Source organism: Pseudoclavibacter sp. VKM Ac-2867 (assembly GCF_015351275.1).
Classification (GTDB): domain Bacteria; phylum Actinomycetota; class Actinomycetes; order Actinomycetales; family Microbacteriaceae; genus Pseudoclavibacter.
In genome coordinates this window covers 171,226-282,662 of record NZ_JADKSL010000002.1, presented here as the reverse complement: position 1 = coordinate 282,662, position 111,437 = coordinate 171,226, and the positions used below count along the sequence as shown (strand labels likewise).

Below are 111,437 nucleotides of genomic sequence, written 5' to 3'. Positions count from 1 at the left end.
GACCAGTTCGGGTCGGCGAGCCAGGCCTTCTGGTATTCGGCGAAGCCGAGCGTCCCGAGCAAGGCGTTGAGGGGGCCATTGAACTCGAAGATGAACTTCCAGATGTAGGCGACCGCGAGGGGGCTCAGCACCACCGGCATGAAGAACAGGGTGCGGAGGATGTAGCGGCTCTTGAGGCCGCGGTTGAGCGCGAGGGCCAGGATGAGGCCCGCGACGTTGGTGAGGATGACGGAGCCGAACGCGAGGAACAGGGTGTTCCCGACGGCGCCGATCTTGGTCGGGTCGGCGAAGATGTCGGCGAAGTTGTCGAAGCCGACGAACGTGAACGAGCCGATGCCGGTCCAGTTCGTGAACGCGAAGAAGCCTCCGGCGGCCGTCGCGGCGTAGTGGATGAACGCTACGAGCACGAGCCCGGGCAGCACCCACCACCAGTGACCGAATTGCAGGAGTGGACGCCCCTTGCGGGGAAGGGCGGCGTTCTTGCCACCCTTCCCCGTGGGCGACTGATCTTCAGCAGCAGACTCGGTCTTGCCGTCGCTGTGCAGTGTCGCAGTCATGAACTGGTTCCTTTGCTACTCGTGGATGCGGATGGAGCGGGACCTGGTGAGGTCACGCGCCCCAGGCGGCATCCATTGAGGCCAGCACGCCATCGACGTTTGTCTGGCCAGTGAGCAGTCCCTGAACACCCGTCTGGAGTGCCTCGTAGACGGAAGGGTTCGGCCAGAAGCTGATCGGGAGCGCGGTGAAGGAACCATCGAGCAGCAGTTCCTGGATGTTGGCGTACTCGGTTCCCTCGAAGGGGTAGTCCTCGAGTCCCGTGATGGGAAGCGATCCGGAGACGTCGGAGAAGATCTTGGCTCCTTCGGGCTGCGCGACCCAGTCGAGGAAGGCCTGAGCGGCCTCCTGCTTGTCGCTCGCAGCGTTGACCGATAGCGAGTAGTTGGAGCTCGCGAGGATGCCGGGCTTGGCGCCAGCCTCGGATGGGAACGCCTCGATGGAGAAGTCGAGGTTCGGGTTGGCAGTCAGCAGTTCCGTGACCGCAGATCCTGGGATGAAGGCACCGAGGGAAGTGCCCTGGGAGATGTTGTTCGTGATGACATCGAATCCAGCACCCTCGGCACCCGCCTGGAAGCACCCTGCTTCATTGAGGTCGACGATCGTCTGAAGCGTGTCCTTCCAGCCTTGTGAGTCGGCGAAGGTGACGTCGCCAGCCGTGCGCTGGTCGTTCCAGTCCGGCGTGTCTGCATAGACCCGGCTGGCTGCGATCGAGAGCGCCGTCATGCCCGTGTTGGGTCCGGCCGCACCGGCGAGGGCGATCATGGACTTGCCTTCACCGGAGAGCGTCGGGCACGTCGAGAGCAGCGCGGCGGCATCGCCTGGGTAGGCGGAGACGCCAGCAGCATCAGCCGAGGCATTGCTGTAGACGAAGCCGGAGACAGTGAAATCAACCGGCTGGGCGACGATCTGGTCTTCGTAGGTGAAGAGTGCCTCCTGACCTTCCGGAAGGACCCCTGCGTTCGAGTCATCGAGCGGGGCGAGAAAGCCAGCTTCAGCGAGGCTCAGTGCAGCCTGGCCCTGGCCGGCGCCCGGAGCTGTCTGGATGACGTCGGGAGCGTTGCCGGCCTGGAGCTGCGTGCGGAGCGTCTCGCCGTAGCGGTCGTTCGGCTGCGGGTTGAGCGTGATCTTCACGTCGGGGTTGGCTTCCATGTATGCCGTCGCGAGCGCCTCGTAGGGGTTCTCGAAATTGTTCGAGGTTGCGTAGGTGAGGGAGAACTCGGTGGCGCCGCCGCCTGCGGTGTCGCCGCCGCCGCCGCTTGCGCAGCCGGAGAGAGCGAGGACACCGGCAACCGGGAGGGCGAGTGCTGCGCTGAGGCGCATCCGCTGGTTACGGGAGTGAGACATTTTTTGCCTTTCTTGACAGCGTTGTCGAAGATCCTCCGGCCGTACCGGAGCTGGGTTCAGTCTGGCAGGCTTGTGCGCAAAACACACATAAGTAGTTGCGATGCTCCGCATAACTGACGGCGCGGAACCCGCCGAGCGCATCACCGAGACGGATATGCTGGCGCCACACCCCCGATCCGGAGGCACAACGACGTGACCACAGAAACACCGCTCTCCAGGCTCGACCTCAACCTGCTCGTCTCACTCGACGCCCTCCTCACGGAACGCAGCGTCACCAGAGCGGCAGAGCGACTGCACCTCAGCCAGCCGGCGCTCAGCGCATCCCTCGGTCGTCTACGCACGCACTTCAACGACAAGATCCTCGCCCGCACCGGCAACACGTACGAGTTGACGCCGCTCGCCGTGCGCCTCAGCGAGCTCACCGCCACGGCCCTCGACTCAGCCAGGCGCGTCTTCGACAGCCAGGCCGAATGGAACCCGACGCAGTCGACACGCGAGTTCACGGTGCTCGGCTCCGACTACGGCTTCGCGACCATCGGCGCCGCCGTCTCCAAGCTCGCCGCCGAGACCGCGCCGGGCGTGCGCTTCCGGTTCCGGATGCACAACCCCTCCATCGTCGAGGACGCCATCGCGCAGCTCCGCTCGGTCGACGCCATGATGATCCCTCACGGCTTCCTCAGCGACCTCCCCTACAACGACCTCTTCACCGACGAGTGGCGCATCATCTGCACCGACGACAACCCGCACGTCGGCGAGCAGATCACGATGGAGAACATCGCCGAGCTGCCGTGGGTGTTCAACTACCTCTCCCGGTCGGCGTTCACCTCGGCGAGCAGGCAGATCCGCGAACTCGGCATCGAGCCGACCGTGGCCGCCGTCGTCGAGGGATTCCACGTGCTCCCCCACTTCGTCGAAGGCACCAACCGGCTCGCCCTCATGCAGAAGCGGCTCACCGACGTGCTCATTCCGAGCGAGGGGTTCCGAGTGCTCGAACCGCCCTTCGACGCGACCCCCATCTCGGCCGCCCTCTGGTGGCATCCCACCCACAACAGTGACCCAGAGCACGCGTGGATGCGCCGCCTCTTCGCGCAGGCCGGCGCCGCCATGCAGGCGGAGGTCGGCGCGGCGTAGGCGTGCAGCTCGGTTCGGTTCGGCTCGGTTCGGTTCGGTTCGGGCGAGCAGCAACCTCGGGATGGAGAAATCACCTCGTTGCGGGAAGGTTCCCCGAAAACAGCGACAAACCCATCCCGAGACGTGACAAACCCATCCCGAAACCGAGACGAGCACACTGCCCGAAGAGAGCGGACCGGGGCAAGCTGAAGCGTCAGATCGGAAGCCGTGCCGGCGTAACGGCAGGTCGACTCGCGAGGCGCCGCACCCCGGGAGGCCGGCAACTCAGGGAGACCGGCCACCTCGAGAGGCCGGTCACCTCGAGAGGCCGGCCACCTCGGGCGGCCAGCAACCTCGGGATGGAGAAATCACATTGTTGCGGGAAGGTTCCCCGAAAACAGCGACAAACCCATCCCGAGACGTGACAAACCCATCCTGAAACTGGAGAGGTGGGGTTCAGGCCAGGGGGTAGCTGTCAGCGGGTCAGCGAGTCAGCGAGTTGGCGGGTTGGCGGGTCAGCGGGTCAGCGGGTTGGCGGGTCAGCGGGTGAGGATGAGGGCGTCGCCCTGACCGCCTCCGCCGCAGAGGGCGACGGCCGCGGTTCCGCCGCCTCGACGGGCAAGCTCGTGCACGGCATGCACGACGACTCGGGCACCGGATGCGCCGATCGGGTGGCCGAGGGCGATCGCGCCGCCGTGCGGGTTGACCACCTCGTCGGACACTCCGAGCTCGGCCTGCGACTGGACGACAACCGCGGCGAAGGCCTCGTTGATCTCGATGTGATCGAGCGTGGAAGCCGCGATCCCCTGCTTCTCGCAGGCGCGGGCGATGGCGCGGGACGGCTGCGACTGCAGCGACGCGTCGGGGCCAGCGACCTGGCCGGCGGCGCCGACCACGGCGAGCACGTCGTAGCCGTGCGCGTCCGCGAAGGCGCGGCTCGTGAGGACAACCGCCGAAGCACCGTCGGAGATGGGTGAGGCGTTGCCAGCCGTGATCGTCCCGTCCGCGGCGAAGGCGGCGCGCAGCCCGGCAAGCGACTCAGCCGTGGTCGAGGGGCGGATGCCCTCGTCGCGCGTCACTCGCACGGGGTCGCTACGGCGCACCGGCACGTCGACGGCGACGATCTCAGCGTCGAAGAGCCCAGCGTCCGCGGCCGCGGCGGCGCGCTGATGGGAGCGCGCCGCGACGGCGTCCTGCGCCTCGCGCGTGATGCCGAGGCTCGTGTTGTGCTGCTCGGTGAGCGAGCCCATGCTCTGGCCGGAGGCCGCATCCGTCAGCCCGTCGTGGGCCATGTGATCGAGCGCCTCGACAGAACCGTAGGCCCAGCCCTTGCGGGAACCGGCGAGGAGGTGCGGCGCCTGGCTCATCGACTCCATACCGGCCGCGACGACGAGCTGCGCGTCGCCCGTCTTCAGCAGGCGAGCGGCGTCGATGACGGCGGTCAGGCCCGAGAGGCACACCTTGTTGATGGAGGCGACGTGCGCCGAGGCTGGGATGCCCGCGGCGAGCGTCGCCTGACGTCCAGCGTTCTGCCCGACGCCGGCGGACAGCACGTGCCCGATGAGGACGGCGTCGACCAGCGAGGCATCGATGCTGGCCTGCAAGAGAGCACCGCTGATCGCGGCGGCACCGAGCTGCGGAGCGGTCAGGGTTGAGAGCTGCCCGTTGAGCTTGCCCTGCGGGGTGCGCGCGGCGGCGATGATGACGATGTCGCTGGGGCGCGAGCTCTGGACGCCCGCCGCCTCGCCAGTAGGAGTGACCCGCTCATCGACGAGTTGGCGCTCGCTTTCGCCCGCTTGGGTGGAAGCGCGGCCCGCGTTGAGACGGCTACCGACGTGGTCTGCGCCGTCGGCGGGAGTGCTGGGCACCGCGCCCGCGCTGAAGACAGGGGCAGTGACATCGCCAGCGGCACCGCCGGTCTCCTGTCCGGCTACCGAATCGGTGCCGGTGTTTCCCACGCTCATGCGCTGACGCGCCCTCTCGTTCGTGCCCGCGACGCCGCCCGGGCGCGCGGGACCGGCACGGCTTCGACGGCCGCGCCAATGACGTTGCTGACCTCGCCGATGCGCTCGACGCGCAGCTCGACGACGTCGCCCTCGGCGAGCGGGGGCGGCGTGAGCGAGCCCGCGCGGCCCCACAGCTCGGCGAGGCACCCGCCGTTCCCAGCGGTGCCGGAGCCGAGCACATCCCCCGGCACGACCCGCGAATTGCGGGACGCGTAGACCAGAAGCTGAGGGAACGACCAGCCCATGTTCGAGAGCAGGTCGCTGCCAATCAACTCGCCGTTGACAAGCACCTGCAGCTCGAGTTCGAGGAATCCGTCGGCGTCGTGCGCATCCGAGAGCTCGTCTGCCGTGACGATCCACGGGCCGAGCGTCGCCGCGAAGTCCTTGCCCTTGCACGGACCGAGGCGCACCTTCATCTCGCGCGACTGGATGTCCCTGGCCGACCAGTCGTTGAAGACGCTGTAGCCGAAGACGTGCCCGGCGGCGCTGGCCTCGTCGAGGTTCGCCCCGTCGCTGCCGTCGACCGCGCCGACGATGACGGCCACCTCGAGCTCGAAGTCGAGCCGCTCAGTCACGGGCGGGCGGATGCTCGCCCCGCTGCCCACGAGCGAGTGCGGGTTCGTGAAGTAGAAGGTGGGGGCGTCGTACCACTCGGCGACGACTCCCGAGTCGCCGTCGATGGACTTCACGACGCCCTCGACGTGCTCCTCGAACGCCACGAAGTCGCGCACGCTCGGCGCCTCGATGGGTGCGAGCAGTTCGACGTCGGACACCGACGGCGCGAGGCCGAGCGAGCCATCCGCCCAGGCCCGCTCGATGAGCGAGGTCGCGCCCGCGTTGGCGCGCTCGAGCCCGAGCCTGGTCGCCCCGAGCACGGTGAGCCCATCGACGAAGGCGAGGAGTCGGTCGCCGCCCTCGTGCGCGACGACAACCCCGTCATGCGCGCTGCCGTCGTGCATCCACCTGGCGTATCTCACCGGGCTGCCTCCACCGTGTTCCACAGGCGCGGCAGGCGCGCGGCGTTGCCGAACAGGACCTGCGCCTCGTCGTCGGCGCCGAGCTCCGCGTCGTGCACACGCTCGACGGGGTTCTCGACGCCCATGTCGAACGGGTAGTCGGAGCCGAGGAGCACCCGGTCGGCGCCGACGGCGGCGACGAGGTTGCGCAGCGCGGTCGGCGTGTGCACGAGCGAGTCGAAGCTCAGCTGCCGCAGGTACGTGGACGGCGCGCGCAGGCACGTGCGCGCTTCGGGCCGCACCTCCCAGGCGTGGTCGGAGCGGCCGATGAACGTCGGCAGGTAGCCGCCGCCGTGGGCCGCGATGAGCACGAGGTTCGGGAAGCGGTCGAGCACGCCGCTGAAGATGAGGTGCGAGATCGCAGCGGCGTTCTCGGCGGGCTGGCCGACGGTGTTGGAGAGGTAGAAGCGGTCGAGGCGCTCGTCGAGGCTGCACCCGAACGGGTGCAGGAACACGATGGCCTCGAGCTCTTCGGCGCGGCGCCAGAAGTCGTCGAGGCGCGCGTCGCTCAGCTCGACATCGCCCGCGAACGACGACAGCTCGACGCCGGCCAGGCCGTTGGCGAGCACGGCGTCCTCGAGCAGTTCGACGAGGCGGTGCGGATGCTGGAGCGGCACGAGACCGAGCCCGCGGAGGCGGTCGGGAGCACCGGCGACGTGCGCGGCGATGGCCGCGTTGGCCTCCTTCGCCGCCCAGACGGCGAGCTCTTCGCCCGCCCAAGGGTAGTAGTGGCTCGGCGAGGGGGACACGAGCTGCACGTCCACGCCCTGCGCATCCATGATCTCGAGGCGCTCCTCGAGCGAGATGAGCTTCGGGAAGCGCGACTTGATCATGGCGCCGGAGGCGGCGAGGCTCTCGGGCCCGTTGCGCTTGGCTTCGAGCTCGCCAGCGGCGGCGAAGCCCTCCGGGTCGCGCCCCTGAACGGCGCCCTGGAGTGCGGGGAGGAGCAGGTGGGCGTGCACGTCGACGATCTGGCCGGCAGCGCCGGAAGCACCGCCGGAAACGGTCGCGGCGGTCATGCCGGCACCGCCACGAGCTGCGCGACGCCGCCCATGAGGGCGGGCACGTTGCCGTCGCGCTTGCCGTCGAGCTGCCACTGGCCGAGGGTCGTGGACGCCTCGACGACGTGGGCCGCGCGAGGGAGACGGCGGGCGTGGAAGTCGTCCCAGAACGGCTGGTCGAGCTGCTCGCGCTCGAGCAGCATCGTGGCGAGCACGAGCCCGTCCTCGGCGGCCTGGGCCGCGCCCTGCGCGATCGTGGGAGGGCAGCTGTGGGCGGCGTCGCCGATGACGACGACCCGGCCGCGGTTCCACGCATCCGGTACGACGTGCGAGGTGAAGAGCGTGTAGTGCACGCGGGCCGACTCGGTGAGCGAGTCCCGGATCTCCTGCCACGGTCCGCCGTAGCTGCCGGCGAGGTCGCGCATGATCTCGACGCTCTCGGCGGGCGTGAGGCCGCTGCGGTCCTGCGCCTTCTCGACGAGGTACGCGTAGATGCTGTTCTCGCCGGTCGGGCAGTAGCCGGCGATGAAGCAGCGGCCGCCGTAGTAGAGGTCGGTGTGGGTGACCTCGGCGGGGCGGGCCACGAAGGCGCGCCAGATGCCCATGCCGGTGCGCTCCGGCTTCGTCTCGATGCCGATGAGCGAGCGGGTCGGCGAGTTGAGGCCGTCGGCGCCGATGACGAGGTCGACACGCGACGTGTCGCCTGCATCCGTCGTCAGGGTCACGCTGTCGGCGTCCTGCTCGAGGCCCGTGACCGTGGTGCCGTAGTGGATGCGCGCACCGACTTCGAGGGCGCGCTCGGCGAGGATCTTGGCCAGGTCCGGGCGGTACATGCCGGCCGTCGCGGGGTACTCGGGGCCGCCGGTGCGGGTCTCCGTGAGGCTCGCGATGACGGTGCCCGCGGGGTCGGGGGCGCGCATGCTGACGTCGTCGAACGAGTAGGACTGCTCCTGGATGCGCTCCCAGACGCCGACCTGGTCGAAGACGCGCAGGGCGTTGCCCTGCAGGGTGATGCCGGAGCCGAGGGCCGTGATCTCGGACTTCGCCTCGTAGACGTCGACCTCGACTCCGCCGTCGGCGAGGATGATCGCCGAGACCATGCCCGCGACTCCGCCTCCGACGATGGCGACCTTGGAAACTGCACTCATGATGGTCCTGCTTTCTGCGTCTGCGTTGACGATGAAGGTGTCTGGGTCAGCGGCGGCGGGGCTGCCTCTGGGGTGGACGAGTGGTTGCTCAGCGGATGGCGATGGGGTTGACGGGCGAGCCGACGGCACCCGTGATGGGCAGCGGTGGCGCGACGAGCAGGAACTCGTAGACGCCGTCGGCCTGGCATGCGGATGCGAGGGCTTCGAGGTCCCACATCTCGCCGATGGTGAGCCCCATGTTGGGGATGACCACCTGGTGGAGCGGCTGGAAGGCTTCGTCGAACTCGTTGGGTCGCACCTCGAAACCCCACGTGTCGGTTGCAATGGCGGCGATCTCGGTGCGGTGCAGCCAGCCGGCCGTCGTGAACGAGAGCCCGGCGCTCGGCCCGCCGGCGTAGCCGTGCCAGCCGTCGCGTTTCGCGCGGGCGTAGCGGCCAGTGCGCACGAGCACGATGTCGCCGCGGCCGACCGCCGCGGTGGCGCCCTGCGCGTGGATGCACGCTTCGAGGTCGGCGGTCGTGATCGCGTAGCCGTCCTCGAGCTCTCCGTTGTCACGCAGGTGCCTGCCGAGGTCGAGGAGCACGCCGCGGCTCACGATCTCGGCCGCCGTGTGCTCGATGCCCGTCACGAGGTCGCCCTCGCTCGTCACGACCTCGCCCGAGCGGCGGCCGTTCCACGCGTAGCCGTGGTCGAAGATGTGGCCGAGGCCGTCCCACTGGGTTGAGCACTGCAGCGGCATGGCGATGACGTCGTCGGCCCCGCCGAGACCGTGGGGGAACCCCTGGTTCGCGAGCTGCGCATCCGTGCCCGTGTCGAGCATCGTGTGCACGGGGTTCGTGCGGCGCCGCCACCCCATCTGGGGGCCGTTCATGTCGAAGGGCTGCGAGAGCGAGAAGCTGCTGCCCGTGCGCACGAGCTTGGCCGCGGCGGCGCGCTTAGCGTCGTCGATGAAGTTGAGCGTGCCGATGCGGTCGTCGTCGCCCCAACGACCCCAGTTGCGGAAGGCCTTCGCCGCGCGGGCGACCTCGGTGGTTGGGTCGGTGCGGTCGAGCTCGGCAGGGTTCGCGGTGGGGGCTCCCGTGACTTCAGGGGCTCCGCCGGCACCGGTGCCGGCGGTGTCGGTGAGGGAGGTCACGAGGAGGCCGCTTCTGCGCGCACCCGCGTGGTCTGCGTGCCGAGCCCCTGGATGACGCTCACCATCACGTCGCCATCACGGAGGAGGCGGCCGTGCACGATGCCGTTGCCGGCCGGGCTGCCGGTGAGGAGCAGGTCTCCGGGGAGGAGCGGCATGTTCTCGGAGGCGGCCGAGATGAGCGCGGGGATGTCGAAGAGGAGGTCGTCGCTGACGGCGTCCTGCATGGTGTCGCCGTTGAGCGTGAGCTTCAGCGTGAGCGAGTGCGGGTCGGTCACGAACTGCGCTGGCACGAGGAAGGGTCCCGTCGGGAGGAAGCCCGGAGCGTTCTTGCCCCGGTACCAATCCGTGCCGATCTCCTTCATGTCCTTCCGGAAGATGAGGTCGCGCGTCGAGATGTCGTTGACGATCGTGTACCCGGCGACGTGGCCGAGGGCATCCTCGCGGGAGACGCGGTGCGCGCGCTTGCCGATGACCACGGCGAGCTCCAGCTCCCAGTCGTGCTGGTCGCTGTAGCCGGGCAGCTCGAGCTCGGCGTCGACGCCGGCGACGGCCGTGGGGAGGCCGATGAAGAAGTACGGCTCGCCGTCCCTGGCGCGTGCATCCATCATCTCGGCCGCCCACTCGCGCAGCTCCTCAATGGGGCGCGGGTCGTTCTTCGCCCGGCCGGCAGCGACGAGGTCGATGACGTGCGTGCGGTAGTTGGCGCCAGTCTGCAGCACTTGGCGTGGCTCGACGGGTGCTTCGAGGGTGACGTCGTCGAGGGCGAGCCAATCGGCGCCATCGGCGGCTGCTGCGAGCTGCGCGAGGCGGTCCCATGAGGCGGGCGCTTCAGCGAGGAAGTCGTTGAGGGAGTCTGCGCCGAGCTCCTCGCTGCTCAGCGGGCGGATGCGGCCGGCCACGACGAGTCCGAGCTGCGGCGTCCCCTCCCCCACACTGAAGCGGGCAAGAGCGAAGTCGGCGGTCAGGCCTTCGGACGACGATGTCACGGCTGGTCTCCAATTCACGACGCTTCGGTGCGTTCGTGACATAAGTCAACCGCGTCCGGCGCCATCAGCCAAGCGGGGATCCGTTATCCAGGGCATCAGGGCTGGTGATGGGGCCGCTCACGTGCTCGATCCAGGGCCGAACGTCGACGATCCCCTCCGGCAGAAGATCTCTGGCGGCTTCGAAACCGTCTGGCAGCTGGGTCACCAGAGCGTGTGCGTAGCGTTCGCCTCGGTCGGTCGTTGCCTCCCCGATCTTCAGCACCTGATCAGCCGGCACCGAGTCGACAAGGGCTCGCGCGTCTTCGAGCTGCGCCTCATTCCACCGACTGGGGAAGACGACGACGGGGCCAGCCGGCCCCTGCGCCACGAGCGCCTCGACCCGCTCCGGCTCGGGTGAGGAGAGGACGTAGACCCGACCGTACTCGGCCAGAGCTATGTGAGTCATGGCGAGCACAGACGGATGCTTCCCCAACGTGGCGGCGAATGCCTCGAAGTCTGGATGCTCTTCGTGCGTGTGAACGAAAGCCTCCCGAACCCGCTGCGCAAGGACTCGGAGGGAGGCCACGGCGGGATCGACGGCAGCGTCCTCATCCCAGCGGGAAACCAGCAGAGCTTCTCCATCCCAAAAGCCCTCTACTTCCACGCACCCCTCAAGAAAGGCCAGTTCCGTCTTCGCGACCTCGTCGAGACGGAGTGGCAGGAAACGGTCATCCCAGACGAACACCTTCGATGGCCGGAACGGAGTGAGATACGACGCTGCGCGCGCCGGGTCGAACACGAGCCACCCACGCGCACGGAACCTGCCGCCAGTCGCCAGCCCTGCGTACGCGCTCATGTCAGCCATGCCGGTCCACGGTAGCTCGGGAATCCGCCCCGAACACCGTCTCGCGTTGAACTTCGAGACAGGATTCGACGACTCGTCAATCTGTGGCCTTAGACATCAGCCTGCGCTCGTCGATCAAGCGCCGCCGCACGAACACGTGCCGGATGCCCGATTGAGATGAGGATCTTTCGAGCCGGAGACTCCCCGGCCAGCAGGGGGCTGTCCCTATATCCCCAAATATTCCGGATGGAACCGACGAGCACGCTCACGGTCACCAAAATCGGAATCACCAACGGCACATCAAGACCCAAACTGTCGTAGAGGAACCCGAACGAGATATTGGCAGCAATGAAACCGACTGTCGAGAGTCGTTCTTCTACATTCACCATCAGACCAAGCCCAACGGCGGCAAGGAGTACGCCGATGTAGGCGGCGGCATTACTCGAAAGAAAATCGATCACCCTTGAGATTCCTTTCTGAGAGCTTCGACTCGAACCTCGTGAATTGGACCCGAACTGGCAACGAGGCTTCAGAATGGATGTAGGCGACGGAAACACCACGAGCCCGGCCGTGACCACGCTCGCCGAGGCAGCCCACGACTGAAGCCACGTCCGCTACACGACTTGTGGGCACCTCGGGAACAAGAGCCGAGACGAGGGCACCTCCGACCCGTCGCGACAGGAATCCGCGAGGGGTGAAAGCCGTATTCCAATGCAACATTCTCCCTAATTTCGTCCCCGCCGCGGAACGCAGCGAAGAGCAACTTAGCAGACAAAATCACCTCAGAAATCTCCCGACTCAATTGAGGAACACTTCTGGCACAGCCGCAGCCGAACTCACGCAAGTCCTATATCCCCTATTTCGAGAGATTCTGACTTATTTCACGTGCGATTGGTGGGTAGAGGGTAGGGGGACGAGCCCGCACGGAATCGTGCACCACCTCGTCACCAGACGCCTCGCACTCGGACGCGCACGTCCGCTGACGCCTGGCAACCGTGCAGGTGCCCGAAGCTCGAGCCTCGAGCCCGCTAGGCAGGCAGGACCGGCGCGGCGAGCAGCGGCAGGGTCTCCGCCCGACTGCGCTCGACGTGTGCGAGCGCGAGCGCGGCCGCTCGTTCGACTTGGCCGCGCACGATCGCGTCGCAGAGGTCGCGATGCTCACGGTGGACGTCGTCGTCGTCGCGTTCGCTGGCGATGTGGAAGAGCCGCTTGACTCGCCCCTGCACGGGGAGGAGCAGGTCCCGAAGGAGACGACTGCCCGCGAGCGCGACGACGGCATCGTGGAAGTCAGAGGTGGCGTCGGCGATCCTCGACTCGTCCGAGGAATCGACGGCAGCGTCTGCGGTTGCGAGGGCCGCCAGGAGCCCCTCCCCCGACTCCCCTCCGGCGCATCGTGCGGCGGCGAGGCGCGCGGCTAGCACCTCGAGGGAAGCGCGGACGTCGAACAGCTCGATCACGTCGGCGAGCTCCATGGGCGCCACCACGGCACCGCGACGCGGCAGCGTGTGAATGTACCCCTCAGCCTCGAGCCTGGGCAGCGCCTCTCGGATCGGGATGCGCGAGACGCCGAGCGCCTCGGCAACCTCGCGCTCACGCACCCGACTGCCTGTAGGGAATCTGCCGTCGATGATGCGATCGCGCACCCACTCGTACACCCGCTCACCATGAGAGATCGAGACCCCCGAGGGCTCCCCCGTCACGTTCGGACTCGTCATCGCCACGAACATCCCCTCCTCGATCCACTGACTGGCTACGTTACGCACCCCACAGCGGCGGGGATGCTCCTGCATCCGCGGCCGGTCCGACGAGTACCGCATCTTCACGCTTTTAGTATGCCAAAGCTTAGACTCAGGCCACCGGGGTGCGGAAACTCTGTGCGAACAACTTCCCGTTTGCCAAGTTTTGGCATACCATCGCTCCTGTTCGGGCTCAGCCCGACATCGGTGCATCCCCCACGCAAAGGAGCCTGAGCATGACCGATACCGTCACACCAGTCGAGGAAGCGCGGCCGCGCACCCTCAAGCGCGCCCTCGGGCTGCCCGCCCTCATCGGGTACGGACTCGCCTCCATGGGCGTGCTCTCGGTCGTCTCCGTCTACGGCCCGGCCACCGAGCTCAGCGACGGGCACCTCCCCGCCGCGTACGTCGCGGCGATCATCATCATGCTGTTCACCGCGCACAGCTACGGACGCATGGCCGCGCACGTGCCGATCACGGGCGGCGCCTACGCCTACGTGACGCGCGGCTTCGGACCTGCGGTCGGCTTCGTCACCGGCTGGGTGATGCTGCTCGACTACCTGTTCCTGCCGATGGTGAACTTCCTGCTCTTCGGCCTCTACTTCAACAGCCTGTTCACCGCGGTGCCGGCCTGGGTCGGCACGCTCGTGTGCATCCTGATCGTCGCCCTGTTCAGCATCATCGGCGTCAAGTGGTTCAAGCGCATGAACTTCGTCGTGATCATCGCGTCGGTGCTCGTGATCGTCGTCTTCCTCGTCCTGGCGGTGCTCAACGCCCCAGATCTGACCTTGGCATCGCTGACCGGTCCGCTCTCGATCGGCGAAGGCGGGCTCGCGCCGATCCTCGCGGCGGCGGCGATCGTGGCGTTCGCCTTCCTCGGGTTCGACGGGGTCTCGACGCTCGCCGAGGAGACGCACGATCCGCGTCGCAAGGTGCCGAAGGGCATCGTGCTCGCGACGCTGTTCGCGGGCCTCGGCTACCTGGCCTTCTCGATCGCCGGCAGTCTCATCGCCCCCGACTGGACGCAGCTCGACAACCTCGACGCGGCCGGCACGGAGCTCATGCAACAGGCGGGCGGTGACGTGCTGATGGTCGTGTTCGTGATCGTGAACACCGTCGGCATCGTGCTCTGCGGCACGGCGGCGCAGATGAGCGTCAGTCGGGTGCTGTTCGCGATGGGCCGCGACGGCATCCTGCCCCCGGTGCTCGCGAAGCTGCACCGACGCTTCCGCACGCCGTACGTGGCGGCCATCGTCGTCTCCGTCATCGCCCTGGTCGCGCTCTTCGTCACCCTCGACCAGGCCGTCTACATGATCAACTTCGGCGCACTCGTGGCGTTCGCCATGGTGAACCTCGCCACCGCCAAGGTGCTCTTCTTCGACCTCCGCCTGCGCAGCGGATGGGGACTGCTGCGGCACCTCATCATGCCGATCATCGGGTTCGTCTCCGTCGCCTGGCTGTGGACCTCGCTGGCTCCGTTCACGTTCGTGCTTGGCACGGCGTGGCTCATCATCGGCGTCATCGTGTACCTCGTTCGCCGCAAGCGCCGGGGTGGACCCCTCGCGCTCCGGCTCGACGGCTCATCGACGGAGGCCATGCCCACGATCCCCTACCAGCAGTGACCCGGCCCGCAGCAGGCCAGGGCAGTCCGGGAGCTCACGACCATCCCGGGGAAAGCAGCACCATGACCGATTCCACGCCCCCGCAGACACTGCGCACGCCCGGGCTCGTCGACGCGCACATCCACCCCGACAAGACCTCGTGGGGTCGGCCCTGGCAGTCGCGTCGACCTGCGGCGACGCTCGCCGAGCTGATCGAGAACGACCGCGCGACGCAGGCGGCCTACGACACGAGCGTCGAGGAGCGCGCGTTCGGCCTGTTCTCGCAGGCGCTCGCCAACGGCACGTTCGGGATGCGCGCGCACGTCGACGTCTCCTCGGAGCTGGGCATCGGCAACGTGGAGGGGGTGCGTGCCGCCGCCGAGCGCCTCGCCGGCGACCTGACGGTGCAGATCGTCGCGTTCCCCCAGTTCGGGCTCCTCTCTAACCCGGGCACCCTGGAGGCGATGGCGGCATCGCTGCAGTCGGGCGCGGACCTCGTCGGGGGCATCGACCCCGCGGGGCTGGAAGGCGACCTGCACGGGCATCTCGACGCGATCTTCGGGCTCGCCGATCGCGCCGGACGCGAGCTGGACATCCACCTGCACGACGGTGGCGAGGAGGGCTTGGCGCAGATCCGGGAGATCGCGCGGCGCACGATCGCCGGCGGCCGGCAGGGCGGCGTGACCATCGGCCACGCCTTCGCGCTCTGCGATCCCGCACTCGCGTCGCTCGGCGAGACACTCGATCTCGTCGCCGAAGCGGGCCTCTGGATCGCGGTGTGCGCGCTCGGCCCCGACCCGGTGCCCGACCTCGACCGCTTCGAAGCCCATGGCGTGCGGGCGGTTGCCGGCTCCGATGGGGTGCGCGATGCGTGGAGCCCGTTCGGCACGGGCAGCATGGTCGACCGCGCGCACCTCCTCGCCTACCGCACCGGTGCGATGACCGACGAGGAGCTTGAGCGGGCGTTCCGCATCGCCTCCATCTCGGGCGGCGAGATGATGGGCCTCGCGAGCGTCGCGGAGTGGAATGAGCGCAGTGGCACCCGACTCGAGTTCGCTGCCGAGAATCTCGCTCAGCTCGTCGTCGACCGACCGGCTCCCCTTCGCGTCATCCGCGACGGCCGGGTGCTGCGGTGAGCGCTCAGCGCCGACAGGGCGTCGCGGCCGGCATCCTCGTCATCGCCGTCGGGCTGAGCGTCAGGTTCCCGATCACGAACACCTCGGCGCTGCTCGGAGAGATCGGGACCGGCTACTCGCTCTCGCCGTCGGCGCTCGCCGTCCTCAGCTCGATCCCAGTGCTCCTCTTCGCGCTCGCCGCGCCCCTCGCCCCGCTGCTCGTCGGCCGGATCGGGCTGCCCAGATCGATCGCGCTGCTCCTCGCGGTGCTCGCGTGCGCGACCCTGCTGCGACCGCTCGGACCCGCGCCGCTGTTCGTGTCGACCGTCCTCATCGGCGCCTCCATCGCGATCCTCGGCATCCTGGCCCCGCAGATCATCCGGAGCGCGCTCGCCACGCGCGGCGGGTTCTGGACGGGCGTCTACACGGCATCGTTCGGCGTCAGCGCCGCCACCGGCGCAGCATTCTCGGTGCCGCTGTTCCACGCCCTGGGCGATGACGTCGGCCCGGCGCTCGCAGCGTGGGGAGTCCCTCTCCTCATCGCTCTCGCGTTCGCCCTGGCCTTCGGTCGCCGCATCGCGACCCGCGGCGCTGGGCCACGGCCGGCGGCGGCTGGCGAGCGCCAGCCGATCCTGCGCGCCCGCGGGCTCTGGCCTGTGACGGGGTTCTTCGCCTGCCAGGCGCTCCTCTACTTCTCCATGACCGCGTGGCTCCCCACGATCGCGATGGACCGCGGGGCCACCCCGGCGGCGGCCGGACTGCTGCTCGCGTGGATGAGCGTCGCCGGGCTCCCGGCGGCCCTGTTCGCGCCCATGCTCGCATCCCGAGCCGGCTGGCGCACGCCGATGCTCGTCGTCACCGCGCTGCTCGGCGCCGCGAGCCTGCTGGGCCTCGCGATCGCACCCCTCGAGGCGATGACCGTGGTCGTCGCGGTGCTCGGCGTCGCCCTGAGCTCGGCGTTCGGGATCTCCGTCGCGCTCATCGTGCTCACCGCACCGAGCGGCGCATCCACTGCCGCGTTCTCGGCCGTGGTCCAGGGCCTCGGCTACGGGGCCGCGGCGGCCGGCCCCCTGCTTTCCGGCCTGCTAGCCGGAGCGGGCATCGGCTGGCCGGTCATCATCGGCGGCCTCGCGGCCGTAGGGCTGCTCGAGCTCGGGTTCGGCGTCGCGAGCTCCCGGGCGTCCCTCGCCGTGCAGCGCACGGGAGAGCCGTCCGCCTCAGCTGATCGCGCGGGCGATCGGGAGGCCGACGCCGTGCGAGGTGAGGCCGCCGTCGATCGCGAGCTCGGCGCCCGTCACGAATGAGGTCTCGGGCGAGAGCAGGCTCGCGATGACGTCGGCGACCTCACCCGGCGATCCCGTCCGGCCGAGCGGTGTCAGCTCGACGTTGATGTCGCGGAACGCCGCCGAGGCGCTCGCCGTCATGGGCGTCTCGATGTACCCGGGATGCACGATGTTCACGCGGATCCCCCGCGGCCCCAGCTCCATCGCCGCGGTCTTCGTGATGCCTCGCAGCGCCCATTTGCTTGCCGCGTACGCCACCGCGTAGTGGGCCGTGACCGCTGCCGCGGAACCCACGTTGACGATGGATGCGCCGCTCGCCATGAGCGGGGCGAGTGCCTGGATTCCGAGTGCGGGGCCCGTCGCGTTGACCGCGAAGGCCAGCTCGAAGTCCTCCGCAGTCGCTGCCTCGAGCCGGGCGCGCCTCGTTATGCCGGCCGCGTTCACGAGGCCCGCGAGCGCGCCGTCGGTCGCGGCGAGCTCGGCGAGCGACGCCCAGCCCTCCGGGTCGCGCACATCGAGGACAACGCGTCGCACGTTCGACTGCTGGCCGGCATCCGCGGGCCATGCCAGGTCGACGGCAATGACCGGGACGTCGCCCTCGAGGAGCCGCTCGACGACGGCCGCGCCGATGCCGGAAGCGGCCCCCGTCACGACGACGGCTGCGGCGAACGCACTGGTGGTCTCAGGCACGGGGCTCCTCTCGGCGCGCGGCTCTGCGCATCCACCTCAACTCAAGCAGGGAGCGCGGCAGGCGGACAGCGGCAATCGCTGATCCGGCCCATCCGCTCCCTGGATGCGACGGCGGCGGCAAGCACCGGGCCCGCTTCGGGCTGAGCGCCAACCTCGGGCTGGCCGAGCAGTCTCGGGCTGGAGAAATCACTTCGTTCTGGAGACGTTCCCAGAACGAAGTGACTTTTCCATCCCGAGACAGAAGTGGGAGCGGGGGAGGAGGCACGGAGTCGAGGTGGAGAGTCGAGGTGGAGGTGGAGAGTCGAGGTCGAAATCAGACGGAGGGAGAGGCCTGCTGCAATAGGCGTACTGCAGGGTTGGCGAGCCCCTGAAACAAGACCCCCCTGGGACCGCCCCCCTCCCCCGTACGAGCCTCCCCAATCTCGGGATGGGGAAATCACTTCGTGCTGGAGACGTTCCCAGAACGAAGTGACTTTTCCATCCCGAGAGGTGGGTGGGGGCCAGGTCGGCAAGGCGGGGCCAGGCCAGGTCGGCAGGGCAGGGCAGGGCAGGCCAGGGCAGGGCAGGGCAGGGCGGCAGAGCGGCGCCCCGCCAGTGCCCGCCCAGCGCCGCTACACGCGCTCGAAGACGGCGGCGAGGGCTTGGCCTCCGCCGATGCACATGGTCTCGAGGGCGAGGCTGGCGTCGAGGGCGGGCAGCTCGTTCGCGAGGGTCGCGAGCATGCGGATTCCGGTGGCGCCGATGGGGTGGCCGATGGAGATGCCGGAGCCGCGCGGGTTGAGGCGCGGGTCTTCGGCGTCGATGCCCCAGTCGGCGAGGCACGCGAGCACCTGCACGGCGAAGGCCTCGTTAAGTTCGATCACGTCGAGGTCCGCCAGGCCGATGCCGGCACGCGAGAGGGCAAGCGAGGTCGCCGGCACCGGCGCGACGCCGAACAGGCGCGGGTCGTTGCCCGCTACAGCCCACGAAACCAGCCGAACCGAAGGCGTGAGGCCGAGCGCAGCCGCCCGCTCTGGGGTCGTCACGATGCAGGCGGCGGCCGCGTCGTTCTGTCCGCTCGAGTTGCCGGCCGTCACGGTGGATGCTGGGTCCTTCTTCCCGAGGATCGGCCGCAGGCGGGCGAGGGCCTCGAGCGACGAGTCGGCGCGCGGATGCTCGTCCCGGTCGACGAGCACGTCGCCCTTGCGGCCTGGCACGGTGACGGGCACGAGCTCGGCGTCGAACGCGCCGGATTCCTGCGCGGCGACGGCGCGCTGGTGCGACTGCAGGGCGAAGCGGTCCTGTGCCTCACGGCTGATGCCGTACTCGGAACGCAGTAGCTCGGCGCTGCCCACGTTGCCGTCGGGGCTCGGGTAGTTGACGCCGCCGACGGTCTCCCGGCCGCGGGCCAGAGCGTCGTGGAGCATGAGGCCGGCGGGCGGGGTGCCGCGGCGTCCCTGCTCCGTATAGAGGGGAGCGTTCGACATCGACTCTGCGCCGAGGGCGACGACCACGTCGGCGACCCCCGTCTGCACCTCCATCGCCGCATTCATGACGGCCTGCAGCCCCGAGCCGCACCGGCGGTCGAGCTGGTACCCCGTCGTGGTGATGGGGAAGCCCGCATCCAGTGCCGCCACCCGCCCGAAGGCCGGCGACTCCATGGAGGGGTACCCCTGCGCGCCGATGACGGAGTCGACGGCGGTGACGTCGAGCCCGCTGCGCGCGACGAGCGCCTCGAGCACGGTGACGCCGAGCGCCCGCGCATCGAGCGGGGCGAGCGAGCCGCCGAGCCGCCCGACGGGCGTGCGGAGCGGTGAGCAGATGACCACTTCGCGGAGCTCGGTCATGCCGAGACCTCCTGCAGCGAATCGGCGACCGTGAAGGCGGCCCCGGTTGCATCCCGAACCTCGTCGACCGTCACGCCGGGCGCGAGCTCGACGAGCACGAGTCCGGAGTCCGTCACGTCGAGGACGGCCAGGTCGGTGATGATGCGGTCGATGCAGCCCTTGCCGGTGAGGGGCAGAGTGCACTGCTCGACGATCTTCGGCGAGCCGTCCTTCGCGACGTGCTCCATGACGACGAGCACGTGCTCGGCGCCGTTGACGAGGTCCATGGCCCCGCCCATGCCCTTGACCATCTTGCCGGGCACGGCCCAGTTGGCGATGTCGCCCTGGGCGGAGACCTGCATGGCACCGAGGACGGCGTTGGTGACGCGGCCGCCTCGGATCATGCCGAAGCTCGCGGCCGAGTCGAAGAAGGACGCGCCGGGCAGCACGGTGACGGTCTCCTTGCCGGCGTTGATGAGCTTCGGGTCTGCCTCTCCCTCCCACGGGTACGGGCCGACGCCGAGGATGCCGTTCTCGGAGTGCAGCACCACCTCGATGCCGTCGTCGATGTAGTTCGGGATGAGCGTCGGCAGCCCGATGCCGAGGTTCACGTACGAGCCGTCCCTGAGTTCCTTGGCGGCGCGGGCGGCCATCTCGTTCCTGGTCAGCGGCATCAGGCGTGTCCCCTCGAGTCGGTGGATGCGGTCGTTGCGGCGGCTTCGCGCGGCCGGACGGTGGTCTTCTCGATGGGCAGCTCACCGGACTGCTCCGGCGTGAGCACGACGACCCGGTCGACGTAGATGCCGGGCAGGTGGATCTCGTCGGGGTCGAGCTCGCCTGGCTCGACGAGTCGGTCGACCTCGGCGATCGTGATGCGCCCGGCCATGCCGGCGAGGGGGTTGAAGTTGCGGGTCGACTTCTCGAAGCGCAGGTTGCCGTGGCGGTCGCCGACGGCGGCTCGCACGAGCCCGAAGTCGGTGCTGATGGCGGTCTCGAGCACGTACTCCTTGGCGGCCCCGAACACGTCGAAGGGGCGCTGCTCCTTGGGGTCGCTGACGAGGTCGACGGTGCCGTCGGAGTTGTAGCGGATGGGCATCCCGCCCTCGGAGACCATGGTGCCGGCTCCGGTCGCCGTGTAGAAGGCGGGGACCCCGACGCCGCCAGCGCGCAGGCGCTCGGCGAGGGTGCCCTGCGGGGTGAGCTCGACCTCGATCTCGCCGGACAGGTACTGGCGCGCGAACTCCTTGTTCTCGCCGATGTAGCTCGCGATGACGCGGCGGATGCGCCCTTCGGAGAGCAGCTCGCCGAGGCCCCAGCCGTCGACGCCGCAGTTGTTGGAGACGACCTCGAGGCCGTCGACGCCGAGCGCCTGGATGGCGCGGATGAGGGTGATGGGCACGCCGGACAGGCCGAATCCCCCGACCGCGAGCGATGCACCCGCCGGGATGTCGGCGACGGCGTCGGCCGCCGAAGCGTAGGTCTTATCCACGTTCTGCTCCTTCGTTGGGGCTGGATTCTGGGGATTCTGCGGTGTCTGCGGTACTGGCGGCGTCGAGGTCCGCGAAGACCTCCTTGGCGATGCCGAGGGCTCCGTTGGCGGGAGGCAGCCCGGCGTAGAGCGCGGTGTGCAGGATGACTTCGGCGATCTCGGCGCGCGTGAGGCCGTTGGTGAGGGCGGCGCGCACGTGCATCCGGATCTCTGCCTCGTGCGATCCGGTGACGAGGCTCGCGAGCGTCGCGATGGACCGCTCGCGGCGGGACAGCTCGTCGCGCGCCCAGATCTCGCCCCACGCGTAGCGGGTGATGAAGTCCTGGAACGGCGCGGTCTCTGCAGTCGTTCCGGCAACGGCGCGGTCGACGTGCGCGTCACCGAGCACCTCGCGGCGCACGCGCATGCCCTGCTCGTGCGCGCTCGTCGCGCCGGGCTGCGCCGGCGACGCTGATGCGCGCAGGTGCGTCGTGAGGAGGCGGGCCGCGGCGTCCGGGTCTTCGAGCGCGGCGAGGTGGGCGGTGCCGGCGATGGTCGAGTGGTAGCCGTTCGGGATGCGCTCGGTGAGCGTCTGCATGGCTTCCGGTGTCGTGACGGCGTCGTGTTCGCCGCTCACGACGAGCACGGGTGCGCGGAGCGAGCCGAGCGATGCGGTGCGGTCGAAGGCGGCGAGCGCCTCGTTGCAGCGTGCGTAGGACTCGTCGTCGATGTCGATGAGCGTCGAGAGTGATCGCGCGGCGGGAGAGAGCGGGTGCTGTTCGAGGAAGCCGGGCGCGAACCACCGTTCGGCGCTGCCCGTGACGAGCGACGCAGTGCCGGATGCGCGCACCGCGGCGGCCCGCTGCTCCCATCCCTCGGTGGTGCCGATCTTGGAGTCGGTGCAGAAGAGCGCGAGGCTCTTGACGCGTTCGGGGTGCGCGAGGGCCAGCTCAAGGGCGATGGCCCCGCCGAGGGAGAGCCCCGCGAGGTGGAATGCGCCGCCGCCGGCTTCTTCGACGACCCCGAGCACCGCATCCGCGAGCTCGGCGATCGTGAATGGCTCGGCGACGGCGGGGCTGGAGCCGTGGCCGGGGAGGTCGACGCGCAGGATGCGGAGCGTGCTGCCGGGCGACGAGGCGCGCAGAGCTTCGACGGTGCCGTCCCAGAGCGCCATCGTGGTGCCAAGCGATGGGAGCAGCACCAGCAGTTCGTTCTGGGCTGCGGGCTGCGTGCCGGGGGCGAAGGCGCCCCTGAGCCGTGGGATCGTCATGCCGTCTCCTCGCTGTTCGTGCTGTCGCCTGCGTCGCTGTTGGCGTGGCTGCCGCCGCCCAAGCCGGTGTCGGTGTCGCTTTCTGTGTCGCGATCCTGGCTGGCGTCCTGGTAGAGGAACCGGCTGATGGCGGCGTTCACGACGCGGTTCGCGGCCTGCAGCGTGACCTGGTCGGCGCCCGCGACGGCGGAGTCGGCGAGGTGATGCCGCGCCGTCTCCCGCTCGACGGTGACGCGGTCGAGGGAAGCAGCGAGGCGTCGCGCAGACACGCTGGCGAGCTCGAGGAGGCGGCGCAGCGCATCCCATTCGGCGTGCCATTCGCCGGCCGGCCGTTCGTCCTGGGAGATGGCGGCCGCGGCGACGGTCGCGAGGAGGCCGGGCGCCTGGAGGGCGTTCGAGACGACGACGATGGGGGCGACAGGGTTCTGCTTGTGGGGCATCGCCGATGAGGCGCCGCCGCCGGCGAGCGACAGTTCGCCGACGCGTTCGCCGGAGGAGGTGACGAGGTCGCGTCCGATGCGCCCGAGGGCTGTGCACACGGCCGTCGCGGCACTCGCGACGGCGAGCACCGGGGTGCGCTCGGCGTGCCAGGAGCGGCGGGGGTCGTCGAGGCCGAGGCCCGCAGCGAGGTGCGCCCGCAGGATGCTCGTGGTCTGCGCGCCAGACCCGAGCCGGTCGGCTGCCTCACCGGTTCCGACGGCACCGCCGAACTGCACGGGGTAGTCGAGGGCGTCGATGGCCGCGATGGCGGAGGTGACGCCGTCGAGCCAGCCCGCGAACTGCACGCCGAGTGTGCTCGCGGCGGCCTGCCGGCCCAGCGTGTAGGCGACGCGGGGTGAGCGGCGTTCGGCGTCGGCGAGGCCTTGGAGGCGGGTGCCGGTCGCGGCGAGGTCGGCGCGCACGGCGGCGAGCGCGTCGCGCGCGTGCAGCATGCTGGCGGAGTCGACGATGTCCTGGCTCGTCGCGCCGGCGTGCAGGCGCGGGGCCTCGACGCCGGCGGTCGCGAGGGAGGCGCGCAGCTGGCGCACGAGCTCCGGAACCATCACGCCGTCCGACTCGAGGCCGTCGCGCAGCGCGTCGGCATCGAGGTCGGCGGTCTCGACGGCTCGTGCGGATGCGGTGGCGTCCTTCGTCTCGAGCGCCGCCCACGCGAGCAGCAGCTCGGCCTCGACGCGGAGCATGCCGCGCACGAGCGAGCCCTGTTCGTCCCCACCTTCCCGGCGCACGGTCACAGCTCCTGGCCGAAGTCGAAGAAGACCGTCTCGCCGTCGCCCTGGAGGCGGATGTCGAAGCGGTAACTGCCGTGTGCATCCGGGGTCGCGATAAGGGTGGCGCGGCGCTCGGGGGCCAGGCCGGCGAGCACGGCGTCTGCCTCGTTCTCTGCGGGCTGATCGCCGAAGTAGGCGCGCGTGAAGAGGTGGTGGAGGAGGCCCCGCGCGAAGATCGTGACGAGCAGGTAGGGGGCGGCTCCCGCATCCCGTCGCCCTGGCTTGATGGTCGTGAACGAGTAGTGGCCGTCGCGGTCGGCCGGTGCGCGGCCGAAGCCCGTGAACGTGTAGCCGTCGCGTTCGAGGCTGCCGCGCTGCGCGACCGGCTGGCCGTCGGCGTCGAGCCCCCACAGCTCGAGAATGGCATCCGGAACCGTCTCGCCTGCACCGTCGGTGACGGTGCCGTGGAGGCGGATCGCGTCCGGGCGCCAGGGGGCGGCGATCTCGCCGCCGCGCTCGTAGGGCAGGGCGTAGCCGTAGAAGGGGCCGACGGTCTGCGACGGCGTCTGGCCGAGCGGTACCGCCTCAGTGGTGGTGGGTTCAGGCATGGTCGGTGTCCTCCGGTTCCATCCACGTGGACTTCGAGCCGGTGAGCACGATGTCCCACTTGTAGCCGATCGCCCACTCGTGCTCGCTGACATCGTGGTCGTAGTTCGCGACGAGTCTTGCGCGTGCGGCTGGGTCGACGATGGACTGGTAGATGGGGTCGAGCGCGAAGAGCGGGTCGCCGGGGAAGTACATCTGCGTGATGAGGCGCTGCGTGAACTGCGTGCCGAACAGCGAGAAGTGGATGTGCGCGGGGCGCCACGCGTTGCGGTGGTTCTTCCACGGGTAGGCACCCGGCTTGATGGTGGTGAGCCGGTACTCGCCGTCGTCGCCCGTGATGATGCGGCCGACGCCCGTGAAGTTCGGGTCGAGCGGGGCGGGGTGCTGGTCGCGCTTGTGCACGTAGCGTCCGGCGGCGTTCGCCTGCCAGATCTCGACGAGCTGGCCACGCACGGGGCGGCCTTCGCCGTCGAGGATGCGGCCGGAGACGATGATGCGCTCGCCGATGGGTTCGCCGTTGTGCTGGATCGTGAGGTCTGATTCCTCAGCGGCGACGTCGGTGTGTCCGAACGCGGGAGAGACGAGTTCGATCTCCTCGGGGTCGGCGCGCACGAGCTCGTGCGTGGGGTGGCGCAGTGCGACGGAGCGGTAGGGCGCGAAGTCGCGCAGCGGGTGGCTGCGGGTGTCGTCGGCGTGCGCGGTGTGCATGTCGGCGATCTGCTGCGAGATGTGCGCCTGGGTGACCAGCGAGTCGACGGGGCCGTCGAGCTGCTCTGGCTGTTCCTGCGGGGCGCTCATCGTGCATCCACGAACGGGAGGCCGGCGTACTGCTCGGCGAGGCTGACCTGGGCGGCGTGCGAGGAGGTGACGTAGCGGATCTGCCCGAGCTGGCGTTGGAAGTCGAAGGCGCTCTGCTCGGCGGATCCGTCGGCGGGGTGCACGTGGAGCATGTCGGTCATCCACTGCGAGAAGTGCTGCACCTTCCACTGCCGGTCGAGTGCTTTGTCGCTGTACTGCTCGAGGCCCGTGTCGTCGCCCGCGTAGTGGGCTTGGAGGGCTTCTGCGAGGAGGGCGACGTCGGCGATGGCCGAGTTGAGGCCTTTCGCGCCGGTCGGGGGCACGATGTGGCCGGCGTCGCCGACGAGGTAGAGGCGCCCGTAGTTGAGGGTGGAGACGACGAAGCTGCGCATGGGCAGGATCGACTTCTCGGTGATGGGGCCTTCGGTGAGGGTCCAGCCCTCGGTGCCGAGGCGCGTCTGGAGGGCTTCCCAGATGCGCTCATCGCTCCAGTTGGCGATGTCGTCGTCGGGGCTGACCTGCAGGTAGAGGCGCGAGACGGTGGTGGAGCGCATGGAGTGCATGGCGAAGCCGTCGCGGTGGAGCGCGTAGATGAGGTCGTCGGTGGAGGGGGCGACGTCGGCGAGGATGCCGAGCCACGCGAAGTCGTAGACGCGTTCGGCGACCTCGAGGGTGCCTTCGGGGAAGGTGCGGCGGCAGACGCCGTGGTAGCCGTCGGCGCCGATGATGTAGTCGCAGTCGAGGGTGATGCGCTCGCCGTTCGGGGCCGTGTAGGCGACGGATGCGCGCTCCCCGTCGATCTGCGCCGATTCAATCTTGGTCGGCTGAACGTCGGTGGCTTCGAAGATGAGCTGCGAGCTGAGCCGCTCGTGTTCGGCGACGAGGTGGTGGACGAGCGCCTGCTGGCCGTAGACGGTGACGGTGCGGCCGGTGAGTTCGGCAAAGTCGATGTGGTGGCGTTCGCCCTCGTGCTGCAGGTAGATGCCGTGGTGGGTGAGGCCGTTGGTCTTGAGGTCGGCGTCGAGGCCGTACTTGCCGAGGAGGTCGACGGAGTCCTGTTCGAGCACGCCGGCGCGGATGCGCCCGAGCACGTAGTCCTTGTCGCGCGCCTCGAGGATGCGGTAGTCGATTCCCGCCTGGCCGAGGATGTGGCCGAGCAGCAGGCCAGCGGGCCCTGCTCCGATGATCGCCACCTGCGTGGACTGGCGTACGCCCGTCGCGGTGCTCTCGCCTGCCTCGGTGCTCTGACCGTGGCTCTCGTCGCTCGTCATCGAACGCCTCTCGTCGTTGGGAAGGATGAGACGAGTGTGCGGGGCGGGTGGATGCAGTGGGCGGGGGCTTCCGCTGAGTGGAAGGTTTCGAAAATTTATTCGGCGCGCTGTGATGGCCGGGCCAGCGCGCCTGGTATGCGGACTTAGAGTTGTCGCAAAACCGACGGCGGCTACACGAGTCCGTTGATGAAGTTGTGACACATGGTTTTGAGAATCGCGTAGGGCGACCCCATGAGGGAAGCTTGTCAATCGCAGAGCCAAGTGGCCGTGTTTTCGCGGTGCTATCTGCCACCGCTGCTGCACGTAAGCCGGCCCCCCAATGTGCACTCGAATGATCAGGGCGAGCATCAGGTTGTGGATCGCATCGCTTGGTGGCGTGCTGCTGCGAGCGTTCAGTGGCGTCGGAGCTTGCGCGGCTCAGGCGGAGGTCGTGATGACGAGCTTGCCCTGAACCCCCCGGGCTTCGAGCGCGGTGTGAGCTTCGGCGGCGCGAGACAACGAGAATGTCCTGTCTAGCACGGGCCGGAGCTCGCCCCGCTCGACTCGAGTGGTGAGGAGTTCGAGGTCGAGCCGACCAGGGTTGCCGCGGAAGAAACGGATGCGCCTGGAACCGAAGACCCCGCTGGCGGCGATCGCGAGTAGGCCCCGCATCGGGGCGTCCGCGTCGACCGCGATCGAGACCATCCTGCCCCCTGGCGCCAAAAGACGCCGGAAGGAGAAGAGACTGCTCCCGTGCGCATCGAAGACAATGTCGAACGCGCCTAGCTGTGCTGGCGATGTTGCCCGGTAGTCGATCACCGCGTCAGCTCCCAGGTTGCGGACGAACTCCGAGCTCGACGCGCTGGCGAGTGCCGTCACTGTAGCTCCGAGAGACTTCGCGAGCTGCACTGCCACGCTCCCGACACCACCCGCCGCACCGCGCACGAGCACCCGCTCGCCGGGTTGCACCTTGGCGTGATGGACTAGAGCAGTGTGGGCAGTCGTGCCGCCCGCGATGAGTGTCACAGCCTCCTCCGCAGTCAGGTTGCTGGGCGCCCGGGCGATCTGGGTTGCAGGTGTGCTCACCCATTCGGCAAGCGAGCGAGGTCCTCGTCGTGGGTCCACAGCCCCCCACACTCGGTCGCCGATCGATAGACCGTCAAGATCGGCAGCCGCATCGGCCTCGACCAGGGTTCCGACGAAGTCGATACCGAGCTGCTTGGGAAAGCGTCGGCCGGTGGCGAGCGCAAGCTTGCCCGACCTGAGCATCAGGTCGGCACCATTGACCGATGTGGCATCGACTCGCACGACGACATCGCCCGCTCGCGCCACTGGCATCGCTACATGTCTTTCGTGCAACACCTCCGGGCCGCCGTAGCGGTCGAACACGACTGCGCGCATGCTCTTTTCCATCTGGTTCTCCTCATAGCACCCATAAGTGGTGGGGCTTCTCCACTTAGGGCACGGTAGCATAAAGTGGCAATCGCTCACCACTTACTAGCAGCGGGCCGCTGACATGGATCGCGACGAGGAGAGAGGGCGGGGCATGGCACATGCGCCTCGCCGCCTGCGGGCGGATGCAACACGAAACCGGGCACTGATCCTCACCGCTGCGCGCGAGGCGTTCGGCGAGGACGGACTCCACGTTTCCATGGCTGAGATCGCGCGTAGGGCGGGGGTCGGATTCGCGACGGCGCAACGCCGTTTCCCCACAAAGGCGGACCTCATCCGCGAGATTGTTGCCGAGGAGCTCGCCGAGCTACGCGATACTGCAACCGATCCCGATTCGGCAATCCACCCGTGGGAGGTGTTCACCGAGGCGATTCGCGCGTGCGCGGCGCACCAGGCCACGCAGCCCGGACTTGCAGGCGCGATCGCCGACGCGGTGAGCGAAGCGGCCCATACAGATGCCACCGGAGGTATCAGCTCGATCTTCGCCGCCGTCACGCAGCACGCACCCGGCTCCGGTGTCCTGAGTTTGGACATAACCCTGGATGACGTCTTGGCGATCTTGTACGGAAACGCCGGGGTGATTGCTCACTCGCCGGGTTCGGAACAACCTGCATCTGCTCGCTACGTCGAAGTGGCGCTGCGGGGTATCCGTTCCGCACCGACGCAGGGCGTGACGCCACGGGTGGTGCCGTCGTAGACAAGCGCTCAGCTTGAACGCGTCCAGCCCCCCCCACCCCAGAGGTCGTCGATGCCGCCAGCGAAGCCCTCCTCGTCGGCCACTGAGCGGTCCCAGAAGCACGCGATCAAGCGATGCGATCCGTACCCTTCCGCGAATGGTCCATCGCAAGCGTTGCCTCAGGAACGAACGTTCATGAGACGGTTGCCGGTCTTGCGACTGTAATCGGCGATTCGTGTCTCATGGCCCATGTCCGCGATCTATGTAACGGGTGCGGCGTTCGCGTTACAGTGAGGCATGGCATTAGTCGGGTACGCGCGCGTTTCGACTCGGGATCAGCATCCCGAGGGGCAGACCGACGTGCTCGAGGCGGCCGGCTGCGAGAAGATCTTCGTCGAGCATGCATCGGGGACGCTCGCGAAGCGGCCGGCGTTGACGGACGCGCTGTCGTATCTGCGGGACGGTGACACGCTCGTGGTAACGAAGCTCGATCGGCTCGGCCGGTCGGTGCGGAACCTCAAGCAGGTCGCTGATGAGCTGCAGCAGCGCGGCATTGGATTGAAGGCCCTGTCTCAGGGGATCGATACGACGACTCCCGGTGGTCGGTTGTTCTTCCATATGCTCGCGGCGATCGCGGAGTTCGAGCATGACCTCATCGTGGAGCGCACCCACGACGGTCTCGCGGCAGCTCGCGCTCGTGGGCGTAAGGGTGGGCCGAAGTTCAAGATGACGCCCACGAAGGTCCGGCAGGCCCGGGCCATGTACGACGAGGGTGGGCACACGGTCCAAGAGATCGCGGACACGTTTGGGGTGTCCCGGCCGACGATCTACCGGCATCTGGGCGATCATCTCGAGCGCGGCTGATCGAGCATTCCGAGCGCATCTCTGCGGACGGGGCATGCGGCTGAGCTCGTGGGCCGCCGCTACGGCGGTGCCCTCACGAGAGCGTGGAGCACCCAGGTCGGCGCCAGTGTCGCCGTTGGCGCCCTGCGACGGTGGGTGGCACGAGAAGCACCGTTATCGGTCGGTGATCAACGCGACCGTCACGACGAATACCTCAGCGAACTCCAGACGACCACTCCCCCACCCGGGTGTCTCACCAGGTTCGACGCGAAACCCTAGAGTTCTGAGAATCAGAGGACCCAGGGGTCGGCTGGATGTATTCGCTCGTCGACGAGCGTGATGATCCACCCGGTCAGATTCTCGTCACCTTCGTGCGCTTGGAGAGTGTCGGGCCCGTACCAGCCAGTCGCACCTGCCGGAGGGTCGTGCTTCGCCAGTTCGCGTTGCTCGTGTTCTCGTTGAGGGTTTCGCGTGTTCCGTGTTGTAAGAACTTCCTCGAGATGTGATGATCCGGGTTCCGGGCGAAGGATCTGCTCTCGAGCGCCTGTCAGGGCGAGTCTGACGTAGACAGCGCTTATCGATGCAACGGTTCCAAGGATCGACCATGGCGACGTACTGCGTAGCGGAGCGTACTGGTCGAAGTGCCAACAGATTTCGTCGAGTTCGTTGCCGTAGTACTGCCAGGTCGCCTTCTCGGCTAGGCGTTCGATTCTGTCGCCAACTGCGATTATCTCGCCGTCTTCTTCGAGTTCTGTCACGCTGCACGCCACTCGGATCATGAGAACAGGGTCCCACGTCAGCTGTCAGATCGGCCGGTCAAGGCATCGCCCCTCCTCGGTCGAGGTCTCGGGCGGAGATACCTGCCAGTGAGACATAGCAAAACCCACGGGATACGAGACGCTCGGTCGTGTCGCAGAGCGGCACCTGGCGGGCATCCCAATAACTTTGCAGGCGCTGCGACGCGGCAAAGGTCGAGGCGTACTTTGGCCGAGCGCCTTGCGGACATGTGCGTCGTGTGGCGTGGCTTGGTGAACCACTGATCGGTTAGCGCGAAACTGGCTGTGGCTGGGAGGCGCTGGCGCCATCCGGAACCACCGCAGCCTGACGACGGGCCCTGACGAGACCAGCCACGATCGCGATCACAACCAAGGCGACATCCAGCGCCCCGTACACGACCGCGGTGGGTTCGAGACCGAAGCGCTCGACGGCGAGGCCCGCCACCAGCGCCGGGACGCTGAAAGCGATATAGCTGACGATGTACATCGTCGAGAAAACTTGTCCACGCTCCGCATCCGGAGCTGCCTCACCCAGCGCGCCGACGGCGAGGCGGAAGGTCGCACCGAAACCGAGACCCGCGATCGCCGAACCGGCGATATACAGCGGCGTATCGGCCATGACGAGTGCCGCGATCGTGATCAGCACCCCGAGAATCAGTGCTCCGTAGCCGAACAGTGTGCCCAGGCGCGGGGGGAGAAATGCCGAGATAGCCGTGCCGACCGTACCGGCGACGAAGAAGACCCCGAGCACGAGGCCGATGGTGAAGTGGCTCTGCACGCCGAGTACGGTGCCGAGGATTGACGACCCGAGTGACAGGCAAAGGCCGCCTAGGGCCCAGGTCGCGGCGATCGACGGGACAAGGGCGAAGAAGATGCTTCTTGCGGCGGGAGGAAGCCCGATGCTCGGCAGGAGCGACCGCCAGATCGAGCGGGGTGTGGGGCTGTCTGGCCGGACGCGTTCTGGAACCAGCCAGATGAGAGCGGCGATGACCAGATAGCTGACAGCCAGGATCCAGAACACCAGCTGCCGAGGGAAGGGCGCGAATTCGACTAACGCGCCGGCGAGCACGGCTCCGAACGCGATTCCCAATGACGGGACCGCGCTGCTGACCAGCGAACCGGAGCGGGCGCTCGGCGCTTTGTCGATGATCATCGCCGTGAAGGTGCCGGTGGCGGCGCCGACCGCGAAGCCCTGCACGAGTCGCGCCGCTACCAGAGCGCCCGTACTGTCGGCCGTTGCGAAGAGAACCATGCCGAGGGTCAGCAGAACAAGAGAGGCCGACGCCACGGGGCGACGCCCGATCCGGTCGCTCAGCGAACCGACCGTGAGCAGAGCGACGAGCAACGCGACGACGTAGGCCGCGAAGATGACCGTCAAGGTGAACGATGAGAAGCCCCAGAGCTGCTGGTAGACGGGGTAGAGCGGAGACGGAGCCGATGCTGCGGTCAGCGTCGCCGCACCGGCGAGGCCAGCGAGCGCAAATGAGATGGGGCGTGAGAGCACGATACCTCCGTCGTAAAGCAACGATCTTTGCTTTAAACATAGGCGTCGGTGTTGGTTATAGCAAATTTCTTTGCGATAATCTGATCATGTCATCTGTTGCAGCGTCGACCCGGCCCGGTGGCCGGAGCGCGAGAGTTCTCAACGCGATCTACACCGCCGTCGGCGAGCTCGTCGGTGAAAGAACAGAGAGGATCACCTTTCCGCTCATCGCCGAGCGCGCAGGAGTCAACCCGACCACGCTGTATCGCCGATGGGACGACGTCGACGCTCTGCTCGAAGAGGTCTCCGTCGCGGCGCTGACGCGAGAGGGTGACCAGATTCCCGACACAGGCGCCCTCGAGACGGATCTCACGGAGTGGGCACTCATCATCACCAAGGACATCGCACGGCCACACCGCACACGGTATCTGCGAGCGATGGTGGCAGCGCGCGCTGAGATCGTCTCGAGTTGCCCCGTGATGGAGCGGCGGCGCGACCAGGCAGCGGAGATGGTGCGTCGGGCATCAGGGCGTGGACAAGCAGCGCCGACCGTCGGGCAGATCCTTGACCACATCGTCGCACCGCTCTATCACCATGTCGTCTTCGCCCTTCCTGTCGACGAGGAATATGCGCGGCTCCTCGTTCGCGACGTGCTCTTGATGGTGCGCTGAGTCCGAGTCGGGGTTGCCTAGCTTTTCCCAGTGGTCATGCCTCCGCCTCAGCGTCGGCGCCTGAGATGCCGTCGTGAGACGCCGCGAAACCCATGGGTCTCGCAATGCCGCCTCTGTTGCGGAGCGACTTCGATTCGCGGTCCGGAAGCGGTTGTTCAGGCAGTCGGTCGGACGCGCCGCCCGCCAGGCCGGCGAACACGATCACGTAGTCGATGCACGGCGTGAGCAGCACCAGCAGCACTCCGAACAGCAACGCGGGCTCGTCCGCCACGAACCTCGACAGTCCAAAGGCGACGAGTGGCACGATCACGAAGTTCACGACCCCCACGGCCCCGAGGAAGCAGCCATCGCGAAGTGACCTCCCGATGGCAGCGAACGGGACGCCCAGGAACGTCGCGAACAGCAGCAGCGCGAGCACCGGTTCGATCGCGAGTTCGAGATGGTGCACCCCGGGCACGAGGAGGCCGAGCGCGCCGCCAGCGGCGATTGCCGCGAGGTACAAGGCGATCTGGCGGCGCTCCAGGACTGCGACGAGGCGCGTCACGAGACGGGGTTCGAGGTGAAGTTGATGGGCACGGCTTGACGGTAAACGTTCGTCCCGCTCGAAGGTCAAGCCCGTTCCGCGCTCGTAAGCTCCCGGCATGCGTATCTCTGAGGTCAGCAGGCGGAGCGGGATCAGCGCGACCGCGCTGCGCTACTACGAGTAGCATCGGCCTCGTCACACCCCACCGCTCCAGCAACGGCTACCGGGACTACGACGCCGCCACCCTGCACCGACTCGATCTCATCGAAGCGAGCAAAGAGCTCGGACTCCCCCCTCGCTGACATCAGCAGACACCTCGCTTCCCTGGAGGTCGACTCCTGCACCGACGTGCGCGAGCAGCTTCGGCCACTCCTCGCTGAACGTGTACGACAGATCGATGAGAAACGGGCACGGCTGGACGAGCTCCGAGAACGACTCACGGCTGCAAATCACGGCCTTGCCGACTGTCCTGACCGCGACGACAGGTGCTCCACGGAGTGCATCTTCCGCACTTACAACGAGAGGGCTGGAATCTGCTCCACCGTCCCGGAGCGAGACGTCTCAAGTTCATGGGTTTCCGGATGGCCCGCTTGGGGCAGGCAAGTGCTTTCTATGGATTCTGGTTATTGAGCCTGGGGGCGGTCGTCTCTTCGCTGCTCACGTCGAAGTCCGCTCCAGGCCATCTGCACGCAGATGGCGGCGAGGAGCACGGAGAAGGCGATGTTTGCGATGAAGGGTGAGAGTGTCGCGGCCAGGATCGCTCCGAAGGGTGACGCGGCGCTGGCAGCGATGCCAAGTGCCGCCGCCGCCCGCAGATCGACGTTCTTGCGCATCGTGTTCCCGATCGTGCCGGAGACAGCGCCCGGGATCATCATGAACAATGAAGCGCCTTTCGCGGTGAGATCGCTGGCCGCGAAAGCGAGCATCAGGATCGGGACGACAACTACCCCGCCGCCGACGCCCAGCAGGCCAGAGAGAACGCCGGCGAAGGCGCCGGTAACTATGAGCAGCACCACAGCCAAGAGGTCGAGGTGGATCTCGGTGCCGCGATTCGGAATGACGAACCACAAGCTCACTGCCACGACAGCAAGGAAAATGATGAACGACCAGGTAAGGGCCCGCGTCGGAAGCCTGCTCAGCAGGTAGCTTCCGAGTTGCGCGCCCACCGCAGCGCCGACAGCGAGGCAGAGCGCCATGCCTAGGTCGAGTTGCCCTTGAGCTGCGTAGCTCACGCTTCCGACCACGGCCGTTGGCAAGATGGCTGCCACCGATGTGCCCGCTGCGCGGCGTCGATCAAAGTGCAGGAGGGCGACGAGTGCGGGTACGAGGATGATCCCCCCTCCCACGCCGAAGGTGCCCGAAAGCACCCCGGTGAGGAGACCGAGGCAGCACAAGATGAGGATGCCCGGGCGTGGCTCATGGGACATGACGGAGGTGTCGCCTTCCTGCCAAGAGGCGGCGGTCGGGCCGCAGCCGCGGCGGTTTCCCCATCCGCGGCTGCAACCTCGTCGAACTAGTGGGTTGTCGCCTGCAGGTGCGCAGCGGGTTCGATGGCAACCTGTGTCACATCTCCGCCACCGCGGGCACGCCTGACGGCCTCGGCAATTACGAGCACGAGCAGGTTCGGAGCAAGGGCGATGAGACCAGAGTCCCAGCTTCCGAGGGGAATCTCCGCGAAGGTGATCACCGCGACCGTGAGGGAGCCGGTGATGATGCTGAGCCCAACGGGCCACGCACCAACTCTCACTCGCCTCGCCAACGCGATGGCGACCGCGGGGGCGAACTGCGTCGTGCAACCGTAGGTCAGCAGGAGGAGGGCACCGATGTCAGAACGAACGAGACCGAAGGCCAGCGCCAAGCCAATCGCGACGACGATCACCAGGTAGTTCACTGTCATCTGTCGTGCGGGGCGCAGCGTGCCGATGACGTTGCGGGTGATGAGCGTGGATATGCCCATGACGATCGCGGAAGCGGGAACCATGGCGGCTGATGCACCTGCGATCGCGACGACACCGACAAGCCAGTCAGGAAGGATCTCGCCGGACATCGTCAGCAGCACAGTGTTTCCGGTCGTCCCCTCCGGCAGCACGAGGACTGCTGCGAGCCCGACGGTGATCGGCAGGAACAGGACAAGCTGGTAGATCGGCAGCCATTTCGCGTTGCTGCGCAGAACTTCCCCGCTCTTGGCAGCGAGAACGGGCGGCCACAGGTGAGGAAGCGTGTTGAAGCTGGATCCGATCACCGTGACAAGCGTCGCGGTGACGAAGAACACCGGGTCGTACCCGTCCACCTGCATCGTGAGGAGCGTTGGGGCTTCTGTAGCAATTCTCGCGAAGATGCCCGGGATCCCGTTGAAGGAGATCGCGAGGCCCGTCGCGATGACGACCATAGCCACGACCATCAGGATGTCCTTCAGGATTGCGACGCGAGCGATGCCCTTGATCCCTGACCAGGCGACGAAGATGGCGACGAGGATGCTCGCGATCACCATGCTGAGCCCGCGCGCACTCGTGCTTCCGGTTGCGAGCTCGACGATGAGGCCGAGACCGGTGATCTGCAGTTGCAGGTACGGGATGAGGGCGAGTGCTCCGATGAGCGCGACAACCCGGCCAAGCCAGCGGCTCCGGAATCGATCCTCGAAGAAATCACCCATGGTGAGGTAGCCGCGGCGCTGACCGAGCTCACGAATTCTGGGCGTGACGAAGTACAGACCGAGCCAGGAGATGGTCAGGTACGCGATCGCGAACGTCGAACTGACTCCACCCGCGAAGGCGATCCCCGCCAAGCCCAGGTAGCTGAAGGTCGTCAGCGATTCCCCGGCTTGAAGGAACCACGATGTCCACTTCGGGTTGCTTCGCTCGCCGACTGTCCAATTGCTCATGCTCTTCTGACGGCGACGGCTGGCGAGGCCGAGGCCACCGATGGCGATGATCCCACCGATGATCATGACGGTGACGATCATCGGACCCCCTCCGCTTCCTCGGCGGCGATGCGGGTGGCTCGAATCTGTTCGATCTGCTGGGTGGCGAAGCGGTCTGCTTCTTGGGCATCCGCTTCCGCTCCGCCAGCCCGCTTGTACAGCACTTCTACGATCTGCAGGGCGGCAACCGAGAGGAGCACCATCAACGCACTCCAGACGAGCACAGCAGGCAGCCCGAACCACAGGGTCGGCTCGACGGCGAATGGAAGGAAGGGTATTGCGAAGAACCCGAGGGCTGGAACGCTGACGATCGCGAACCTCCCGGGAGTGAAAAGTCTTGGGGTCATGATGCTCCTTGCAGCCTCGGTGATGCGTTTAGAGGGTCGGTTTGTGGGACGAGTAGCCGGTGAGCGACTCGAAGGTCCTGGCAGTTCCGAGCAATCGCGCATCGGAACCGAATGCGCTCACCATCTGCACGCCAATCGGGAGACCGTCGTCAGTGAAGCCGGCGGGCAGAGAAAGCGCGGGGGTCCCGAGCATCGTGATCATGGTGGCGGCTCGCATCCAGTCGAGGTAGGTGTCCTGGGCCTCTCCGGCAACTGACCGCGGATAGTCCCAGTCGATCGGGAACGGTGCCGTGGTCGCAGCCGGGGCGAGCAGGACGTCGTACTCGGTGAGGAATCGAGTGGCTTCACGCATGAGCTGACTCTGGCGTTCCTGGGCCCGCATGATGTCTCGTCCGCTGAGTGTGCGACCAAGACGAATGTTCCAGGTGAGGAGTTCGTTGAAATCCTCCGGATCGGCATCGGCGGCCTCGCCCCACTCTGACTCGAACTCAGCGGCGCGCAACTTCATGAATGCCTCCGTCGCACCGTCGAGCTCGGGACTCGCCAGCGACACGTGCGCTCCGTTGTCGTCGAGCAGGGCGACCATCGATTCGAGCACACGCAACACATCAGGTTCGACGGGGATACGCCCCCCGAGATCCGGCGCCCAGGCGACTCGCAAGCCCACCAAAGGCACATGCCTTCCGGGCTCGCCCAGCTGAGGCGCAGCGACGGGAGTACGAGTATGAGGACGGCCGATGACAGAAAGCAGAAGTTCTACGTCGTCAACTGTTCGCCCCATCGGTCCCACCGTGGTCAGGGGCGTGAGGAAGTTCGAGGCTTCACTTGGGGGTACCAAGCCTGGAGATGGGCGCAAGCCGACGACATTGCAGAACGATGCTGGATTCCGTAGCGACCCGCCCATGTCGCTGCCGTCCGCAAGCGCAACCTGCCTTGCTGCGAGCGCGGCAGCTGCCCCACCACTGCTCCCACCAGCAGAACGGTCAAGCGCGTAGGGGTTCCGTGTCGCGCCGAAGACTCGGTTGACGCTGTGTGAACCGGCGGCGTACTCCGGCACGTTCGTCTTGCCGATGACAATGGCACCTGCTGCGCGCATCCGCTCCACGTGGAGGGCGTCGTGGTCAGGGACATGCTCGGAGTGCCTGACGGACCCGTACGTGGTGCGGAGCCCGCCTGTCGTATGGGTGTCCTTGATCCCAACGGGGAGGCCGAAGAGGGGAAGGTCTGCACTAGGCCCGTGAGCATCGAGCTCACGGGCTCGGGCAAGTGCGCCCTCAGCATCGACGGTGACCACGGCGTTGACGACCGACGATCGTTCGATCTGCGCCAGGCACGCGGACACCGCGTCCACCGCTGAAGCTTCTCGCCGATCGAGCGCGGCGCGGAGTTCAACGGCGGAGAGGTCGACCAAGGCGTCCATGATTTCCAATCGGTGAGATTTTCCCTGAATGTCAGGGAGTCAACCACAGATTGTTATATCTGCCAAGAGTTATGCAGATTTTTACACTTTCGGCCTAGATGACCGGAACGCTGTGCCCGCTTCGCTTATAGACGCGCGTCACCAGCGACGCGCGAAGCGAACGAACGTCGGCGGTCCACGGCCCGGTGAGCATCGCTCGAAGCCTCGGCAGATCCCCCGAGTTCACGTGGGCGACCAGCGAATACTCTCCGAGCACTTGCGCCACGTAGCGAACTTCCGGGACGGCGGCCAGCTTCGCGCCGATGTCGTCGGCATGAATTGGTGAGCACGCGATGCGCAGGCAAGCCTCGACTGGGAAGCCGAGACACCGCGGGTCCACGAGCGCGCGAATCGCGACCGCCCCGCGTGACTGAAGCTCGTTCAGGCGGCGCCGCGCAGTCGGCTCCGTGATACCAGCCCGAGCAGCGAGCTCCGCGACCGACGCTCGCCCGTCAACTTCGAGCGCATCGACGATAGCTTGGTCCGGCGCTCCAAGCTGTTCGGATTCAGCCGTGGACTCCTCAGGGGCCTGAGGGCCGGCCAAGCGCTTCGACTCCTGCTCAACGAGCAGGCCAGGGCGCCATTGTGCGTTTGTCTTGAAGTATCGCAAGACCGGTGTGGCCGAGATCTCCTGAACACCCTCGAATGAGGGGATCACGTGCAGAGTCATCGTCGCGAGATCGAAGGACTTCTCATGCACCTCCACCAGCAGGCTCGAGGGGTTTGCGAGCACCAGGAGGTAGACGACCCCTGGGTGCTCCGCGAGCTCTCTTGCGAGTGCTTCGATACGGTTCGGCGCGCAAGTGATCTCGATGACGCAGGTTGGACCCAAGTTGGCGAGCCCGACTACTCTGACCGTCCCGGTCTCGAGCAGGTCACGACCACGTCGCGCCACTGTGCGGAGCGGCTCCCCGAGCGCCTTGGCTACTGCACTCCAAGGAGCGCGGCCATCGAGCTGGAGGGCACCGACGATTCTTCGGTCTATCTCGGAGAGCAGATCAGTCACTTGAGCATCCTTCCAACAGGCCATCGCCCAGCCTAAGTGCAGCGCGCCGACTTACTCGTTGATGCGGGACTGCAATGCCGACCGCCCCGGCACATTCCGCAGCAGCTGCCAGTCGCCGAACATCGCACAGGTACTGGACACCTGTTCGTCTCTACCACCAGTCGGCTTCAGGGCAGTCTCCACCCACCATGCGCGCTTCGCTTCAATCGTGTCTGTGAGATCGACTCCGGGGCCAATTCCGGCAGAAGGCATGTCCCAAGCCCATGGGTTTATGAGCAGCGTTCTAGCTGTGGGGCCGTGCATCTCTGTTCTTTTGTGGGTGGTGCCGGTTATCTCTTGCCTCAGATCCCTCTCCTCGAAGCACTGGCTGACGAGAGTCATTGCCCGACGGCCGCACACGAGCCAGTAGCGACATCGCGCCGCTGCTGACGGTTGATCGCGACGGGGAGGTAGCAGTAGTTGCCGACCACTTCGCAGGTCGCGCTGCTCTTGAATCCGCGGAAGCAGTGGAGGAACTCCTGCCGGGTGTAGACGTCCTCGTATGTGACGAGTTGGACTTCGGCGCAATGGGTGTTGCAGCTCGCGCAGGGATTCCGGTCGTGGTTGTTTCTGTGATCGCCTCGGTGTGTTGGTCAGGGATGAGCAGATCGCGGGTGCGCTCGATCGCCTGCGGATCGCTCTCGGGCTAGATCGACCAATCCCCCATCGAGGTGATCTGTTCGTTATCCCATTCGCCCCCGACATGCGAGCGCCTGGCTCCCCTGTTCCCTCCAACACCGGTGGATGGCACCCGCCAAATGGATCGCTCCGAGCCCGAGTGGGCTGGTTGTAGCCACGCCCGGAACGGAGTTCAACACTGAGTCCGGCGGCCTCTTTGAGAGGATATTGCTTGCGCTCGAACAGACGAAGGCTCGGTCTGTGGTGGCGGTCGGGCGCAATCTCGACCCGGCCCGGTTCGGTCCGCAGCCATCGCATGTTCGAGTCGAGCAGTACGTGAATCTCGGAGAGCTCCTGCCCCAAGCCGACGTCGTTCTTCATCACGGAGGCAGTGACAAGTTCAAGGGTTCTGTCCTGGGAGGGGCCAGTCAGCTCCTTCTGCCGAGGGGCCGACCAGCCCTTCACTGCCGACAGGGTGGAACGACTTGGTGTTGGGCTAGTCCTCGACCCTCTTTCCGTAACCGCAGACCTCACTGCGCAGTCCGTGCTTGCCCTACAAGGCGATGACGCCGTGAGTGGTCGGGTAATGGAGTTGAGGTCAGAGGTTCTCGAGCTACCAGCAGACTGGAGAGTCGTGCGGCAGATCGAGTCACTCGTGCGAAGCGGTCGATATACGATCACCAGCCAGGATGCTCGGCCGAAGGCAACCCCAGGACAACCCGCCGAGTAGCGGCATGACGCTCACGCCGTGAGACATCCCGAAACCCATGGGTTTCGCGAGCAAACTCTCGCAGCGAGTCACCCTAGCCTGGATCGAAGACGTGCCCCAGAATTCCGCTGGTCAGCGTGAGCCATACAAGCGTGACCGCTGCTCCTAAGCTCACAAGCAGCGTGAGCATCTTTCTCTCCTTGCTTGATGGCATGAAACCAGCTTGCATGCTCTGCACCTGAGGGAATCCACAAGTGTTGCGAGACGCGATGAGCAGTCGTCGTGTTGCCTTCGCACGCCGAGACGTGTCGATCTCGTGCCCTGCCGCGTGAGACACCTCAAAACCCATCGCTCAAGGCCTGAATGCAGCACTGACGATCCAGGCCGGTCGGAAGACGTGCGGTCACTTGCTCATAGTAGAGAGCCTCACAGGCGTGACGTTGGTTAGCGCTCTCGCACTGGCGTGATCAGGACCCCACCGAATCGTGCCTCGGAGTAGTCCCACTCGCGTCCATCAACCCACACCCGCGCCGAGATGCAGGGCAGCGGTTCGTGCTCGCCGTTCGGCCAGTGCAACACGAACCCGCCGCTGAACGACGCGTTCGATCCAGTCACGCGTGCACCGTTCGCATCTACTGCGCGAGCTTCGCATTCGAGGCACAGGTATTCGGGGTACCGGTCAGATTGGACGACGTGGGTGCCGCAGTTCGGGCAGGGCTGCATTCCGCGGGCACCAGGAAGGAATGGGCTCATCTGACGAGCGTAGGCCGAACGGCGCGCTAGCTGTTCGCGTACGGCCGGCTGACCGACATCGGGCGCAGCCCTGAATGACGGAGACGGGTTCGGAGTGTCTCGCTCCACCAGTCCGGCCGAGTGAGACATCGCAAAACCCGTGGGCTACGCGACACCCCGGCTGCAGTGCAGGTGGGAGCCTCGCGCCCGCAGCACGAGGCTCCACGCATCTGGCCCGGCTCAAACGGGCTGCCACTCTCGCCATGCTGCGGGCAGGACGACCCCCGTGAGGATTGAAGGACGCCTTGGGCAGACGCTACCGAGCGGACGCGTGCTCCCCTCCCATGCGCAGCGGACGAAGCAGCGCGCAATGCCGCGTGAGGTCCGGCGGGCTCGTGCTCTCCGGGTGATCAGGAGTCCCCCGACGCAGCGTCGTTCAGGGTGACGACCAGCTTCTGAGCTGACACGCCACCGCGGAGCGTGTCGATCGCTCCCTGGAGGGCAGAAAGGCCGTCTCCGACAACGTGGGCATCCGGGTAGGCGCGATGCCGGCCCGATGCGAGAGCTTCGGGGAGGTAGCTCCCCCAGATAGCCGCACCAACGGGAGAGGTCGAGATGGCGCTTCCCCAGATGAACGAGGCCCTGATGTTGCGGGCACGGCTGCGTACTTGCAGGAGCGCGCTCCGTGTTCCCAAGCGCAGGAGCAGGCGGATCCGGGTGAGGGAAAGGCCACCTCGACGGGGCTGCTCATAGAACGACACGGGTGGGCTCGCCATCGCGATCTTCGTCGCCCCGGTCGCTCGAGCGATCTTCAGGCACGGTTCGGCCGACCCCACGGCGATGGCCAGGATTCCCGCGACGACGGACCCGCCGACAGCCTCGATGATCCGGTCGATGACATCCGCGTCCCGGTAGTCGAATGCCGCCTCGGCTCCCAACCGCTTCATCTGTTCGTGATTGCGGGGGGAGGCAGTCGTGATGACTCGATAGCCGGCCGCTCTGGCGAGTTGAATGGCGTTGCCTCCCACGGCCGTCGCGCCACCCCACACCACGACGACCTCGTCGCGAGACCCTGAGTCCCCGAGGCCGGAGTAGTCCAACCCCAGCTGCGTGGTTTCGAAGAGCCCGGCTGCGGCCGTGGACAGCGCGAGTGGGAGGACGGCGGCCTCCTCGAATGCCACGGCGTCCGGCAGAGCGGCGGCGAGGTTCGCGTCAACGGCGGCGTATGCCTGGAAGCCACTCTCGGAGACAGCGTCGCGGCCCTTCTCCAAACCGATCGCGTACGCCGTGACGCGATCGCCGACCTCGAAGGCGCCCACGTCCTCTCCGACCTCGACGACGACACCCGCGACGTCCTCGCCGAGGATCACCGGGTACTGCAGCCACCCGTACATCAGCCGCCCGTTGGACTGGATGATCGCATCCAAGGGGTTCACTGCCAGTGCGCGCACTGCAACCAGCAGCTGCCCCGGGCCTGGCTTGGGTGCGGGTGCGTCTCGGATCGTCAGGTCGGCGTATGGGGCATCGATCCACGCCGCAGTGTTTTCTCTCATGACCGTCCGCTCCCTACAGGTGATGACATCTCGTGCCGTCACTGTACACCTGACGACACTTCATGACATCATGTTCGTATGCCTCGATGGTCCCCCGACGCCGCACTTCGGCTCGAACGTGCGGCGGTACTCCTGTTCGAACAACAGGGTTTCGCCGCAACGACGGTGCCCCAGATCGCCGCAGCCGCGGATCTGACCACTCGGACGTTCTTCCGCCACTTCGCCGACAAGCGCGATGTCCTCTTCCTCCGAGATCGCGAGTTCCCCCAAGCTGTCAGCGACTTCATGAGCTCGGTTCCGCCCGAAACCGCCGGGGCAGCCACTGTGCGCGCGGGACTCGTTGCGGCATCCCGCGGAATTCAGGACTGGCGAGAGTCGATCGCTCGTCGGCGCCTGATCGTCCGCAGCGAGCCGGCACTGCACGAGCGCGATCTCCTGCAGAGCCACCACCTCGCCCTCGCGATCAAGGAGTCGCTGGAGCAACGTGGCACCGCCCCTCGCTGGTCGCGCACGCTAGCCGCTCTTGCCGTGACCTGTTTCGACCTCGCGATGGACCGATGGCTTGCGGGACCCACGGATCGCCCGCTCGAGGAGTGCGTGGCGTCGGTCTGGGACGACATGCGCGAGTGCATCAGCGAGTGACGCCGCGCGCATCGGATGAGCCCAAGAGGGGGGACGTGCGTGGCCACCACCCATGAGCCCGCCTCGGCTCTGCCACGTCGCGAGGTGACTGCGGCAAGGTCGGCTGCGTCATGGGGTGATTCTAGGGACCCGACCCCGAGGCCAGGGCGCCTCGCGCACAGCACAAGACGCCCCAGCTCACGTCGACCGTTGCGCCGAGTTAACCTGCTGCCGCCTCCGCGACCAGGGCAGTGTCGACGAACTGCTCGAACCGCACGATGAGTCCGCCGCGAACCACGAAATGGTGGGCAACCCGTGCGTTCAGCGCCTTGCCCGTAGTTCGGTGGGTTGCGGTGTACCGCGCAAGCACGACCACATTCTCCCCCTCGACGATGTAGGAATCGTCGTGGGCAGTCCAGTCCTCCCAGTCGCCACCAAGGACTTCCATGACGTTCGAGGTCACCCCTCGGGGCGTTCGGTACGTCCCTGCGAGTGGGAATCCTGCCATTTCGGTCCACTCGACGTCGGGGGCCAGGGTGGCCCGGAGCGCGTCGAGGTCGCCCGCCGCTGAGGCGAGGTACTGACGGCGGACCACATCCCGCGGTGCAGCGCTCGTCATCTCGTTTTCGTCGTCGTTTGTGCTCTGGTTCAGCCCCATGTCATCTCTCCCTTGGCAACTTTGGTCCCGATCTGAGCTGCGATGCCCATCCCGGAGTCGGGGTACTTCTGGTTCAGCAGTGCAGTGGCGGCAGCGCCGTCCGTGGTTTCAGCCAGTACCTTCTCGAACGTGTCGAGGTAGGTGCGGGTGTACCGAAGTGCGCTCGCGTCGTTCGCCGTGTCGGGCAGGCGATGACCTGGGATGACGGTGATCGGGTTGAGGGCCGACATCGCGTCGAGCTGGTCGACCCAGGCCGAGCGCAGTTCGGGCGTGGCGGTGTCTGCGGTCCAGACGTGCTCCTGCTGGAACACGAGAACACCGCCGAGGATGACGCGCTGCGCGGGGTACCAGAGGTACTGGCGGTCGGGGAGGAGCTCGGAGCCGCCACGGAGCTCGAGCTCTTCGCCGTCGACCGTGATGGTGTCGGAGGTGAGCGGTGAGATCTCGGGGAGGCGTGTCGGCAGGTTCGTGCCGAGCGTGGCCCAGGCCTTGAGCTTGCCCTCGAAGGAGGCCGAGATGTGTTCGATGACGATCGGGGTCGCCGTGACGATTGCCTCGGGGAACGCCTCGGCGATGACTTCAAGGCCGAAGTAGAAGTCCGGGTCCGCGTGACTGACGAACACGGTCGTGAGGGTCTTGCCGGAGTCGAGGATCGCAGCCACAAGCCGGTGCCCGTCAGCTCGAGTGAAGCCAGCGTCGACGAGGACCGCCTCTGTTGGACCGGTGACGAGCACGGCGGACTTGTTGAGGGAGCCGACGGGGAAGTTGAGATCGAAGACTTCGAAGGAGAGTGTCATGGTCGGTGATCGCTTTCTTTGGCTGTGCAGCGTCTGCCGCACACAAGAAGCAACTTAGCTGAGCAGTCAGCTATTCCCGGAACTTTCGCGGCATGACTCCGCCCCGGTCAGGGCATGATGGGCAGCGCCCGCGCAGCTTCCTTGCTGAGCGCCTCGACCGAGGCAGCGAATGCCGCGCGGTGTTCTTCCGGAAGCACCGCGAGCAGCGTCCGCTCGATGTTGGCAGCGTGCACAGCACTCGAGTGCAACAGCATCCGCTCCCCCTCCTCGGTGAGGTTGACCAGCTGGACGCGCGCATCCTCCGTCGAGGGTTTGCGCGTGACGAAGCCGCGCTGCACGCCGCGCTGCACGAGCCGAGTCGCACCTCCCGACGTGAGCACGCGCGCCTGAGCGATATCTCGGACCGCGATGCCGTCTGGGCCAGCCCTCCCGACGACGACCAGGAGCTCGAACAGGGTGTGCTCAAGACCCGTCTCGTCCTGGAGCTCCTTGGCGAGGAGATGCTCCCACCCATTGGCGGCCCCAAGGAGTCGGCCGAAGAGAAGGATCCGTGGGTCGCTGACCGCCTCGCGCACACTCGGAATGACGGTCACTGAACTCATGAACTCACCCTAATCCGCCTCATCACCAAGAAGATCGTGGTGCCCCTAAGAACGCCCCCGGGCCACGATGAGGAGCTGGAGAGACCGCTACGCACCGTGCGAGACAGCAACGAAGCCCGGTGCTCAACAATTTCAGCGGCAGACAACGACCCCAGACTTCGAGCCCGCGAGTCGCTTCGCGGCTCCGAGCACTGGAGCCGTCTCGGCTTGGTGACTACACCTAACCCGGAGTGGCGTCGAAATCAGCACCGTTCGCGATAGCGGTCAACGCGGCGAGGTGGGCTTCCACCGCGGTGGAACCGATCGGCGTGAGCTTGACCCAGGTGAGACGCCTTGAGTCGGCTCGACTGGCCGACCTCTCCTTGCGGAGCGACACGAAACCGGCGTCGGTCAGCACTTTGATGTGCTTCGAGAGCTTGGCATCATCGATGGCGAGCGCGTCGCGAACGACCGAGAACTCCAGCTCGTCGACGCTCCGGAGCAGTCCGCAGATCCGCAGTCGCAGCGGCGCATGGATGACCTCGTTGAACGCGGGAGCGCGACCGGCCGTCACGCTCCGGCCACCTTCGGAGCGGCGACCTCCTGGCGGAGAGCCTCGTCGTACCGGCGCCCGAGGATGACGGTGGCCACGAAGGTGACCCCAGCGGGGATGAGCGCCCACCACGGGTCGATGCTCAGAAACTTGAAGGCCAGGCTCGACATCATCGCGGCGACGAGCACACCAAGCGTTGCCAGGAGCAGGCGCTTGCTTCGCGGGCCGGCCGGCTTCGTCACGACCACTCCGAAGCGCTGGGAGTAGGTCGTGGTCAGGATCGGGATCGCGACGATCCCCAGCACGAGCAGCACCATTGGCCACGCCCCGGGAAGCGCCTGCGCGCCCGCGAAGATCGCGGTGATCACCCCAAGAGCTGGGTGGTACCACCATGGCGTGACGATGCGAGCAGCCAGCCCCTGACTGTCGCGCCCGAGGTCGTCGAGCGCAGCCTGCGCCTGATCCCGGCTGGGCGACTTGGCCTGGCTATCCGGTGTCTGATCCTCGAAGTCACTTGCCACGATCGCAACTCGATCCACTGAGTTGCGAACGTGGCAAGTCATCCAGTGCAAAGAATCAGAGAACGACCCTTGTGAGCTCCTGCCCTTCCGGGGTGGTGACCGTGAGGATCGTGCCTGAATAGGAAGCGATGCCTGCGAGACCCAGAACGAACTCGTACGTACCGGGAGCCGAAGCTGTCGAGGTGAAGCGCGCGCCGCGACTGCCCAATCGGGACCAGACCCATGTGCCGGGAGTCGTTCCCGAGGAGTTGAGGGCCCACTGATTCGCAGTGCCGTCGATGTCCACGTCGAAGGTCGTGCCTGCCGCCAGGCCCTCCGTCGTCGTGAGTGAAATCGGGAACCGCGTGGCGTCACTCGTGTTCGCAGAGAGGGTGACCGGCTGCCCTGGACTCGCTGCCATGGCGGGCGCGGCAACGCCGAGAGCAAGAACTGGAGTGGCCCACGCGAGACCGATCACGGTGCGACGCGAGACAGCCTCAGGTTCGGGTGCAGTCATGGTGAAAAAGATAGCGATCGCGTGGTCAGGTGCCTAGTGCCAAATGAGTGCCCGAGATGAGTGGACCAGGAGCATCACCATCACGACCCAGGACTCCGAGCGGTGACCGCGCGGAAGCCTGATCCACGGCCGATGGCATGTTGCCGAGCTCGCGGAGCGTGAGATCACGAAGAGGCTGCGTGATCCAAGGCGGCCGAACGCTCATGGTGACGGCCGCCTAGGCCCTGCCTGCGATATCGGGACCGGAGGTCAGCCCGACGTTCTACGCGCGTCGCTCGCTGGCCTGGAGCCAGCCCTTGATGGCGTCAGCGACCTCATCCAGGTGAGATTCGAGCAGGAAGTGTCCACCATCGATGAGGTCGACTCGAGCGTGCGGAGCGTCGCGGGTGAACGCCTCGGCGCCGGCGGCGTCGAAGATCTCGTCGTTGCGCCCCCAGACGACGAGAACCGGCACCTGCGAGGTGCGGAGCCAGGCATGCACGGCTGGGTACAGGTCCCGGTTGGTGGTGTAGTCGCGGAAGAGTGTCAGCTGCACGTCATCCTGCCCCGGCCGGGCGAGGAGCGCGAGGTCGTGCTCCCACGCGTCGGGGTCGACGGTCGTGATGTCCGGCACGCCGTGGGTGTACTGCCATTCGACGGCCTCCCGGCCGAGGGCGGGACGGAGCGCGTCGCGCGTCTCGGTGGTCCGCTCGGCGGCGTCGGCCCAGATCGGGTCCCAGAAGCCGGGCACGAAGCCCTCTTCGTACGCATTGCCGTTCTGGGAGATGACCCCGACGACCGCAGCGGGGTCGGCGAGAGCGAGGCGCCAGCCAACCGGGGCGCCGTAGTCCTGGACGTACATCGTGTACTGCGTGACCTCGATGGTCGAGAGGAACCGACCGGTCACCTGCGCGAGGGCCGCGAAGGTGTATTCGAACTCGTCGACGGAAGGCGCAGCGGAACGGCCGAAGCCGATGTGGTCCGGAGCGATGACGCGGTACCGATCGGCCAGCGCGGGGATGAGGTGCCGGAACATGTGTGAGCTGCTCGGGTACCCGTGCAGGAGCAGGAGCACGGGAGCGTCGGCGGGGCCGGCTTCGCGGTAGAAGACGTCGAGCCCATCGACGGAGACGGTGCGGTGGTGGACGGTAACCATGGCTAACCCCTTTGACTTGTTTTACTGGTTAGCAGGACGGTAGCATGGATCCATCGCACCGGACGGTGCGGGAAAGCGAGGAAAGGTGCTTCGCAACGAGGAACTGCTGCTGAGCCTGCTGAACAGCGCACCGGTCATCGAGGGCACCCCGACCGACAGCCTCCAGGGCGCGGCGGGTCGAGACGTCGCTCGCGGCTGGGGCGGGACAGGATCCGCGAACGAGTTGGCGCGCCTCCGACGCGTGCGACAGGCGTTGCAGGCCGTCATCCGTGGAGCTGACGGAGGGGCGATCGGAGAGCTCGCGGGCATCCTCGACGATGCCGTGCAGACGCCGCGCGTCACCTCGGATGGCGTGACCTGGGAGCTTCAGGCTCCCGACGACGACCGCCTTGCGGCGGGAGCCGTGCTGGCGTGGTCGAGCGTGATCACGGAGTTCCCGGGGCGCCTCCGCGCCTGCGCGAATGACGAATGCACCCAGTTCCTCGTCGACCACAGTCGCCCTGGCACCGCGAAGTGGTGCTCGATGGCGGTCTGCGGCAACCGGATGAAGGCACGTACGCACGCACGCCGCTCCAAGGTCTGAGCCAAGCTGCCCGCGAGCGCGGCCCCCAAGCGATCACTCTGGTCGGGTCAGGCGACTCAAGGTTGTGGGCCCCGTCAGGCCTCGCTGCGACGACGGGAACCCAGCCCAACGGCCGTCAATCCCGTGATCGCCACTCCCAGCACCAATGCGGTCCCCAAGCTCCGGTCGCGTGACGCCGCGCAAGCACCGATCGCTTCCTGCATCCCGTTCCCACCCGTGTCACGAACACCGAGTCGGTAATCCGGGTCAGTGCCGAGGACGGGGGTGCAGACGACTTTGACGGGGTCTTGCGTGGACACGACGACGGACGCGGGAAGCGTGAGGGCGAGAATCACGACGCAGGCTGCTACCGCGGCCAGCCCCCAGGCGATGACAGCAACAACGCGAGCTCGGTTCATTCCGGGATCCTACAACCGCCGTTGCGGCCATCGCCCCTGCCGAGCAGGCCGCCCGCAGTGTCACACGCTGACCACTCTCGGTCTCGCCGCCTAGGTTCGGAGTCGAATCGCCGAGTCGAGTTCCCTCATGAGCTGTGCCACTCGTGAACTACCGGACGGCGCCGATGGGTATCGCCGAAGTACCTCGGGCAGGGGTGAAGTCGCCCGATCAGCCAGGCGTCGAACCTCATCGCTGCCTGCTGAGCCTGTCTTCAGTTCGGCGACCCGCGCAGCACAGGCCGCCGGGCGGAGAATATGCCCGAGCTGCGTTGCTCTCGCAATCGGGTGAAGATACGCGGCCGCCGCGGCGTCCCCACAGGCCAGCGCTGCGAGCTGGGCGGGCTCCCCTGAGACACCCTTGGCGGCGCGGTGTGCTGCGAAAGCGGCCGCACGTTGCAGGTTCGAGCGTGGAGCGCCATCGACAAACAACCGGGCAGCGTCGAGCGCGTCGCGAGGCCGCGAGTCGTCTGGGGCAGCGGCTTCGAAGTCGAGGAGAAGCTCTTGAGCGCAGTCGGCGGCGAACTGGACCACCGCTCGCAGTTCATCCATCGTCAGCTCAAAGTCTCCGGCCCGCATCTCCCCCAGTCTCCCCTGCACGCGCAGCGCTCCGCAGTCATCTGAGGCTGAGAAGTTTCGGGGACCTGCGCCTAGAGCATTCCGAGCACGGCCGGCGGCCTCCGAGTGCTGGGTGGATCTCGCAGTGCGAGCATGAGGCCATGCTCAACCAATTGACCCTTCCGGCCGAACTCTCGACGGCAGCCGAGCCCATCGTGGTCCGTCGAGCGACGCTCGAAGACCTGCCCGCGCTCATGGGGCTGCTCTCCGATGACCCGATCAGCGCGTCTCGGGGCGACGTTGCCGATCATGCTGATGAGACGCTGTACCGCAGGGCGCTCAAGGGCATCATCGCTGACCCTGGCAACGAGGTCATTCTGGCGACTGACCTGGCCGGAGCCGCCGTCGGCACCCTGCAGCTCACCCTCATCCCCGGGATGGCCCGCCGAGGCGCCTGGCGGCTCCAGGTCGAGGCGGTGCGGGTTGCGACCCACCATCGTTCGTCTGGGATCGGCACGGCCCTCATGAACTGGACAGTCAGCGTGGCTGCGCCGGCACTCGGCGCCACGCTCGTGCAGCTGACGTCCGACAGTGCCCGCGCCGACGCCCACCGCTTCTACGACCGCCTCGGCTTCCAGCCCTCGCACACGGGATTCAAGCTCACCCTCTGAGACTCTCGTGAGACAGCCGTCGCGCCCGAGACCTAGTGGCTCGATGCCACCCCTCCGCTGAGTCGCTGGTGGAAGGCGGTGGTCGCGTCGTTCATGCCCTCGATGTGCACGCTCTTGCCGTGGGCTTCATACTTCGCGACGACGGCGTCGAGGGCGGCGACAGTCGAGGCGTCCCAGATGTGGGAGCGGGACATGTCGATGACGATGCGATCCGGGTCTGTCGTGTACTCGAACTGCGTCGTGAGGTCGTTGCTGGAGGCGAAGAACAGCTCCCCCTCCACGTCGTATTGGGCGGTGCCGCCGTCGATGCGGCGGGTGACGTTGGTGAAGTGCGCGACGCGGCGGGCGAAGAGGACCATGGCGACGAGCACGCCGAGCACGACGCCGATAGCGAGGTTGTGGGTCCAGACGGTCGCGACGACGGTGATGAGCATGACCGCGAACTCGCTCTTCGGCATGCGCTTCAGCGTGGCCGGGGTGATGCTGTGCCAGTCGAAGGTCGCGATGGAGACCACGATCATGACGGCGACGAGGGCTGCCATGGGAACGACCGCGACCACGTCTCCAAGTGCGAGGACGAGAACCAGCAGGAAGACGCCGGCGAGGAACGTCGAGATTCGGGTGCGGGCACCGGACGCTTTCACGTTGATCATTGTCTGGCCGATCATCGCGCATCCGCCCATGCCGCCGAAGATGCCGGAGAGCATGTTGGCGACACCCTGCGCCCAGGTCTCGCGGGTCTTGCGGGAGTGGGTGTCGGTGATCTCGTCCACGAGCTTCGCGGTCATCAGCGACTCGAGGATGCCCACCACGGCCATCGCGATGGCGAACGGAGCGACGATCTGCAGCGTCTCCAGGTTGAGCGACACGTTCGGGATGAACAGCTCGGGCAGACTGCGCGGCAGCTCTCCCTGATCGCCGACGGTGGGCACGTTCAGGCCGAAGACCACGGCGGCGGCGGTCAGCAGCACGATCGCGATGAGCGGGGCTGGCACGACCTTCGTGAGCCTCGGCAGCAGGTACATGATGAGGAGGCCCGCGACCACGAGCGGGTAGACGAGCCAGGGCACGCCGAGCAGCTGCGGCACCTGCGAGATGAAGATGAGGATCGCGAGGGCGTTCACGAACCCGACCATGACGCTGCGCGGGATGAAGCGCATGAGCTTCGCGACCCCGAGCAGGGCGAGGACGATCTGGATGAGGCCGCCGAGGATGACGGTGGCGATGAAGTAGTCCATGCCGTAGTCGCGGGCGACGGGCGCGATGACAAGCGCGATCGCGCCGGTCGCGGCGGTGATCATCGCGGGTCGACCGCCGAGGAACGCGATGGCAACGGCCATCACGAACGAAGAGAAGAGGCCGACGCGAGGGTCGACGCCGGCGATGATCGAGAATGCGATGGCTTCGGGGATGAGCGCGATCGCCACGACCAGACCAGCGAGCACCTCGCGAGTCAGGATGCGGGGGCTCCGCAGCGCCTGCAGCACGGTCGGCTCGATGCGGTAGCGGGATGAGGGATCGGAAGTAGGGGTGACGATGGTCACGGGAGGAGCTCCTCGGTGGGTGCAGGAATAGGACGAGGGAGCACGCGCCGTTGCGCACCACGAGCGCCTGAGGCGTCTCGAAAAGAGTGAGAGGATCGCGGAGAACCGCAACCCACGCAAACCTACCGTAACGTGAGGGTTAAGCCAAGAGGGGCACGAGATGACCGAGGAAACGATGCAGATCGGCAAGCTCGCCGACCGCACCGGGATGTCGATCCGGTCACTGCGCCACTACGACGAGATCGGGCTGCTTGTGCCCTCGGCCCGCACCGAGGGCGGGTTCCGCCTCTACACCGCCGAGGACGAAGAGCGCTTGCTGCTCATCCGCCGCATGAAGCCGCTGGGCTACAGCCTGGAGCAGATGCGAGAGCTGCTCGACGTCGTCGACGAGCTGGCTGCGCATCCCGAGAACGCCGGAAACCGCGCTCGTCTCGAGGAGATCCGAAGCGAAGCGCTCGAGCGGCAGGCAAAGCTCCGAAAGCAGGTCGCTGCCGCAGACGAGTTCGTCGAGCGCCTCACCGCGCTGGAATAAGGGCGCCGTGTTGGGCGCGTGTTGGTCATCGAGCGCCTGTCCTGCACGACTTACCCGATGACCGGGCGCTCCTCGGGGAGCGTGAAGAGGACGTTGCGCTGGCGGACAGCGAGGGCTGTCGCGAGGGCGATCGGCCCGACGCGCCCCATGAGCATGAGCGCGGAGAGCACGTACTTGCCGAAGGGATTCAGCTCCTCGGAAAGACCGATGGACAAGCCGCAGGTTGCGAACGCCGAGATGACCTCGAACAGCGCGCGGTCGAGTCCGACCGGATTGGTGAGCATGATCAGCGAGGTGGAGACGAGCACCAGGGTCGCCCCGAGGAAGGTCACGCTGATGGCGAGGCGCTGCGTGCTCACGGGGATGCGGCGGCCCGCGACGTTCACGTGCTTCGTTCCGCGTGCTTCCGCGACGATGGCAAGGAAGAGGACCGCGAGCGTCGTGACCTTGATGCCGCCGGCAGTCGAAGCGGACCCGCCACCGACGAACATCAGCGCGTCCGTGAACAGCCACGCGGTTGGCGAGGAGAGCGCGGGGTCGAGCACTGAGAAGCCACCAGAACGCATCATCACCGAGGCGAAGAGCCCCTGAAAGAGTCTGTCCGGCACCGGGCGTTCGCCGAGGGTGGCCGGGTTGCTCCATTCCGCGACGCACCAGCCGACTGCGCCGAGGCCGAGGAGGATGAGGGTGGTTGCGAGGGTGAGCTTCGTGTGGAGCGTCCACTGCTTGCGCACCCAACGCGCACGGAGCAGGTTGAGGAAGACCGGGAACCCGAGGCTCCCGACGAACACACCGACCATGATCGGGATGAGGATCGCGAAGTTCCCATCGAATGTGGCAAGCCCGTCCGGATGCAGCGAGAAGCCCGCGTTGCCGAACGCCGAAACGGCATAGAACAAGCCATGCCACAGGCCAAGCCCCAGGGATCCCTCCGCGACCGCGAAAGCTGGCACGAGCACGATCATGAGGGCCGCCTCGATGGTGAACGTGGTCAGCAGCACCACCCGCAGGAGGCGCCACACGTCTCCCAGGCCCGACGCGCCGATGACCTCCTGCGCGAACACCTTCCCTCCAACGCCGAGACGGCGCGTGACGATGCGCGCGAGGAGCAGAGCGAGGGTGACGACACCGAGCCCACCGGTCTGGACAGCGAAGAGAATGACGACCTCACCGAACAGAGACCAGTGGTCCGCGGTATTCACGGTCGTCAGCCCCGTCACGGTCACCGCGGAGACGGCGGTGAAGAGCGCGTCGTGGAACGGTGTCGGCGCGCCATCCGCGGCGGCGATCGGGAGAGCCAAGAGAGCCGCGAACAGCAGCGCCGCAGCCACGAAGACGAGCACCGCCGCTCGCGCCGGCCACCTCGTGACGAAGCGATTGAGGACACTCGACAGACGGGAGCCGACAGTCGTCACAGCTGCGGGCGCCCGCGCAGGCTCACTGCTGAACATCATGCTCCTCGACTCTGCTCGGGCGCGTGCGCGCTCGCGAGGGTGACCGGTCCATCATCGGGCCCCTGGTAAAATCGGCGCTGGTGTGTCGGGAAGCCTGGTCGACGATGTCCTGTCGTCGAACCCGCTCGGAGCCCTATGACGTCTGCAACCTCGTCCCCAACCACCGATCAGACTCCCACCCCTGTCCCCAGCAGGGGCAGTCATCGAGAGTTCCGCCGCATCGGCGACATTCTCCGCAAGGAGACCGTCGGCGGCGTCCTGCTGGCGATCATGGCCGTCATCGCGGTCGTCTGGGCGAACTCGCCCTTCGCCGAGAGCTACTTCGCCCTGCGCGACTTCCGCATCGGCTACGAGCCGTGGCACCTCGAGTTGAGCCTCGGAGCGTGGGCCGCCGACGGCCTGCTGGCGATCTTCTTCTTCATGGTGGGCCTGGAGCTGAAGCGGGAGTTCGTCTCCGGAGATCTGCGCAGCTTCCGCACTGCCGCCGTGCCGATCGCCGCCGCGGTGGGTGGCGTTGCCATCCCGGCTGTCATCTACACGCTTGTCGTCGCCCGTTCGCCTGAGCTGCTCGACGGCTGGGCCATCCCCACGGCCACCGACATCGCCTTCGCGGTCGCCGTCCTCGCCCTCATCGGCTCGCACCTGCCGAGTCCGCTCCGCATCTTCCTGCTCACGCTGGCCGTAGTGGATGATCTGCTCGCGATCAGCATCATCGCGCTCTTCTACACCGACACCATCGACCTGCTTCCCCTGCTGATCGCGCTCGGTGTCATCACGGTTTACGGATTCATCGCGCAGCGCTACCGGAGCCTGTTCGACCGTCATGCGTTTGCGGCCTGGCTGGTGCTGCTCCCGATCGGCGTCGTGGCCTGGGCCTTCCTTCACGCCTCCGGCATTCACGCCACCATCGCCGGCGTCCTGCTCGCGTTCACGATCCCTGTCCTGCGCAGCAAGGGCGACGCGACCCCGGACCGTGCGGGGCTCGCCGAAGAGTTCGAGCACCGGTTCCGCCCGATCTCCGCGGGCGTCGCCGTGCCCATCTTCGCGTTCTTCTCCGCCGGCGTCGCCATCGGAGGCATCGACGGATTCTTCTCGGCTCTGACCGACCCTGTCACCATCGGCGTGATCGCAGCCCTCGTGCTCGGCAAGCCCATCGGAATCGTCAGCACGACCTGGCTCGTCACCCGTTCCAAGAGATTCGCGCTGGATCCGCAGCTGCGCTGGATCGACATCACGGGCGTCGCACTGCTGGCCGGGATCGGCTTCACGGTGTCGCTGTTGATCGCCGAGCTCAGCTTCCCCGCGGGCTCCGCCGAGCAGGACCACGCTAAGGTCGCGATCCTGCTGGCTTCCCTGATCGCCGCGGCTGGCGCGGCGCTCATCCTGAGCCTTCGAAACCGCACCTACCGTCGACTGCACGCGGCGGAGCGCGTCGATGCCGACGGCGACGGAATCCCGGATGTGTTCCAAACTGATGCCGCTTCGGCTCAGCAGTAGTCGCTCGTCGCGGCGGCAGCGATGCTGTTGTGCTCCACATCCCGCCATTTCAATGCCGTGTCGGAGGCGGCGCCCGCCGGACGCTGAATGTGCGCGGCCAGCCGCCGCGTCAGCTGCTCCGGCGCAGTGCAGGCCGTGACATCCAGCAGAACGACGTCCGCAGATTCGCCGAGCTCCCGCTCAAGCGAAGCATGCACCCTCACCGCCAACCCTGCGGCTACCGAATCAAGACGAGCATCGTCCATCTTGCCTGCAGCGTAGACGACGATGAAATGCGCGAACTGCCCATACCGTCGTGCCTCCACGACCGCATCCTTGAGCACTGCTTTCAGCTGTCGCCTTGCGTGCAGCGATGTCGTGGAGATACGAAGGTCGACCGCAAGGACAAGGGCTCTCGCGCTCGTCGTGAGCGAAGCAGGCCGCTCGATGCGGCAGTCGATCACCCCATCGGAGGTTGCGAAGGACTCGAGCACATGCAGCGAGTTCCCGAACAGGAGCGTGGGGCGAGGCATAAATGGGGTCCTTTCGTCAGCGAAGCGATCACGTGATCACTGCCGACCAGACTTCCCGGCGCACCAAGCCCGCAAGGGGCAGGTGACCCACCCTAGTCCGCTCCAGCCCGTCAGCGCCCGGGGCGCCCGAGCAGTCGAGCGAAGAAGCCGCCATCATGTTCTGACGCCACTGCCCGGCCCTGTTCCCCGATGATCCGCAGGGCGTGCTCTACGCAGCTCGTCACCACAGCGGCATCGTCCATCTAGCCCTCCGTTTGGATCGGCACGAGGCAATCGATCTCACCTTCGCGACGGTAGGACTCGATGTGCGGCCTCTCGTGGTCGTGGTCATGATGAGCGAGAGTGAAGAGAACGTCGAAGGCGGCTTCGATCTGGCTGTAGAGGCCTGGGGCCTCCCCACGGAGGCGCAGTCTGAGATAGTCGCCTCCCGGGATGATTGATTCGTCCAAGCCGAGGGCGTTGCCCACATCGCGATCTAGCCGCGCGGTGGCGAGACGGTAGACGGCATCGCCGCCGAAGATCAGGCCCATCATTCTTCGCCCCTGAAGCGAGTCGAAGGCTCCCTCGAAGGCTGGCCATGCCGTTTGTACCTCATTGAGATCGAGGGGGACGTCTCGACTCAGCGCAGGTCGATCTTCCAGCGCAACAACATCGATCCGGCCGAGCTCATGGACCATCGGGGAGGAGGTCATAGTGTCGTGTCTAGCATTTTCCTTCAACAGCTCAGACAGTGAGGTGAGCTTCGTGTTACGAGACTGTCTGTCGCAACGGAATTCCGGCAATCACTCGGCTCTGGTTGCGGGCGAGACGAATCGGAAGATGACGTCGCCGAACGGACCAGTCACCTTCCTGCGGGCTTTCCCCCCTCGTCGATCCGTTGCCAGATCTGTCCGCAGAGCAGTCCGATCGACCCTGCGACGGCGGAGATGACGATCGCCATGGTGAGCGAGCCGGCAGGTGTCACCCCCGCGACGACGAACAGCGACAGCATGAACGCGATCCCGTTCAGGAGCAGCGAGAACTTGCTCGACCAACGGTGCCATCGCCGGGCACGCGCCGTCGTCTCGTCACCTGTCACGCGGCGGTCCAGGAAGAGGGCGATGAGCAACAGCGGAACGACCTGCAGCGCGGCCTCATAGAGGAGCGAGTTCATGTGGCCTTCCACCCTGTCGTGACGGCGGACACGGCGAGGTGGAGTGTTTCCGTCTCAGCCTCCGTCCGCACCGCTTCGGCGGGCAGAGCGCGCTCTGTCATGAGGCCACTGAGTACGGTCGCGAGGAACCGTGCCCGCCGCTCGACCTCGCCCGCGGGCACGGCCCCCTCCTCGATGAGCGTGGTCAGCCATCGCTCGATACGGTGGCGCCCCATCCGTTCGAGCGCGAAGTAGGTCGCCGCTTCGTCTTCGGACGGCGGGGATGCGACGTACGCGTCGTACAGGGCACCCCATTGCTCTCGGGCGCGATCGCCAACACCCACTTGCGCGAGGATCAGGCGCAAGCAGGCCATCAGACGATCGGCCGGCGACAGGGAGCGGTCGGTGATGGGATCGTCGGGGATATCGAGGTCGTAGAGGCCCGCGACAACCGTGTCGATGAGATCGCGCTGAGTCGGAAAGAAATGGCGGAGCGAGCCGGTGCTCACCTGCGCACGGGCGGCGACTGCCCTCACGCTCAAGCGTGCGGTCGGGTTCTCGCCGAGCATCGTCGCCGCGGCGATCAGGATCTTGTCGCGCGTGCCCGGCTCCTTGGGTGCCTCAGTCATATCTGCCCTTCTCGCGACAACACTCTATTACGGTGTGCTAGCTTAGCCGCTCGTTAGCTATCACGCTGTACTAATTTGGATCGAGGGTGAAATGGGGCTCAAGCAATGGCGCACCCGGCGCGTGCGTGCAGGATCCGGTGAGCCACTTCGCCGTTACCGGTGGTGGCAGATGTTGAGCAGGTCGCTCCGCGCGATCACACTCCGCTCCGCCGACGGCACCGCATCCACCTACACGGTCGATGTCCGGCACGGTGGCGATATGACGGACGGCGAGATCCGTGCCCGCCTATACGTAAACGGGGCACTGCAGTCGTTCGCGAAAATGCCGACTCGATTCCCGGTCCCGGGCGGTCACATCGAAGTCGCCATCACCGGCTTCGGGCTCAAGCGCTGCCACTACGTGCGCGCGGACGGCAGCGAGGTGCAGCTGACCCCCGATCCCGCATCGGGAGAAGGTCGCCGCGCCTGGCTGCACTACAGGCACCCCAGTGTCAGCCGCCTCATCGGCATCGTCTCGACTCTGCTTGTCGTCATCGGCTTGGGCGTCGAAGTGCCGCAGATCATCGCATCGCTCTCGCAGATCCCTCCCATCGCCGACTCGATTGGCACCTTCACCTCTCCCGTGCAACTGCCGCTTCAGGCCAACCTGCTCATCGGTCTCGCTGCCGTCATCGGCAGCACGGAGCGAGCGCTGCGGATGAGGTCGAGCTGGATCGATGAACTCGCGAGCTGACCCACGAAAGGGAACGACAATGCCGAACACCACCACGAATTGGCTCCTCCAACACGACCAGCCGATACCGACGCCCCGCGTGCCCACGGCCGTGGAGTACCACCGCGTCTACGCGGGTGAGAAGCGTCGAATCCTCCGCGGCGTCCTCGCGATCGTCCTCCTGTTCGGCGGCCTCGTCGGCTTCGCGCAGCTGTTCCTGTTCGGTGCGGCGATCGTCGACTCGCAGATTCTCGGGCGCACCGGCTTCACGCCCCTCCAGCAAGCCGCGGGAGCACTCTCCCTCGGCGTACTCATCCCCTACAGCATGCTGCTGCAGCGCCTGCTCTACGGAGTCCCCTTCCGGTCGCTGCACTCCGTGGCCGGGCGTTTTCGATTCGGCGTCTTCGGCCGGGCGCTGCTCGCTTTCGGCCCGATACTGCTTGTTGTCGTTGCATCCGGTTTCCTCCTCGCCCCCGCCGAGCAGGTTCCCTGGACCACCTTCGACCTCGTCGCCTACTTCGTGATCGGGATGCTGCTGACACCACTGGCGGCCGCCGGCGAAGAATACGGCTTCCGCGGGTTCATGTTCCGCGTGGTCGGCGGGTGGACCCGTGGTGCGCGCGTCGGTGCCGTGATCGGAATCATCATCCCGACCGTCCTCTTCTCGCTCTTCCATGGCTCACTGGACCCGTACATCCTCACGTCCTACCTCGTGCTGTTCGGCTCGCTGGCAGTCGTCACGTGGCGCACCGGCGGACTCGAGACCGCCGTCGTCCTCCACGTCGTCTACAACGTCACGGCCCTCGTGCTCGGAACCACGCTGCACGTCGATCTCGGCGGCGCGCTCGACAGCCGCGAAACAGCATCCGGTTCGCTTGCCACCCTCATGCCGAGCGCGACGCTCATCCTCATCACCGCCGTCATCTGGTGGATGACGCGCAGAACTGGCCCGGCGCGCACCCCCGAACGCTGAGACGTGTAGCTACAGCAGCCACTCGGCGAGCGGGTGGATGAAATAGCGGAGCGAGATCGCCTCCCAGATGGCCCCGATGACGAGGAGGGAAAGCGCAGGTACGGCGAGCAGCCCCATGCGCTGCAGGCCACGGAGGTATCCGCGTCGCCGAGTGGGGGCGCCGATGGTTCGCGGGAAGAGCCAGTGCCGCCCGAGGAGCCACGCGCCCAGCAGCAGGAGGATGTAGGCCTGCAGCTCGATGATCAGGGTCAGCGAGTGCGGGATGAGCTGCACCCACGCGACGGGCGAGGTGGGAGCGAGGGTGATGCCGGTTTCCACGGCGAAGTAGGTGAGGAGGCCCAGGCCAGCGAAGGGCACGATGAGGGACGGCAGGACGATGAAGCCCAGCCCGACCTTGCCGATGTTGACGGCGAGGATCACGAGGGCGAACAAGGGCGGCGTGAGCACGAGCTCCTGGACCAGCCCCGCCGTGCCGTCGTTCTCGAGGGCATCCGCTCGAGCTGCGTTGAGGTCCGGGAAGACGATTCCCAGCACGAAGCCGACAGCGGTGAGGCCGTAGGCACCCACGTTGAGCCAGGCGTAGGCGCGTGCGTTGTCGCGAATGAGGCGGAACGGGCGCCGCCACAGGGGTGGTCCTGACTGGTGTCTCGCTGAAGCTGCTGAGGTCATGGTTCCACCTCACCGTCAGACGGGAAGAGTCGGTAGTGACGTCAGGTCACCGAGGAAGGTGACACAGCGTCACTACCCGGAGCGCGTGGAACTGGCCAGAGTTGGAGAACTATGAAGGCAATCGACCTGACACTCAACGCCGTGATCGCCGTGACGGTGACGGTATTCCTCGCGTACCTCGGTTTCCATTTCTGGGACTTCGGCATCTTCACCACCCTGCCGGCGGACATCACGGGCTTCTTTCTCGACAACCCCAGCCTGCAGTACATTGCGCTCGGCATGCTTGTTGCTGCGATGATCGCCAAGGTGCCCGTCGGACGCAGGATCAAGACGCGGGACGCTGAGACTCGGAGGTGACCATCGACATGGTGGGGCGAGATGACGTCCCGTCCGAGCGGCGGATGCGCCAGCTGGCGATGGTCACGGCCGTCGTGGCGATCGCCCCGCTCAGCCTGCTGGGCGTTGCGGTCACCGCCGCATCCTGGTGGGAAGGCGCGACGGCCGCCATCGGCTACCTCCTGGCCCTCGGGGTGCTCCGCGAGTGGAGCCTGGATCGGTACCCGCGGAGGGCCATGTTCGCGCTGATCTTCACGGCGGTGGGCTGGGGTGTCGGCTCGCTCACCGCATCGAGCCCCATCAGCTTCGTGCCGCTGTCACTGATCGGGGCCATGCTTCTGGCCAGGTCGCGGAGGCGGACGCTGTGGTTCGTCGTGTTCGCGGCCGGTGTCGCCGGCATGGGCGCCAGTGCGCTCGTCTTCCACCCGGTGACGTGGGAGCTCGTCACTCTCTATCTGGTCTCTCCGGCCCTGGGAACGTTGTTCATCACCGGGGTCATCGTCTTCAGCGAGCATGTCTGGCTCGTCGTCCGGCGCCTGAAAGTGGCTGCCAGGACGGAGGCGGAACTGGCCGTCGCGAACGAGCGGATGCGCTTCGCCGGAGACCTGCATGACATCCAGGGCCACACGCTGCACGTCATCAAGCTCAAGGCCGCTCTCGCCCGTCGTCTCGTTGCGACAGATCCAGACCGGGCCATCAGCGAACTCGATGACATCCGCCAGCTCACGAGTGACACCATCGCGGAGACTCGGACGCTCGCCTACGCTCGGCATCGACTCAACCTTCTGGCCGAGCTCGAGAACGCCACGAAGCTGTGCCAGGCGGTGGGCATCCAGGTCAGGACGGAGGTCGCAGATGGGACGGGGGCCAGCCCACATGAGCTGCTCGCGCAGGTGCTTCGCGAAGCGACCACGAATTTGCTGCGTCATGCCAGCCCCGAGCGCGTGACCATCATCGCGACTCCAGACCGCATCGAGATCACCAACGACGGAGTCGGCGCGGAGGGTGCTGCGCTCCGTGGCCTCGCACGACTCCGTGAACGACTCGAGGCGAATCGCGGGACGCTGTTCGTGCAGCACACCCCGCCCACCTTCACCGTCTCAGCTCACATCAACTCGCCGTCGGTCGAGACTCCGGCGCGGAGTGCGTCGTGAGCAGCGGCCGCGGCCCTGTCCGCGTGGTCCTCGCGGACGACGAACTCCTCCTGCGCACCGCGCTCTCGGCGCTCCTCCCCCTCGATGGCCTGATCCAGGTCGTCGGCCAGGCGAGCAACGGGGACGAAGCCGTCGCTTCCACGCTCGAGCACGAGCCTGACGTGCTTGTCATCGATCTCGAGATGCCCGGGACAGACGGGCTGCAGGCCGTTGCACGGATCCTGGCCGAGCGGCCCGCCCAACGCGTCCTCATGCTCACTCGACACGCACGGCCCGGCGTGCTCCGGCGAGCCCTGGACCTCGGTGTGCTCGGCTTCATGAGCAAGGCCTCCGACCCGGAAGACATCGCGGACGCCGTCGAGCGCGTTCACGCTGGGCAGAGGTGGATCGCCCATGATGTCCTCGAGGCCGCCATGGCTGATGATTCGCCGCTCACCGCCCGAGAAGTCGACGTCCTGCGCGAGACGCGTGAGGGGTACTCCGTCCGCGACATCGCACGGAGGCTCCACCTCGCCCCGGGAACAGTCCGCAACTATCTCTCCAGTGCGATGCAGAAGACGAGTGCCGGCACGCGCCATGACGCAGCCCGAGTGGCCCGCGAGCGCGACTGGCTCTAACGTCTGGACGCAACGCAACGAGCTTCGAGCGGAAGAGCACAGCAGCCTCCTGAGTTCGATGGAGCTGTCGGCGGTGGCTGATACCGTACCCGGCGTGAAGATCCTCCTGCTCTCTCGCTGTCCGGGTGCGCTGTCGTCTTTCCTCGCGGAGTCGACAGATCGCGAAGGCCCGCTCCGCCTCGGCTACATCGACGACGCCCAGGTGGCGTTCTCGGAAGCTCCGTTCGTGCGAGCAGAACGCGACTCTGTGGAGGAGCTGGGCCACGAGGTCGTCGGCATCACCGTTCGGGGCCTGAGCGTCGCCGAGTTCGAGCGCGTGCTCGGAGGGCTGGATGCGCTGTACGTGGCGAGCGGGAGCACCTTCGCGCTCCTTGAGGCGCTGCGCGTGTCTGGCTGCGACGCCCCCTTGGTCGAGCACGTGCGAGCGGGGCTCCCCTATGTCGGGTCCAGCGCCGGATCGATCATCGCGGGGCCCGATGTCACGCCCGCCTCCCTGATGGACGACCCCGCAGATGGGCCCCTGCTCACTGATCTCACCGGCCTCGGGCTGGTCGAGCAGACCGTCATCCCGCATGCGGATGGGCAGCTGCCGCCCTACCCACCGGACCTCATTCGCACGACGCTGGACACGTACGGAGCTGACTACCCGTTGCTCCCCCTCGCCGACGACCAGGCCCTCCTCGCCGATGGAACAAGTACGCGAGTGATCGACTCAAGCTGCTGATCGGAGTGCTCCGATCCTCACCGAACGATGTTCATATCTCTCATCGTGATTGCGTCGCGATGCCGAGAAGTCGCCTCGTCCAGTCGGCCAGCGCGGCGATGGCGCTTCGAGAGATGACCGCGCCCGGCATCATGCTCGTGAATCCGTGGAAGGCACCCGGCCACACGTGGAGTTCCGCGTCGCCGCCTGCTGCCCAGATGCTGCTCGCGTACGCGACTGTCTCATCACGAAAGACCTCGACGCTGCCGCAGTCGATGTAGGTGCGCGGGAGGTTGGAGAGATCGGTTGCTCGGGCGGGGGCGGCGAAGACGGAGACATCCTCGCCGGCGCGGCGGGATCCGAGATAGGCGTCCCATCCGAAGCGAGTCATCTGCCGATCCGCGACCCCGATGCCGTCGATCTGCCTGGTCGACACCGTGCAGTCCCGGTCGTCGAGCATCGGCGACACCAGGATCTGCGCCATCAGGGCTGGCCCTTTCCGTTCCCGGGAGAGAAGGGCCGTACCTGCGGCTAGCCCACCGCCAGCGCTCTGGCCGACGACGACGATGCGTTCTGGGTCGATGTCGAGCGCATCGGCGTTTGCTGCGACCCAGGCCAGCCCCGCGTAGCAGTCCTCGACCGGATACGGGTCGGGATACTCGGGGGCGAGGCGGTAGTCGACGCTGATGAGCACCACGTCGTGGTCGTTCAGGAGCCAGTCCTCGTATGAGTCCAGATTCCCCAGGTAGTGGCCGAACACCATGCCACCGCCGTGGATCGTGTAGAACGCGCTCGTGATCCCGGTGCGACCGATGCGCTGGACAACGGCGAGGGTGATCGGATCACCGAGGTGGCCTGGCACGGTGAGCGTCCGCCGTTCGTACCCGCGAGCCCGCAGCCGCTCGTCGAGTTCATCTTCCGTGATGTCGAGGCCGCGCAGGTGCGGGAGCATCTCGGTCGTGAGGGTGAGAGGCCCGTGCGCTTCGAGTGCGGTGAGGAAGGTGGCCAGCTCGGGATCGAAGGCCGGGCGAGGTGTGAGGTCAGACATCGGTGGACTCCTGTGTGGTGATCGACGCGGGAAGGGTGCGACGCGAACGTTGGATGCCGATGGCGACGAGCGCCGCAGCGAGGACGGTGATGCTCAGACCGGCGATGAGCATCGCGTCTTGCAACGATGCGAGTCGGTCCGGGGTCCAGGTCACCGTCGCGATAGTGCCGGCGACATGGGCGGCCAGGATCGTGCCAGCAGCGGTGATCCCGGCTGCGGTGGCGATCTCGCTCGCGGTGTCGACGAGGGCGGCACCGATGGAGGTGCGGTTCTCGGGGAGGCCGCGCAGGACGTTGTTCCCGGCGACGGCGCCGACGACCCGCATCCCGGCGGCGACGAGCACGAGCGCAAGCAGGATCCAGGCGTAACCGAAGCGACCCAGGAGCGCGAACACGGCAAGGCCCGCGACGACAGCGGTCGCGCTCATCCAGGCTGCTCGATCAAGACCCAGCCGTCTGACAACCGGGCCGACGAAGCGGCCGCTCACGAGAAGCACCACGATCTGCGGCAGCGTGGCGATCGCGGCGAGGGCGGGCGGCCACCCCCACGCGAGCTGCAATTGCACTGTGACCAGGTACGACAGCCCTGCCATCGCGAGGCCCGCGGCGGCCTTGTACGCCAGACCACTCGCGACCTGAGGCTGTCCGACGAGTCGCAAGTCCAGCAGCGGATGGCGCGCCATGCGGATACGGACCACGAATGCGACGGCCGCGACGACCGTGGCTGTCGCTGTGCTCCACTCCACAGTGACGTCGGCACCAGCGACGAACAGGGTCGGAGTGAGCAGGACGCCGACGACGGTTGCCGTGCCGAGGATCGCGCCGATCACATCGATGCGGTCGCGGTGAAGATCTGCTTGCTGGTCAGCGGCGATCCCCGCGCGAATGCCAAAGAAGGCGATCGCTGCGATCGGAGCATTGGCCACCATCAGTACCTGCCACGGTGACACGGCAAGAGCGAACCCGCCAATCGTGGGCCCGGCGGCGAGGCCCACCAACCCAGCAGTCGAGATGACCGTCAGCGCCCGCACGCGCAACTCGTCTCGAGCGAAGAGCCGGAAAGCCAACGCCATCGACCCTGGGGCTGTCATCGCCGCGGCGACTCCCATCAGCGCGCGTGCGGTGATGAGCTGCTCGATCGACGTGACGAACACGGTCAGCGCGCTCACGATCGCGAGCAACGTCAGGCCGGCGAGCATAATGCGGCGGCGACCGAACCGGTCAGCGACCGAACCGAACAGAAGCATGAGGCTGCCGAAGGCGAGCGAGTACGCCCCGGAGACCCACTGCAGCGAGGCGGTGGGTGCGATGAGCTCGCGCCCGATGGAGGGGAGCGCAACGTTCAGGACAGAATTGTCGAGCATCTCGAACAGGAACACCGCAGAGAGGCCGGTCAGCGCAACCCACGCATCGCGCAGACGTGGCGGGGGAGCCTGTACGGCGGCAGGCGTCGTGGATTCGAACATGAGCGCACTCCTTCAATGAAGAAGTGGCGACTCCGACGAGACCGCTTGTGCGTTTCCGTCTGCCTCAGCAGGACGGGATTTTTCCCTCTGCGTGAAGGCTAGCGCATCACCGCCCTATCCCGAGCGTGGTGACGGGCGCCGCATTCTCCAGGCCTGTCGTACCCGTCTTCCCGTGTGCCCTCCCAGGAGTCTCGGCGCTGGGTCGCGTTTCGCTAGCATCGGCTGAATGTCGAACACCACGGACGCGTACTCCCTCCGAGCCGACGAGTACAGCAGCCTCCTGGGTTCGATGGAGTCGGTGCACGACTCCGACCGTCAGCTCATCGACAGCTGGGCGGCGGCAGTCGAAGGTCGGGTGCTGGACGCCGGCTGCGGGCCCGGGCATTGGACGAACTACCTCGCCAGTCGCGGGCTCGAGGTCCGGGGCATCGACCTGGTCCCGGACTTCATCGAGCGTGCGCGCTCCTCCTATCCCGGCGTGCGATTCGATGTCGGGAGCATCTACGAGATCGACGAGCCCGACGACTCCCTCGGAGGCGTTCTGTCCTGGTACTCGACGATCCACCACGACCCGTCTCGCATCTCCGAACCCCTCACCGAGTTCGCTCGGGTCCTGCGCGCAGGCGGCCTGCTTGTCGTCGGGTATTTCGAAGGTCCCGCGTGCGAAGCGTTCGATCACGCCATCACAACCGCGTACCGGTGGCCGGCGAGCGAGCTCGAGCGAGCTCTGGAGGCGTGCGGATTCGAAGTACTCGAGTCCCATCGGCGAACGAGCAGAACCCACAGACCGCACGGCGCCGTCGTCTGCCGACTCGCTTGAGCCTGGCTGGACGGCTGGTGGCATCGCAGAACCTCAGCGCATCGAAACTCAGGGGCCTCGAGGCGTATCAGGAGGGATGCTTCGGCCCAGCCCTTCAGGCGAGTTCGAGTTTCCACTCAGCGACATTGCACTGCCCGTCGTCACCCTAGGGACGCAACCAGCGGATGAGTCGCCGGAGGAGCTCTCTGTGCTCGGGAGCTTCGAAGGATCGAGCGTCGTGCCCGAGCGCATCGTAGGCGGCCCGGCCGTACTCGGCCGTCTCGTCGCGAGTCCAGATGAGCGGGTGCGTCGAGCCATCGTGGTCGTGGGTGAGGAGCGTCCGCACGGCGTCGGCCACGCGCAGGTGGCTGTAGCGCTCATCGTTGATCGTGAAGTCCTCGATGCCGACGGTGATCGGGTCTGCAACGACCTGCACCCGGGTCTCATCCTGCTCCGGGTGCATGGAAACCCCTCGAATCCACCGCCCGCCGAGCGCTTCTTCCCATTCGGGGGACTCGGTGAAGCTGGTCGAGGAGACGTGCATGGCCAGCAGCGGGGTGCCGCTCCTGAGGAGTCGACGCAACCCGTCTCGGGCACTGGCCGTGGGTACCTCCCCGCCGTCGCGGGGAAGACCGAGGTTGACGACGAGCAGGTCGGGAGCGGGCGGCTCCGAGCTCAGAGTGGAATCGACATCGGTGGCGACAGTTGATGCGAATCCCTCTTCCTCGAGGAGCCGCACCAGCTGAGCGGTGGTTTCCGCGAAGGGATGCCAGGGGTCTGCGTAGCGTCCGACGCCGTTGAGGACGAGGGCGGTGAGTGGGGCGGGCATGTCCCGGAGTGTAGGTGACGCTCGCGCGGAGGGGTCGAGGTGTGTTTGCATTCGGGTGTTCTTGTTCGAATGAGTCCGTTTGGAGTACGCCATGGTCGCCGCCGCCCGTAGGGATGTCATTCTGCGTGAACTGGAGCTGCGCGGTTCCATCACCAACGCCGCATTGGCGGCGAGGCTCGGCGTCTCGCAGATGACCTTGCGACGCGATCTGATCGCGCTGGAATCGAACGGGTTGCTGGTGCGGGTGCACGGCGGAGCGCTCTCACCGGGAGTCGCAGTCCAGCAGGAGCGCGCCGATCCGCGCGCATCACGCGCGAGCGAACGCCCCGTGGCGACCATCGGGATGATCGTGCCCACGAGCGCGTACTACTTTCCGGAAGTGATCAGAGGGGCGAGCCAAGCCGCCCGTGAGCTGAACTGTCGACTGGTGGTGGGCGCGACAAGCTATTCCGAGGCGGAGGAGCTGCGCCAGGCGCAGCGCCTCATCGATCGAGGCGTGGATGCTCTCCTGATCACGCCGCACGACACGATCCACGAGGACTCGCCTCTGCTTGAGCTCCTGGAGCGCGCGCCGGTCCCGATCGTGGTCGTGGAGCGCTCGATCGACGAGGCGATGGCTGGCCGATTGGAGTGGGTGCGCTCAGACCACAGCTATGGCGCGGAGATCGCCGTGCGGCACCTCGTGGATGAAGGACACGAACGGATTGCCCTCGCCGCGCGCCCCGTTGCCACGGCCACCGGACTGAACATCGGGTACCAGCGGGCGATGCGCGCGACAGGGAACAAGGCCGGCCGGATGCGGCGGGAGCTCCCCCATCCCCCGGCCGGCCAGAACGTGCTCATCTCCGAGCTCACGCAGCTGCTGGACGACTGCCTCGCCCAGGGCGTGACCGCGGCGATCATTCTCGGCGACGCGGATTCGATGGCGTTCACGGACCTCGTCATCGAACGAGGCCTGCGTGTGCCCGAAGACTTCGGGGTGATCGCCTACGACGACGAGATCTCGGCCCTCGCGGCAGTGCCGCTGACGGCGGTTGCGCCACCCAAGCACGAACTCGGCCATACGGCGCTCCGCCTGGTCATGGATCGCCTTCGTCTGGGCGATGAGCGAGCGCGTTCTGTTGTGCGCATGATCCTCCTGCCGAGTCTCATCGTCCGGGAATCGACGCCTCGCACCGGAGATTCTGTGCGTTTGTGAGCGTTTGATGGATGAACGCTTGGCGCGTGGGGGTGGAGCATCGATGATCGATCCACACCACCGTTGTTGTCTCAGAGGAGTCCCTCATGCGTCTGCGTCGTCTCCCGATCCCCGCTGCCATCCTGGTCACGGCGATCGCTCTCACCGGCTGCGCGCCGACCGGTTCCGCGCCTGCTGCCCCACCGGCCGGTCCGGCCACCGGCGAGGTCACCTTCTGGTCCTCGCTGAGCGGCATGGCGGATGTCGCGGCCGCCTTCAACGCGAGCCAGGACGACATCACCGTCTCGTTCGAAGAGATCCCCAATGGCGCGAACGGCGGGTACACGAAGCTCGCGGCAGCGATCACCTCCGGCACGGGCCCGGATGTCGTCGGCATCGAGTACGACCGCCTGCCCGGGTTCGTCGCTTCCGGCCAGGTGCTCCCGCTGACGGACCTCGTCGATGAGGAGACGCGCTCCGCCTACGACGACCAGGTGGAGAACCTGGTCACGTTCGGCGACGACAGCTACGCCCTCCCGTACGACGCGCCTCCCCTCGTGAACTGGTACCGCCAGGACGTTCTCGACGCCGCCGGAGTTGCCGTTCCGACGACCTGGGAGGAGTTCGAGGCGGCGGCTCGTGCAGTGAAGGCGTGGAACCCCGACGCGTACCTCGCGAGCTTCTTCACGAACGAGCCACCGCTCGCCCCCTTGTCGTGGCAGGCCGGCGGGAAGTGGTTCTCCGCGGAGGACGACCACTGGAACGTCGCCGTGGACGACGCAGCGTCGGTGAAGGTGGCCGACTTCTGGCAGCGGCTGATCGATGAGGACCTGATCAAGAAGCAGCTCGGCTACAGCGATGAATGGACCGCGGACCTCGGCAACGGCACCGTGAACGGCTGGATCGGCGGCTCATGGAGCGCATCCGGGCTGAAGACGCGCACCGAGGCCGCTGGGCAGGCAGGCAAGTGGATCGCCGCGGCACCACCGACGTGGGACGGCGAACCGACCGGCGCGCTCAACGGGGGTACCGGCTTCGCGCTCGCAGAGACGAGCGAGAACACCGCGGCCGCTGCAGTGTTCCTCAAGTGGCTGGCGACAACCGAGGAAGCCGTGCAGGCCCGTGGCGCCGTGGGAACTGCGTACCTCGCCTACCCCGGCTTGAACGAGGTCGCCGAATCCGTCGCCCCCGTCGACTACTACGGCAACGACATCTACCAGGTCTTCGACGACGCGTCCGCGAACCTCGCCCCGTGGGCCTGGGGCCCCAGCTACGACATCACGAGCACTGAGCTGAAGGAAGGCGTCACCAGCGCCCCAACCCTCGCCGACGCGCTCAGCAGCACGCAAACGGGAACCGTCGAAGGTCTCGAGGGGCTCGGGCTGGACGTGACCGAATGACACTCCTCAAGCGCGTTCAACCCAGGGCGCCGCGCCGCACCGGAGTGTCGGGCACGGGCGGGCGCACCGCCGCGATCTTCCTGGTCCCGTTCTTCGCCCTCTTCCTGGTCACCATGATCGCCCCGGTCGTCTACGCGATCGGCATGAGCCTGTTCGCCGAGTCCCGCTCCGGCCTGGGCTTCGGTGAGACGACAACAGAGTTCGTGGGACTCGGGAACTACATCTCCGTCCTCTCGGACCAGAGCTTCATCGAAGGGTTCGGCCGGCTGGCCATCTACTGCGTGCTCTACGTTCCCGTCCTGCTGCTGGTCGCGCTGACGCTGGCGTTGCTGCTGGACGCGGGCGTCACCTACGCGAAGCGCACCTTCCAGCTCCTCCTGTTCCTGCCTCACGCGGTTCCCGGCGTGATCGCCGCACTCATCTGGGCCTACCTCTATACCCCCGGTGTCAGCCCGATCGTGAAGGCGCTCGCCTCCGGCGGGATCGAGATCAACTTCCTCTCGGTCGAACTGGTCCTGCCGTCCATGGTCAACATCGCCGTGTGGGAATGGGCCGGATACAACGTCATCATCCTCTTCACGGCTCTGCAGGCCGTGTCCCGCGAAGTGCTCGAGGCAGCCCGCATCGACGGCGCCGGCGGGATCCGAACCGCCATCTCCATCAAGACGCCCCTCATCGCCCCAGCCCTGGGAGTTGCGCTGCTGTTCACCGTCATCGGCTCGCTGCAGCTCTTCACCGAGCCCCGCATCCTCTCCTCCGCCACGACGGCAGTGACCAGCACCTGGGTGCCCAACATGTGGGCCTACGACGCGGCCTTCAACCGCAACAACCTCCCAGAGGCGGCCGCGGCCTCCATCGTGCTCGCAGCGCTCGCTGGAGTCCTGTCCTGGGCCGTGACCCGATTCACCTCGAAGGAGCCCACATCATGACCGCGACGCTCGACACCGTTGACGCACCGACCGTCTCGACCGAGCCGCCCACGGCTCCGCCACGTCGCCGCCGCGCGCGGCGCCGCTCCGGTGGCGCTGCACTCACGGTCAACGGCCTGCTGATCGTCGGCACCGCCTACATGGTGCTGCCCCTGCTCTGGCTCGTCTTCGCGGTCACCAAGGACGCCTCCGGCCTGTACTCCGGAGACGCGTTCTCCATAGGGAGCGACTTCTTCGCGAACATGTCGCGACTCCTCACGCAGGACGACGGCATCTTCCTGCGGTGGCTTGCGAACAGCATCCTCTACGCCGGTGCGGGAGCGATCATCGGAGGATTCGTCGCTCTGATGGCCGGCTACGCGTTCGACAAGTTCATCTTCACGGGCAGCAGACCCCTCTACGCCCTGGTCCTCGTCGGTGTCCTCATCCCCAACACGGCAACCGTCATCCCGCTCTATCTCCTCGCCGCGTCCGTCGGCGCGACGAACACGATCTGGGCTGTGCTCATCCCCGCCTTCTGCAACCCGTTCAGCGTGTACCTCGCCCGCGTCTTCAGCGCCGGCTACCTCCCCAATGAAGTCCTCGAGGCGGCCCGGGTGGACGGGGCTGGCCCCATCCGCACCTTCCTGCAGATCGGGTTCCCGATGCTGCTCCCAGGTTTCGTGACCATCGCCCTGTTCCAGTTCGTTGGCGTGTGGAACAACTTCATGCTGCCGCTGATCATGCTGCAGGACCGAAGCCTCTTCCCCTCCAGCGTCGGCATCGCGCTCTGGCAGAGCCAGGTGCAGCAGAACCCGGACTTCTCCACCCTGGTCATCGCCGGCTCCTTCCTCTCCATCGTGCCCCTCGTGATCGCGTTCGTGATGCTGCAGCGCTTCTGGCGTGCTGGCCTCAGCGCCGGGAGTGTGAAGTGAGTCCCCGCAAACGCGTCGCCTTCGCGATGACCACGGCCGCGCTGAACCGCGTCTTCCCACCCCGGCAGATCGATGCGATCGCTGAGACCGCCGACGTCCTCGGGCACATCGTCGAGTTCGAGTCCGACCGGGCTCGGGGCATCCTCGCGGACGTGGAGGTGCTGATCACCGGCTGGGGCTCTCCTCGCGTCGACACCCGCGTCCTCGCCGCCGCCCCGAACCTGGAGGCGATCCTGCACTCTGCCGGCACCATCAAGCCCTACGTGAGCGAAGCTGTCGTTCACAGCGGGATCAGGGTGAGTACTGCGGCGGCGGCGAACGCCGTGCCCGTCGCCGAGTACACCGTCGCGATGATCGTCTTGGCCGCGAAGCGCGTCCTGCCCATGGCGCGTCACTACCGGGACGCTCGACGAGCGTTCGACGTCGAGAGCAGCTACCCCCAGCTGGGGGCGTTCGAGAAGCGCGTCGGAATCGTCGGCGCGTCCACGATCGGCCGTCTCGTGATCGAGCTCCTGCGCGCCTACCGCTTCGAGGTCGTCGTCTACGACCCGTATCTCAGCGACGACGAGGCGGCGCACCTTGCGGTCACGAGCGTCGGGCTGGATGAGCTGCTCGCCACAAGCGACGTCGTCTCGGTCCACGCCCCGTCCCTCCCCAGCACGCACAATCTGATCGACGCCCGCGGCATCAACCTGATGCGCGCGGATGCGACGCTCATCAACACCGCGCGGGGCGAGATCATCGACCAGGATGCCCTGACCGCTCGCGTCGTCGCCGGCGAGCTGTACGCGATCCTGGATGTCACCGTCCCCTGGATCCTCGAGGCCGAACACCCCCTCTACGTGGCGGAGCGTGCCCTGCTCACGCCCCACATCGCCGGCTCGTACGGCACTGAACTCGGTCGTCTCGCCGAGTCCGTGCGGGAAGAGCTGGCGCGCCTCTCCAGCGGTGACGATCTCGCACACGGTCTCACGGCGGCACGGTTCGCGGTCACCGCCTGAACCCCAACCCCAGCAACAGCCCCGCGGGGCGCCCTCTTGCACCCGACGTTCTCATTCAGGGAGTCCCCATGTCTCAGATCTCTCGCCGCACCGTCCTCACCGCTCTCGGCACGACCGTCGCATTGGCCGCCTTCGCGACCCCCTCCTACGCTGAGGATGCCGCCCCTCGCGCACCGAGGATCACCTCGCTCGGCCCCGCCATAGAGCAGTACGCGTTGATGAGCAGCGTGCTGCTGGACGGCGTCGCCTACATCGGATCCCGGAACCTGGAGACCACCGGCGTCATCGCGCTCGACATCGCATCAGGAAAGGTCATCGCCTCCACCACGGTCGGCAACGGGCACAGCATCCAAGCGCTCGGGCTCGACCCGATTCGGCGCTTGCTGTACATCGGAGTTCTGCAGAAGTCGACCGGCAGCCGACCCAATGTGTTCCGGTGGGACCTGGACAGCCCGAACAGCCCGGCGACCGCGATCGGCGCTATCGGCGATCGCGATGTGCGTGCCCTCGCGGTCGCGCCAGACGGAGTGCTCTTCGCTGTCGGCGGGGGTGGGACGACGGCCCCCGCGCTCTGGCAACACGACCCCGCGGTCGGAGGCCTCGTGAGTCTCGGCGTGCCGGATGCGAATGTCACCCTGGCACGGACGGTCGCCGCGACCGACCAGACTGTCTACTTCGGCGCCGGGAGCACCCTCGGTGGCGGCGGCAGCACCAGCCGCGCCGCCCTGTACGCCTTCGATCGAGCCGCAGCCCAGTTCTCGAACATCACCCCAGCGGAGATGACGAACGACCCGAGCATTCGTGATCTCGCCGTCGTCGACGAGCAGCTGCTCGTCTCCACTGCCGGCGCCGCAGAATCGAGCAAGATCGCCCGTCTCGAGCTGGCGGATCCCACTTCCTACTCGCTGGCGGCCTCCATCGGCAAGGTCGCCAAGAACTTCGCTGTCCTCGACGACACCGTCTACTGCGCCAACGAGACGGGCATCCTCTCCTGGGACCCCTCAGGAACGACCGTGCGACAGCTCGATCTCAAGGGGCTGGATCTCGGGGAGATCTGGGGCTTGGACGCTCTCGACGGGGCCCTCGTCGCGACCTCCGGATACGCGATCGTCGCCGTGGTCACGCTGCCCGATGCAGCCACGCGCGTCATCGACCTCGGTGAGGCGGGTGCCCCCATCGGACCGCAGGCCTGCATGGGCATCGCCGTCGGCGCTGGATACGCCTACGTCGGCGGCAATGGCGGTGTAGCCCGGCACAACCTCAGGACGGGGGACGTCTTCAACCTCACGATCCCTGGCGAGGCGAAAGACGCCGAGGTCATCGACGGCGTCCTCTACACGGGCCAGTACAGCGGCCAGGGCATCTGGGCGCACGACCCTCGAACCGGCACCACGACCCGGCGCGTGGCCAGCTTCCCGGAAGCTCAGAATCGCCCCCTGGACACCACCTGGGATGCCTGCAACGAGCTGCTCCTCGTCGCCGCACAGGCGGACACCGAGGGCGGTGGCTCCCTGTGGACCTACAAGCCCGCCACAGGGGTCGCGAGCATCGCGGTCAACCCGATCGACGACATCCAGCTCGTGCGTGCCGTCGCAACCGCCGACGGTGTCGCGTACCTCGGCGGGGACAACGCCCAGAAGACCGGGCCGCGCGGCACCATCGTCGCCTGGGACCCCACGCTGCAGAGCGAGCTCTGGCGGGTGGAGACGAACCAGGCCAATGGCATCGCCGCGCTCGCTGTCCAGGGCGAGCACCTGTTCGCGATCACCATCAAGGGCACGCTGATCGTCATCGATCGCACTGAGCGTGCCATCGTGCACACGTCCGACCAGCGGTCCCTCACCCCGGGCTTCGCGGCGATGACCAATGCCGGCGGCAGCGTCTACGTCGTCACGGACACGACCCTGTTCCGCATCGACCCGCAGACATTCGTGATCACGGTCGTCGTCGCCGGCATCGATGGCGGCTGGTACAGCGGGCCGCACCTCGCGGCCGACAAGCGCGGTGCCATCTACACGCTCCGCTCCCGCGAGCTCGTCCGCATCGAAGACCAAGCCCGGTGACCGCGCCGACTCTGCGCTTCGTCGGCCTCGATGTCGGCGGCACGAAGACCCACGTTGCTTTCGAGGACACCTCGGGGCTGCGCGGGGAGCTCGTCGTTTCTTCCACGGAGTGGCGACGGGGCTCCCTCTTCTCCGACACAGGCAACCTCAAGCGCCTTGCTGGCATCGTCCACGACCACGGGAGCGTGGACGCCGAGACCAGCGTCGCAGCTGGCCTGAACGGTGTCGACACTCCCGAACAAGCCCGCCGTGCCGAGTGCGAACTCTCCAGCGCACTCGGCACGGGGCTCATCACCGTCTCCAACGACGCGGAACTCCTTGGTCATGCCCTGGGTCCCGAGCCCTCCCTGCAGCTGATCGTGGGAACTGGAACCGTCCTGGTAGGACGTGACCAGTCCGGCGCTCCACTGCGCGCAATGGGGTACGGCTGGCGGTTCAACGACTTCGGCAGCGCTCCAGCGCTCGTCCGTGAAGCGCTTCGTGAGCTGCACCGCCTCGCTGATCACACGACTACCGGCCCAGACCCTCTCGCTGAGCTGCTGCAGGCTGCATACGGAGCAACGGACCTCACCGAGCTCACACTCGCGATATCCGACCGGGCCAGCCTGACCGAGTGGGGAGGCCACGCGCCTCTCATCTTCGAAGCCGCAGATCTGGGCTCCCCCAGCGCCATCAGGGTGATCGCTGATGCGGCCGACTACATCGCCGCCGCCGTGCACGCGCTGCGGCAGCGGGGTGCAGTCGGCGAACGCATCGTGGCGGCGGGCGGTGTCATCACCAACCAGCCCCGGCTCCAGAGCGCACTCCGGGCTGCGCTCACAGCAATCGGGGAGCCGTTGCAGCTGCTCGTGCTCGAACGCCCGCCGGTCACCGGAGCGCTTGTCGTTGCCAGTCTTCGTCACCGCGATCTGCGCAGGGCCCCTGATGTCCCAGCGCCCCACGCCCCACTTCCGTGAGGTGAGCACCTCGTCGAGGCCGCTCGAAGACGAGGAGCGCCCCGACCGCCGCGACTCCGGCCAGGAGCGCGACCGCGAGCGGGAACGAGCCCACCGCAGCAGCGAGAGCGACCCCCGCAACCGGGGCGAGCGCGATCGACGCCGTGATCGGGGCGCTGAACACCCCGTTGAGCGTGCCGAGCCGTTCGGTGCCCCAGCGCTCGACGACGGCGGTGGCCTGCACGAGCGTCAACGCACCGCGGGCCGCCCCGGCGAGCAGCGCGAGGAGAACGAGCACGGCGAACGGACCCGAGATGAGCGCGAACGCCACGAGCGTGAGGGTCGCGACTGCGCCCACGAGCAGTGCGCGCAGCGGCAGCGGAACGACGCGGTTGAGTGCGGTGAAGAGCACGCGGCCCACGACCTGCCCCACGCCCACGAGCCCGAGCAGCAGGGCAGCCGCTCTCGCGTCGATGCCCCGCTCGGAGAGCAGCGGGATGAGGTTGATGGACACGGCGTAGACGCTGAACGAGAGGAGCGTCACGCCGAGGCAGAGCCTGATGAAGCGACTGCTCCTCACAACGACCGGATTCCCCATCCGCTCCCCGTTCGGCACCTGTCGGGGCGCGGGGTCGCGTCTCGGCAGCAGGAGCGCGTGCAGCGGGATCGTGACGACGGCGAGGAGAGCAGCGAGCACGAGGTAGGTGCCGCGCCAACCGACAACCTCGGCGAGCAGAGTCGCGCCCGGCACGTACAGCGTCGAGGCGAGGCCGGCAACGAGGGTGACCACCAGGAGAGGTCTTCCGGCGGTTGCTCCGTAGCGGAGCCCGATGACCGTGAAGGCGGCCTGGTAGAGCACGCCCGCCTGCGCGACACCGACCACGACCCAGGCGACGACGAACATGGGGAAGGTGCTGGCTGTGGCCACGAGCGCGACACCGGCAGTGGCGAGTGCCGATGACCACGCCATGACGACGCGGCCCCCGAAGCGGTCGAGCAGACCCCCGAATCCGACGCCGACGCCGGCGGAGACGAGAAGACCCGCGGAGAACGCGGCCATGACGCTGACGAGACTCCATCCGGTGTCGGCGACGATCTCGGCGGCGACCGCGGGGAGGACGTAGTAGAGCGTGCCCCAGCTGATGAGCTGCGTCACGCAGAGGGTGACCAGCACCGGATCCGGACGCCACCGCGTCTTCTGTGCTCCCGAGCGCTGAGGAGACGTGGCAGCGGAGGCGGTCATCTGGGGGTGACCGCTGCTTCGACCTCGCGGGTACGCCGCTGGCCACGCGGGGCAGTCCCCGCGTCGCACGATGTCGACAGGTCTATGCCGACGCGTATCGGTCCCCCGGTGGCAGCCAGCGCGACGCCGTCTCCGAGACGCTCGAGGGGGAAGGTGGCCTCGACGAGTTCCGCGAACGGCCACCGGTCGGCGCTGCCTTCGACGAACTCGAGAGCCGCCGCCAGGTCGGCCGAAGTGTAGTTGTGGACGCCGCGGACGGTCACGAGACCCCGGACGAGGGATTCGGGGTCGAGGGCGACGGGCTCGGTGGGGAAGACGCTGCCGACGAGGACGACGGCACCGCCGATCTCGACGGCGTCGAGCGCGGCGGATACGGCGACTCGCGACCCGGAGGCCTCGATGACGATGTCCGGACCAGGCAGGCCGAGCCCCGCCCAGGTCTCGGCCGCGGCGCCGGGATCACCGGGGTCGATGGCCGCGTGCGCGCCGAAGCGCGCGGCGAGGTCCCGCCGTTTGTCGTCCGGGTCAGCGACGACGACCGTGCACCCGCGGTCGCGCGCGAGCGCCGCGACGGTGAGGCCGATGAGCCCGGCCCCGGAGACCAGCACCGCGGGCGAGTCGACCTCGACGACGCGGAGCGCGGCGCGCATCGCGGCGACCGCGGTCGCCGTGCCGCAGGTGACGGGGGCGAGGGCAGCAGCCGGCGTCGTCTCGTCGACGGCGACGATGTCCGTTCCCGACCGCAGATGCATGTGCGTCGCGAACCCGCCGCTCAGCTCCCACCTGGTGGTGAGGCGCTCGTGCCCGTACTTGAGCAGGTTCCGGCACTTCTGTGTCAGCCCTCGCGTGCAGCGGTCGCATTCGCCGCAGCTGGCCATCACCGACCAGACGATCCGAGCACCGGGCTCGAGGGCTTCCCCGTCGATGGTGCGGGCGCCGCCGTCACCGGTCGCGACGACCCTGCCCACGTACTCGTGGCCGAGCACTCCGGGCGCCGGGGACTGCCGGTGGCCGAGCATGGTGTGCACGTCGGAGCCGCAGATCGTCGCGAACTCGAGGGCCACGAGCACCTCCCCCGGCCCGAGCACGACGTCGGGCACGGCGACAGCCTCCAGCGGCCTCTCGACGCCGAGCCACACCATGGCCGTCGCGGCGGGCTGCAGGTGGATCCGAAGCGCAGACGGCTCTTCGACTCTCGGCGCCGCGGCCGACGTCACGATGCGGGCCACTGGAACGCGGGCAGCTCGCGGAGCGCGGCGACGCTCTCGATGACGGCGTGGGCGCCACTCGCTTCGAGCGTCTCCTGGTCGTGGGCGCCGCTGAGCACGCCGACTGCGAGGCCGGCCCCCGCGCGAAGTCCCGATTGCACGTCGCTCGCGGTGTCTCCCACCACGGCGACGGCCGCGACGCTCGAGGTTCCGGTGCGCAGCACGGCGCTCAGCACGAGGTCGGGGGCGGGACGGCCACGGCCGACGTCTGCGGGCGACAGCGCGAGATCGACGAGCTGCTCCCAGCCGAGGGCTCGGAGGATCGCGTCGCGCGTGACCGGCGCGAAGCCTGTCGTCAGCACGACTGAGAGACCGGCGCCTCGTAGGGACTCGATCGTCTCCCGCGCGCCCGGGATCTCCTCGACCCCCTCTTCCTCGACGAGCTCGGCGTAGGCGACTTCGAATGCGGCGGTCGCCTCCGCTGCGGCTGCGGTGTCTCCGTTCGCGAGGTGCGTGAAGACGTCGAGCTTCGATTGGCCCATCGTCTCGCGGACGTAGGCGAGCGCCTCGGGCCATGGGAGATGCGCGGCGACCCCCGTGCGGTTCGCGGCACGCTCGAACGCGCGCTCCACGACGCCGTCGTCGAGCACGGTCGTTCCTGCCATGTCGAGCACGACGAGCTCGAGGGGCACGCGAACGGACGCGGCAGTCTGCGCCTGCGCGGAAGTGGTGAGGGTCGTCATCTCAGGCCTTTCGAAGGTGTTCGAGCGGACACGGCGTCCAGCTCGAGAGCAAGGTGGTGCTCGGCGAGGCCGAGCCCGGTGGTCATGCCGATGCCCGTCGTCGCCGCAATGGCGAGCACGCCCGGCTGCGGGCGTTCGACGAGGAACTCGTTCGGTGCGGCCGCGTACACGCCCTGCCAGCGTTCCCGGACGCGCAGCGGCCCGACCTCGAGGAGCCGGTCGGCTTCGGCGAGCATGAGGTTCACGGCTGCCTCGGATTGGAAGGGCGACACCGTCACGCCACGCCAGTGCGTGTCGCCGACCAGCAGCGAGCCGTCTGGGAGCTGCGTGAACATCTGGTTGAGGTCGATCGCCGCGAGGTCCGGGCGTTCGCCGTGGAGGCGTTCGCGGACCGCCGAAGCCTCCGGGAGCCCGGCGAACCCGCGGTAGCGGATGAGCGACCAGCCGGTGAGGAGCGGGGCGCCGAGCGGCCTCGCGAGCGGCGCATCCACTCGCAGCATGTCGAGCGCGCACCGTTCGACGGCATTCTCCTCGGCGGCATCCGGGAGGAGCTGGTCGATGTCGTGGTTGACGGCGACGACCACGAGCCCCGTGGCGATATCACCCCGGCTCGTCTCGACGACGCCGCTGCGGACGCGGCCGACGGCCGTGCGCATCCGGAACTCGACGCCCATGCTCTGCAGGCGGCGGATGATCGCGGCGACCGCGGAACGCGGATCGGTCTGCAGGTCTGCCGCCAGGAATGCGCCACCGGCCGCGACGCCGTGTCTCACCGGGGTGCGATCGGCGACCTCGGCCGCATCGAGCATCCGGATCTCCTCCCCGACGGGGAGTCGGTCGGCTTCACCGAGCGGAGAGCGCCTGGCAGCGTCGAGCAGCGCCAGCTCATCGTCGTGCCGAGCGACGACGACGGTGCCCGTCTCCCGAAGCCAGAACCCGGCATCGGTCGCGAGCTGCAGCCAGAGTTCCCGGGCCAGCACTCCGTACCGTCGGGCATCGCCCGTCTGCGGCGTGAAGCACAGGTGCCCGAAGTTGCGGATGCTCGCACCGATCGGCTCGCTCGTGCGGTCGACGACGACAACCGACAGGCCTCGCTTGGCTGCAGCGTAGGCGGCACCGAGACCGACGATGCCGGAGCCGACGACGGTGACGTCGAAGCCGCGGCTCATCGGAACACCCGCCGCATCCACATCGCGAGGCCCTCGACCAGGAGCACGGTGACCAGGATCATGAGCACGATGGCCGTCACGAGCGGGTAGTTCGAGCCCTGTCCTGCGTTGAGGAGGTAGTAGCCGACGCCACCGCCTCCGACGATGCCGAGCAGCGTCGCCGCGCGGATGTTCGTGTCGAGCAGGTAGAAGGTGTGGCCGATGAGGGCGGGCGTGCCCTGCGGCAGTGTCGCGCTGGCGTAGGTCTGCAGGCGGGTCGCTCCGGTCGCTCGGAGTGCCGTCTCGGGGCCGCGGCGCACCTCCTCGAAGGAGTCGGCGATGAGCTTGCCAAGCAGGCCGATGCCGCCGATCGCCAGTGCGATCGTGCCCGCCTGCGTGCCGAGCCCCGTGATGATGATGAGCACGATCGCGAGGATCACCTCGGGGATGCCGCGGATGCCGACGAGCAGCAGGCGCATCCCTCCCTGCACGGTGCGGTTCGGCGCGACGTTCCGGGCGGCGAGGGAGCCGATGACGAGGGAGACCAGGAAGGTGAGGAGCGTTGCCGCGAACGCGATGGCGATCGTGTCGCGCATCGCCTCGAGCATGGTCGCGAGGTCGTAGACGCCGAACGACGGCGGCCAGAACTGCACGGCGATCTCGGGGATGCGGGCCCAGAACGTGAGGAAGTCGAGCCAGTTGATGTCGGCGAACGTGACGGCGGCGACCACGACGAGCGCTGCCACCCACCCCCAGACGACGTGGCTCACGCGGGTCGCGTTCCAGGGGCGGCGGATCGCTTCCGCGGGCGACCGGAAGCGCCGTGCGCCGCCGAGCTGGCCGCTTTGCGAGGTGCCTCGCGAGCCGCGCATCCGGTCGACGAGCCGGTCGATGGGGTTGCGGCTGCCTTCGTGACCGCCGAGCATCGCGGCGCGCACCAGGCTCGAGACCACCTCCATCGCGACGCAGAGGACGAAGATGACAAGCGCGATGCCGAGGCCCAGCGAGTAGTCGAGCGACTTGAAGGCGGTCGACATCTCGAGGCCGAGCCCCGCGACGCCGACGTAGCCGAGGATCACGGAGCCGCGAAGGTTGATGTCGTTGCGGTGGAGCACCGTCGCGACCCACGACGGCAGCACCTGGGGCAGCACTCCCGACGTGAACTCCTGCAGCTTGGAGCCACCGGCTGCGCGGATCGCGAGGCGCGGCCCCTCGTCGATCTGCTCGATCGCGTCGGCGAACATCTTCGAGATCATGCCGATCGAATGGATGCCGATCGCCAGAATTCCAGGAAGCGACCCGAGGGAGAACATGAGCACGAAGACCATGGCGAGGACCACGTCGGGAAGCGCGCGGGTGAAGACACCGAGGAAGCGGGCGGCGGCGCGCCAGGACCGGCCTGGGGTCGTGTTCGCGGCCGCCAAGTACGCGACCGGAATCGAGACGACGGCGGCGAAGAGCGTGCCGCACAGCACCAGACCCAGGGTGAGGCCCGTGAGCTCGAGCAGCTCGGGCCATTCCGGGAAGGCGAGTCCGCCGACGCGGGTGAAGAAGCGCTCGGCGTTGGACCAGCTCTCGAGCATCGCCGGCACGGAGATGTCGATCTCGATGAGCGCGGCGACCGCGATGCCCGCGAGCGCGAGGAGGGTGAGGACGGCGGCGATGCGCTCTGGGGTTCGGCGCTGGCGAGGAGCGCGAGCCTCGACGTCCGTCTGCTGAGGGGCGGATGTGCGCGGGGGCGGGGGCGCAACGGTCGCGGTCATCGTGCCGCCTCCGCCGCGAGGAGTTCGTTCTGCACGGCCTCGAGCTCGGCGGTGCTGGTGGCGACCCGGCCGTAGATCTCCATGACCTCGGCCTTGGTGAGGCCTTCGACAGGGGTGTCCAGCACGACTGCCCCGTGGCGGAGCCCGACGATGCGGTCCGCCCAGGAGATGGCGAGGTCGACCTGGTGGAGGCTGCAGACCACGGTCAGGCCATCCGCGGCGGCGATCTCGCGGATGAGACGCATGACCTGCTCGCTCGACTCGGGGTCGAGAGAGGCGACGGGCTCGTCGGCGAGGAGGATGTCCGGGCGCTGCATCAGGGCGCGCGCGATGGCGACGCGCTGCTGCTGGCCGCCGGAGAGCGTGTCAGCGCGCTGGTAGGCGCGGTCGAGCAGGCCGACCCGGTCGAGGTGGCCCAGCGCCTCCAGCTTCCTCGCCTTGGAGTAGCCGAACAGTCCGAGGCGCGGGCCGCGGATGGTGGCGAGCGCCCCGGTCAGCACGTTCTCGAGCACCGTGAGCGACGGCACGAGCTCGAACTGCTGGAAGATGAACCCCACCCTGCTGCGCAGCCGCCGGAGTGGGCGGCCGCGCAGTCGCGACACCTGATCGCCGAGGACGGTCACGTCTCCCGACGTGGGCTGCTCGAGCGCGTTCAGGTGGCGCAGCAGGGTGGATTTGCCGGACCCGGAGAGGCCGAGCAGCACGACCATCTCGCCGCGAGCGACCTCCAGGCTCACGCTATCGAGCGCGGTGGTCTCGCCGAAGCGCTTGGTGACGTCGGCAAGCGAGATCACTGGGGACGTGTTGTCAGCGGTGGTGCTCATGTCGGTGCTCATCTCGGGTCTCGGCTGATCAGACGGGGTCAGGCGTGGGTCAGCTCTGGCACTGCGTGGCGTTCGTCGCCTCGCAGATGTCGCGGACCGTGTCGTAGTACTGGTCGTCAACCGGCTTGGTCTCGAAGAAGACGCTGCGGAAGCCCTCGCTGTCTGCGCTCTCCACGCCGGCGGCGATGATGTCGTCGATCGTGACCTCGGAGAGGATGTCCCGGAGCTGCTGCTTCAGGTCGTCCGGCAGCTTGTCGGACTCGACGATGGGGGCACCGGGGACCATGGTCTCGGCGATGACCTTCACCTTGTCGGATTTCTCGACCTCGCTGTCTTCGGCGAAGCCTGCCTCGCACTCGACGCCTTCGCCCACCTTCTGCACGCTCACGTCGTGCTTGCCTGCCATGACGGGAGTGATGTCCGCTTCGGGGTCGATGCCTGCTTCGAGGAGGTTGTAGCTCGGGAAGAGGTAGCCGGAGGTGGAGGAGGGGTCGACGAAGCAGACCTTCTTGCCCGCGAGGTCTTCGATCGATGCGATGTCGCTGTCGACGGGCACGATGGCCTGCGAGTAGTAGCCGGGCTCCTGGCCCTCGGACGTCACGATGGAGGAGATCGGGGTGAGCTCGGCGCCGTTGTTCGTGGCGGTGACGTAGGTGAACCCGGAGAAGGACGCCACGTCGACCTTGCCGGCGATCGCGGCTTCGATGAGCGCCGCGTAGTCCGTGGACTCGTGGTACTCGACGGTCTTGCCCGTCTCGAGCGCGATGTAGTCCATGAGCGGCTGGTAGTTGGTCTCGGTGTCGACGGAGTCGGGGACGACGCCGAAGACGAGGGTGTTCGAGTCGACGGCGAAGCCGGAGGAGTCGGTGGATCCGGAGGCGTCTGCTGCGGGCGTGGAGCAGGCGGCGAGGCTGAGTGCGAGGATGCCGGCGCCTGCGAGGGCGATCGCGGGCTTGAGAGCGCGGGTCATGTGCTGTGCCTTTCGGGCGGGGTCTCGGAGCGGGACGTGAAGAGACTGCCAGAGACACCACCAACCTGTATGCCTATCTTCGCACAATTCACGAGTTGTTCACCTATGTTGAAGACTTCGGCAACCAGGCTTCGCGAGAAAAGGCCTTTAAGAGCCCGGTTTCATGCTCCACCAGCACGCTGGAGGGCATGAGCAAGTAGTATGCCTATGTGACCGACGTTATGTACAAGCAGATCGCTGACGACCTCCGACGACGCATCGCCAGCGGTCAACTCGCACCCGGCGATGACGTCCCGTCCGAAGGGGAGCTCGCCGAGCGCTGGAGCACCTCCCGGGGCCCGGTCCGCAACGCGCTCGCGGCACTGCGCAGCGAGGGCCTCATCGAGACCGGCCGCGGTCGACCGGCCCGGGTCGTCGAGCGCAAAGCCCACCAGGCCGTCGACGTGTCCATCCCGTTCACGAAGTGGGCCAAGGAGATCGGCACCGTTCCTGGCGCCGAGACGCAGGAGGTGAGCCTGCGGCGTCCAGACCCAGCGCAGGCTGAGATCTTCGGGATCGACCCGTCCCAGCTTGTTGTGCACGTCCTTCGACTCCGCAGCCTCGACGGCCGGCCGACGATGCTCGAGCGCCTCACGTTCACGGAGGAAGTCGGACGCCACCTCTTCGAGGTCGACCTGAACACCGTGTCCATCACCGAGTTCCTCGACAGCCGCGGCTACGGCTACAACGACATCGACCACGAGATCGACGCGAAGGCCGCCGATGCACTGGACGCCAGGCTGCTGGAGATCGAGGAAGGATCCCCCGTCCTGCGCCTGCGCCGGGTGACGCGAGACAACGACGGCCGCGTCTTCGAGGTCTCCGACGACCGCTACCGGAGCGACATCGTGCGCTTCACGGTGTCAGCATCCGGCAGGTCGCAGCGGGGGACGCACTACGTGCGGCCGATCGCGTTCTGACCTTCGCCGGTCGGCATCCGAGGCCGCCGGTACTGCCATCTGCCGACCCCCTTGGGCCCGCCTGAACGGGCGCTGGCCTCACGCTTGTGTCAAGCGTGCTTGACGTGTATAACTATCTCGACAGTCAAGTTAGCTTTACACATGGGAGTGAGACATGGACACCGAGAGTTCTTCGTACACAGCGGACACTCGAAGCCGGTGGGGCCGAGTGAAGTTCGGTGGTCACTGGTCTGCACTCTGGCTGGCGATCCCCTCCGGCCTGCTCCTCGCCTGCGTCATCGCAACGATTCTGGTGCTGACCGGGTCCGCCGGCCCGCACCCACTCGTCGGGTGGTTTGCGACGGTACTGGTGTCGTTCTGGGCCTGTGCTGGCCTCGTGTGGGCGCTGTCCGTCGACCGAGACAGCCTCCGAGGAGCCACCCCGCGCCCCGAGCAGTCGGTGGAGTCGGCATGGATCGAACGCGCGACGAGCGGAGCGTTCGGCGACACCCTGCTCGTGACCGGACTCGGCACCGCGGTCATCGCGGTCGGGAACCTCGACATTCCAGCACTCCTGGCCCTGGTCGCCGTGATCGTCGTCGCGATGGGATCGGTGAGCATCCGGTATGGCCTCGAGCGAAGGCGAGGCTAGTTCGTGAAGAACGCGCTCCCCGACCTTCGCAAACAACGCGGGTGGTCGCAGCAGCGCCTCGCGGAGGAGCTCGGCGTCTCCCGCCAGACGGTCATCTCCATCGAGCGCGGCCGCTTCGACCCCTCGCTGCCCCTCGCGTTCCGCCTCGCGCGCGTCTTCGAGTGCCCGATCGAGAGCATCTTCGACGACGATGACGCCGACGGGGCCGACGACGCCGAGTGACGGGTCCCGCCTGACGACTCCCGCAGGCATCCGCGAGAAGGGCCGCGTCAGCCGTCGTCGCGCGAGCGTTCCGTCAGCCCGAGGAGGGCGATGACCTGCTCGGCGTGCGCGCGAGCAGCCGCCGCGCTCGGTGCGGGTGCCAGCCCGAGCAGGCGGCGGCGGTGCGGCTCACCGAGGAGCAGCCCGAACAGCGCCTCCGCCTCCACCTCCACCTCCACGAGACCACTCGCAGGAGAGAGGTGCTGCGCAAGCAGAGCCACGTACCCCCGTGGCCCGCTGGAGTAGAAGCCAGACGCGAGCTCCGGGAACTGCGCCGCTTCTCCGACCATGAGCCGGTGCAGGCCGACGGCGCTGTCCGAGTGCAGGACGAAGACGAGCCGCGCTGCCGTCTCGAGCAGTGACTCGGCGGTCGCCCCGTGGTTCACGAGGTCGCGAGCGCGGAACCGCTCGATCGCTGCAGTGAACACCTCTGCCTTGTCGCCGAAGTAGGTGTAGATCGTGCGCTTGGTGACCCGCGCCATTGCTGCGATCTCGTCAACGGTGACCTGGCCGTAGCCATTCGACACGAACAGCGCGACGGCGGCGTCCAGGATCTGGTCTCGGCGCTCCTCCCGCTCCTGGGCGGTCGGGCGGCCCCGCTTGCGGCTCGTGCTCGACACGGTCTCGCTCATCCCCAGTGCTCCCCACCTCGTGCCTCGCATGTCGACGCTCGACGACAACCATCCTATAATGAGACGTATTCGTTTCATTACACGCGTGGTCATCCCTCGCGGTCGATCGAGCCGAGCCCCAGAAGGGCCAGGCGAGAGGAGCTCCCAATGGCTGCACGCAGATCCACAACCCCGCGGAAGACAGCGTCGAATCCACCACCAGTGCACACGACAGCCCTCGACAGCGAGGGACTCGTCGAGTTCTACCGCCAGATGGTGCTGATCCGGCGGTTCGAGGAGCGCGCCGCCCGCTCGTACACGCAGGCGGAGATCGGTGGCTACTGCCACCTGAACCTCGGCGAGGAGGCGACGGTGGTTGGCCTGATGGCGGCGATGGAGTCCACCGACTACCTCTTCACGAACTACCGGGAGCACGGGTACGCGCTCGGTCGAGGCATCGCGCCAGGACGGATCATGGCAGAGCTCTACGGGCGCAGCGGCGGCGTATCGAAGGGGTGGGGCGGGTCGATGCACCTCTTCGACCTGGAGTCGCGCCTGCTCGGCGGGTACGGCATCGTCGGCGGGCAGGTGCCGCTCGCCACCGGTGCGGCCCTCGCGATCGACTACCGCAGCGGACAAGAGGCCGTGGTCTGCGTCATGGGAGACGGCACCACGAACATCGGGGCGTTTCACGAGTCGCTGAACATCGCCGCCTTGTGGGACCTGCCGGTCGTCTACGTGGTCGTCAACAACGGCCTCGGGATGGGCACCACGGTCGAGCGCGCCTCCGGCGAGCCCGAGCTGCACAAGCGGGCATCCTCGTACCGGATGGCGTCCGCCCGCGTTGACGGGAACGACCCCGTCGCCGTCCGGGACGCCGCGGCCAGCGCGCTCGCGAGCGCCCGGGCCGGCAAGCCGTTCCTGCTGGAGACGGTGAGCGAGCGCCTGAAGGGGCACTCGGTCGTCGACCCCGCGAAGTACCGCACCCGCGAGGAGGCCGAGGCCCTCAAGGCCGGTGACCCCATCGCCGCGTTCGCGGTTCGCCTCGCCGAGCGGGGACTCCTGACGGACGACGCGATCGCCGACATCGACGCTGCCGCCATGGCCGCCGTCGCCGAGGCCGTCGCGTTCGCCGAGGCGAGCCCGCACCCGTCGGTCGACACGCTCTTCGACTACACCTACGCCACGCCGGTTCCCAACGATTCCCGCAGGCTGCCCGGCCAACCGCTCTTCGAACCATCCCCCTCACCCACGATCGGAGCATCCGCATGAGCATGATGACCTACCGTCAGGCGCTCCATGACACCCTCCGCGCCGAGATGCTGCGAGACGAGAACGTGCTGCTCATCGGCGAGGAGATCGGCGTCTTCGAGGGCTCGTACAAGATCACCGCCGGCATGCTCGCGGAGTTCGGCGAGAAGCGCGTACGAGACACCCCCATCGCCGAGGAGGGGTTCACGGGAGCCGCCATCGGCGCTGCGATGCTCGGGCTGCGCCCGGTCGTGGAGATCATGACCATCAACTTCTCGCTGCTGGCCCTGGACCAGATCGTCAACCACGCCGCGAAGATCTACGGCATGTTCGGCGGTCAGGCCCGGGTCCCCCTCGTCATCCGCACCCCGGGCGGAGGCGGGCAGCAGCTCGGCGCCACGCACTCGCAGAACATCGAGCTGTATTACGCGTTCGTGCCAGGCATGAAGGTCGTCGCCCCGTCCAGCCCCGCTGACGCGAAAGCGCTGCTGCTGGCCGCGATCCGCGACGACGACCCCGTGCTGTTCCTCGAGAACCTCGCGCTCTACAACACCAAGGGCGAGGTGCCGGACGACGACACCCCCGCCGAGATCGGCCGGGCCGCCGTGACCCGCGAGGGTGCCGACATCACGGTGGTCGCTTACTCGCGCATGGCGGCCGTCGCCCTCGAAGTGGCCGAGCGGCTCGCCGAGACCGAGGGCATCGACGTGGAAGTGGTCGACCTCCGCAGCCTGCGCCCGCTCGACCGCGACACCGTCATCGCATCCGTGAAGAAGACCCACTGCGCCGTCGTCCTGGAAGACGACTGGCTCACCTACGGCATCGGCGCCGAGATCGCCGCGACCATCTCGGACGGCGCCTTCGACTGGCTGGACGCACCCGTGCGCCGGGTCGCGATGGCCGAGGTGCCCATGCCCTACTCCAAGCCGCTCGAGACCGCCGCGCTCCCCTCCGCGGACGACGCCGCCACCGCCATCCGGCAGACCCTCGCCGCGGTCTCCCGCCGCATCTAAGGACACCCCATGATCGATATCCTCATGCCCCGCCTCTCCGACACCATGCAGGAGGGCGCCATCGCCGCGTGGCACAAGCAGCCAGGCGACGCCGTCGCCGTTGGCGACCTGCTCGTCGAGATCGAGACCGACAAGGCCACCATGGAGTACGAGGCCTACGACGCCGGCGTCCTGCGCGACATCCTGGTCGCCGAAGGCGAGGTGGCAACCATCGGCACGGTCATCGCGCGCCTCGATGACGGCAACGACGACGCGCCCGCGAGCGCATCCGACGCTGCCGCGCCAGCGGAAGCAGATGCGGCTGGCGCGATGGGCGCACCCGACGCAGCGGCCGCGAGCGCGGACGCTCAGGCTTCGGAGGTCGCCTCCCAGGTCGAACCTCAGGGCGCAGTAGGACAGCGGCTGTTCGCGACGCCGCTCGCGCGCCGACTCGCTCGCGAGCACGAGATCGACCTGTCGGCTGTGCTGGGATCCGGCCCCGGCGGCCGGATCGTCCGCGCCGATATCGAGGATGCACGCGCACGTCAGGCCTCCCCCGAGGACACGGCCATCGCGTCGCCCGCTCGGTGCGCGTCGAGCCCGACGGCGGGCCAGGGCACCGGCGGCGCCACCAGCACCAGCACCAGCGCTTCCGATGCGCGACAGCCGACTGCCGTCCCGTTCGACAAGACCCGCGAAGTGATCGCTCGGCGCCTCAGCGAGAGCAGCAGCACGGTGCCACACTTCTTCGTCACGGCTGCGGCCGATGTCGAGGCCCTCATGGCGCTCCGCGCCGAGCTGAACGGCAGCCTCGAATCGACGGGGCGCCCGAAGATCAGCGTCAACGATCTCCTCGTGCGCGCATGCGCCATCGCGCTCCGCGAGCATCCGGGAGTCAACGCCTCCTACTCCCCGGAGGGCCGCGGAGAGACCCTGCTCCACGGGCGCGTCAACATCGGCATCGCCGTCGCCTCCCCGACTGGCCTCGTCGTGCCGGTGATCGGCGACGCCGACCTGAGCCCGGCGTCGCACATCGCGCGCGAGTCTCGGCGACTGGCCGGACTCGCCAAGGAACGCAAGCTCGGCCCCTCGGAGATGGCTGGCGGCACGTTCACGATCAGCAACCTCGGCATGTACGGCGTCGAGCAGTTCACCGCCATCATCAACCCGCCAGAGGGGGCGATCCTCGCGGTCGGCGCAGCGAGGCCAGAACCCGTCGCGGTCAACGGGGCGGTCGAGGTTCGCCACCGCCTGCGGTACACCCTCTCCGCCGATCACCGAATCATCGACGGAGCCCTTGCCGCAGCGTTCCTCGCCACGCTGACGGGGCTCCTCGAACGGCCCATGGACATCATCGCCTGAGCGCCTGGAATGGCGGTCGCGGGGGCGGTCGCACCCCCGCGACCCCGACCTGGTGATGGCGGTCCGGCTTCCCGGGCGGTGATCTCGTACTGTGGTGGGACCGTCGCTCGAACCGGAGAGCCCGGGCGACGCCCACTCCAGGTGGGAAGCTGAAGGAGGGACCACATGGGTCGACCGAGTCTTGTGCACGAGCGGCGCCCGCAGATCGTCGCGGCCGCGAAGCGAGTCATCGGGAAGTACGGGGTCGAGGGCGCGACCCAGGAGCGCATCGCCTCCGAGGCGCAGCTGAGCCGGGCGCACATCCGTCACTACGTCGGCAACCGCGACGAGCTCATCCAGCTCGTCTGGAACTCGACGATGGACCCGTACGCGCAGGAGATGCACGAACGGGTGCAGGCCGCGCGCTCCGGCCAGGGGCTCGAGGGGGTGCTCGACTTTCTCTTCGGCACCGGTGTCGAAGCGAGTCCAGACGATGCCGTCTTCGATGCGTTCCTAGCCTGGTCCCAGCACGATGAGCAGGTCAGGCGGCGCCTGCTCGACAGCTACGCGACCGTGGTCACCGAGGTCGCCGCGGCGATCAGGGCGACGCACCGGGAGATGGACGTCGCACGGAGCGAGGCGCTCGGCTACGCCATGCTGTGCCTCACCATCGGGTCTTCGAGCATGAGCGTGCTCCAGTTCCCCGACGCGCAGACCAGTCCGCTTCGCGACCTGGCCGCGTCGATGATCCAAGCGGCGGCGGCCTGAGCACCGCCGCCGCTCGATCGCGGCTCAGCTGCGGTCGGCGCTCGGCACCTCGAGACTGCGGGTGCTCTCGTCGTCGCCGACCTCGTCCTCCGATCGGATCTGCGCGGGCAGACGGCGGAAGCCCTTCGTCATGAAGCCGAGGTAGATCACGCCGATGATTAGCCAGGTGATGCCGAGCATCTTCGCTGAGGAATCGATGCTCACCCAAAGGGCGACATTGGTGGCGACGCCGATCAGCGGGAGGACCAGGTAGCGGACCACATCCATCCCTGAACGCCGGCGCAGGCGAACGAAGTAGTGGTTGATCACGGCGATGTTGACCATGATGAACCCCGTGATGGCGCCGAAGCTCGTGAGCGAGGTCGCGCCGAGGAGGTTGTCGGTGAAGAACACGGCGCCGAGCGCCGCGACGGAGACGAGCACGATGTTGTTGACCGGGGTTCCGAACCGCGGCGAGAGCTTGCCGAAGAACCGCTTCGGGAGCAGACCGTCGCGCCCCATGCCGTAGAGCACGCGGGAGACGGCGGCGACGGCGGCCATCGCGCAGAGGATGCTCGCGGCCTGATCGGCGACGAAGAACGTGATGTTCAGCGCTTCTCCCCCGATCCGGGGCAGGAGCTCGAAGATGCCGGTATCCGGATCCTCGAACTCCGCGTACCCGGTGGGCCAGGCGATCTGCAGGAAGTAGGCGATCGTCGCGAAGCCGAGGCCCGCGCCGATGCACATGATCAGGATCGCTCGCGGGATCGTGACGGTCGGCTGGTGGGTCTCCTCCGCGAGCGTGGAGACGGCGTCGAAGCCGAGGAAGGAGACGGCGAGGATCGAGGCCGCCCACATCACGTTGCCGAAGTTGAACGTCTCGGGGTTGTAGATCGCCTCCGGCACGAAGAGGCCGCCAGCTCCACCGCCCTGCAGGACGTAGCTCGTGATGAGGCCGATGAGCACAACCGCGAAGATGATCTGCGCGGAGACGACGGCGATGTTGAGACGGCCGGAGACTCGTGCTCCGAGGATGTTCATGACCGCGCCGAAACCGGCCGCGAGCAGCACCCAGATGGCAGTCGGGATAGCGGGAACGTACTCCTCCATGTAGATCCCGAACAGCAGGTAGCAGATCATCGGGAGCAGCATGTAGTCGAGCAGGAACACCCAGCCGGTCGCGAAGCCGAGGTAGGGATGCACGCTCTTCTGCACGTAGGTGTACGCGGATCCGGCGACCGGGAAGGCCTTCACCATCTGCGCGTACGAGTACGCGGTGAAGAACATGACGACCAGCGTCACGAGGTACGCGAGGGCCATCATGCCCCCGCTGAGCTCGGTGGCGATGCCGTAGAAGTTGAAGATGGCCGTCGGGGCGAGGTAGGCAAGCCCGAACGCCAGGAGGTGACGCAGCTTGAGTGATCGAACGAACTGGGTGGCTTGACTCACGGGTGCTCCTCTGGGGGTCTCCGTCGACTGCACTGTCGCGTGGAGTGGGGCACGAAGCGTGCCTCTGGCGAATAGATTACCAACATTGCTAATTTATGCCAGACTGCATTTCCAAGTTGTTACGTCTCTACCCGCAAGGAGCGCTCATCGTGGACCTGATCTTGACGAACGGCAGATTCTTCACCGCCGACGAGGCCGCTCCGTGGGCGAGCGGAGCCGTCATCCGTGACGGCCGGATCGCGCAGATGCTCAGGGAGGAGGCCCCCCGCGCCCTCCCAGAGGAGGGGCTCCCCGTCTACGACCTGGGCGGACGACTCGTGCTGCCCGGTCTGATCGACGCCCACACGCATCCCAGCGGCGTCGCGAAGAGCGCCTGGCACGTCTCCCTTCCGCAGACGGACGACGTGGACGCGATCCTCGCCTTCATCCGCGAACACGGCGAGCGGCACCCCAAGGAGGAGGCGCCCTACCTCTTCTTCGAGTACTACCCGAGCACGCTGTTCGCGGGAGGCGCCCCGACGAAGGAGCTCCTCGACTCGGCGATCAGCGACCGCCCCGTGCTCTGCCAGGACTTCAGCGACCACGCGCACTGGGTCAACTCGAAGATGCTCGAGCTGCTCGAGGTCGACGAGCACACGCCAGACCCCGTGCCTGGCCTCGAGATGTTCGTCCGTGACGCACACGGCGTGCCGACGGGGCACATCCTCGAGTTCGCGCACCTCCGCTTCATCGACCGCCTGTACGACTCCATCGGGTGGCGCCCACCAGAGGAGCTGACCGCCGAGAGCCTGAAGCCGTTCTTCGAGTTCATGACGCGGCACGGCGTCACGTCCCTCTTCGAGGCGCTCATCGAGGACGAGGACGTGCTCCCCGCGCTCCGCGAGCTCCACCGACGCGGGGAGCTGCACACCAGGTACGAAGGCGCGGTTCGGTTCCGGACCCTCGCCGACCTCCCCGACGCGATCGAGCGAGCTCAGCGCCTCGACCGCGAGCACGGCACGGATCACATCCGCGTGCGAACGCTCAAGCTCTTCCTCGACGGCACGAACGAGAGCGGGAACAGCGCGGTCCTCGCTCCGCTGATCCACGACGACTCCGGCAGCCTCGGCGAGATGCAGATCGAGACCGACGAGCTCGTCAGCTGCCTGCTGCTGGCGAACGAGGCGGAGATCGACGTGCACATCCACATGGTCGGCGACCGCGCCTTCCGGGCTGGGTGCGATGCCGTCGCGGCCGCCAAGGAGTCGCTCGCCGAGACGGGCGGTGCCTGGCGGACGCAGGTGACGTTCGCGCACTGCGAGCTCATCGATCCGGCCGACATGCACCGGCCGGCCGAGCTCGGCATCATCGTGAACTGGACCAACCACTGGTCGGCGGGGTACTTCGGTGAGGAAGCGAAGAGCTACCTCGGGGACGAGCGATGGGATCGGATGTACGACTTCCGGGGCGTCCTGCAGGCCGGCGCCTCGATGACCTTCGCGAGCGACGTCGTGACGAACTTCGAGCTCCACCGGGGAAACCCGTTCTTCGGCATGCAGGTGGCCGCGACGCGGGTCGACCCGGAGCTGCCCCTCGATCCCGACCGCTACCCGGGGAGCGTCCGGCCGAGCCGCGAATCCCGCTTCGAGGTCACCGCGCTCCTGCGCGGGCACACCATCGAGGCGGCTCGACAGCTCCGGATCGATGACAGAGTCGGGTCCCTCGAGGTCGGGAAGGACGCGAACATCGTTGTCCTCGACAGGGACCTCTTCGACGTGGAGCTCGACCAGCTCGGCCAGGTGAGCCCGTCGGCGGTCCTGTTCGAAGGAGAGCTGGCCTTCGGCTCGCTCACCTAGACCGATAGCGGTCTCCGTCCGCGAGGTCCTCAGCGAGATGTGCGCTTCGGAACGAGCAGAGTGATGAGGAGAACGGCGAGACCTGCGCCTCCGGCGACGAATCCCGCCATCTGGAGGATCCCGGCACCGATGTTCGCGTCGAGCGCGGTCGGGTCGGTGATGAGGACCGCCGAGGCGAGCGCGATGAATCCGATGGCAAGAAGAATCGTTCCGAGAAGTCGCATGCAGTGTTCCTTTGGTTGAAGCGCGGTTGGGTGTGGTCGTGATGCGTGCCTGGCTCAGCCCTCGTGGAGCGTGTACCCGACCCCGTAGACGGTGAGGAGCCTCGACGGCGTCTGAGGATCGGCCTCGATCTTGGCCCGGAGGTTCTTCACGTGGGTGTCGATCGTGCGGCCTCCGATCCAGCGATCTGTGCCGTGCAGGCGGTCGAGCAGGCGGGCGCGGCTGAGGACGATACCGGGGTGCAGGGCGAACTCCTCGAGCAGGTCGAACTCCGCGCGGGTGAGGTCGAGGAGCCGATCGGAAAGGGTGGCTCGACGCCGCTCCGGGTCGATCTCGAGGTCGCCGACGGCGACGACCCTCGTGGCCGGCGCCGTGCGGTGGACTCGCCGCAGAAGCGCTCGGACTCGGGCGACGAGCTCGCGCGGGCTGTACGGCTTGGCAAGGTAGTCATCGGCGCCGAGCTCGAGCCCGATGAGCAGATCGTTCTCGGTGGAGCGTGCGGTGAGCAGGAGTATCGGGAGCTCGAACTGCTCCTCGCGCAGCGTGCGGCAGACGGTGAGGCCATCGGCCCCGGGGAGCATCACGTCGAGGACAAGCAGGTCGGGCGCAGAGCGACGCACCTCGGCAAGCGCTTCGGCGCCGTCGGCCAGCACCGTCACGTCGTGCCCCTCGCGTTCGAGGTAGCGGCGGACGAGCTCGGACTGCAGCGCATCGTCCTCGACGATCAAGACTCTGGTCACGACCCAACCCTAAGCACGAGCCAGTCATGCGGTCTGGCTCTGCACTGAACGCTCACAAGTCCCTCACATCCGAGGACGAGCGTGGGTCACGGCCGCTCACGACACGAGGAGGACTCATGCTCCGCATCACCCACCGATCCCTGACCGCCGCAGCAGGCGCCATCGCGCTCGTCGGAGTGCTCGCCGCGTGCTCCGCGCCCTCAGCCGACCAGAGCCCTGAGGGTGGCACCGGCATCGCGACGTTGGAGACGGCCGCTCCGGCCCCGACCGAGGCCGCCGATGCGCTCATCGCGGAGTACGGCGAGCCGGTGCGCCTGCGGCTCGACATGTCGGATGAAGAGGAGGCGGACGCCTGGAAGGCGCGGGATCGCTGCCTCGAGGATCACACCGATGCACCGAAGGACGCCCCTGTGGGCGGCGGCGGAGACTCGGTCAGCGCCAGCGACGGTGGGGATCCGGCGAAGGCCGCCGAGGCCGAGGCCCTCTGCCTGCGCGTGGCGCCGCTGCCCCCGTGGGAGCTCGACGTGCAGAACCCGGATGCGCTGCGGTTCGCGCAGGGCGTGGTGGACTGCCTGCATGATCGCGGTGTCCGCGAGGTCGAGATCGCGGAAGCGGACCAGTTCGGCCGGATCAATATCGCCTTCGGCGGTGAGACGAACGATGCCACCTCGATCTCGCTCGGCATGCCGTACGTGGAGGCCTGCGTGGCATCCGAATCGGGTGGGAGCACTGCGTGACCCGGGGTCGCGGGCGCACCGCGCTCATCGTCACGCTCGCGGTCTGCTTCGCGCTCGCCGCGGGCGCCGGCGGTGCCGCCCTGGTGCTCCGGCCCGCGAATGACGCAGGCCCCGTGGAGGAGACAGCCGCGCCGGCCACCGCGGTCGTCGAGCGTGGCGAGCTCGTGCAGACCGCTCGCCTCGACGGTTCCGTCGGCTTCGGCGCCGCGGCCCCCGTGACGACGAAGGCGGACGGCATCATCACCTGGCTGCCCGAGGTCGGCGAAGTCCTCGATCGGGGGTCGGTGGCCCTGCGCGCGAACGAGCGCCCGGTGCCCGTGCTCATCGGCGAGGTCCCGCTCTACCGAGCGATCGACAAGCCGAAGATGGAGGGGGCCGATGTCAGCATGGTCGCGTCGAACCTGATGGACCTCGGCTATCTGTATCCCAGCGACATCGACACGTTCGAGACGGGGAAGCACTTCAAGCAGGCTGTGCGGGACTGGCAGGAGTCGCTCGGCGTCGAGCGCACCGGCATCCTCGGACCCGCCGACGTGGTCGTCCTGAGCGCGTCGAGTCGCGTCGCCGCCGTGAGCGCCCGCCTCGGCGACACTGCGGCTGGTCAGCCCTACACGGTGACGCTCACGACGCGCATCGTCGAGGCGTCCGTCCCGGCGCAGGACGCGGGGGTCATCGGCGCCGGTGCACGAGCCACGATCGAGCTGCCGGATGGACGCGTCGTCGACGGTTCCATCGACAGCGTGGACACGACCGGTGAGGGGGCCGAGGCGAAGGTCGACGCGATCGTCGCGATCGACGATCAGGCCGCCCTCGACGGCGTCGACGCTGCCGCCGTGACCGTCCGCATCGTCACCAGATCTGTGCAGGACGTGCTGATCGTCCCCGTGGCCTCGCTTCTTGCCCTCGCCGAAGGCGGGTACGCGTTGCAGGACGACCGGGGCGGACTGCACGGCGTCGAGATCGGTCTGATCGCGGACGACCGCGTCGAGGTCAGCGGCGAGGGAATCGACGCCGGCATGACGGTGGTGTCGGCACGATGACGACGACGCCTGCACTCGAGCTCGAGCACGTCAGCCGCATCCACCCCGGCGGAGTCGTCGCCCTCGACGACGTCTCGCTGCAGATCGACCCCGGTGAGCTCACCGCGATCGTCGGACGCTCCGGCGCCGGCAAGTCGACGCTGCTCAACGTGCTCGGCACGCTCGACCGCCCCACGAGCGGTGCGGTTCGCATCGGCGGGACCGACACCCGAAATCTGACGGATCGTGCGCTCTCCACCCTGCGGGGCAGCACGATCGGGTTCGTCTTCCAGGGCTTCCACCTGAGCGACGGCGTGACCGCCGAGCAGAACGTCATGATGGCGCTTCTCTACAGCGGCGTTCCGAGGCGAGCGCGCCGCGATCTCGCCCGCGCGGCGCTCGAGCGCGTGGGGCTCGAGCACCGCATTGGGCACGCGGCGCAGGAGCTCTCCGGCGGCGAACGGCAGCGAGTCGCCATCGCCAGGGCGATCGTAACCGATCCGCTCGTCGTCCTTGCCGACGAACCAACCGGCGCCCTCGACACCGCGAACGGCGAACGCGTGCTCGGCCTGCTCGAGCGACTGCACGACGAGGGCACCACCGTCGTCGTCATCACCCACGACGTCGAGCTCGCCACGCGACTGCCGCGGCGGGTCGAGCTGAGAGACGGCCGCATCGTCGCCGACACGAACATCGACACCACCACCACCGAGGCCGGCACCGAGGCGGTGGAGCATGCGTGAGCGCCGGAGACGTCTCGGCCTCCGAGACCTACTCGAGGTGGGCACGGTCGGGCTTCGCACTCGGCCGCTGCGCGCCGTGCTGTCCACCATCGGCATCGCCATCGGCATCGCCACGCTGGTGACCGTCACCGCGGTGCCCGCGTCCTCGCAGGCCGCGCTCGACGAACAGCTCACCGCGCTCGGCGCGGACCTGCTGCGCGCCGACCCACGTGCAGGTGCCGATGGAGACCCCGTGCCGCTTCCGGCCGAGGCGCTCGGCATGCTGCAGCGCATCGGGGCCGTGACCGATGCCGCGACGGTCGGCAATGCCCACGCCCCCATTCGCAGCAACGAGCTCCGCGAGTACCCGGAGACCGGGTTGACGACGCTCGCCGTTCGCGGTGACCTCCCCGCGGTGCTCAGGGCGGAGGTGACCTCCGGTCGCTGGCTCACCGAGAGCGACCTGCCCACAGCGGTGCTCGGCATCGACGCCGCTGAGCGGCTCGGCCTGTCCCAGCTTCCCGACCGTCCCGTCACGATCGACGTCGGCGGCGTCGCGTTCACCGTCATCGGAGTGCTCTCAGCGACGCCGCTCTCCGGCGACCTGCAGTCAGCTGTCCTCGTCGACGATGCTGCGGCGCAGCGCTGGCTCGGCTTCGATGGCGCACCGACGGTCGCCTACGTCACCGGTGACGAGGCGTCGATCGAGGCGCTGCGTCCGGTCGTCGCCGCGACCCTCTCCCCGGGGGCGAGCGGGCTCGTGCAGGTGAGTCAGCCCTCAGCCGTCCTCGCCGCGAAAGACGCCGCCCGTTCCAACTTCGATGGGCTGTTCCTCGCGCTCGCCGCGGTCGCGCTCGTGATCGGCGGCATCGGCATAGCGAACACGATGTTCGTCTCCGTGCTCGAGCGTCGCCGGGAGATCGGCCTGCGACGCGCGCTCGGCGCACACCGGGGGCAGATCCGGGCCCAGTTCCTCGTGGAGGCGATCCTCCTCTGCGCGCTGGGCGGCGCATCCGGAGTGCCGCTCGGGCTGCTCGGCACCGCAGCCTGGAGCGTCGTGCAGGGGTGGCCGCTGGTCGTTCCGGTGGAGACGATCGTGGCAGGTATGACAGCGGCGCTTGCGACAGGCGCTGTCGCCGGACTCGCCCCCTCGATCCGCGCCGCGCGACAGTCGCCGACGGCGGCCCTTGCCGCGACGTGAGCAGGCAGGGCGTCGACCGTGCGGATGCCATTCCGGGCAACAGCGATGAGAGCATGGCGGACGACATGAGCAGAAGCCGAAGAACCGGGGCCGCGGGCGCCCGACGTGTGCCCCGACTGCTCGCCCGCTACCTCGCGGCTGGAGTGCTGCTGGTCATCGCGTCGGCGGGCGGCACGATCTGGCTCGCGGAGACCTCCGAGTACCGCTACGACGAGCAGGCGTCCGGCGCCGCGCTCATGCGGGACGAGCAGGTGATCGACGAGCTCACGAACTGGGCTGGGAGCCACACCGACTGGAGCACCGTCGGGCCAACGCTGCTGCTCCTCAGCAACGAGACGGGGCGCCGCATCGCCGTCATCGACGCTGCGGGGACGGTCATCGCCGACACGGCGCCCGAGCTGCCCCGCCCAGCGAGCTCCACTCGGCTGCTCGACCCGCTCGAGCCTCTCTCCGACCCGGTGACGCTCGAGCCGCAGCTGCACGAGGGAATCACCGGGCCCTTCCTGCTCGATCAGGCGCAGCGCGACCAGCTCACGGGACAGGCGAGCGCGGTGGTGGAGTGCCTGGGTGACGCGCTCGTCGACACGACGGTGTGGGCGAGCGGTCGCCCCGTGGTCGTCGGCGGAGAAGACGCCCCAGATTGCGGCCGTGCGGCCCTGAACACGCCACTGCCGAGCGAGCGGACCGCCCTCGACGAGCTCCGCGATCGCACGAACGCGTGCCTGCTCGCGGCAGATGCCCCTCTCGTCACCGACGTCGAGCTCGCCCTGCCCCCGTCGAACGACTCCGCGCGTCTCGCGCTGCGCGCCGTCCCGGCGAGCGGCGATACCGCAGACGAGTGCCTCCTGCAGGCGCGCATCGACCAGTCCGAGGCGACGACCGCGCCCGCGGTGCACGTGGTCCTCACCGACGAGCGACGCGGCCCGCGGGGTCCGCTCGACGCGAGCCCAGGATCGATCGCCCGCTTCGGAGTCTTCATCGTGGTGCTGCTCGCGCTCCTGTCGGCAGCTGCCGCGCTCATCATCGGGCCGACCCTGCGGAGCGCGCGCCGACTCGAGACCGCCGTCGATCGCTTCAGCGCCGGTGACCGCGACGCTCGCACGGGGCTGCATGCCCGCGACGATCTCGCCGGGATCGGTGCGGCATTCGACCGCATGTCCAGCGAGATCGCCGGGCACGAAGCGTCCCGCCGGCGTCTGCTCGGCGATATCGCTCACGAGCTGCGCAGCCCGCTCACGAACATCCGCGGATGGGTCGAGGCTGCGGATGATGGACTCGGCCTCGATCATGCGGCGCTCCGCCGGCTCGTGCTCGACGAGGCCAGTCGCATGGAACGCATCACCGGCGACCTCCAGCTCCTCGCACTCGCGGAGTCCGGTGACCTCGCGCTGGAGCGCACACGGTGCGATGCGGCCGCCGCCGTGCAGGAGCTCGCCGAGGCGTACCGAGCCCGCGCGGCCACCGCAGGCGTCGAGCTGAACGTCACGACCCCCGAGCAGCTGCCGCTCACCACCGATCCCGCCAGATTGCGGCAGATCCTCGACAACCTCCTCTCGAACGCGCTCCGGCACACGCCGTCCGGCGGACGCGTCGACGTCGAGGCGGCGACAGCAGACGGCACGGTGCGCATCGCCGTGATCGACACCGGGACGGGCATCGCCCCAGCCGACCTTCCCCGCGTCTTCGATCGCCTCTGGCGCGGGGAGCCCTCCCGGGCCCGCGCAGGGCAGAGCACCGGCCTCGGCCTCTCGATCGCCCGCAGCCTCGCCGAAGCGCTCGGCGGCACCATCCAGACGTGGAGCACCCTCGGCGAGGGCAGCCGGTTCGAGGTGTCACTGCCTGCGCTCAGGCCGCAGTGACGAGTTCCGCGTGCGGCGGGATCAGCCCTGAGCCAGCCAGAAGTCGACCTCCTGCTGGCGCGGCCTCGGGACGACCCTGGTCTCGTCGCCGAGCTCGAGGACGTGATCGGGAGAGGCCTGGAGCGTGGGCCAGGCAGGCCGCGCACCGCCGTTCGGGTTTCCAGTCGTGACGAAGGCCAGCCAGTAGCCGGTCATCTCGGCCTCGAGACGACGATCGATCGCCTCGTAGGCGACGTCCCCATCGGCCCCCAGATTGCCGTACGCGTACATGACCTCGGCCCCGTGGTACGCGCCGAATCGCTCGAGTGCGGGGTCCGGAGGCACCCGCGTGAAGAAGTACGGATAGACGTTCCCGGCACCCGTCGCCGCCGCGCTCACGCCCCACTCGTGGGTCGGACTGATCATGGATCTGTCGGTCTCCGCCCGCACGCGCGAGTCGAGCACCTGCTCGGCGGTCTCGCCCGGGTACAGCTGCAGGAAGGCATCCGCCTCCGCGCCGTAGGCCTCGCGGGCTTCCTGCTCGTAGGCGCTCGGATCCGTGTCCAGGCTCCCCAGCAACGACAGCGAGGCTTCGTCCGCGTTGCTGCCCAAGAGCAGAGGGACATCATTCTGCGCCCCGGCGGCGTAGATCTCGGTGGGCGAGGCGGGGAGCAGCTCGCCGTCGATGTGCGGCCACCAATGCGCCGACAGCGAAGCCGCAGCTTCCTGGATCGTCTCGGAGGGCAGTGCGCGCAGCTCGGCCAGACTCGCGACCCCGAGCGCTTCCTGCAGCGAGGCTGCGGCCGCGCGCGCGTTCTCCGCGGTGTCGTACAGGTCGCCGGCGTCTCTGTCACCGGCCGTTCCGAGACAGCTGCCGCTCTCGCCGATGAGGCCGTGGACGAGCCCCGCGGCGAGCGGGGAGACACCGACGATGCAGGCGCTGCCGGAACCCGCCGACTCCCCTGCCACGGTGACCCGGCCAGGATCGCCCCCGAACGCGGCGATGTTGTCCTGCACCCAGTGCAGCGCGGCGATCTGATCACGCAGACCCTGGTTGCCGCCGGCATCCCCCAGCTCCTCATCCGCGAAGAAGCCGAACACGCCGAGACGGTAGTTGATGGTGATGACGATGGCCTCGCCGCGAGCAGCCAACGCGGCACCGTCGTATGCGGGAAGCGCCCCAGACCCACCGGTGAATGAGCCACCGTGCACGAACACCAGCACCGGGAGCCGCTCTTCGGGCTGCGCCGAACTGCTGCGCCAGATGTTGAGCCGCAGCGCATCCTCGTCCGTGGCGTAGCCACCGAGCAGGGTGTTCTCGAGCGGCACATCCATCACCTGCGTCGCCGCGCGGACGAAGAACGTCGGCTCGGACTGGACGGCAGAAGGGCCGAAATCGTCCGCGATCAGGGTCTCGGCGCGAGGAAGCGCGGGCTGCGGCGCCGCCCACCGCAAGTCGCCGACGGGAGGGGCCGCGTACGGTATGCCGGCGAATGCCTCGACCCCGGCTTCCTCGTCGCGCACCCCGACCACCGCTCCCTGCTCGGTCGCCACGGCGGCGGTGTGCGCACCATCGATGGTCCGGGTCACGATCGGCGGACCAGCCGCGATGGCAATCGCTGCGACGAGGGAGGCGGACACCAGCCATGCCGGCACCTGCACGAACCACCGGCGAGAGCCCCACGTGTGCGCCGCGAGCGCGACGAGCAGCACGCTGGCGCCCACCAGCAGCCAGGCCCACCAGAGCCCCTGGTTGAGCCAGACCAGAACCCCGCCGAGGGCCGAGACCAGCGCAAGCGGCACCCACCACCTGGCGCCGAACTTCGCTGTCCGGGACGCGCGCGGAGTTCGCGGACTGCTCATGGTCTTCTCCTCTTTTCAGCGCTCAGACACCTCACCACACCGCGACCTCCGCCGAGGCAGGGTGCGCGACGATGACTCGCGTCGTGGTGGGTCAGTAGAGCTCGAGCGCCAGTTCCTGGGCGAGTTCCATGCTCCGCCAGCGCGCGGGCGAGAAGTCGTACGGCATCATCTGGACGGCCTCGGCGAGGCTCGTCCCGCGCGCTGCACGGGCGTCTTCGGCATCTTCGGCGGCGTCGTCGTCGTCAGCGTCGTCATCGGCGGGAGCAGGAGCGGGATGTGATTCCTCCCAGGCGTCGAAGCGGTCGTTGTCGGCCTGCGCGAGGCCGGAGCTCTCGATGACCCCGTTGAGGGTTGCCTCGAAGGCGGCCCGTTCAGCGGCCACCTCAGCCACGCGGGGGTCGTCGACGGCGACCGTGTCGTCGAGCGCCTCCTCGGCGGCGTCGATGCGGTCGGCCTCCTCCCGCAACTCAGGGTGGGTGGCCAGGGCAATGAATCGCGATGCCTGGACGGAAGCACCGAGTGCGCCGAAGATCCGCTCGGTCACGAGGAGGGTGTCCAGGTCGTCCTGCCGCAGGGCCCCCTCTGGCAGCTCTGCCAGGCGGTCACTCACGACATCGGAGAGCAAGCCCAACCTGCTGCCCTGCGCACGCATGCGCTGCACCGCCGTCCGCTGCCGCTCGAGTTCGGCCTGCCGCGCGACGAGGGACTCCTCCAGCCGCTCGAGGATGCGCGCGACATCGCCGCCGCTGCCGACTGAGTCGGCCACGCCCGCGTCCGCGAAGGCATCGCGGATGTCGTCCAAGGCGATGCCGGCGTCGGCCATCCGACGGATCCACAGCAGCTGGATCATCTCCTCGTAGCCGTAGCGGCGGCGGTCGTCGCTCCCCCGCGCCGGCTCCGGGATCAGCCCCAGCTGGTGGTAGTGGCGAATCGCGCGGGGCGTGGTCCCGACGAATTCGGCGGCTCCGCCGATCGTGACCTGGCGGGGCGGGATGAACGACGACAGCATGTGGGGCCTTCCTCGGGGGTGGCTGGATGCATCCACTGCACCACATGACGCTGCGGAAGGTGCAAGTCCGCCGTCGATCCGCGCCGGAGACGGCGGGGTCTAGAATGAGAACTGTTCTGGTGTTATGGTGTTTATGTACAGTGGAGTTCGCATGCGGAAAGTAATGATCTCAACGAGCGCCTCGTTGCCCATCTACGAACAGATCAAGACGCAGGTACGGTCGGGGATCCTGTCCGGAGATGCCGCGGCAGGCGAGACGTTGCCTTCATTGCGCCAGTTGGCGGCAGACCTCCGAGTGAGTGTCATCACGGTGACTCGCGCGTACAACGACCTCGTCCACGAGGGCCTGGTCCGCAACGAGCACGGCCGCGGATTCGTCGTGCTGGAGGTCGACCCCACGATCGCCTCCGGAGCCCTGGAGGAACGAGTCGCCGCCGCACTGCACGAGCTGCTCATCGCAGCTCGAAGCGCCCACATCGACATCGACGAAATGCACCGACGCCTTGATGAGGCTTGGAGGAACAATGACTGACGACGCAGCGCAGATCTCAGACCTGCGCATCACTCGACCCGACTTCACGGTCGAGGACATCTCATTCAGCATCCCGCGCGGTTCCGTGGTCGGGCTCGTCGGCCCGAACGGAGCCGGAAAGACCACCATCATCCGCTCCCTACTCGGCCTGATCGCCCCTGACGCGGGACGCATCGAGGTCTTCGGGGGCCCAGCTGGAGCGAGCACGGCCCTCGCAAAGACGGGCATCGTCCTCGACCGGCCGACAGCCGCCGAGGACTGGCGCGTGACATCGCTCGGACGAAGGCTCTCCCCGTTCTACCCGAGGTGGGACCACGCCCGCTTCGCGCAGCTGCTCGACCGGTTCAACATCCCCGAGAAGCGACGAGTCGGTGAACTCTCCCGCGGCCAGGGCGTGAAGCTCGCGCTCTCCTGCGCCCTCGCGCAACAGCCAGAGCTCCTCATCCTCGACGAGCCCTCGAGCGGACTCGACCCGGCATCGCGCCGGGAGATCACCGACGTGATCCGCGAGTTCATGGTCGACCCGCGGCACGCGGTGCTGTTCTCAACGCACATCACGACCGACCTCGACGAGCTCGCCGATGACCTCATCGTGCTCGTGGGCGGGCGCATCGCGCGCCGAGGCCCACTCCCCGACATCAAGGAGAGCTACGCCATCGCGCGCGGCACAGGCACAGTGCCCGCGAGCGCACTCGGACCCCAGCACACCGGCCAGGGATGGACCGCACTCATCCGCGTCGACGACTCCCCGCACTACGGGCCCGAGGTCGTGATCGACGACGCGACCATCGACGACATCATCATCCACCTGGCCGCCGCACACGAGGAGGCAACAGCATGACGCTCGCATTCACTCGCTTCGACCTGATGTCCTGGGCCGTCAAGAAGCAGACGCTGCTGCTGCTCGCGTTCATCGCCCTGGTCGGCATCGTGCTCCCGCTACCGGGGATGGCGATCGCCGCATCCGCCCTCGTCACATCCCTGATCCTGTCCGCCCCGTTCCTGGGCGACGAACGCGATCGACTCGACACGCTGTACGGGGTGCTCCCGATCTCGCGGGGCGCAGTCGTCGTCGGGCGCGCGATCTCCGTGCTGCTCTACGGCCTCGCCGCAGTGGCCGTCGCGACCGCCGTGACCTTCGTCATGGCGTGGGTGCGCAACCGCGAACTCGCGCCCGAGCTGCTCCTCGTGAACTACGCGGCGGCGTTCGCGATCATCGGCCTGGCGGTCGGCGTGCAGCTCCCCGTGCTCTTCCGCGTCGGCTACACGCGTGGACGCTTCATGGTCTACGCCCCGGTGGTCGTCATCGCGGGCGGAGCTTGGGTGGGCCAGGCCACCGGCGTCCTCGGCGACGACACGTTCTCGGCCCTGCCCCTCGAGGGAATCGTCGCGGCGTGCGCCGCCATCGGCATCATCGGCATCACCGTGGGCACCGGTCTCGCTGCACGCTTCTATCGGGCGCGCGAACTGCGCTGACCACGTTCCTGCGGTCCAGGGCGTCTGCATCAGACAACATGCATTGCAATACCTTGCATTACAAAGTAAAGTGCAATGCATGACAACCTCAGTCGGTGCGCAACTCCGCAAGGGCGTCGTCGAGTACTGCGTCCTCGGACTCCTCCAACAGGGGCCCATGTACGGGTGGCTGATCTCAGAACGACTGGTCTCCCTCGGGCTCATCGGCAGCATCGGAACGCTCTACCCGTTGATGACTCGACTGCGCGAGCGTGAGCTGATCGCCGCGCACGCCGACGACTCCGACTCGGCGCGACCCCGGAAGTACTACGCCATCACCAGCCAGGGACACGCCGAGCTGGAGCAGTTCAGGTCCCAGTGGGCGCCGTTCGCCTCCGCCGTGGAGGAAGTCACACAATCACGAACGACCACCACCACGACCGCGAGCGACAGCATCCGCTCACGCGACCAGACGGAAGCAGGAGACCGATGAAGCCTTTCGAATCGCAGAACGAAATCGCAGGCAGCTACCTGAAGGAGCTCCAAGCAGCGCTCCGCGATGGGGTGCCCCAGGTCCGGGACGAGGTGCTCAACGACATCGCGGACACGCTCCGCGGTCTCGACGCCGACGAGACTCGAGCCCGCATCCGGGAGCTCGGGGCGCCGAGCACGATCGCAGCCGACGCCATGGCGGAGACACCCTCGCTCGAAGCGCCCGGGCCGAGCCGCGCCTACCCGATCATCATGTCCATCGCCCTCATCGCCGGCTGGTACCTGGTGCCGGTGCTCGGCTGGGTGGCCGGACTCATCATGATCGGCGCGAGCCAGCACTGGTCGTCGCGAGTGCGCAGGAACGGCATCCTCGCGTCCGTCGCCGTGATCGTCGTCTCGACCATCGGCATCTTCGCGTTCCGCGGGACAGAAGCGTGGGTCGTCGGCGTGATCATCTTCGCCGTACTGCCGCTCCTCGGCAACATCTTCGTCGCCGACTACCTCCGCCGCCGGTGGGCAGTACCCAGCCAGCGGTAGATCCGATGCACACCCGGGCCAGACCGGGCCAGCTCGACGGCTCCCCCGACGAGCTGCGACCCGCATCCTGCGGCAGAATGGCGGTATGCGCCCCCGTCGATTCATCCCAGCGGTGATGGTTCCCCTCGCGCTCGCAGCACTCGTCGGATGCTCGCCCACCGCACCAGCGGAACGGGAGCCGCCGAAGTTCGAGCTCTCCATCAACGAGGTGCGCGACGCCTCGAAGGAGGTCGCCGAGGGGATGGTCGCGGAGTTCCCGGAAGCGACCAGGCTCGTCGAAGCCGACCCCAACGTCTTCGCCTGCAGCGGCGAGGAACCCGGAATCGGCCGCTGGGTGTGGGCGACGACGTTCTCGTCCACTGACCTCGCGAGCACCATCACGCAACTCCAACAGGAGTACGGCGACGCCGTGACCTCCACAGGCACCGCGAGTGAGACCGTCGAATATGCCGACGGCTCGACCTGGCCGGCGACAGGCGCACACACCTTGATCGAGGAAGAGACCGGCTCGTACCTCCTGAGCTACCCGGCAGGAACCGAAGGCCAGGTCCTGCTTCGCGTGGTCACCGCCTGCGGCGTGGTGCGCTGAGCACCCCGCCATCGGGACGATTCGGAGCCCATGGGTCTTACGAAACTGGGCGCTCATCACTCGCCGTCGGACCCTTGCCAGAGCCACTGACCAACATCAGTGCAAAAACAGCGCTTGAACCTTTCCAACTGGCCGCAGGCAGCGATATTGCACTCATATTGGACAGCGGCGGCGCGGACACGAACCCCTCGGACCGGAGAACCCACGCCCGGGCGCAAACTGGGTCGCTGGCCCCTACCACCTGCGCCAGCGCACCTACCCGCAGGACCTCGTGGGCCCCGACTTCACCTCCCTCTGGCCGGGCACGCGCGCGGAGCGTCCCTCGGAACCGGCGACCCGATCGGCGATACCGTGATCGCATGACAGGCGGCACTCTGCGTTGGGCGACCGAAGCTGATGCGCGGGAAGTTGCCGTCGTGCACGTCGACTCGTGGCGGGCGGCGTACGCGAACCTCATCCCCTCGGAGGTGCTGGCTGCCCTGAGCGTCGAGCAGCGCACCGCCGGCTGGACGCGGTGGATCGCCGCCTCGCTGCGCGGTGATCCGACGGACCTCGACGCCGCGCGCCCGCATCGACTGCTCGTCGCCGAGGACGGGGAACGCATCGTCGGCTGGGCCGCGTTCGGGCCTGGGAGAGACCCCGACGAAGGGCACCGAGGGGAGCTGGGCGGCCTGTACGTGCATCCAGACCACTGGTCGACGGGGGTCGGCGCTTCGCTCATCCGTCGCGTCGAACAAGAACTCCGCACGGCCGGCCACGCGAACGCCTACGTGTGGGTGCTGTCGGGCAACGAGCGGGCGATCGGCTTCTACGAGCGACAGGGTTGGCATCCGGACGGCGCCAGCAAGATCGCGGACGAGGGCAGCGCTCGCGCGCTCGTCGAGCTCCGACACACGAAGCCGCTGACGTAGGACGCGCCTCGGACGGCGGCGCTGCCCCCGCAGCGAAGTCCACTGTCGGCGACAAGAAAGCCGCACCGGTTAGCTCTGCAATTGCCGTTCGACTACGATCCTTGCTCGGAATTGCTAGCCATGTCACGAGGGTCGCCTGATGCCTCGTGCCGACCGAGCAAGGAGCCGGCCGTGCAGTCGCCCGAGTCAAAACTCACCCCAAGCAGCTACGGCGCAGTTCGCCGGACGACCAAGGGAGAGAAGACTCCCCGAATCACGCAGAGCTATGGCGCAGTCTCGAAGGCGATCCGCGGGCAGGGGCTCCTCGATCGCACGCTCGGGTTCTACGGCGCCCTCGCGGCAGGCCTTCTCGTCGCGCTCGCCGCTGCGATCGCTTCGTTCATCCTGCTCGGGGACAGCTGGTTCCAGCTGCTCATCGCGGCGGCGCTCGGCGTCATCTTCACGCAGTTCGCATTCCTCGCACACGAAGCCTCCCACCGCCAGGTCCTGACCTCGGGGCGGGCGAACGACCGGCTCGGTCGATTCCTCGCGGCCGGCATCGTCGGGATGAGCTACAGCTGGTGGATGACGAAGCACACCCGTCATCACGCCAACCCCAACAAGAAGGGGAAGGATCCCGACATCGACTTCGACACGATCTCCTTCACGGAGGAGTCGGCGAGCGAGCAACGGGGTCTGCTAGCGCTGATCACTCGCAAGCAGGGGTATCTCTTCTTCCCGCTGCTGACGTTCGAGGGCTACAACCTCCACTTCCGGTCCATCAAGTCGCTCTTCTCCCGAGAGAAGATCACGGGTCGGTGGGTGGAGCTGACGATGATCGCGGTCCGCTTCGCGATCTACCTCGGCGCGATCTTCTGGATGCTCCCGTTTGGTCTCGCGGTCGCGTTCGTCGCCGTGCAGATGGCGGTCTTCGGGGTGTACATGGGGGCGTCGTTTGCGCCCAACCACAAGGGAATGCCGCTCATCCCCGCCGACGTGAAGCTCGATTTCTTCAGCAGGCAGGTCCTCACCTCCCGCAACGTGCGGGGCGGCTGGTGGGCCAGTGCGCTCATGGGCGGACTCAACTACCAGATCGAGCACCACCTCTTCCCGAGCATGCCGAGGCCGCACCTCGCCCGCGCTCGCGAGATCGTGCGCGCCCACTGTGAAGAGCAGGACGTGCCGTACACGGAGACTTCGCTCCTGGAGTCGTACCGCATCGTGATCGAGTACCTCAACCGGGTGGGGCTGCACGCTCGCGACCCGTTCGACTGCCCCGTCGCCGGCGACTTCCGACGTCGCTAGGCGACCACGCCCACCTGCCTCGGTGAGTCCAGAGCTCAGACGTCGCCCGCGAACCCGCGAACCGCCTCGGCGACCGGCGTCTGCCCCTCGTTCAGCTCCAGGATCTGCCGACTGATGGACGGCTCGAGAACCAGGGCCTCGAGGACAGCGGCCACATCTTCTCGGGGTATCTCGCCGTGCTCCTCCGCGGGCCCGAGGGAGACCTCCCCGGTTCCAGCATCATCCGTCAAGAGCGACGGGCGGAGGATCACCCAATCGATGTCCTGACGGGTCAGGCTCACCTCTGCCCGCTTCTTGGCCGCGAAGTAGTGCTCCTCGTCGTCGCTCAACGCTCGTTCACGCCACGCTTCGGGAAGCACGGAGAGCAGAATGAGTCGCGCCCCTGGGGTGCGCTCGACCGCCTTCGCCACGCGACCGAGGGCGGCGAGGTCGATGTCGTCCGTCACGCGCTGGGGGCCAGCGTTCGAACCCGCGGCGTAGACGACGACATCGCAGTCGCGGAGCATCGCCCGGAGGTCGTCAGTGGTGGCGGCTCCGAGGTCGCCGAGCAGCGGCGACACCTCGGCCCCCTCAAGCGAAACGGCCTGCTGCGGGGTCCGAACGAGACCGGAAACGGGCACACCCTGACCTCGAAGGCGGGTCGCGAGCAGACGGCCGACCCTGCCTGAGATGCCGAAGATGAAGACGCGAGGATGCACCGCGTGCTTCGGTGCTGAGCTCGACTGCTCATCGGCAGGAGTGGGAGCTGAGTGGATGGGCTTCGAAATGATGATGGTTCCTTTCATCGGCGAACCTCTTCTGCTGCCAGCAGGTTCACGAGCTCCTCGTATCCGTAGAGACTGGCGAGATCCTTCGGCGTGAGCCCTGCGTGTGTTCGCAGCACCAGTGAGGCTCCCGCCTCGAGGAGCACCCGAGCCGAGTCGACGTGGCCGTGCCAGACCGCGTCGTGCAGCGCAGTGAGGCCGTTGTACAGCCCCTGTGCGTCAAGGTCTGCCGACAGGCCTGTCTGGCGTGGCGCAAGCAGGCAGCGGAGGACGTCAGCATGTCCGAAGTAGGCGGCATCGTGGACCGCGGTGCCCTTCATCAGGCCGATCGTGAGGCGCGGGTCTGCGCCGGCATCGAGGAGACGATCTGCGACATCGACGTGACCTTCGCGAGCGGCCACACCCAACGGCGTGTAGTCGTCATCGAAGCCACCGACGATCGGGTGGCGCTCGTCGAGCGCGGCTCCGCGTGCGATGAGCTGCTCCACCGCGGAGAGATCCCCCGCGCTCGCGGCGGCGAACAGAGCAAGGGAGGCCACATGCCGCTCGTTGGCACTGTCATGGTCCAGGATGAGCGCTTCGATGGCACCCAAGCCATCCTCGCGGGCGAGCTGGGCTGCCGTCTGGTGCCAGTGGTTCATCACATCGGTTCGAGCTCCGCGGTTCAGGAGAACCTGGACGGCTTCCGGCTGCTTCTGGAGGACAGCGTCCATGAGCGCGGTGTTCCCGAGAGACGGGGACTGCTGATCGATGAACGCGCCGTGATCGAGGAGCAGCGACACCACATCGCCGTTGCCGCCCTGCGCGGCTTTATGAAGAGCTGTGGCACCCATGTGGCGTTCCACTCTCAGCGGGTCGGCGCCTGCGGTCAGCAGGAGGTCGACGAGTTGCGCGTTCCCGAGAGCGGCGGCGACCATCAGGGGCGTGAGGCCGTCTGGCAGGGGCTGGCTGGCGTCCGTTCCCGTGCGAAGAAGGTCAGCGACCCCGGACAAGTCTTCCAGCCGGACAGTTTGGTCGAGGTTCGTCATCGTTCGCTCTCACTTTCAGCACCCGTGTCACTGGTGCATTGCCATTCGATACCGGCAAGGAATGCCAAGATCTCCGCCGTCACCCTTTCGGCCGCTTCGTGCTGCGGCCAGTGCCCGACCCCTTCGAGGCGGACGACGTCTACCAGCCCAGGGGCGGATGCGCGCAGCTGCTCGACGGTCGGCGGTTCGGGATGGAAGAGCTGGCAGAGGCCATCTTCAGCGCCCCATATGTACAGCGCGGGCTGCCGGATCGGCACCCCCTTGAACGCCGACATCTGCTCGAAGGTGATGTCGGACGCGCGGTAGTAGTTCAGGCCCGTCGCGAAGCCGCTCCCTTGGAAGGCGGCGATGGAATGCGAGACATACGTGGGGTCGGCCCAAGCGGGGACGCCGACTGGCGCAGGTCGGAGCATGCCTCGGGAGGAGTCGACGGGATCCCACCCTTCCCCGACGGCGGGGCTTCCGGAAAGCCAGTACAGCGCGCTCGGAATGGATGCAGCCGCGGGCTCGAAGGCGAGATGCCCGTCAGGCTTCATCATCTCGAACGCGTAGTAGCTGTCGCCCAACCCGTCCTTCTTCAGCTGGCTCCACAGGCTCGCTTCCCCGCGGGGCAGAAACGGGATGCTCAAGCTGACAAGTCCGCGGAACAGGTCTGGACGGAGCACCATCGCGCGCTGCGCCACGTCCGCACCCCAGTCGTGGCCGACGAGCACGGCCTCGGAGATGTGCAGCGCGTCCAGAACCCCGACGAGGTCCCCCACCGTGTGGAGAGCACTGTAGAGCTCGACGCTGCTTGGGGAGTAGCTTGCTCCGAACCCTCGCATGTCGAGAGCCACAGCCCTGTATCCCGCCTCAGCGACTCCGGCCATCTGACTGAGCCAGGTCTCTCCCACGTCAGGGAACCCGTGGGCGAACAGGACAGTGGGCCCATCTCCTTGATCGAGCACTCGGAACGGGTGGCCGTTCACGTCGATCTGCCGCTCGTGCAACTGCGGCCTGTTTTCTTCTCCTCGGTTCAACGGTGGTTCTCCATCTCTCTTCCGTGGCCGAGCCGAAGCGGTTGGGCGCAGAAACGCCCCACTGGCGCCTTCGACTCGGTAAGCTACTTTCTGTAGCAACACTAACCTACTGAAGGTAGCTTAATGACGGCCCAGACACCACTACCCCTCGAGGAACCACGGAAGCGTCGCCTGCCCTGGGACGCTCGCCACCAGGATCTGCTGGAGAAGGCGCTGGCAATCGTGCGGCAGGACGGGGTAGACGCCCTGACGCTGGGCACCCTCGCCCAGCACGGAGGCGTGTCGAAGCCCGTCGTCTACGATCACTTCGAGTCGCGCTCGTCGCTGCTGACCGCCCTGTACCGATGGATCGACGCGGAGCGAAAGCGGGCGTTCCAAGAGGGGATGGCCCAGGACGGCCTCGCCCACGAGCCCACGATCGACGCCCTCTCCGAGACGTACATCCGGTGCGCGACGGATGCGAGCAGCGAGTTCTTCGCCGTCGGGGCTGCGATGACGGGCAACGAAGAACGTGCCCGCATCTACCGCGAGCTCGAGGAGACGGGCGTCCAGATGTTCGAGGCGATCCTTCGGCCGCACGTCGTCATGCCCGAACCGGAACTCCACCGCCTCTGCATCGCCCTTGTCGGCGCGGGCGAGTCCCTGTCGGCCTCGACCCTCAAAGGCGCGATCACGGAGGCCGAGGCGATCGCGACATACTCCCAGCTGATCGGACTGGCGACGAAGAAGGGGAGCGGACGTCAGGTCTGAGTGCAGACGACCGGGTGATCCTCGTCCGCGCATGGCCGGGGCTCCCATCGTCGAAAGTGGGCACCTTCTTCCGATCGAAGAGCCCCACCTCATGCGGCGTTAGGCTGACCGCATGCCAGCCAGGGGGACCTACGCACGGGGCGCGAAGCGGCGAGAGGAGATTCTCGGCGTGGCACTCGCGACGATCGCGGAACACGGATATCACGCAACCAGCCTCCGTGGCATCGCCCGATCACTGGACATCGACCCAGCGCATGTCGGCTACTACTTCGGATCACGCGAGGGGCTGCTGCGCGAAGTGATCGAACGGTGGGACGCGGACCTGCACGAGCGCACAGAGGGCTGCGACCAGT

114 protein-coding genes (2 of these 114 only partly in view) are annotated in these 111,437 nt (G+C 67.6%); 50 read left to right on the top strand and 64 right to left on the bottom strand.

Going from position 1 to position 111,437, the window contains the following annotated elements; translation table 11 throughout:
• Together ITJ67_RS04355 and ITJ67_RS04350 are read right to left on the bottom strand one after the other, a co-directional pair.
• Positions 1-557, bottom strand: partial view of a carbohydrate ABC transporter permease gene (locus ITJ67_RS04355; protein ID WP_194676870.1) — the 5' portion only. 418 nt of this gene lie to the left of the window's left edge; only the first 557 of its 975 coding nucleotides appear in the window; it begins with the start codon at positions 555-557; its stop codon lies beyond the left edge, outside the window.
• A 52-nt stretch (positions 558-609) separates the two neighbouring features.
• A complete protein-coding gene (locus ITJ67_RS04350; protein WP_194676869.1) occupies positions 610-1,902 on the bottom strand; it encodes an ABC transporter substrate-binding protein in 1,293 nt (430 codons plus the stop codon).
• 192 nt (positions 1,903-2,094) lie between these two features.
• On the opposite strand from ITJ67_RS04350, the gene ITJ67_RS04345 reads away from it, so the two are divergent.
• Positions 2,095-3,033, top strand: coding sequence for a LysR family transcriptional regulator (locus ITJ67_RS04345; protein WP_194676868.1), 939 nt, complete (start codon positions 2,095-2,097; stop codon positions 3,031-3,033).
• A gap of 518 nt (positions 3,034-3,551) precedes the next feature.
• Here ITJ67_RS04345 and ITJ67_RS04340 read toward each other — a convergent pair.
• The 9 genes from ITJ67_RS04340 to ITJ67_RS04300 all read right to left on the bottom strand — a co-directional run bounded on the left by ITJ67_RS04340 (position 3,552) and on the right by ITJ67_RS04300 (position 12,842).
• A complete protein-coding gene (locus ITJ67_RS04340) occupies positions 3,552-4,976 on the bottom strand; it encodes an acetyl-CoA C-acyltransferase (RefSeq protein WP_194676867.1) in 1,425 nt (474 codons plus the stop codon).
• Positions 4,973-5,995 (bottom strand): fumarylacetoacetate hydrolase family protein, encoded by a 1,023-nt coding sequence (locus ITJ67_RS04335; protein ID WP_323741387.1) that lies wholly within the window; start codon positions 5,993-5,995, stop codon positions 4,973-4,975. The genes ITJ67_RS04340 and ITJ67_RS04335 overlap by 4 nt, the downstream gene beginning before the upstream one ends.
• Positions 5,992-7,053 (bottom strand): amidohydrolase family protein, encoded by a 1,062-nt coding sequence (locus ITJ67_RS04330; protein ID WP_194676866.1) that lies wholly within the window; start codon positions 7,051-7,053, stop codon positions 5,992-5,994. Before ITJ67_RS04330 ends, ITJ67_RS04335 begins: the two co-directional genes overlap by 4 nt.
• Positions 7,050-8,183 carry an FAD-dependent monooxygenase gene (locus ITJ67_RS04325; RefSeq protein WP_160074854.1) on the bottom strand — a complete coding sequence of 378 codons (1,134 nt, stop codon included), beginning with the start codon at positions 8,181-8,183 and terminating at the stop codon, positions 7,050-7,052. Before ITJ67_RS04325 ends, ITJ67_RS04330 begins: the two co-directional genes overlap by 4 nt.
• Positions 8,184-8,271: 88 nt before the next feature.
• On the bottom strand, positions 8,272-9,318 hold the full coding sequence (locus ITJ67_RS04320) for a cyclase family protein (protein ID WP_194676865.1): 1,047 nt from the start codon (positions 9,316-9,318) through the stop codon (positions 8,272-8,274).
• Positions 9,315-10,304, bottom strand: a complete 990-nt coding sequence (locus ITJ67_RS04315; RefSeq protein ID WP_323741386.1) for a fumarylacetoacetate hydrolase family protein — start codon at positions 10,302-10,304, stop codon at positions 9,315-9,317. Before ITJ67_RS04315 ends, ITJ67_RS04320 begins: the two co-directional genes overlap by 4 nt.
• A 64-nt stretch (positions 10,305-10,368) precedes the next feature.
• Complete coding sequence (locus ITJ67_RS04310) at positions 10,369-11,148, bottom strand: hypothetical protein (protein ID WP_194676863.1); 780 nt, start codon at positions 11,146-11,148, stop codon at positions 10,369-10,371.
• An 89-nt stretch (positions 11,149-11,237) separates the two neighbouring features.
• Positions 11,238-11,588, bottom strand: coding sequence for a hypothetical protein (locus ITJ67_RS04305; RefSeq protein WP_160074846.1), 351 nt, complete (start codon positions 11,586-11,588; stop codon positions 11,238-11,240).
• Positions 11,589-12,155: 567 nt separating this feature from the next.
• Entirely contained in the window at positions 12,156-12,842 is a 687-nt protein-coding gene (locus ITJ67_RS04300; RefSeq protein WP_194676891.1) for a GntR family transcriptional regulator, read from the bottom strand.
• Positions 12,843-13,099: 257 nt separating this feature from the next.
• Between ITJ67_RS04300 and ITJ67_RS04295 the strand changes: the two genes are divergently transcribed.
• From ITJ67_RS04295 to ITJ67_RS04285, 3 genes are all read left to right on the top strand, one after another.
• Positions 13,100-14,485: an APC family permease gene (locus tag ITJ67_RS04295; RefSeq protein WP_194676862.1), complete on the top strand. Its 1,386-nt coding sequence runs from the start codon at positions 13,100-13,102 to the stop codon at positions 14,483-14,485.
• A gap of 62 nt (positions 14,486-14,547) precedes the next feature.
• The gene (locus ITJ67_RS04290) at positions 14,548-15,600 is read left to right on the top strand and encodes an amidohydrolase family protein (RefSeq protein ID WP_194676861.1); all 1,053 of its coding nucleotides are present in this window, start codon (positions 14,548-14,550) and stop codon (positions 15,598-15,600) included.
• Positions 15,597-16,883 carry an MFS transporter gene (locus tag ITJ67_RS04285; protein WP_194676860.1) on the top strand — a complete coding sequence of 429 codons (1,287 nt, stop codon included), beginning with the start codon at positions 15,597-15,599 and terminating at the stop codon, positions 16,881-16,883. The genes ITJ67_RS04290 and ITJ67_RS04285 overlap by 4 nt, the downstream gene beginning before the upstream one ends.
• On the opposite strand, the gene ITJ67_RS04280 is transcribed toward ITJ67_RS04285, so the two are convergent.
• The 10 genes from ITJ67_RS04280 to ITJ67_RS04235 form a co-directional block, all read right to left on the bottom strand.
• Positions 16,797-17,552 carry an SDR family oxidoreductase gene (locus tag ITJ67_RS04280; RefSeq protein ID WP_323741385.1) on the bottom strand — a complete coding sequence of 252 codons (756 nt, stop codon included), beginning with the start codon at positions 17,550-17,552 and terminating at the stop codon, positions 16,797-16,799. The genes ITJ67_RS04285 and ITJ67_RS04280 overlap by 87 nt on opposite strands.
• Before the next feature lie 611 nt (positions 17,553-18,163).
• Positions 18,164-19,378 (bottom strand): acetyl-CoA C-acetyltransferase, encoded by a 1,215-nt coding sequence (locus ITJ67_RS04275; RefSeq protein WP_160074792.1) that lies wholly within the window; start codon positions 19,376-19,378, stop codon positions 18,164-18,166.
• Positions 19,375-20,031 (bottom strand): CoA transferase subunit B, encoded by a 657-nt coding sequence (locus ITJ67_RS04270; RefSeq protein ID WP_194676859.1) that lies wholly within the window; start codon positions 20,029-20,031, stop codon positions 19,375-19,377. Before ITJ67_RS04270 ends, ITJ67_RS04275 begins: the two co-directional genes overlap by 4 nt.
• On the bottom strand, positions 20,031-20,846 hold the full coding sequence (locus ITJ67_RS04265) for a CoA transferase subunit A (RefSeq protein WP_194676858.1): 816 nt from the start codon (positions 20,844-20,846) through the stop codon (positions 20,031-20,033). Before ITJ67_RS04265 ends, ITJ67_RS04270 begins: the two co-directional genes overlap by 1 nt.
• Complete coding sequence (gene pcaC / locus ITJ67_RS20190) at positions 20,839-22,095, bottom strand: 4-carboxymuconolactone decarboxylase (protein ID WP_194676857.1); 1,257 nt, start codon at positions 22,093-22,095, stop codon at positions 20,839-20,841. The genes ITJ67_RS04265 and pcaC overlap by 8 nt, the downstream gene beginning before the upstream one ends.
• The gene (locus ITJ67_RS04255; RefSeq protein WP_194676856.1) at positions 22,092-23,321 is read right to left on the bottom strand and encodes a lyase family protein; all 1,230 of its coding nucleotides are present in this window, start codon (positions 23,319-23,321) and stop codon (positions 22,092-22,094) included. The genes pcaC and ITJ67_RS04255 overlap by 4 nt, the downstream gene beginning before the upstream one ends.
• 2 nt (positions 23,322-23,323) lie before the next feature.
• On the bottom strand, positions 23,324-23,911 hold the full coding sequence (gene pcaG / locus ITJ67_RS04250) for a protocatechuate 3,4-dioxygenase subunit alpha (RefSeq protein ID WP_194676855.1): 588 nt from the start codon (positions 23,909-23,911) through the stop codon (positions 23,324-23,326).
• Complete coding sequence (gene pcaH / locus ITJ67_RS04245; protein WP_160074782.1) at positions 23,904-24,707, bottom strand: protocatechuate 3,4-dioxygenase subunit beta; 804 nt, start codon at positions 24,705-24,707, stop codon at positions 23,904-23,906. The genes pcaG and pcaH overlap by 8 nt, the downstream gene beginning before the upstream one ends.
• On the bottom strand, positions 24,704-25,978 hold the full coding sequence (locus ITJ67_RS04240; protein ID WP_194676854.1) for a 4-hydroxybenzoate 3-monooxygenase: 1,275 nt from the start codon (positions 25,976-25,978) through the stop codon (positions 24,704-24,706). The genes pcaH and ITJ67_RS04240 overlap by 4 nt, the downstream gene beginning before the upstream one ends.
• A gap of 417 nt (positions 25,979-26,395) precedes the next feature.
• Positions 26,396-27,370: an NAD(P)-dependent alcohol dehydrogenase gene (locus tag ITJ67_RS04235; protein ID WP_194676889.1), complete on the bottom strand. Its 975-nt coding sequence runs from the start codon at positions 27,368-27,370 to the stop codon at positions 26,396-26,398.
• A gap of 103 nt (positions 27,371-27,473) precedes the next feature.
• Here ITJ67_RS04235 and ITJ67_RS04230 point away from each other — a divergent pair, with 103 nt between their 5' ends.
• Both ITJ67_RS04230 and ITJ67_RS04225 read left to right on the top strand, forming a co-directional pair.
• Positions 27,474-28,106 carry a TetR/AcrR family transcriptional regulator gene (locus tag ITJ67_RS04230; protein ID WP_194676853.1) on the top strand — a complete coding sequence of 211 codons (633 nt, stop codon included), beginning with the start codon at positions 27,474-27,476 and terminating at the stop codon, positions 28,104-28,106.
• A gap of 276 nt (positions 28,107-28,382) precedes the next feature.
• On the top strand, positions 28,383-28,949 hold the full coding sequence (locus tag ITJ67_RS04225) for a recombinase family protein (protein ID WP_194676852.1): 567 nt from the start codon (positions 28,383-28,385) through the stop codon (positions 28,947-28,949).
• A gap of 269 nt (positions 28,950-29,218) precedes the next feature.
• Here the strand turns inward: ITJ67_RS04225 and ITJ67_RS04220 are convergent, their stop codons facing one another.
• Together ITJ67_RS04220 and ITJ67_RS04215 are read right to left on the bottom strand one after the other, a co-directional pair.
• Positions 29,219-29,686 carry a hypothetical protein gene (locus ITJ67_RS04220; protein WP_194676851.1) on the bottom strand — a complete coding sequence of 156 codons (468 nt, stop codon included), beginning with the start codon at positions 29,684-29,686 and terminating at the stop codon, positions 29,219-29,221.
• 286 nt (positions 29,687-29,972) lie between these two features.
• Positions 29,973-31,208: an MFS transporter gene (locus ITJ67_RS04215; protein ID WP_323741384.1), complete on the bottom strand. Its 1,236-nt coding sequence runs from the start codon at positions 31,206-31,208 to the stop codon at positions 29,973-29,975.
• Here ITJ67_RS04215 and ITJ67_RS04210 point away from each other — a divergent pair.
• Complete coding sequence (locus ITJ67_RS04210) at positions 31,199-31,858, top strand: TetR/AcrR family transcriptional regulator (protein WP_323741383.1); 660 nt, start codon at positions 31,199-31,201, stop codon at positions 31,856-31,858. The genes ITJ67_RS04215 and ITJ67_RS04210 overlap by 10 nt on opposite strands.
• Before the next feature lie 34 nt (positions 31,859-31,892).
• Here ITJ67_RS04210 and ITJ67_RS19615 read toward each other — a convergent pair whose 3' ends face one another.
• Positions 31,893-32,402, bottom strand: a complete 510-nt coding sequence (locus ITJ67_RS19615; RefSeq protein WP_416362303.1) for a hypothetical protein — start codon at positions 32,400-32,402, stop codon at positions 31,893-31,895.
• 97 nt (positions 32,403-32,499) lie between these two features.
• Here ITJ67_RS19615 and ITJ67_RS20410 point away from each other — a divergent pair, with 97 nt between their 5' ends.
• Positions 32,500-32,565 carry a MerR family DNA-binding transcriptional regulator gene (locus tag ITJ67_RS20410; RefSeq protein ID WP_194676886.1) on the top strand — a complete coding sequence of 22 codons (66 nt, stop codon included), beginning with the start codon at positions 32,500-32,502 and terminating at the stop codon, positions 32,563-32,565.
• A 439-nt stretch (positions 32,566-33,004) separates the two neighbouring features.
• On the opposite strand, the gene ITJ67_RS04195 is transcribed toward ITJ67_RS20410, so the two are convergent.
• The 6 genes from ITJ67_RS04195 to ITJ67_RS04170 form a co-directional block, all read right to left on the bottom strand.
• A complete protein-coding gene (locus tag ITJ67_RS04195) occupies positions 33,005-33,808 on the bottom strand; it encodes a sulfite exporter TauE/SafE family protein (RefSeq protein ID WP_194676849.1) in 804 nt (267 codons plus the stop codon).
• Between the two features lie 86 nt (positions 33,809-33,894).
• Positions 33,895-35,343, bottom strand: coding sequence for a sodium:solute symporter family protein (locus ITJ67_RS04190; RefSeq protein WP_194676848.1), 1,449 nt, complete (start codon positions 35,341-35,343; stop codon positions 33,895-33,897).
• The gene (locus tag ITJ67_RS04185; protein WP_179557730.1) at positions 35,340-35,648 is read right to left on the bottom strand and encodes a hypothetical protein; all 309 of its coding nucleotides are present in this window, start codon (positions 35,646-35,648) and stop codon (positions 35,340-35,342) included. Before ITJ67_RS04185 ends, ITJ67_RS04190 begins: the two co-directional genes overlap by 4 nt.
• A gap of 28 nt (positions 35,649-35,676) precedes the next feature.
• Complete coding sequence (locus ITJ67_RS04180; RefSeq protein WP_323741390.1) at positions 35,677-36,942, bottom strand: amidase; 1,266 nt, start codon at positions 36,940-36,942, stop codon at positions 35,677-35,679.
• 220 nt (positions 36,943-37,162) lie between these two features.
• On the bottom strand, positions 37,163-38,113 hold the full coding sequence (locus tag ITJ67_RS04175; protein ID WP_194676846.1) for an Lrp/AsnC family transcriptional regulator: 951 nt from the start codon (positions 38,111-38,113) through the stop codon (positions 37,163-37,165).
• Between the two features lie 2,508 nt (positions 38,114-40,621).
• Entirely contained in the window at positions 40,622-41,764 is a 1,143-nt protein-coding gene (locus tag ITJ67_RS04170) for a zinc-binding alcohol dehydrogenase family protein (RefSeq protein WP_194676845.1), read from the bottom strand.
• Positions 41,765-41,842: 78 nt separating this feature from the next.
• Here ITJ67_RS04170 and ITJ67_RS04165 point away from each other — a divergent pair, with 78 nt between their 5' ends.
• Positions 41,843-42,406, top strand: a complete 564-nt coding sequence (locus ITJ67_RS04165; protein ID WP_194676844.1) for a TetR/AcrR family transcriptional regulator — start codon at positions 41,843-41,845, stop codon at positions 42,404-42,406.
• A gap of 199 nt (positions 42,407-42,605) precedes the next feature.
• On the opposite strand, the gene ITJ67_RS04160 is transcribed toward ITJ67_RS04165, so the two are convergent.
• From ITJ67_RS04160 to ITJ67_RS04135, 7 genes are all read right to left on the bottom strand, one after another.
• Positions 42,606-43,004, bottom strand: a complete 399-nt coding sequence (locus tag ITJ67_RS04160; protein WP_228502282.1) for a nuclear transport factor 2 family protein — start codon at positions 43,002-43,004, stop codon at positions 42,606-42,608.
• 29 nt (positions 43,005-43,033) lie between these two features.
• Entirely contained in the window at positions 43,034-43,840 is an 807-nt protein-coding gene (locus tag ITJ67_RS04155; protein ID WP_194676842.1) for an MBL fold metallo-hydrolase, read from the bottom strand.
• Between the two features lie 107 nt (positions 43,841-43,947).
• Positions 43,948-44,442, bottom strand: a complete 495-nt coding sequence (locus tag ITJ67_RS04150; RefSeq protein ID WP_194676841.1) for a MarR family winged helix-turn-helix transcriptional regulator — start codon at positions 44,440-44,442, stop codon at positions 43,948-43,950.
• A 220-nt stretch (positions 44,443-44,662) separates the two neighbouring features.
• Entirely contained in the window at positions 44,663-44,995 is a 333-nt protein-coding gene (locus ITJ67_RS20185) for a transcriptional regulator (protein WP_323741382.1), read from the bottom strand.
• Positions 44,992-45,495 (bottom strand): hypothetical protein, encoded by a 504-nt coding sequence (locus ITJ67_RS20180; protein WP_228502281.1) that lies wholly within the window; start codon positions 45,493-45,495, stop codon positions 44,992-44,994. Before ITJ67_RS20180 ends, ITJ67_RS20185 begins: the two co-directional genes overlap by 4 nt.
• Positions 45,496-45,550: 55 nt before the next feature.
• A complete protein-coding gene (locus tag ITJ67_RS04140) occupies positions 45,551-45,991 on the bottom strand; it encodes a hypothetical protein (RefSeq protein WP_194676839.1) in 441 nt (146 codons plus the stop codon).
• 262 nt (positions 45,992-46,253) lie between these two features.
• Positions 46,254-47,126, bottom strand: coding sequence for an alpha/beta fold hydrolase (locus ITJ67_RS04135; RefSeq protein ID WP_194676838.1), 873 nt, complete (start codon positions 47,124-47,126; stop codon positions 46,254-46,256).
• A gap of 85 nt (positions 47,127-47,211) precedes the next feature.
• On the opposite strand from ITJ67_RS04135, the gene ITJ67_RS04130 reads away from it, so the two are divergent.
• Entirely contained in the window at positions 47,212-47,709 is a 498-nt protein-coding gene (locus tag ITJ67_RS04130; protein WP_194676837.1) for a CGNR zinc finger domain-containing protein, read from the top strand.
• Between the two features lie 488 nt (positions 47,710-48,197).
• Here ITJ67_RS04130 and ITJ67_RS20175 read toward each other — a convergent pair whose 3' ends face one another.
• A complete protein-coding gene (locus ITJ67_RS20175; protein WP_323741389.1) occupies positions 48,198-48,695 on the bottom strand; it encodes a putative immunity protein in 498 nt (165 codons plus the stop codon).
• Between the two features lie 167 nt (positions 48,696-48,862).
• Here ITJ67_RS20175 and ITJ67_RS04120 point away from each other — a divergent pair, with 167 nt between their 5' ends.
• Entirely contained in the window at positions 48,863-49,372 is a 510-nt protein-coding gene (locus ITJ67_RS04120; RefSeq protein WP_194676835.1) for a GNAT family N-acetyltransferase, read from the top strand.
• Between the two features lie 32 nt (positions 49,373-49,404).
• Here the strand turns inward: ITJ67_RS04120 and ITJ67_RS04115 are convergent, their stop codons facing one another.
• A complete protein-coding gene (locus ITJ67_RS04115) occupies positions 49,405-50,916 on the bottom strand; it encodes a SulP family inorganic anion transporter (RefSeq protein WP_194676834.1) in 1,512 nt (503 codons plus the stop codon).
• Positions 50,917-51,076: 160 nt separating this feature from the next.
• On the opposite strand from ITJ67_RS04115, the gene ITJ67_RS04110 reads away from it, so the two are divergent.
• Entirely contained in the window at positions 51,077-51,448 is a 372-nt protein-coding gene (locus ITJ67_RS04110; protein WP_194676833.1) for a MerR family transcriptional regulator, read from the top strand.
• A 50-nt stretch (positions 51,449-51,498) separates the two neighbouring features.
• Here the strand turns inward: ITJ67_RS04110 and ITJ67_RS04105 are convergent, their stop codons facing one another.
• Positions 51,499-52,902 (bottom strand): TrkH family potassium uptake protein, encoded by a 1,404-nt coding sequence (locus ITJ67_RS04105; protein ID WP_228502280.1) that lies wholly within the window; start codon positions 52,900-52,902, stop codon positions 51,499-51,501.
• Positions 52,903-53,037: 135 nt separating this feature from the next.
• Between ITJ67_RS04105 and nhaA the strand changes: the two genes are divergently transcribed.
• Entirely contained in the window at positions 53,038-54,399 is a 1,362-nt protein-coding gene (gene nhaA, locus ITJ67_RS04100) for a Na+/H+ antiporter NhaA (RefSeq protein WP_160074748.1), read from the top strand.
• Here nhaA and ITJ67_RS04095 read toward each other — a convergent pair.
• The 4 genes from ITJ67_RS04095 to ITJ67_RS04080 form a co-directional block, all read right to left on the bottom strand.
• Positions 54,390-54,872: a hypothetical protein gene (locus tag ITJ67_RS04095; RefSeq protein WP_194676832.1), complete on the bottom strand. Its 483-nt coding sequence runs from the start codon at positions 54,870-54,872 to the stop codon at positions 54,390-54,392. The two genes, nhaA and ITJ67_RS04095, sit on opposite strands and share 10 nt — an antisense overlap.
• A gap of 281 nt (positions 54,873-55,153) precedes the next feature.
• Positions 55,154-55,603, bottom strand: a complete 450-nt coding sequence (locus ITJ67_RS04090) for an AraC family transcriptional regulator (RefSeq protein ID WP_194676831.1) — start codon at positions 55,601-55,603, stop codon at positions 55,154-55,156.
• A gap of 149 nt (positions 55,604-55,752) precedes the next feature.
• Complete coding sequence (locus ITJ67_RS04085; RefSeq protein WP_194676830.1) at positions 55,753-56,064, bottom strand: hypothetical protein; 312 nt, start codon at positions 56,062-56,064, stop codon at positions 55,753-55,755.
• Positions 56,061-56,672 (bottom strand): TetR/AcrR family transcriptional regulator, encoded by a 612-nt coding sequence (locus ITJ67_RS04080; protein ID WP_194676829.1) that lies wholly within the window; start codon positions 56,670-56,672, stop codon positions 56,061-56,063. Before ITJ67_RS04080 ends, ITJ67_RS04085 begins: the two co-directional genes overlap by 4 nt.
• A gap of 169 nt (positions 56,673-56,841) precedes the next feature.
• Between ITJ67_RS04080 and ITJ67_RS04075 the strand changes: the two genes are divergently transcribed.
• Positions 56,842-57,405 carry a hypothetical protein gene (locus ITJ67_RS04075; RefSeq protein WP_228502279.1) on the top strand — a complete coding sequence of 188 codons (564 nt, stop codon included), beginning with the start codon at positions 56,842-56,844 and terminating at the stop codon, positions 57,403-57,405.
• Positions 57,406-57,424: 19 nt separating this feature from the next.
• Entirely contained in the window at positions 57,425-58,357 is a 933-nt protein-coding gene (locus ITJ67_RS04070; protein WP_194676827.1) for a CPBP family intramembrane glutamic endopeptidase, read from the top strand.
• 9 nt (positions 58,358-58,366) lie between these two features.
• On the opposite strand, the gene ITJ67_RS04065 is transcribed toward ITJ67_RS04070, so the two are convergent.
• Entirely contained in the window at positions 58,367-59,026 is a 660-nt protein-coding gene (locus tag ITJ67_RS04065) for a stage II sporulation protein M (RefSeq protein WP_194676826.1), read from the bottom strand.
• A 111-nt stretch (positions 59,027-59,137) separates the two neighbouring features.
• Here ITJ67_RS04065 and ITJ67_RS04060 point away from each other — a divergent pair, with 111 nt between their 5' ends.
• From ITJ67_RS04060 to ITJ67_RS04045, 4 genes are all read left to right on the top strand, one after another.
• Positions 59,138-59,383, top strand: coding sequence for a hypothetical protein (locus tag ITJ67_RS04060; RefSeq protein ID WP_194676825.1), 246 nt, complete (start codon positions 59,138-59,140; stop codon positions 59,381-59,383).
• The gene (locus ITJ67_RS20170) at positions 59,380-60,516 is read left to right on the top strand and encodes a sensor histidine kinase (protein ID WP_160074730.1); all 1,137 of its coding nucleotides are present in this window, start codon (positions 59,380-59,382) and stop codon (positions 60,514-60,516) included. Before ITJ67_RS04060 ends, ITJ67_RS20170 begins: the two co-directional genes overlap by 4 nt.
• A complete protein-coding gene (locus ITJ67_RS20165; protein ID WP_236558608.1) occupies positions 60,513-61,133 on the top strand; it encodes a response regulator transcription factor in 621 nt (206 codons plus the stop codon). Before ITJ67_RS20170 ends, ITJ67_RS20165 begins: the two co-directional genes overlap by 4 nt.
• Before the next feature lie 73 nt (positions 61,134-61,206).
• Positions 61,207-61,857 (top strand): Type 1 glutamine amidotransferase-like domain-containing protein, encoded by a 651-nt coding sequence (locus tag ITJ67_RS04045; protein ID WP_219820383.1) that lies wholly within the window; start codon positions 61,207-61,209, stop codon positions 61,855-61,857.
• Between the two features lie 40 nt (positions 61,858-61,897).
• On the opposite strand, the gene ITJ67_RS04040 is transcribed toward ITJ67_RS04045, so the two are convergent.
• On the bottom strand, positions 61,898-62,884 hold the full coding sequence (locus tag ITJ67_RS04040) for an alpha/beta hydrolase (protein ID WP_194676824.1): 987 nt from the start codon (positions 62,882-62,884) through the stop codon (positions 61,898-61,900).
• On the bottom strand, positions 62,877-64,349 hold the full coding sequence (locus tag ITJ67_RS04035) for an MFS transporter (protein WP_194676823.1): 1,473 nt from the start codon (positions 64,347-64,349) through the stop codon (positions 62,877-62,879). The genes ITJ67_RS04040 and ITJ67_RS04035 overlap by 8 nt, the downstream gene beginning before the upstream one ends.
• A gap of 226 nt (positions 64,350-64,575) precedes the next feature.
• On the opposite strand from ITJ67_RS04035, the gene ITJ67_RS04030 reads away from it, so the two are divergent.
• The gene (locus ITJ67_RS04030; protein WP_194676822.1) at positions 64,576-65,169 is read left to right on the top strand and encodes a class I SAM-dependent methyltransferase; all 594 of its coding nucleotides are present in this window, start codon (positions 64,576-64,578) and stop codon (positions 65,167-65,169) included.
• A gap of 145 nt (positions 65,170-65,314) precedes the next feature.
• Here ITJ67_RS04030 and ITJ67_RS04025 read toward each other — a convergent pair whose 3' ends face one another.
• Positions 65,315-65,977, bottom strand: coding sequence for a ThuA domain-containing protein (locus ITJ67_RS04025; RefSeq protein WP_194676821.1), 663 nt, complete (start codon positions 65,975-65,977; stop codon positions 65,315-65,317).
• A 91-nt stretch (positions 65,978-66,068) separates the two neighbouring features.
• Between ITJ67_RS04025 and ITJ67_RS04020 the strand changes: the two genes are divergently transcribed.
• The 7 genes from ITJ67_RS04020 to ITJ67_RS03990 all read left to right on the top strand — a co-directional run bounded on the left by ITJ67_RS04020 (position 66,069) and on the right by ITJ67_RS03990 (position 74,417).
• Positions 66,069-67,175 (top strand): substrate-binding domain-containing protein, encoded by a 1,107-nt coding sequence (locus ITJ67_RS04020; protein ID WP_194676820.1) that lies wholly within the window; start codon positions 66,069-66,071, stop codon positions 67,173-67,175.
• A gap of 86 nt (positions 67,176-67,261) precedes the next feature.
• Positions 67,262-68,554, top strand: a complete 1,293-nt coding sequence (locus tag ITJ67_RS04015) for an ABC transporter substrate-binding protein (RefSeq protein ID WP_104301230.1) — start codon at positions 67,262-67,264, stop codon at positions 68,552-68,554.
• The gene (locus tag ITJ67_RS04010; protein ID WP_160074718.1) at positions 68,551-69,483 is read left to right on the top strand and encodes a carbohydrate ABC transporter permease; all 933 of its coding nucleotides are present in this window, start codon (positions 68,551-68,553) and stop codon (positions 69,481-69,483) included. Before ITJ67_RS04015 ends, ITJ67_RS04010 begins: the two co-directional genes overlap by 4 nt.
• Positions 69,480-70,397 (top strand): carbohydrate ABC transporter permease, encoded by a 918-nt coding sequence (locus ITJ67_RS04005; RefSeq protein WP_194676819.1) that lies wholly within the window; start codon positions 69,480-69,482, stop codon positions 70,395-70,397. The genes ITJ67_RS04010 and ITJ67_RS04005 overlap by 4 nt, the downstream gene beginning before the upstream one ends.
• Complete coding sequence (locus tag ITJ67_RS04000) at positions 70,394-71,398, top strand: hydroxyacid dehydrogenase (protein ID WP_323741381.1); 1,005 nt, start codon at positions 70,394-70,396, stop codon at positions 71,396-71,398. Before ITJ67_RS04005 ends, ITJ67_RS04000 begins: the two co-directional genes overlap by 4 nt.
• A 68-nt stretch (positions 71,399-71,466) precedes the next feature.
• A complete protein-coding gene (locus ITJ67_RS03995) occupies positions 71,467-73,461 on the top strand; it encodes a DUF5074 domain-containing protein (RefSeq protein ID WP_194676818.1) in 1,995 nt (664 codons plus the stop codon).
• Positions 73,458-74,417 carry a sugar kinase gene (locus ITJ67_RS03990; protein WP_194676817.1) on the top strand — a complete coding sequence of 320 codons (960 nt, stop codon included), beginning with the start codon at positions 73,458-73,460 and terminating at the stop codon, positions 74,415-74,417. The genes ITJ67_RS03995 and ITJ67_RS03990 overlap by 4 nt, the downstream gene beginning before the upstream one ends.
• Here the strand turns inward: ITJ67_RS03990 and ITJ67_RS03985 are convergent.
• From ITJ67_RS03985 to ITJ67_RS03955, 7 genes are read right to left on the bottom strand one after another with little or no spacing between them, the layout of a single operon-like run.
• Positions 74,329-75,639 (bottom strand): MFS transporter, encoded by a 1,311-nt coding sequence (locus ITJ67_RS03985; RefSeq protein WP_194676816.1) that lies wholly within the window; start codon positions 75,637-75,639, stop codon positions 74,329-74,331. The genes ITJ67_RS03990 and ITJ67_RS03985 overlap by 89 nt on opposite strands.
• Positions 75,636-76,868 carry a zinc-binding dehydrogenase gene (locus ITJ67_RS03980; protein WP_323741380.1) on the bottom strand — a complete coding sequence of 411 codons (1,233 nt, stop codon included), beginning with the start codon at positions 76,866-76,868 and terminating at the stop codon, positions 75,636-75,638. The genes ITJ67_RS03985 and ITJ67_RS03980 overlap by 4 nt, the downstream gene beginning before the upstream one ends.
• Positions 76,853-77,590, bottom strand: a complete 738-nt coding sequence (locus tag ITJ67_RS03975) for a phosphonatase-like hydrolase (RefSeq protein ID WP_194676815.1) — start codon at positions 77,588-77,590, stop codon at positions 76,853-76,855. The genes ITJ67_RS03980 and ITJ67_RS03975 overlap by 16 nt, the downstream gene beginning before the upstream one ends.
• Entirely contained in the window at positions 77,587-78,759 is a 1,173-nt protein-coding gene (locus ITJ67_RS03970) for a TIGR03364 family FAD-dependent oxidoreductase (RefSeq protein WP_194676814.1), read from the bottom strand. The genes ITJ67_RS03975 and ITJ67_RS03970 overlap by 4 nt, the downstream gene beginning before the upstream one ends.
• On the bottom strand, positions 78,756-80,501 hold the full coding sequence (locus ITJ67_RS03965; RefSeq protein WP_194676813.1) for a PhnE/PtxC family ABC transporter permease: 1,746 nt from the start codon (positions 80,499-80,501) through the stop codon (positions 78,756-78,758). Before ITJ67_RS03965 ends, ITJ67_RS03970 begins: the two co-directional genes overlap by 4 nt.
• On the bottom strand, positions 80,498-81,325 hold the full coding sequence (gene phnC, locus ITJ67_RS03960; RefSeq protein ID WP_160074702.1) for a phosphonate ABC transporter ATP-binding protein: 828 nt from the start codon (positions 81,323-81,325) through the stop codon (positions 80,498-80,500). Before phnC ends, ITJ67_RS03965 begins: the two co-directional genes overlap by 4 nt.
• Before the next feature lie 49 nt (positions 81,326-81,374).
• Entirely contained in the window at positions 81,375-82,295 is a 921-nt protein-coding gene (locus ITJ67_RS03955) for a phosphate/phosphite/phosphonate ABC transporter substrate-binding protein (protein ID WP_160074700.1), read from the bottom strand.
• 209 nt (positions 82,296-82,504) lie between these two features.
• Between ITJ67_RS03955 and ITJ67_RS03950 the strand changes: the two genes are divergently transcribed.
• The 3 genes from ITJ67_RS03950 (at position 82,505) to ITJ67_RS03940 (ending at position 84,107) form a co-directional block, all read left to right on the top strand.
• Positions 82,505-83,254 (top strand): GntR family transcriptional regulator, encoded by a 750-nt coding sequence (locus tag ITJ67_RS03950; RefSeq protein ID WP_236558605.1) that lies wholly within the window; start codon positions 82,505-82,507, stop codon positions 83,252-83,254.
• 154 nt (positions 83,255-83,408) lie between these two features.
• On the top strand, positions 83,409-83,885 hold the full coding sequence (locus ITJ67_RS03945; RefSeq protein WP_160074698.1) for a hypothetical protein: 477 nt from the start codon (positions 83,409-83,411) through the stop codon (positions 83,883-83,885).
• Positions 83,886-83,888: 3 nt separating this feature from the next.
• A complete protein-coding gene (locus tag ITJ67_RS03940) occupies positions 83,889-84,107 on the top strand; it encodes a helix-turn-helix transcriptional regulator (protein WP_160074696.1) in 219 nt (72 codons plus the stop codon).
• 47 nt (positions 84,108-84,154) lie between these two features.
• Here the strand turns inward: ITJ67_RS03940 and ITJ67_RS03935 are convergent, their stop codons facing one another.
• Entirely contained in the window at positions 84,155-84,778 is a 624-nt protein-coding gene (locus ITJ67_RS03935) for a TetR/AcrR family transcriptional regulator (RefSeq protein ID WP_160074694.1), read from the bottom strand.
• A gap of 147 nt (positions 84,779-84,925) precedes the next feature.
• Between ITJ67_RS03935 and pdhA the strand changes: the two genes are divergently transcribed.
• The 4 genes from pdhA (at position 84,926) to ITJ67_RS03915 (ending at position 89,109) form a co-directional block, all read left to right on the top strand.
• Positions 84,926-86,029 (top strand): pyruvate dehydrogenase (acetyl-transferring) E1 component subunit alpha, encoded by a 1,104-nt coding sequence (pdhA, locus tag ITJ67_RS03930; protein ID WP_160074692.1) that lies wholly within the window; start codon positions 84,926-84,928, stop codon positions 86,027-86,029.
• Positions 86,026-87,021 carry an alpha-ketoacid dehydrogenase subunit beta gene (locus ITJ67_RS03925; protein WP_104301204.1) on the top strand — a complete coding sequence of 332 codons (996 nt, stop codon included), beginning with the start codon at positions 86,026-86,028 and terminating at the stop codon, positions 87,019-87,021. Before pdhA ends, ITJ67_RS03925 begins: the two co-directional genes overlap by 4 nt.
• Before the next feature lie 9 nt (positions 87,022-87,030).
• Entirely contained in the window at positions 87,031-88,362 is a 1,332-nt protein-coding gene (locus tag ITJ67_RS03920; RefSeq protein ID WP_160074690.1) for a dihydrolipoamide acetyltransferase family protein, read from the top strand.
• A 165-nt stretch (positions 88,363-88,527) separates the two neighbouring features.
• Positions 88,528-89,109: a TetR/AcrR family transcriptional regulator gene (locus tag ITJ67_RS03915; protein WP_194676812.1), complete on the top strand. Its 582-nt coding sequence runs from the start codon at positions 88,528-88,530 to the stop codon at positions 89,107-89,109.
• 24 nt (positions 89,110-89,133) lie between these two features.
• Here the strand turns inward: ITJ67_RS03915 and ITJ67_RS03910 are convergent, their stop codons facing one another.
• Positions 89,134-90,537, bottom strand: a complete 1,404-nt coding sequence (locus tag ITJ67_RS03910) for an APC family permease (RefSeq protein ID WP_194676811.1) — start codon at positions 90,535-90,537, stop codon at positions 89,134-89,136.
• Positions 90,538-90,686: 149 nt separating this feature from the next.
• Between ITJ67_RS03910 and ITJ67_RS03905 the strand changes: the two genes are divergently transcribed.
• Positions 90,687-92,372 carry an amidohydrolase gene (locus ITJ67_RS03905; RefSeq protein ID WP_160074684.1) on the top strand — a complete coding sequence of 562 codons (1,686 nt, stop codon included), beginning with the start codon at positions 90,687-90,689 and terminating at the stop codon, positions 92,370-92,372.
• Positions 92,373-92,401: 29 nt separating this feature from the next.
• Here the strand turns inward: ITJ67_RS03905 and ITJ67_RS03900 are convergent, their stop codons facing one another.
• Complete coding sequence (locus ITJ67_RS03900; RefSeq protein ID WP_104301194.1) at positions 92,402-92,596, bottom strand: hypothetical protein; 195 nt, start codon at positions 92,594-92,596, stop codon at positions 92,402-92,404.
• A gap of 54 nt (positions 92,597-92,650) precedes the next feature.
• Positions 92,651-93,334: a response regulator transcription factor gene (locus ITJ67_RS03895; protein ID WP_160074682.1), complete on the bottom strand. Its 684-nt coding sequence runs from the start codon at positions 93,332-93,334 to the stop codon at positions 92,651-92,653.
• Between the two features lie 116 nt (positions 93,335-93,450).
• Here ITJ67_RS03895 and ITJ67_RS03890 point away from each other — a divergent pair, with 116 nt between their 5' ends.
• The 5 genes from ITJ67_RS03890 to ITJ67_RS03870 all read left to right on the top strand — a co-directional run bounded on the left by ITJ67_RS03890 (position 93,451) and on the right by ITJ67_RS03870 (position 98,872).
• Positions 93,451-94,071, top strand: a complete 621-nt coding sequence (locus ITJ67_RS03890; RefSeq protein ID WP_194676810.1) for a hypothetical protein — start codon at positions 93,451-93,453, stop codon at positions 94,069-94,071.
• Positions 94,068-95,111, top strand: coding sequence for a peptidoglycan-binding protein (locus tag ITJ67_RS20160; protein WP_194676809.1), 1,044 nt, complete (start codon positions 94,068-94,070; stop codon positions 95,109-95,111). The genes ITJ67_RS03890 and ITJ67_RS20160 overlap by 4 nt, the downstream gene beginning before the upstream one ends.
• Positions 95,108-95,833: an ABC transporter ATP-binding protein gene (locus ITJ67_RS03880; protein ID WP_194676808.1), complete on the top strand. Its 726-nt coding sequence runs from the start codon at positions 95,108-95,110 to the stop codon at positions 95,831-95,833. The genes ITJ67_RS20160 and ITJ67_RS03880 overlap by 4 nt, the downstream gene beginning before the upstream one ends.
• A complete protein-coding gene (locus tag ITJ67_RS03875) occupies positions 95,826-97,013 on the top strand; it encodes an ABC transporter permease (RefSeq protein ID WP_194676807.1) in 1,188 nt (395 codons plus the stop codon). Before ITJ67_RS03880 ends, ITJ67_RS03875 begins: the two co-directional genes overlap by 8 nt.
• A gap of 65 nt (positions 97,014-97,078) precedes the next feature.
• Entirely contained in the window at positions 97,079-98,872 is a 1,794-nt protein-coding gene (locus tag ITJ67_RS03870) for a sensor histidine kinase (RefSeq protein ID WP_194676806.1), read from the top strand.
• 21 nt (positions 98,873-98,893) lie between these two features.
• Here ITJ67_RS03870 and ITJ67_RS03865 read toward each other — a convergent pair whose 3' ends face one another.
• Positions 98,894-100,714 (bottom strand): carboxylesterase/lipase family protein, encoded by a 1,821-nt coding sequence (locus tag ITJ67_RS03865; protein WP_194676805.1) that lies wholly within the window; start codon positions 100,712-100,714, stop codon positions 98,894-98,896.
• A gap of 91 nt (positions 100,715-100,805) precedes the next feature.
• A complete protein-coding gene (locus ITJ67_RS03860) occupies positions 100,806-101,723 on the bottom strand; it encodes a MerR family transcriptional regulator (RefSeq protein ID WP_194676804.1) in 918 nt (305 codons plus the stop codon).
• 184 nt (positions 101,724-101,907) lie between these two features.
• Here ITJ67_RS03860 and ITJ67_RS03855 point away from each other — a divergent pair, with 184 nt between their 5' ends.
• The 8 genes from ITJ67_RS03855 (at position 101,908) to ITJ67_RS03820 (ending at position 107,523) form a co-directional block, all read left to right on the top strand.
• Positions 101,908-102,255, top strand: coding sequence for a GntR family transcriptional regulator (locus ITJ67_RS03855; protein WP_228502278.1), 348 nt, complete (start codon positions 101,908-101,910; stop codon positions 102,253-102,255).
• A complete protein-coding gene (locus tag ITJ67_RS03850; protein ID WP_194676802.1) occupies positions 102,248-103,096 on the top strand; it encodes an ABC transporter ATP-binding protein in 849 nt (282 codons plus the stop codon). Before ITJ67_RS03855 ends, ITJ67_RS03850 begins: the two co-directional genes overlap by 8 nt.
• Entirely contained in the window at positions 103,093-103,731 is a 639-nt protein-coding gene (locus ITJ67_RS03845; protein ID WP_194676801.1) for an ABC-2 transporter permease, read from the top strand. Before ITJ67_RS03850 ends, ITJ67_RS03845 begins: the two co-directional genes overlap by 4 nt.
• Before the next feature lie 79 nt (positions 103,732-103,810).
• Complete coding sequence (locus ITJ67_RS03840) at positions 103,811-104,203, top strand: PadR family transcriptional regulator (RefSeq protein WP_104239880.1); 393 nt, start codon at positions 103,811-103,813, stop codon at positions 104,201-104,203.
• The gene (locus ITJ67_RS03835) at positions 104,200-104,739 is read left to right on the top strand and encodes an HAAS signaling domain-containing protein (protein WP_194676800.1); all 540 of its coding nucleotides are present in this window, start codon (positions 104,200-104,202) and stop codon (positions 104,737-104,739) included. The genes ITJ67_RS03840 and ITJ67_RS03835 overlap by 4 nt, the downstream gene beginning before the upstream one ends.
• A gap of 85 nt (positions 104,740-104,824) precedes the next feature.
• Positions 104,825-105,328 (top strand): hypothetical protein, encoded by a 504-nt coding sequence (locus tag ITJ67_RS03830; protein ID WP_194676799.1) that lies wholly within the window; start codon positions 104,825-104,827, stop codon positions 105,326-105,328.
• 359 nt (positions 105,329-105,687) lie between these two features.
• Entirely contained in the window at positions 105,688-106,239 is a 552-nt protein-coding gene (locus tag ITJ67_RS03825; protein WP_194676798.1) for a GNAT family N-acetyltransferase, read from the top strand.
• 171 nt (positions 106,240-106,410) lie between these two features.
• The gene (locus ITJ67_RS03820; protein WP_323741379.1) at positions 106,411-107,523 is read left to right on the top strand and encodes an acyl-CoA desaturase; all 1,113 of its coding nucleotides are present in this window, start codon (positions 106,411-106,413) and stop codon (positions 107,521-107,523) included.
• A gap of 35 nt (positions 107,524-107,558) precedes the next feature.
• On the opposite strand, the gene ITJ67_RS03815 is transcribed toward ITJ67_RS03820, so the two are convergent.
• From ITJ67_RS03815 to ITJ67_RS03805, 3 genes are read right to left on the bottom strand one after another with little or no spacing between them, the layout of a single operon-like run.
• Positions 107,559-108,308, bottom strand: a complete 750-nt coding sequence (locus tag ITJ67_RS03815) for an NAD(P)H-binding protein (RefSeq protein WP_194676796.1) — start codon at positions 108,306-108,308, stop codon at positions 107,559-107,561.
• On the bottom strand, positions 108,305-109,315 hold the full coding sequence (locus ITJ67_RS03810; protein ID WP_194676795.1) for an ankyrin repeat domain-containing protein: 1,011 nt from the start codon (positions 109,313-109,315) through the stop codon (positions 108,305-108,307). The genes ITJ67_RS03815 and ITJ67_RS03810 overlap by 4 nt, the downstream gene beginning before the upstream one ends.
• Positions 109,312-110,304 carry an alpha/beta fold hydrolase gene (locus tag ITJ67_RS03805; protein WP_228502277.1) on the bottom strand — a complete coding sequence of 331 codons (993 nt, stop codon included), beginning with the start codon at positions 110,302-110,304 and terminating at the stop codon, positions 109,312-109,314. Before ITJ67_RS03805 ends, ITJ67_RS03810 begins: the two co-directional genes overlap by 4 nt.
• A gap of 153 nt (positions 110,305-110,457) precedes the next feature.
• Here ITJ67_RS03805 and ITJ67_RS03800 point away from each other — a divergent pair, with 153 nt between their 5' ends.
• Both ITJ67_RS03800 and ITJ67_RS03795 read left to right on the top strand, forming a co-directional pair.
• A complete protein-coding gene (locus tag ITJ67_RS03800; RefSeq protein WP_194676793.1) occupies positions 110,458-111,084 on the top strand; it encodes a TetR/AcrR family transcriptional regulator in 627 nt (208 codons plus the stop codon).
• A gap of 112 nt (positions 111,085-111,196) precedes the next feature.
• Positions 111,197-111,437, top strand: the 5' end (the start) of a protein-coding gene (locus tag ITJ67_RS03795; RefSeq protein WP_160071143.1) for a TetR/AcrR family transcriptional regulator. The gene runs 371 nt beyond the window's last position; the window shows 241 of its 612 coding nt (coding positions 1-241); the start codon lies at positions 111,197-111,199; its stop codon lies off the right edge, out of view.

What these genes read in the sequence shown, in the direction of transcription:
- ITJ67_RS04330 (WP_194676866.1), bottom strand. Translation starts at nt 7,053, where the DNA reads ATGACCGCCGCGACCGTTTCCGGCGGTGCTTCCGGCGCTGCCGGCCAG.
- ITJ67_RS04110 (WP_194676833.1), top strand. Translation starts at nt 51,077, where the DNA reads ATGACCGAGGAAACGATGCAGATCGGCAAGCTCGCCGACCGCACCGGG.
- ITJ67_RS04190 (WP_194676848.1), bottom strand. Translation starts at nt 35,343, where the DNA reads ATGATCGTCACCGTCATGATCATCGGTGGGATCATCGCCATCGGTGGC.
- ITJ67_RS04090 (WP_194676831.1), bottom strand. Translation starts at nt 55,603, where the DNA reads ATGACCTCCTCCCCGATGGTCCATGAGCTCGGCCGGATCGATGTTGTT.
- ITJ67_RS03975 (WP_194676815.1), bottom strand. Translation starts at nt 77,590, where the DNA reads ATGACGACCCTCACCACTTCCGCGCAGGCGCAGACTGCCGCGTCCGTT.
- ITJ67_RS03925 (WP_104301204.1), top strand. Translation starts at nt 86,026, where the DNA reads ATGAGCATGATGACCTACCGTCAGGCGCTCCATGACACCCTCCGCGCC.
- ITJ67_RS03985 (WP_194676816.1), bottom strand. Translation starts at nt 75,639, where the DNA reads ATGACCGCCTCCGCTGCCACGTCTCCTCAGCGCTCGGGAGCACAGAAG.
- pdhA (WP_160074692.1), top strand. Translation starts at nt 84,926, where the DNA reads ATGGCTGCACGCAGATCCACAACCCCGCGGAAGACAGCGTCGAATCCA.
- ITJ67_RS03935 (WP_160074694.1), bottom strand. Translation starts at nt 84,778, where the DNA reads ATGAGCGAGACCGTGTCGAGCACGAGCCGCAAGCGGGGCCGCCCGACC.
- ITJ67_RS03815 (WP_194676796.1), bottom strand. Translation starts at nt 108,308, where the DNA reads ATGAAAGGAACCATCATCATTTCGAAGCCCATCCACTCAGCTCCCACT.
- ITJ67_RS04225 (WP_194676852.1), top strand. Translation starts at nt 28,383, where the DNA reads ATGGCATTAGTCGGGTACGCGCGCGTTTCGACTCGGGATCAGCATCCC.
- ITJ67_RS04035 (WP_194676823.1), bottom strand. Translation starts at nt 64,349, where the DNA reads ATGTTCGAATCCACGACGCCTGCCGCCGTACAGGCTCCCCCGCCACGT.
- ITJ67_RS04135 (WP_194676838.1), bottom strand. Translation starts at nt 47,126, where the DNA reads ATGGTTACCGTCCACCACCGCACCGTCTCCGTCGATGGGCTCGACGTC.
- ITJ67_RS04075 (WP_228502279.1), top strand. Translation starts at nt 56,842, where the DNA reads ATGTTGAGCAGGTCGCTCCGCGCGATCACACTCCGCTCCGCCGACGGC.
- ITJ67_RS04020 (WP_194676820.1), top strand. Translation starts at nt 66,069, where the DNA reads ATGGTCGCCGCCGCCCGTAGGGATGTCATTCTGCGTGAACTGGAGCTG.
- ITJ67_RS04270 (WP_194676859.1), bottom strand. Translation starts at nt 20,031, where the DNA reads ATGCCGCTGACCAGGAACGAGATGGCCGCCCGCGCCGCCAAGGAACTC.
- ITJ67_RS03945 (WP_160074698.1), top strand. Translation starts at nt 83,409, where the DNA reads ATGGACACCGAGAGTTCTTCGTACACAGCGGACACTCGAAGCCGGTGG.
- ITJ67_RS04030 (WP_194676822.1), top strand. Translation starts at nt 64,576, where the DNA reads ATGTCGAACACCACGGACGCGTACTCCCTCCGAGCCGACGAGTACAGC.
- ITJ67_RS03965 (WP_194676813.1), bottom strand. Translation starts at nt 80,501, where the DNA reads ATGACCGCGACCGTTGCGCCCCCGCCCCCGCGCACATCCGCCCCTCAG.
- ITJ67_RS04235 (WP_194676889.1), bottom strand. Translation starts at nt 27,370, where the DNA reads ATGGAAAAGAGCATGCGCGCAGTCGTGTTCGACCGCTACGGCGGCCCG.
- ITJ67_RS04085 (WP_194676830.1), bottom strand. Translation starts at nt 56,064, where the DNA reads ATGAACTCGCTCCTCTATGAGGCCGCGCTGCAGGTCGTTCCGCTGTTG.
- ITJ67_RS04015 (WP_104301230.1), top strand. Translation starts at nt 67,262, where the DNA reads ATGCGTCTGCGTCGTCTCCCGATCCCCGCTGCCATCCTGGTCACGGCG.
- pcaH (WP_160074782.1), bottom strand. Translation starts at nt 24,707, where the DNA reads ATGAGCGCCCCGCAGGAACAGCCAGAGCAGCTCGACGGCCCCGTCGAC.
- ITJ67_RS04310 (WP_194676863.1), bottom strand. Translation starts at nt 11,148, where the DNA reads ATGGCTGACATGAGCGCGTACGCAGGGCTGGCGACTGGCGGCAGGTTC.
- ITJ67_RS04010 (WP_160074718.1), top strand. Translation starts at nt 68,551, where the DNA reads ATGACACTCCTCAAGCGCGTTCAACCCAGGGCGCCGCGCCGCACCGGA.
- ITJ67_RS04160 (WP_228502282.1), bottom strand. Translation starts at nt 43,004, where the DNA reads ATGACGAGCGCTGCACCGCGGGATGTGGTCCGCCGTCAGTACCTCGCC.
- ITJ67_RS04155 (WP_194676842.1), bottom strand. Translation starts at nt 43,840, where the DNA reads ATGACACTCTCCTTCGAAGTCTTCGATCTCAACTTCCCCGTCGGCTCC.
- ITJ67_RS03850 (WP_194676802.1), top strand. Translation starts at nt 102,248, where the DNA reads ATGACTGACGACGCAGCGCAGATCTCAGACCTGCGCATCACTCGACCC.
- ITJ67_RS04025 (WP_194676821.1), bottom strand. Translation starts at nt 65,977, where the DNA reads ATGCCCGCCCCACTCACCGCCCTCGTCCTCAACGGCGTCGGACGCTAC.
- ITJ67_RS04170 (WP_194676845.1), bottom strand. Translation starts at nt 41,764, where the DNA reads ATGAGAGAAAACACTGCGGCGTGGATCGATGCCCCATACGCCGACCTG.
- ITJ67_RS03830 (WP_194676799.1), top strand. Translation starts at nt 104,825, where the DNA reads ATGCGCCCCCGTCGATTCATCCCAGCGGTGATGGTTCCCCTCGCGCTC.
- ITJ67_RS04060 (WP_194676825.1), top strand. Translation starts at nt 59,138, where the DNA reads ATGAAGGCAATCGACCTGACACTCAACGCCGTGATCGCCGTGACGGTG.
- ITJ67_RS03860 (WP_194676804.1), bottom strand. Translation starts at nt 101,723, where the DNA reads ATGCTGTCGTCGTTCATCCCGCCCCGCCAGGTCACGATCGGCGGAGCC.
- ITJ67_RS03920 (WP_160074690.1), top strand. Translation starts at nt 87,031, where the DNA reads ATGATCGATATCCTCATGCCCCGCCTCTCCGACACCATGCAGGAGGGC.
- ITJ67_RS04340 (WP_194676867.1), bottom strand. Translation starts at nt 4,976, where the DNA reads ATGAGCGTGGGAAACACCGGCACCGATTCGGTAGCCGGACAGGAGACC.
- ITJ67_RS04300 (WP_194676891.1), bottom strand. Translation starts at nt 12,842, where the DNA reads ATGACGAGTCCGAACGTGACGGGGGAGCCCTCGGGGGTCTCGATCTCT.
- ITJ67_RS03835 (WP_194676800.1), top strand. Translation starts at nt 104,200, where the DNA reads ATGAAGCCTTTCGAATCGCAGAACGAAATCGCAGGCAGCTACCTGAAG.
- ITJ67_RS03845 (WP_194676801.1), top strand. Translation starts at nt 103,093, where the DNA reads ATGACGCTCGCATTCACTCGCTTCGACCTGATGTCCTGGGCCGTCAAG.
- ITJ67_RS03840 (WP_104239880.1), top strand. Translation starts at nt 103,811, where the DNA reads ATGACAACCTCAGTCGGTGCGCAACTCCGCAAGGGCGTCGTCGAGTAC.
- ITJ67_RS04120 (WP_194676835.1), top strand. Translation starts at nt 48,863, where the DNA reads ATGCTCAACCAATTGACCCTTCCGGCCGAACTCTCGACGGCAGCCGAG.
- nhaA (WP_160074748.1), top strand. Translation starts at nt 53,038, where the DNA reads ATGACGTCTGCAACCTCGTCCCCAACCACCGATCAGACTCCCACCCCT.
- phnC (WP_160074702.1), bottom strand. Translation starts at nt 81,325, where the DNA reads ATGAGCACCACCGCTGACAACACGTCCCCAGTGATCTCGCTTGCCGAC.
- ITJ67_RS03810 (WP_194676795.1), bottom strand. Translation starts at nt 109,315, where the DNA reads ATGACGAACCTCGACCAAACTGTCCGGCTGGAAGACTTGTCCGGGGTC.
- ITJ67_RS03900 (WP_104301194.1), bottom strand. Translation starts at nt 92,596, where the DNA reads ATGCGACTTCTCGGAACGATTCTTCTTGCCATCGGATTCATCGCGCTC.
- ITJ67_RS03880 (WP_194676808.1), top strand. Translation starts at nt 95,108, where the DNA reads ATGACGACGACGCCTGCACTCGAGCTCGAGCACGTCAGCCGCATCCAC.
- ITJ67_RS04165 (WP_194676844.1), top strand. Translation starts at nt 41,843, where the DNA reads ATGCCTCGATGGTCCCCCGACGCCGCACTTCGGCTCGAACGTGCGGCG.
- ITJ67_RS04325 (WP_160074854.1), bottom strand. Translation starts at nt 8,183, where the DNA reads ATGAGTGCAGTTTCCAAGGTCGCCATCGTCGGAGGCGGAGTCGCGGGC.
- ITJ67_RS04185 (WP_179557730.1), bottom strand. Translation starts at nt 35,648, where the DNA reads ATGACCCCAAGACTTTTCACTCCCGGGAGGTTCGCGATCGTCAGCGTT.
- ITJ67_RS20175 (WP_323741389.1), bottom strand. Translation starts at nt 48,695, where the DNA reads ATGGATGAACTGCGAGCGGTGGTCCAGTTCGCCGCCGACTGCGCTCAA.
- ITJ67_RS04195 (WP_194676849.1), bottom strand. Translation starts at nt 33,808, where the DNA reads ATGTCCCATGAGCCACGCCCGGGCATCCTCATCTTGTGCTGCCTCGGT.
- ITJ67_RS04275 (WP_160074792.1), bottom strand. Translation starts at nt 19,378, where the DNA reads ATGACCGAGCTCCGCGAAGTGGTCATCTGCTCACCGCTCCGCACGCCC.
- ITJ67_RS04065 (WP_194676826.1), bottom strand. Translation starts at nt 59,026, where the DNA reads ATGACCTCAGCAGCTTCAGCGAGACACCAGTCAGGACCACCCCTGTGG.
- ITJ67_RS03890 (WP_194676810.1), top strand. Translation starts at nt 93,451, where the DNA reads ATGCTCCGCATCACCCACCGATCCCTGACCGCCGCAGCAGGCGCCATC.
- ITJ67_RS04295 (WP_194676862.1), top strand. Translation starts at nt 13,100, where the DNA reads ATGACCGATACCGTCACACCAGTCGAGGAAGCGCGGCCGCGCACCCTC.
- ITJ67_RS03915 (WP_194676812.1), top strand. Translation starts at nt 88,528, where the DNA reads ATGGGTCGACCGAGTCTTGTGCACGAGCGGCGCCCGCAGATCGTCGCG.
- ITJ67_RS03825 (WP_194676798.1), top strand. Translation starts at nt 105,688, where the DNA reads ATGACAGGCGGCACTCTGCGTTGGGCGACCGAAGCTGATGCGCGGGAA.
- ITJ67_RS03800 (WP_194676793.1), top strand. Translation starts at nt 110,458, where the DNA reads ATGACGGCCCAGACACCACTACCCCTCGAGGAACCACGGAAGCGTCGC.
- ITJ67_RS04240 (WP_194676854.1), bottom strand. Translation starts at nt 25,978, where the DNA reads ATGACGAGCGACGAGAGCCACGGTCAGAGCACCGAGGCAGGCGAGAGC.
- pcaG (WP_194676855.1), bottom strand. Translation starts at nt 23,911, where the DNA reads ATGCCTGAACCCACCACCACTGAGGCGGTACCGCTCGGCCAGACGCCG.
- ITJ67_RS03995 (WP_194676818.1), top strand. Translation starts at nt 71,467, where the DNA reads ATGTCTCAGATCTCTCGCCGCACCGTCCTCACCGCTCTCGGCACGACC.
- ITJ67_RS04140 (WP_194676839.1), bottom strand. Translation starts at nt 45,991, where the DNA reads ATGACTGCACCCGAACCTGAGGCTGTCTCGCGTCGCACCGTGATCGGT.
- ITJ67_RS04290 (WP_194676861.1), top strand. Translation starts at nt 14,548, where the DNA reads ATGACCGATTCCACGCCCCCGCAGACACTGCGCACGCCCGGGCTCGTC.
- ITJ67_RS03865 (WP_194676805.1), bottom strand. Translation starts at nt 100,714, where the DNA reads ATGAGCAGTCCGCGAACTCCGCGCGCGTCCCGGACAGCGAAGTTCGGC.
- ITJ67_RS03955 (WP_160074700.1), bottom strand. Translation starts at nt 82,295, where the DNA reads ATGACCCGCGCTCTCAAGCCCGCGATCGCCCTCGCAGGCGCCGGCATC.
- ITJ67_RS03970 (WP_194676814.1), bottom strand. Translation starts at nt 78,759, where the DNA reads ATGAGCCGCGGCTTCGACGTCACCGTCGTCGGCTCCGGCATCGTCGGT.
- ITJ67_RS04230 (WP_194676853.1), top strand. Translation starts at nt 27,474, where the DNA reads ATGGATCGCGACGAGGAGAGAGGGCGGGGCATGGCACATGCGCCTCGC.
- ITJ67_RS04005 (WP_194676819.1), top strand. Translation starts at nt 69,480, where the DNA reads ATGACCGCGACGCTCGACACCGTTGACGCACCGACCGTCTCGACCGAG.
- ITJ67_RS04150 (WP_194676841.1), bottom strand. Translation starts at nt 44,442, where the DNA reads ATGAGTTCAGTGACCGTCATTCCGAGTGTGCGCGAGGCGGTCAGCGAC.
- ITJ67_RS04080 (WP_194676829.1), bottom strand. Translation starts at nt 56,672, where the DNA reads ATGACTGAGGCACCCAAGGAGCCGGGCACGCGCGACAAGATCCTGATC.
- ITJ67_RS03875 (WP_194676807.1), top strand. Translation starts at nt 95,826, where the DNA reads ATGCGTGAGCGCCGGAGACGTCTCGGCCTCCGAGACCTACTCGAGGTG.
- pcaC (WP_194676857.1), bottom strand. Translation starts at nt 22,095, where the DNA reads ATGACGATCCCACGGCTCAGGGGCGCCTTCGCCCCCGGCACGCAGCCC.
- ITJ67_RS03870 (WP_194676806.1), top strand. Translation starts at nt 97,079, where the DNA reads ATGAGCAGAAGCCGAAGAACCGGGGCCGCGGGCGCCCGACGTGTGCCC.
- ITJ67_RS04040 (WP_194676824.1), bottom strand. Translation starts at nt 62,884, where the DNA reads ATGTCTGACCTCACACCTCGCCCGGCCTTCGATCCCGAGCTGGCCACC.
- ITJ67_RS04350 (WP_194676869.1), bottom strand. Translation starts at nt 1,902, where the DNA reads ATGTCTCACTCCCGTAACCAGCGGATGCGCCTCAGCGCAGCACTCGCC.
- ITJ67_RS04070 (WP_194676827.1), top strand. Translation starts at nt 57,425, where the DNA reads ATGCCGAACACCACCACGAATTGGCTCCTCCAACACGACCAGCCGATA.
- ITJ67_RS04105 (WP_228502280.1), bottom strand. Translation starts at nt 52,902, where the DNA reads ATGATGTTCAGCAGTGAGCCTGCGCGGGCGCCCGCAGCTGTGACGACT.